86 protein-coding genes and 4 pseudogenes are annotated in these 115,343 nt (G+C 73.9%); 43 read left to right on the top strand and 47 right to left on the bottom strand.

What is annotated here, in order from left to right; translation table 11 throughout:
* Positions 1-27: 27 nt before the first annotated feature.
* Positions 28-183 (bottom strand): annotated as a pseudogene (gene rpmF, locus SCWH03_RS21835) (50S ribosomal protein L32); the annotation flags it as partial.
* On the opposite strand from rpmF, the gene SCWH03_RS29955 reads away from it, so the two are divergent.
* Entirely contained in the window at positions 164-373 is a 210-nt protein-coding gene (locus tag SCWH03_RS29955) for a hypothetical protein (protein ID WP_173265996.1), read from the top strand. The pseudogene rpmF and the gene SCWH03_RS29955 sit on opposite strands and share 20 nt — an antisense overlap.
* A gap of 295 nt (positions 374-668) precedes the next feature.
* Here the strand turns inward: SCWH03_RS29955 and exaC are convergent, their stop codons facing one another.
* A complete protein-coding gene (exaC, locus tag SCWH03_RS21845; protein ID WP_173265997.1) occupies positions 669-2,192 on the bottom strand; it encodes an acetaldehyde dehydrogenase ExaC in 1,524 nt (507 codons plus the stop codon).
* A 258-nt stretch (positions 2,193-2,450) separates the two neighbouring features.
* Positions 2,451-3,728, bottom strand: coding sequence for a GAF domain-containing protein (locus tag SCWH03_RS21850; RefSeq protein ID WP_173265998.1), 1,278 nt, complete (start codon positions 3,726-3,728; stop codon positions 2,451-2,453).
* A gap of 351 nt (positions 3,729-4,079) precedes the next feature.
* Between SCWH03_RS21850 and SCWH03_RS21855 the strand changes: the two genes are divergently transcribed.
* Complete coding sequence (locus SCWH03_RS21855) at positions 4,080-4,265, top strand: tail-anchor membrane protein (protein ID WP_173265999.1); 186 nt, start codon at positions 4,080-4,082, stop codon at positions 4,263-4,265.
* Positions 4,266-4,625: 360 nt separating this feature from the next.
* Here the strand turns inward: SCWH03_RS21855 and SCWH03_RS21860 are convergent, their stop codons facing one another.
* On the bottom strand, positions 4,626-5,429 hold the full coding sequence (locus SCWH03_RS21860; RefSeq protein ID WP_173266000.1) for a hypothetical protein: 804 nt from the start codon (positions 5,427-5,429) through the stop codon (positions 4,626-4,628).
* A 261-nt stretch (positions 5,430-5,690) separates the two neighbouring features.
* Positions 5,691-6,290: a class I SAM-dependent methyltransferase gene (locus SCWH03_RS21865; RefSeq protein WP_173266001.1), complete on the bottom strand. Its 600-nt coding sequence runs from the start codon at positions 6,288-6,290 to the stop codon at positions 5,691-5,693.
* 184 nt (positions 6,291-6,474) lie between these two features.
* On the opposite strand from SCWH03_RS21865, the pseudogene SCWH03_RS29315 reads away from it, so the two are divergent.
* From SCWH03_RS29315 to SCWH03_RS21885, 6 genes and pseudogenes are all read left to right on the top strand, one after another.
* Positions 6,475-6,669 (top strand): annotated as a pseudogene (locus SCWH03_RS29315) (MHYT domain-containing protein); the annotation flags it as partial.
* A 185-nt stretch (positions 6,670-6,854) separates the two neighbouring features.
* Positions 6,855-7,067: pseudogene (locus SCWH03_RS29320) on the top strand (hypothetical protein); the annotation flags it as partial.
* 241 nt (positions 7,068-7,308) lie between these two features.
* The gene (locus SCWH03_RS29675) at positions 7,309-7,443 is read left to right on the top strand and encodes a hypothetical protein (RefSeq protein WP_272491106.1); all 135 of its coding nucleotides are present in this window, start codon (positions 7,309-7,311) and stop codon (positions 7,441-7,443) included.
* Positions 7,440-7,874, top strand: a complete 435-nt coding sequence (locus tag SCWH03_RS21875) for a roadblock/LC7 domain-containing protein (RefSeq protein ID WP_173266002.1) — start codon at positions 7,440-7,442, stop codon at positions 7,872-7,874. Before SCWH03_RS29675 ends, SCWH03_RS21875 begins: the two co-directional genes overlap by 4 nt.
* Positions 7,875-7,997: 123 nt before the next feature.
* The gene (locus tag SCWH03_RS21880) at positions 7,998-8,414 is read left to right on the top strand and encodes a DUF742 domain-containing protein (RefSeq protein WP_173266003.1); all 417 of its coding nucleotides are present in this window, start codon (positions 7,998-8,000) and stop codon (positions 8,412-8,414) included.
* Between the two features lie 332 nt (positions 8,415-8,746).
* Complete coding sequence (locus SCWH03_RS21885; RefSeq protein WP_173266004.1) at positions 8,747-9,589, top strand: pentapeptide repeat-containing protein; 843 nt, start codon at positions 8,747-8,749, stop codon at positions 9,587-9,589.
* A 149-nt stretch (positions 9,590-9,738) separates the two neighbouring features.
* Here SCWH03_RS21885 and SCWH03_RS21890 read toward each other — a convergent pair whose 3' ends face one another.
* Together SCWH03_RS21890 and SCWH03_RS21895 are read right to left on the bottom strand one after the other, a co-directional pair.
* A complete protein-coding gene (locus SCWH03_RS21890) occupies positions 9,739-11,175 on the bottom strand; it encodes an NAD(P)/FAD-dependent oxidoreductase (RefSeq protein WP_173266005.1) in 1,437 nt (478 codons plus the stop codon).
* A gap of 460 nt (positions 11,176-11,635) precedes the next feature.
* Positions 11,636-11,794, bottom strand: a complete 159-nt coding sequence (locus SCWH03_RS21895; protein WP_116428417.1) for an Arc family DNA-binding protein — start codon at positions 11,792-11,794, stop codon at positions 11,636-11,638.
* A 104-nt stretch (positions 11,795-11,898) separates the two neighbouring features.
* On the opposite strand from SCWH03_RS21895, the gene SCWH03_RS21900 reads away from it, so the two are divergent.
* From SCWH03_RS21900 to SCWH03_RS21910, 3 genes are all read left to right on the top strand, one after another.
* Positions 11,899-13,053, top strand: coding sequence for an RNA-guided endonuclease InsQ/TnpB family protein (locus SCWH03_RS21900; RefSeq protein ID WP_254076945.1), 1,155 nt, complete (start codon positions 11,899-11,901; stop codon positions 13,051-13,053).
* A gap of 131 nt (positions 13,054-13,184) precedes the next feature.
* Positions 13,185-13,790 carry a GTP-binding protein gene (locus tag SCWH03_RS21905; RefSeq protein WP_173266007.1) on the top strand — a complete coding sequence of 202 codons (606 nt, stop codon included), beginning with the start codon at positions 13,185-13,187 and terminating at the stop codon, positions 13,788-13,790.
* A 355-nt stretch (positions 13,791-14,145) separates the two neighbouring features.
* Complete coding sequence (locus SCWH03_RS21910; RefSeq protein WP_173266008.1) at positions 14,146-14,559, top strand: roadblock/LC7 domain-containing protein; 414 nt, start codon at positions 14,146-14,148, stop codon at positions 14,557-14,559.
* 222 nt (positions 14,560-14,781) lie between these two features.
* On the opposite strand, the gene SCWH03_RS21915 is transcribed toward SCWH03_RS21910, so the two are convergent.
* The 7 genes and pseudogenes from SCWH03_RS21915 to SCWH03_RS21945 form a co-directional block, all read right to left on the bottom strand.
* Entirely contained in the window at positions 14,782-15,870 is a 1,089-nt protein-coding gene (locus SCWH03_RS21915; RefSeq protein ID WP_173266009.1) for a phosphatidylinositol-specific phospholipase C domain-containing protein, read from the bottom strand.
* A 350-nt stretch (positions 15,871-16,220) separates the two neighbouring features.
* Entirely contained in the window at positions 16,221-16,814 is a 594-nt protein-coding gene (locus SCWH03_RS21920; RefSeq protein ID WP_173266079.1) for a helix-turn-helix domain-containing protein, read from the bottom strand.
* A 59-nt stretch (positions 16,815-16,873) separates the two neighbouring features.
* Positions 16,874-17,218 (bottom strand): annotated as a pseudogene (locus SCWH03_RS21925) (XdhC family protein); the annotation flags it as partial.
* A gap of 454 nt (positions 17,219-17,672) precedes the next feature.
* Positions 17,673-19,151, bottom strand: a complete 1,479-nt coding sequence (locus SCWH03_RS21930) for a glutamate-cysteine ligase family protein (RefSeq protein WP_173266010.1) — start codon at positions 19,149-19,151, stop codon at positions 17,673-17,675.
* A 502-nt stretch (positions 19,152-19,653) separates the two neighbouring features.
* Positions 19,654-21,405: an alpha/beta hydrolase gene (locus tag SCWH03_RS21935; protein WP_173266011.1), complete on the bottom strand. Its 1,752-nt coding sequence runs from the start codon at positions 21,403-21,405 to the stop codon at positions 19,654-19,656.
* 329 nt (positions 21,406-21,734) lie between these two features.
* Positions 21,735-22,526 carry a uracil-DNA glycosylase gene (locus SCWH03_RS21940; protein WP_173266012.1) on the bottom strand — a complete coding sequence of 264 codons (792 nt, stop codon included), beginning with the start codon at positions 22,524-22,526 and terminating at the stop codon, positions 21,735-21,737.
* A gap of 109 nt (positions 22,527-22,635) precedes the next feature.
* Positions 22,636-23,304, bottom strand: a complete 669-nt coding sequence (locus SCWH03_RS21945) for a type III effector protein (protein ID WP_173266013.1) — start codon at positions 23,302-23,304, stop codon at positions 22,636-22,638.
* 138 nt (positions 23,305-23,442) lie between these two features.
* Here SCWH03_RS21945 and SCWH03_RS21950 point away from each other — a divergent pair, with 138 nt between their 5' ends.
* Positions 23,443-23,877 (top strand): Hsp20/alpha crystallin family protein, encoded by a 435-nt coding sequence (locus SCWH03_RS21950; protein WP_173266014.1) that lies wholly within the window; start codon positions 23,443-23,445, stop codon positions 23,875-23,877.
* Positions 23,878-24,045: 168 nt separating this feature from the next.
* Here SCWH03_RS21950 and SCWH03_RS21955 read toward each other — a convergent pair whose 3' ends face one another.
* A complete protein-coding gene (locus SCWH03_RS21955; protein WP_173266015.1) occupies positions 24,046-24,267 on the bottom strand; it encodes a hypothetical protein in 222 nt (73 codons plus the stop codon).
* Positions 24,268-24,518: 251 nt separating this feature from the next.
* On the opposite strand from SCWH03_RS21955, the gene SCWH03_RS21960 reads away from it, so the two are divergent.
* Positions 24,519-24,845, top strand: coding sequence for a plasmid stabilization protein (locus tag SCWH03_RS21960; RefSeq protein WP_173266016.1), 327 nt, complete (start codon positions 24,519-24,521; stop codon positions 24,843-24,845).
* Between the two features lie 257 nt (positions 24,846-25,102).
* On the opposite strand, the gene SCWH03_RS21965 is transcribed toward SCWH03_RS21960, so the two are convergent.
* From SCWH03_RS21965 to SCWH03_RS21980, 4 genes are all read right to left on the bottom strand, one after another.
* Positions 25,103-25,585 (bottom strand): hypothetical protein, encoded by a 483-nt coding sequence (locus SCWH03_RS21965; protein ID WP_254076939.1) that lies wholly within the window; start codon positions 25,583-25,585, stop codon positions 25,103-25,105.
* A gap of 449 nt (positions 25,586-26,034) precedes the next feature.
* Complete coding sequence (locus tag SCWH03_RS21970; RefSeq protein WP_173266017.1) at positions 26,035-27,600, bottom strand: hypothetical protein; 1,566 nt, start codon at positions 27,598-27,600, stop codon at positions 26,035-26,037.
* A gap of 166 nt (positions 27,601-27,766) precedes the next feature.
* Positions 27,767-28,360 (bottom strand): dihydrofolate reductase family protein, encoded by a 594-nt coding sequence (locus tag SCWH03_RS21975; RefSeq protein ID WP_173266018.1) that lies wholly within the window; start codon positions 28,358-28,360, stop codon positions 27,767-27,769.
* A 222-nt stretch (positions 28,361-28,582) separates the two neighbouring features.
* A complete protein-coding gene (locus SCWH03_RS21980; RefSeq protein WP_173266019.1) occupies positions 28,583-28,816 on the bottom strand; it encodes a metallothionein in 234 nt (77 codons plus the stop codon).
* Positions 28,817-29,370: 554 nt separating this feature from the next.
* On the opposite strand from SCWH03_RS21980, the gene SCWH03_RS21985 reads away from it, so the two are divergent.
* Complete coding sequence (locus tag SCWH03_RS21985; RefSeq protein ID WP_173266020.1) at positions 29,371-30,660, top strand: RCC1 domain-containing protein; 1,290 nt, start codon at positions 29,371-29,373, stop codon at positions 30,658-30,660.
* A gap of 231 nt (positions 30,661-30,891) precedes the next feature.
* On the top strand, positions 30,892-31,137 hold the full coding sequence (locus SCWH03_RS21990) for a hypothetical protein (protein WP_173266021.1): 246 nt from the start codon (positions 30,892-30,894) through the stop codon (positions 31,135-31,137).
* 193 nt (positions 31,138-31,330) lie between these two features.
* On the opposite strand, the gene SCWH03_RS21995 is transcribed toward SCWH03_RS21990, so the two are convergent.
* The 13 genes from SCWH03_RS21995 to katG all read right to left on the bottom strand — a co-directional run bounded on the left by SCWH03_RS21995 (position 31,331) and on the right by katG (position 60,182).
* Entirely contained in the window at positions 31,331-32,449 is a 1,119-nt protein-coding gene (locus SCWH03_RS21995; protein ID WP_272491100.1) for a PP2C family protein-serine/threonine phosphatase, read from the bottom strand.
* Between the two features lie 214 nt (positions 32,450-32,663).
* The gene (locus SCWH03_RS22000; protein ID WP_173266082.1) at positions 32,664-33,710 is read right to left on the bottom strand and encodes a class I SAM-dependent methyltransferase; all 1,047 of its coding nucleotides are present in this window, start codon (positions 33,708-33,710) and stop codon (positions 32,664-32,666) included.
* A gap of 71 nt (positions 33,711-33,781) precedes the next feature.
* The gene (locus SCWH03_RS22005) at positions 33,782-35,092 is read right to left on the bottom strand and encodes a glycosyltransferase (protein ID WP_173266023.1); all 1,311 of its coding nucleotides are present in this window, start codon (positions 35,090-35,092) and stop codon (positions 33,782-33,784) included.
* A complete protein-coding gene (locus tag SCWH03_RS22010; protein WP_254076940.1) occupies positions 35,089-35,997 on the bottom strand; it encodes an alpha/beta fold hydrolase in 909 nt (302 codons plus the stop codon). Before SCWH03_RS22010 ends, SCWH03_RS22005 begins: the two co-directional genes overlap by 4 nt.
* Positions 35,998-36,000: 3 nt before the next feature.
* Positions 36,001-36,342, bottom strand: a complete 342-nt coding sequence (locus tag SCWH03_RS22015) for an acyl carrier protein (RefSeq protein ID WP_173266024.1) — start codon at positions 36,340-36,342, stop codon at positions 36,001-36,003.
* The gene (locus SCWH03_RS22020) at positions 36,339-41,510 is read right to left on the bottom strand and encodes a type I polyketide synthase (RefSeq protein WP_173266025.1); all 5,172 of its coding nucleotides are present in this window, start codon (positions 41,508-41,510) and stop codon (positions 36,339-36,341) included. The genes SCWH03_RS22015 and SCWH03_RS22020 overlap by 4 nt, the downstream gene beginning before the upstream one ends.
* A 1-nt stretch (position 41,511) precedes the next feature.
* Positions 41,512-49,080 carry a type I polyketide synthase gene (locus tag SCWH03_RS22025; protein ID WP_216854784.1) on the bottom strand — a complete coding sequence of 2,523 codons (7,569 nt, stop codon included), beginning with the start codon at positions 49,078-49,080 and terminating at the stop codon, positions 41,512-41,514.
* Between the two features lie 1,096 nt (positions 49,081-50,176).
* Positions 50,177-50,407, bottom strand: a complete 231-nt coding sequence (locus SCWH03_RS22030) for a chaplin (RefSeq protein WP_254076947.1) — start codon at positions 50,405-50,407, stop codon at positions 50,177-50,179.
* Between the two features lie 194 nt (positions 50,408-50,601).
* Positions 50,602-51,105: an NUDIX domain-containing protein gene (locus SCWH03_RS22035; RefSeq protein WP_173266028.1), complete on the bottom strand. Its 504-nt coding sequence runs from the start codon at positions 51,103-51,105 to the stop codon at positions 50,602-50,604.
* Positions 51,106-52,257: 1,152 nt separating this feature from the next.
* Positions 52,258-52,842: a tellurite resistance TerB family protein gene (locus tag SCWH03_RS22040; RefSeq protein WP_173266029.1), complete on the bottom strand. Its 585-nt coding sequence runs from the start codon at positions 52,840-52,842 to the stop codon at positions 52,258-52,260.
* 329 nt (positions 52,843-53,171) lie between these two features.
* Complete coding sequence (locus SCWH03_RS22045) at positions 53,172-53,753, bottom strand: fasciclin domain-containing protein (protein ID WP_173266030.1); 582 nt, start codon at positions 53,751-53,753, stop codon at positions 53,172-53,174.
* 515 nt (positions 53,754-54,268) lie between these two features.
* Positions 54,269-57,643 carry a pyruvate carboxylase gene (locus tag SCWH03_RS22050; protein ID WP_173266083.1) on the bottom strand — a complete coding sequence of 1,125 codons (3,375 nt, stop codon included), beginning with the start codon at positions 57,641-57,643 and terminating at the stop codon, positions 54,269-54,271.
* A 307-nt stretch (positions 57,644-57,950) separates the two neighbouring features.
* Positions 57,951-60,182: a catalase/peroxidase HPI gene (gene katG / locus SCWH03_RS22055; RefSeq protein ID WP_173266031.1), complete on the bottom strand. Its 2,232-nt coding sequence runs from the start codon at positions 60,180-60,182 to the stop codon at positions 57,951-57,953.
* Between the two features lie 493 nt (positions 60,183-60,675).
* Here katG and SCWH03_RS22060 point away from each other — a divergent pair, with 493 nt between their 5' ends.
* Entirely contained in the window at positions 60,676-61,086 is a 411-nt protein-coding gene (locus SCWH03_RS22060; protein ID WP_173266032.1) for a Fur family transcriptional regulator, read from the top strand.
* A 259-nt stretch (positions 61,087-61,345) separates the two neighbouring features.
* Here SCWH03_RS22060 and SCWH03_RS22065 read toward each other — a convergent pair whose 3' ends face one another.
* The 5 genes from SCWH03_RS22065 to SCWH03_RS22085 form a co-directional block, all read right to left on the bottom strand.
* Positions 61,346-62,143, bottom strand: a complete 798-nt coding sequence (locus tag SCWH03_RS22065) for an ABC transporter permease (protein WP_173266084.1) — start codon at positions 62,141-62,143, stop codon at positions 61,346-61,348.
* A gap of 80 nt (positions 62,144-62,223) precedes the next feature.
* A complete protein-coding gene (locus tag SCWH03_RS22070) occupies positions 62,224-63,402 on the bottom strand; it encodes an ABC transporter ATP-binding protein (RefSeq protein WP_173266033.1) in 1,179 nt (392 codons plus the stop codon).
* Between the two features lie 309 nt (positions 63,403-63,711).
* Positions 63,712-63,867 (bottom strand): VenA family class IV lanthipeptide, encoded by a 156-nt coding sequence (locus SCWH03_RS22075; RefSeq protein WP_173266034.1) that lies wholly within the window; start codon positions 63,865-63,867, stop codon positions 63,712-63,714.
* Between the two features lie 46 nt (positions 63,868-63,913).
* Positions 63,914-66,616: a class IV lanthionine synthetase LanL gene (gene lanL, locus SCWH03_RS22080; RefSeq protein ID WP_173266035.1), complete on the bottom strand. Its 2,703-nt coding sequence runs from the start codon at positions 66,614-66,616 to the stop codon at positions 63,914-63,916.
* Between the two features lie 881 nt (positions 66,617-67,497).
* Positions 67,498-67,890 carry a MerR family transcriptional regulator gene (locus SCWH03_RS22085; RefSeq protein ID WP_173266085.1) on the bottom strand — a complete coding sequence of 131 codons (393 nt, stop codon included), beginning with the start codon at positions 67,888-67,890 and terminating at the stop codon, positions 67,498-67,500.
* 477 nt (positions 67,891-68,367) lie between these two features.
* Between SCWH03_RS22085 and SCWH03_RS22090 the strand changes: the two genes are divergently transcribed.
* Both SCWH03_RS22090 and SCWH03_RS22095 read left to right on the top strand, forming a co-directional pair.
* A complete protein-coding gene (locus SCWH03_RS22090) occupies positions 68,368-69,873 on the top strand; it encodes a SulP family inorganic anion transporter (RefSeq protein ID WP_173266036.1) in 1,506 nt (501 codons plus the stop codon).
* A gap of 535 nt (positions 69,874-70,408) precedes the next feature.
* Entirely contained in the window at positions 70,409-70,831 is a 423-nt protein-coding gene (locus tag SCWH03_RS22095) for an MmpS family transport accessory protein (RefSeq protein ID WP_173266037.1), read from the top strand.
* A gap of 231 nt (positions 70,832-71,062) precedes the next feature.
* On the opposite strand, the gene SCWH03_RS22100 is transcribed toward SCWH03_RS22095, so the two are convergent.
* The 3 genes from SCWH03_RS22100 to SCWH03_RS22110 form a co-directional block, all read right to left on the bottom strand.
* Positions 71,063-72,616, bottom strand: a complete 1,554-nt coding sequence (locus SCWH03_RS22100) for an MFS transporter (protein WP_173266038.1) — start codon at positions 72,614-72,616, stop codon at positions 71,063-71,065.
* Positions 72,617-73,169: 553 nt separating this feature from the next.
* Entirely contained in the window at positions 73,170-74,417 is a 1,248-nt protein-coding gene (locus SCWH03_RS22105) for a sensor histidine kinase (RefSeq protein WP_173266039.1), read from the bottom strand.
* Between the two features lie 32 nt (positions 74,418-74,449).
* Complete coding sequence (locus SCWH03_RS22110; RefSeq protein ID WP_173266040.1) at positions 74,450-75,103, bottom strand: response regulator transcription factor; 654 nt, start codon at positions 75,101-75,103, stop codon at positions 74,450-74,452.
* 278 nt (positions 75,104-75,381) lie between these two features.
* Between SCWH03_RS22110 and SCWH03_RS22115 the strand changes: the two genes are divergently transcribed.
* The 7 genes from SCWH03_RS22115 to SCWH03_RS22145 all read left to right on the top strand — a co-directional run bounded on the left by SCWH03_RS22115 (position 75,382) and on the right by SCWH03_RS22145 (position 85,309).
* On the top strand, positions 75,382-76,902 hold the full coding sequence (locus SCWH03_RS22115) for a ricin-type beta-trefoil lectin domain protein (RefSeq protein WP_173266041.1): 1,521 nt from the start codon (positions 75,382-75,384) through the stop codon (positions 76,900-76,902).
* A 431-nt stretch (positions 76,903-77,333) separates the two neighbouring features.
* Positions 77,334-78,569 (top strand): cytochrome P450, encoded by a 1,236-nt coding sequence (locus SCWH03_RS22120; protein WP_173266042.1) that lies wholly within the window; start codon positions 77,334-77,336, stop codon positions 78,567-78,569.
* Between the two features lie 212 nt (positions 78,570-78,781).
* The gene (locus tag SCWH03_RS22125; protein ID WP_173266043.1) at positions 78,782-79,264 is read left to right on the top strand and encodes a hypothetical protein; all 483 of its coding nucleotides are present in this window, start codon (positions 78,782-78,784) and stop codon (positions 79,262-79,264) included.
* A 439-nt stretch (positions 79,265-79,703) separates the two neighbouring features.
* Positions 79,704-80,741, top strand: coding sequence for a LacI family DNA-binding transcriptional regulator (locus tag SCWH03_RS22130; protein ID WP_173266044.1), 1,038 nt, complete (start codon positions 79,704-79,706; stop codon positions 80,739-80,741).
* Entirely contained in the window at positions 80,738-82,258 is a 1,521-nt protein-coding gene (locus tag SCWH03_RS22135; RefSeq protein WP_173266045.1) for a sugar ABC transporter ATP-binding protein, read from the top strand. Before SCWH03_RS22130 ends, SCWH03_RS22135 begins: the two co-directional genes overlap by 4 nt.
* Positions 82,248-84,209, top strand: coding sequence for an ABC transporter permease/substrate-binding protein (locus SCWH03_RS22140; protein WP_173266046.1), 1,962 nt, complete (start codon positions 82,248-82,250; stop codon positions 84,207-84,209). Before SCWH03_RS22135 ends, SCWH03_RS22140 begins: the two co-directional genes overlap by 11 nt.
* Positions 84,210-84,406: 197 nt before the next feature.
* Positions 84,407-85,309: a ribokinase gene (locus tag SCWH03_RS22145; RefSeq protein ID WP_173266047.1), complete on the top strand. Its 903-nt coding sequence runs from the start codon at positions 84,407-84,409 to the stop codon at positions 85,307-85,309.
* Between the two features lie 286 nt (positions 85,310-85,595).
* Here SCWH03_RS22145 and crcB read toward each other — a convergent pair whose 3' ends face one another.
* From crcB to SCWH03_RS22180, 7 genes are all read right to left on the bottom strand, one after another.
* Complete coding sequence (crcB, locus tag SCWH03_RS22150; RefSeq protein WP_173266048.1) at positions 85,596-85,964, bottom strand: fluoride efflux transporter CrcB; 369 nt, start codon at positions 85,962-85,964, stop codon at positions 85,596-85,598.
* Positions 85,961-86,395, bottom strand: a complete 435-nt coding sequence (locus SCWH03_RS22155) for a fluoride efflux transporter FluC (protein WP_173266049.1) — start codon at positions 86,393-86,395, stop codon at positions 85,961-85,963. The genes crcB and SCWH03_RS22155 overlap by 4 nt, the downstream gene beginning before the upstream one ends.
* A 207-nt stretch (positions 86,396-86,602) precedes the next feature.
* Positions 86,603-88,471, bottom strand: coding sequence for an ABC transporter ATP-binding protein (locus SCWH03_RS22160; RefSeq protein WP_173266050.1), 1,869 nt, complete (start codon positions 88,469-88,471; stop codon positions 86,603-86,605).
* Positions 88,472-88,993: 522 nt separating this feature from the next.
* Positions 88,994-89,776 carry an enoyl-CoA hydratase-related protein gene (locus SCWH03_RS22165; protein ID WP_173266051.1) on the bottom strand — a complete coding sequence of 261 codons (783 nt, stop codon included), beginning with the start codon at positions 89,774-89,776 and terminating at the stop codon, positions 88,994-88,996.
* Between the two features lie 16 nt (positions 89,777-89,792).
* Positions 89,793-91,103 (bottom strand): FNR domain-containing protein, encoded by a 1,311-nt coding sequence (locus SCWH03_RS22170; RefSeq protein ID WP_173266052.1) that lies wholly within the window; start codon positions 91,101-91,103, stop codon positions 89,793-89,795.
* Positions 91,100-92,665, bottom strand: a complete 1,566-nt coding sequence (locus SCWH03_RS22175) for an amino acid adenylation domain-containing protein (protein WP_371872746.1) — start codon at positions 92,663-92,665, stop codon at positions 91,100-91,102. Before SCWH03_RS22175 ends, SCWH03_RS22170 begins: the two co-directional genes overlap by 4 nt.
* Positions 92,666-93,083: 418 nt before the next feature.
* A complete protein-coding gene (locus SCWH03_RS22180) occupies positions 93,084-93,596 on the bottom strand; it encodes a PadR family transcriptional regulator (protein ID WP_173266053.1) in 513 nt (170 codons plus the stop codon).
* Between the two features lie 85 nt (positions 93,597-93,681).
* Here SCWH03_RS22180 and SCWH03_RS22185 point away from each other — a divergent pair, with 85 nt between their 5' ends.
* The 18 genes from SCWH03_RS22185 to SCWH03_RS22270 all read left to right on the top strand — a co-directional run bounded on the left by SCWH03_RS22185 (position 93,682) and on the right by SCWH03_RS22270 (position 115,207).
* Positions 93,682-94,236, top strand: coding sequence for a hypothetical protein (locus SCWH03_RS22185; protein WP_173266054.1), 555 nt, complete (start codon positions 93,682-93,684; stop codon positions 94,234-94,236).
* A gap of 1,278 nt (positions 94,237-95,514) precedes the next feature.
* Positions 95,515-96,507, top strand: a complete 993-nt coding sequence (locus SCWH03_RS22190; RefSeq protein WP_254076941.1) for an ABC transporter ATP-binding protein — start codon at positions 95,515-95,517, stop codon at positions 96,505-96,507.
* Positions 96,504-97,298, top strand: a complete 795-nt coding sequence (locus SCWH03_RS22195; RefSeq protein ID WP_173266055.1) for an ABC transporter permease — start codon at positions 96,504-96,506, stop codon at positions 97,296-97,298. Before SCWH03_RS22190 ends, SCWH03_RS22195 begins: the two co-directional genes overlap by 4 nt.
* Before the next feature lie 150 nt (positions 97,299-97,448).
* Positions 97,449-98,384 carry an ACP S-malonyltransferase gene (locus SCWH03_RS22200; RefSeq protein ID WP_173266056.1) on the top strand — a complete coding sequence of 312 codons (936 nt, stop codon included), beginning with the start codon at positions 97,449-97,451 and terminating at the stop codon, positions 98,382-98,384.
* Entirely contained in the window at positions 98,371-99,894 is a 1,524-nt protein-coding gene (locus SCWH03_RS22205) for a class I adenylate-forming enzyme family protein (RefSeq protein WP_173266057.1), read from the top strand. Before SCWH03_RS22200 ends, SCWH03_RS22205 begins: the two co-directional genes overlap by 14 nt.
* Positions 99,875-100,114, top strand: coding sequence for an acyl carrier protein (locus SCWH03_RS22210; protein ID WP_173266058.1), 240 nt, complete (start codon positions 99,875-99,877; stop codon positions 100,112-100,114). Before SCWH03_RS22205 ends, SCWH03_RS22210 begins: the two co-directional genes overlap by 20 nt.
* Before the next feature lie 5 nt (positions 100,115-100,119).
* Positions 100,120-101,295 carry an aminotransferase-like domain-containing protein gene (locus SCWH03_RS22215; RefSeq protein ID WP_173266059.1) on the top strand — a complete coding sequence of 392 codons (1,176 nt, stop codon included), beginning with the start codon at positions 100,120-100,122 and terminating at the stop codon, positions 101,293-101,295.
* The gene (locus tag SCWH03_RS22220) at positions 101,292-103,613 is read left to right on the top strand and encodes a lantibiotic dehydratase (protein WP_173266060.1); all 2,322 of its coding nucleotides are present in this window, start codon (positions 101,292-101,294) and stop codon (positions 103,611-103,613) included. The genes SCWH03_RS22215 and SCWH03_RS22220 overlap by 4 nt, the downstream gene beginning before the upstream one ends.
* A complete protein-coding gene (sbnA, locus tag SCWH03_RS22225; protein ID WP_173266061.1) occupies positions 103,610-104,668 on the top strand; it encodes a 2,3-diaminopropionate biosynthesis protein SbnA in 1,059 nt (352 codons plus the stop codon). Before SCWH03_RS22220 ends, sbnA begins: the two co-directional genes overlap by 4 nt.
* The gene (gene sbnB, locus SCWH03_RS22230) at positions 104,665-105,693 is read left to right on the top strand and encodes a 2,3-diaminopropionate biosynthesis protein SbnB (RefSeq protein WP_173266062.1); all 1,029 of its coding nucleotides are present in this window, start codon (positions 104,665-104,667) and stop codon (positions 105,691-105,693) included. Before sbnA ends, sbnB begins: the two co-directional genes overlap by 4 nt.
* Positions 105,690-106,451, top strand: a complete 762-nt coding sequence (locus SCWH03_RS22235) for an SDR family oxidoreductase (RefSeq protein ID WP_173266063.1) — start codon at positions 105,690-105,692, stop codon at positions 106,449-106,451. The genes sbnB and SCWH03_RS22235 overlap by 4 nt, the downstream gene beginning before the upstream one ends.
* Positions 106,452-106,505: 54 nt before the next feature.
* On the top strand, positions 106,506-106,802 hold the full coding sequence (locus SCWH03_RS22240) for an acyl carrier protein (protein ID WP_173266064.1): 297 nt from the start codon (positions 106,506-106,508) through the stop codon (positions 106,800-106,802).
* Positions 106,799-107,332 carry a 3-hydroxyacyl-ACP dehydratase FabZ gene (gene fabZ, locus SCWH03_RS22245; RefSeq protein WP_254076942.1) on the top strand — a complete coding sequence of 178 codons (534 nt, stop codon included), beginning with the start codon at positions 106,799-106,801 and terminating at the stop codon, positions 107,330-107,332. The genes SCWH03_RS22240 and fabZ overlap by 4 nt, the downstream gene beginning before the upstream one ends.
* Positions 107,333-107,820: 488 nt before the next feature.
* Positions 107,821-109,893 carry a GNAT family N-acetyltransferase gene (locus SCWH03_RS22250; protein WP_173266065.1) on the top strand — a complete coding sequence of 691 codons (2,073 nt, stop codon included), beginning with the start codon at positions 107,821-107,823 and terminating at the stop codon, positions 109,891-109,893.
* A 35-nt stretch (positions 109,894-109,928) separates the two neighbouring features.
* The gene (locus SCWH03_RS22255) at positions 109,929-110,969 is read left to right on the top strand and encodes an aminomethyl transferase family protein (protein ID WP_173266066.1); all 1,041 of its coding nucleotides are present in this window, start codon (positions 109,929-109,931) and stop codon (positions 110,967-110,969) included.
* Positions 110,969-113,284, top strand: coding sequence for a beta-ketoacyl-[acyl-carrier-protein] synthase family protein (locus tag SCWH03_RS22260; protein WP_173266067.1), 2,316 nt, complete (start codon positions 110,969-110,971; stop codon positions 113,282-113,284). Before SCWH03_RS22255 ends, SCWH03_RS22260 begins: the two co-directional genes overlap by 1 nt.
* Positions 113,285-113,360: 76 nt before the next feature.
* Positions 113,361-114,047 (top strand): 4'-phosphopantetheinyl transferase family protein, encoded by a 687-nt coding sequence (locus SCWH03_RS22265; RefSeq protein ID WP_216854783.1) that lies wholly within the window; start codon positions 113,361-113,363, stop codon positions 114,045-114,047.
* Positions 114,044-115,207, top strand: coding sequence for a hypothetical protein (locus SCWH03_RS22270; RefSeq protein WP_173266068.1), 1,164 nt, complete (start codon positions 114,044-114,046; stop codon positions 115,205-115,207). Before SCWH03_RS22265 ends, SCWH03_RS22270 begins: the two co-directional genes overlap by 4 nt.
* Positions 115,208-115,343: the final 136 nt, after the last annotated feature.

A 115,343-nucleotide genomic window follows, 5' to 3' on the forward strand; every position in this document is an offset into this window, starting at 1 on the left:
CGGCGAGGGGTCGTGGGCCATCCGCCGTCAGCCTTCGGGGCGGAGCAGACCGCGCTCGTACGCCCTGGCCAGCCGCTGCGGGACCCGGTACGGCACGCCGTCCACCGTGACGGTCACCAGCTGAGGGCTGACGGCCTTCCACTGCGCGCGGCGGTGCCGGGTGTTGCTGCGCGACCAGGCGCGGGGCGCGGGCTGCGAGCAGGCCCGCGACCTCGCGCACCCGGCGGGTGACGGTGGTGCGGTGGATGCCGTTGCCGCCGGCCAGGTCGCCGGGCCGCTGGTCACAGCGCAGGACGGCCGGCACGATGCCGGCGATCTTCCCGGCGGGCAGGGCCCGCCACCGGGAGCCGATCTTCTTGAAGTGGCCGCGTAGCAGGTCAGCGAGCTGGATCAGGGGGGGCACTCGACAGCGGCGGGCGGGCGGTGCAGACAAGGCCGTCAGGGCCCTCGACGGTGTCGTTGTTTTTCTTCACACGAACTCAACTGCCGTCGGGGGCCCGCCGGTTACGCGCTCTTACCGCCCCCGGTCCGCAGCTGCTATAGGATACGGGTGGGATGAACTGGCAGAAGAGGCGTATTTCGACGCCTCCCCCATGAGGAGGCCCGGGCGCTCCCAGAAGGCGCCTGATCGGGGAGAAGCCCCAGGTCAGGCGCCTTTTTTCGTGCTGCTAGAAGAAGCCCAGCTTCTTCGGCGAGTAGCTGACGAGCAGATTCTTCGTCTGCTGGTAGTGCTCCAGCATCATCTTGTGCGTCTCGCGGCCGATACCGGACTGCTTGTAGCCGCCGAACGCGGCGTGCGCGGGATAGGCGTGGTAGCAGTTCGTCCAGACCCGGCCGGCCTGGATCGCGCGGCCGGCGCGGTACGCCTGGTTGACGTCGCGCGTCCAGACCCCGGCGCCGAGGCCGTAGAGGGTGTCGTTCGCCGTCCTGATCGCGTCGTCGAAGTCGGCGAACGAGGTCACCGCGACGACCGGCCCGAAGATCTCCTCCTGGAAGACCCGCATCCGGTTGTCGCCCTCGAAGATCGTCGGCTCGACGTAGTAGCCACCCGCCAGCTCGCCGTCGTACTCGATGCGCTGACCACCCGTGAGGATCTTCGCGCCCTCCTGCCGGCCGATGTCCAGATACGAAAGGATCTTCTGCAGCTGGTCGTTGGAGGCCTGCGCTCCGATCATCGTGTCCGTGTCGAGGGGGTGGCCCGGGACGATCGCCTCGGTACGCGCGATGCCCGCGTCGAGGAACTCACCGTAGTGGCCCCGCTGGATCAGCGCCCGCGACGGACAGGTGCACACCTCGCCCTGGTTGAGGGCGAACATGGTGAACCCCTCCAGTGCCTTGTCCCTCAGCTCGTCGTCGGCCGACCAGATGTCGTCGAAGAAGATGTTCGGCGACTTGCCGCCCAGCTCAAGGGTGACGGGCCTGATGTTCTCCGCGGCGTACTGCATGATCAGCCGCCCCGTCGTGGTCTCGCCGGTGAACGCGACCTTCGCCACCCGGGGGCTCGAAGCGAGGGGTTTGCCCGCCTCCGCGCCGAAGCCGTTGACGATGTTCACGACTCCCGGCGGCAGCAGGTCGGCGACGAGGCTCATCCAGTAGTGGACCGAGGCGGGCGTCTGCTCGGCGGGTTTGAGCACCACCGCGTTGCCGGCCGCCAGGGCCGGGGCGAGCTTCCAGACGGCCATCAGAAGGGGGAAGTTCCACGGGATGATCTGGGCGACCACGCCGAGCGGCTCGTGGAAGTGGTAGGCGACGGTGTCGTCGTCGATCTCGCTGAGCGAACCCTCCTGTGCGCGGAGCACACCGGCGAAGTACCGGAAGTGGTCGATGGCCAGCGGGATGTCGGCCGCCAGCGTCTCCCGGACCGGTTTGCCGTTCTCCCAGGTCTCCGCGACCGCGAGTTCCTCCAGGCGCGCCTCCATCCGGTCGGCGATCCCCAGCAGGACATCGGCCCTGGCGGCGGGGGCCGTGCGGCCCCAGCCGGGGGCCGCCGCGTGCGCGGCGTCCAGGGCCCGCTCGACGTCCTCGGCCGTGCCGCGGGCGATCTCGGTGAACGCCTTCCCGTTCACGGGGCTCGGGTTCTCGAAGTACATGCCGCGGGCGGGCGCCACGAACTCGCCGCCGATCCAGTGGTCGTAGCGGGACTCGTACGTGACGATGGCACCCTCGGTGCCGGGCGCGGCGTAGCGGGTCATCTCGGAGGCCTCCCGGGCTCGCCGCCGCCCTCCGTCGGACGGCGCTTCGACGCCGAATCTAGGGAAGCGGACGTTGCAACTCCGTTGCACCCGGCGCTCCGGCTCCCGGCTCCGGCCCGCGCCTCCCCGTCCCTCCCCCCGCAGGCCCACCCCGCAGGCCCCCCCGGTGCCCGCACGCCCGCGCCCGCAGCGCCGTGTCCGAACGCCGGTGCCCGTACGCCCGCCCAGCAGCCTCCGTTCCCGGCCGGACCCCGGCTCCTAATCCCGGCCGGGGGACGAGGCCCCCTCGGCGAACTCCCGGTCCAAGGCCCGGGCCCTGGCCTGCGCCGCGGGGCGGCGGTGCTCGGGCAGGGCGGCGGCCAGGGCCCGCCATACCGCGAGGTCGTCCTCGCCCCACCGGCTGTACGCCCAGTCCGCCAGCAGGCCCGGGTCGCCGCGGGCGATCACGGCGGTCCGCAGCTGGTCCCGCAACCGCTCCCGCAGCCGCACCACACCGGGCGCCCGGGAAGCGGGCAGCAGCGGCCCGGTGTACTCGCCGAGCGCCGCGGCGAGGCCACCCGAGGCGAGCCGGCGCCCCACGGTGACGAAGTCGGCGTCCACCGCGACACCCAGCCGGTACGGACGGGACCTCAGCACCCGGGGGCCGAGCAGCGCGCGCAGCCGGGACAGCTCGGCGCGCAGTGTGACCGGGGTGACGTGCTCGTCCTCGTACAGCTCCAGCAGCAGCTCGTCACCGCTCAGCCCCTCGGGGCGGTGGGCGAGCACCACCGCGATCTCGCTGTGCCGCCGGCTCAGCCGCACCCTGCGGCCCTCCAGGACCAGCAGCGCCTCGTCCCGGCCCAGCGCCGCCAGCTGCGCGGCGCCCCCGCCGGGCCGGGGCGCCAGCAGCGCCAGCTGCGACTCGGCGGCCCGCGCCACCGCGCCGACGAACGCCAGACTGTGCGGGTGCGCCAGCCCGCTCCCGCCGGTGATGTCGACCGCGCCCAGCAGCCGGCCGCTGTGCGGGTCGTGGACCGGGGCGGCGGCGCACGTCCAGTCCTGCACCGGGCGCTGGAAGTGCTCCGCCGCGAACACCTGCACCGGACGGTCGACCGTGAGCGCGGTGCCCGGGGCGTTCGTCCCCGCCGCGGCCTCGGCCCAGCGCGCACCCTCCACGAAGTTCATCCGCCCCGCTCGCCGCCGCGCCGTGGGGTGTCCCTCGACCCACAGCAGCCGCGCCTGGGCGTCGCACACCGCGACCAGGTGCTCACCGTCGACGGCATACGCGCCCGTCAGCTCCCGGATCAGGGGCATCACCCGGGACAGCGCATGCCCGTCCCGGTACACCGCCAGCTCGTCGGCATCGAGCTCCACACGGGCCCGGCCCTCCGGGGCGACCCTGGCCCGCGCGGAGCGCCGCCACGACTCGGCCACCACGGACCGTACTCCCGGCTCCACCAGGCCGGCCGCCGTGAACTGCTCGTACGCCCGGCGCAGCGCGCCGGCGCGCCGTCCGGCGTCGCCGTCGGCCTCCAGCGCCACCCATGGGTCCGTCACCTCGGCCTCCCGGTCCCCGGTCCACGTCCGTGCCCATCGTCGTGCGGCCCGGTGCCCGCGGACAAGGGGCGCGTGGCGGTGCGCGGGGCCGCACGCTTCCCCGCCGTCCGCCGTCCGCCGTCCGCCGTCCGCCGTCCGCCGTCCGTCGCCTGCCGTCCGTCGGTCGTCGGTCGTACCGCGCATGAGCAGGGCGCCCTCCGCCACGCGGCCGGGCGGCCCCGAGAGCCCATGCGGCCGCCCGGACCGGAGGGGGCGGCGCGGGTACAGCGGGCGGGACCAGGGAACCGACGGGCACACGGGCGCGTTGACACAGCAGGGAGCGGCGCCCGGCGCCGCGGAGGAGGCTGTGTCATGTCGACAGGTGCGAAGATCGCCATCGGGGGAGTGGCCGTCGGCCTTCTCCTGATCCCGCTGATCGGATTCTGGATGTCGCTGCTGGTGATCGTGGGGGTGCCCGCCGTGGCCTACCTCGCGCTCGACCCGTCGCAGCGCCGCCGGCTTCGCCGGATCAACAACCGCAGGCAGATCGGGCGCTGACCGCTGGAGCGTCCGGCCTGCGGGGCCCGTACCGGCGGCCCGGCGCCGGGGCCCGCCGCCTCGTACGCGGGGAAGGGCCCCGGCGGGCGGAGCTCGGCGGGCCACCGGGTGCTCTGCCGGGCGTGCGCCAAGGATGGGCCCCGGCGGGCGGCGGGGGCCGGCGGTGGCGGCAGGAGCGCGAGCTGCCGGTTCAGCGCGCGGGAGTGCACCGCATCGCATCGCCGCCCGCGGGCCGCGGGATCCCCCGGTCCGCGGGCGGTGCGGTGCCCGTCGGGCGCGCACAGGCCGCGCCCGTGCTCGTCCTGCGGATGCCGGTGGTGACCGGCCGGCGGCGGTGACGCATATCGGCGTGCACCGATCTCAGGAAGGCCGTACCGCCATCCTGTCCAGTGCCTCCAGCAGTCCCGGCAGCCGCGGTCCGCGTCCCACCGGCAGTACCTGCCCCGGCTCCTCGTCCAGCAGCACAAGTGCGATGTCGTCGGTCCTGGCCACCAGTGACCACCCCGGCCCGTCCGCCCTCAGCATCCGCGCGCCGTCGGACGCGAAACTCGACCGCACCCGCCCGAGCGGCGGCGCGCGGTCCACATAGCCGTGGAGCTCGTCGAGTACCCGGCGCACTCCCTCGTGCGGCGCCGGGCGCTCCCGGCGCGGCGTGTCCGGCCGAGCGAACGCGATCTGCTCGCCGACCTGCTCGCGCCACACGGCCCACTGCAGCGCGACCTCGTCCGCGCCCAGCCGCCGCTGTGCCGGACCCCATCCGCCGGTGTCGGGCGGGGCCAGCGGGGGCCCGTCCGCCTCCTGCCCGTCCGGGTCATGGGGTGCCGGCAGACCGGGCGCGGCGGTCGCCACGGCCAGCGGCCAGCCCGGCAGTGCGGCGACCACCGAACGGTCACTCGGCGACAGGTCGTGCTCCATCCCGCAGTCCCACGACGCGATGGCCACGGCCACCAGGGACACGTCGTCGACCGCCACCGTCCAGCGGGCTCCGGCACCGTCCTGCCCCAGGACCAGCCCGTAGCCGCCGTCGTAGGGCGCGAGCCCCAGCGCCGCGCACGCCGCGGGATAGTCGTCGCCGAGCACGCTGGGGAACCGCGCCGGTGTGAGCAACAGCGCGGTCAGCACGAAGAGTGCGTCGTCGTCGGCTGATCCGTCCGCCCCGGCCACCGCGTCCTCCCCGTCCGCTCGTTCGTCGGCGCACCTTAACCAGTGGGTAGCCCCGGCGTCGAGGGTCCGCGGCGGAAACCGCGCCGGCTCCCGCCCCACCCCGGCCCTCGGGCGCCGCCGCGGTGGGGGCCGGCCGGTGACCACCGCCGGGGCGCCTTCCGCATGCCGTCCCGCGCGACGGCCGGGTACGGGGCTGCCCACGGGCGACGGCGGCGCGGTGGGGCCGGCAGGAGTGGCGGCCGTCACCAGGCCGCCCCGTGCTCAGTCCTCCCGCACCGCCAGCGCCAGGAAGAGCGCCTCCTCGTCGACGTACGACACCAGCCGCCACCCCGAAGCGGCCAGCAGCGGGCCGAGGTTGGGCTCGGCCCGCAGATCGCCGGGTGTGAGCCGGCGGCCCTGGCGGTGCGCCAGCGCTGCCCGGCCCAGGGGATGCACCAGGGCGAGCCGGCCGTCCGCGCGCACCACCCGGGCCAGTTCGCGCAGATCCTCGGCCGGGTTCGGCAGATGCGCGATCAGCCCCGAGGCGAACACCGCGTCCACCGACGCCGTGCGCAGCGGCAGCCGTGCCGCGTCGGCGAGCAGCAGCTCCGCTTCGCGGCCGCGTCCGGCCCGCACCGCCGCCCGGAGCATCTCGGGCGTCAGGTCGGTGCCGAGGACCGTGCCACCCCGGCCCACGGCCTCGCGCAGGAGGGGGAGCGCGCGTCCGGTGCCGCAGCCGGCGTCCAGCACCACACCGCCGGGCCGCGGGGCCAGCGCCGCGACAGCCGCGGCGAAGGCGGGGCCGTCGTCCGGGAACCGGGTGTCCCAGTCCGCGGCGCGGACGCCGAAGAACTCCTGCACATGCCTGTGGTGTTGGGTCATGCGCCCCATGATTCCGCACCCCCGGGGCCGTCTCCGATCACCGCCGGAACCACCGCCGGAACAGACGTGCGGCGCACGGGTACGACCTCGGCGCGATCGTTCTGAAACATCGGCCGTCATATTCCGGCAGCTTTCGAAATGCGCCCCCGTCCCGCGCCCCTACCAGCACTAGCGTGCCTGAACCATGGGACATCTGGACCACGCCACATTCGGCTGGCTGCCCCCCGTGCTGTCATACGCGATGGCCTGCATCGGCGCGGCCCTCGGGCTGCGCTGCACCGTGCGCGCGCTCGACGCGACCGGCCGCTCCCGGCGCAACCGGCTCCTCACGGCGGCCTCAGCCGTCGGCACCGGCATCTGGACGATTTCCGCGGTCGCCGGGCCCACGCGGAGCCGCCCGCGGCCGAGCGGACCGACCGGACCGAGCGGACCGACCGGACCGAGCACAACGGGCGCGGCACCGCCCATGAGCCGGCCGACCCGCGCCGTCGGGAGGCACCGGGACAGGGGGAGCGCCGTCGGCTGCGTCCGAGGACCGTACGAGCCAGGATCATCTCGCTGCTGATGGTCCCCGTCGTGTCCCTGCTGGCCCTCTGGGGCTTCGCCACCGTCACCACCGCGCAGGACGTCGCCCGGCTCCGTCAGCTCCAGGAGGTCGAGAACCGCGTGCGCGGACCCGTCGCCGACGCCGTGCACGCGCTCCAGGACGAACGCCGTGCCGCACTCCGCCGGCTCGCCACGCCCGGCTCCGGGTCCGCCGCGTCCGGCTCCGGGTCCGCCGCCGAGCTGTGGCAGCGGGCGAAGGCCACCGATGCCGCGCTCGCCGCGCTCTCCCTGGGGCCGTCCCACACCGTCGCCGAAGGCAGCGAGCTGCCCCCCCCGACGTCGGCCGGCGGCTGGCCGGGTTCGTTGCACAGGGCCGAGGCCTCAGCGCCCTCAGCGCCCTCAGGGACTCCGTGGCCGAGGGCCGGGCCGCGAGGCGTCCCCACCCGAGCCGGCGGAGCCCACCCGGCCCGGGGTGTCGGAACGCACCCCCGAACAGGCACGAGACCGGGTGACCGCCTACCGCACCGGCTGGGCCCGCGACGCAGGCGCCACCCCGGGCGGTGCCACCCACACCAGCGCCCACCGCAGCGAAGGAGACCCCACATGATCGATCGCGAGAGAACCACCCGTCCTCGCTCCGGTGAACTCGACTGGCTGCTCGACGACCTGGTGCAGCGGGCGGGCGAGGTCCGCCACGCGGTCGTGCTGTCCGGCGACGGCCTCGTCGTCGGCGCGTCCGGCTGTCTCACCCGGGAGGACGTGGAGCATCTCGCGGCCGTCGCCTCCGGGTTCCACAGCCTCGCCAAGGGAGCCGGGCGCCACTTCAGCACCGGTGGGGTCCGGCAGACGATGGTCGAGATGGACGACGCCTTCCTCTTCGTCGCCGCCGCAGGCGAGGGCTCCTGCCTCGCCGTCCTCTGCTCCGTCACCGTCGATGTGGGGCTGATCGCCTACGAGATGGCGCGGCTGGTCAAGCGCGTCGGCGAGCACCTGGGCAGCCCGCCGCGCACCTCCACGCCCCCTTCCGCCGCCCTTTGACGGGAGAAAGGAGGCGGACGCCGGTCCGCCCCCCCGGCGGCGAACCGGCCTTCCCCGCCCTGCTCCGCGGCAGCTCCGCTCCCCTCCCCCGGCTGAAGCCGGGGTATCCACGAAGGAGTCCCGATGAACGATGCCGCCGACGGCGGCCCGGACCTCCGGGGCAGCCGCTGGTACGACGCGGAGGCGGGCCCCCTGGTCCGCCCGTACGCCATGACCGGAGGCCGCACCCACCCGGGGCCGAACTCCGCGCGCCTCGACCTGATCGCGCTCGTCGACGCCGTCGGCGTCGGCGCGGCGGACCACGCGACCGAGTCCCTGCTGGGACCCGAGCACCGGGCACTGCTGGAACTCTGCCGCGCCGAGCCCCAGTCCGTAGCCGAACTCGCCGCGGACGCCGATCTGCCGGTGGGAGTCGTCCGGGTGCTCGTCGGCGATCTGCTGGACGGCGGACACGTCGCGGTCTCCATGCCCGTGCCGCCCGCGCAACTGCCGGTCGAAAGGGTCCTACGGGAGGTGATCGACGGCCTCCGGGCCCTGTGAGACGGGTCAGTTCACTCCGGCGCCCAACCGGTCACCCGCGGGGCCGGGCCCGGTGAGCCGGGTGCCCGCGGTGTACCGGGGAGGCCGGTGCGGACCCGACCACCCCGCACGGGCCGCCCCCTGCGCCCCTACGCCCGTACGAACCACTCCGGACGCGGACCGGGACACCCCGCGGCGGACGGAAACCCTGTGTGCGCGGAACCGGCTCGGCCGCTGCTCCCCGGAGAACAGCCAGGGCGCGCAGGCCCCGCGTATGGAAGACTGGTCGGCCGCATGACGTGTGTACGCGGAAGCACCCGTGTGCACCGCGATAGCGTAAGAGGCAGGGCGCAATGACCGAGGCGGATCAGGACGCGGCACCCCTTCCCGGCACCTCGGCGCTGCGGGCCGACTGCGGTGACTGCTTCGCCCTCTGCTGCGTGGCACTGCCCTTCTCCGTCTCGGCCGACTTCGCCGTCGACAAGCCGGCGGGCCTGCCCTGCGGAAACCTTCGCGACGACTTTCGGTGCGGCATCCACAGCCGGCTCCGGGGCGGCGGATTCTCCGGTTGCACCGTGTACGACTGCTTCGGCGCGGGACAGAAGGTCTCCCAGGTGACGTTCGGCGGACGGAGCTGGCGGTCGAACCCGCGCAGTGCCCGGCAGATGTTCGGCGTCTTCCCCGTGATGCGGCAACTGCACGAACTGCTGTGGTATCTGACCGCTGCTCTGGCGCTGCCGGCCGCCCGCCCGGTGTATCCGGCCGTGGAGGCTCTCCGCGAGGAGATCGAGGCGGTGACTCTCCGGGACGCCGGGGAAGTGCTCGGGACCGATGTCGCCGCGCTGCGCGGTCGCACGGGCGAACTCCTGCTCAGGGCCAGCGCGCTGGCGAGGGCCGGGGCCAAGCCCGGACGGCGGAAGAGCCGCAGGGGCGCCGACCTCCTCGGGGCCCGGCTCGCGGGCGCCGACCTCCACGGTGCGGATCTGCGCGGCGCCTGCCTGATCGCCGCCGACCTCAGCGGGGCCGATCTGCGGCTGGCCGATCTCCTCGGCGCCGACCTCAGGGACGCCGAACTCTCGGGTGCCGACCTCACCGACGGCATCTTCCTCACCCAGCCGCAGCTCCAGCAGTCGAAGGGCGACGCGGCGACGCGGCTGCCGCCCGGACTGCGCCGCCCCGCGCACTGGAGATCCTGAGCGGGTCCCTCCGGATGCCTCCGCCCGACACCCCCTCCGGGCCCCGAACGTCCGTTCGGTCCGTTCGGTCCGTTCGGGTTCGTACGCGTTCACAAGGGTCCGCCGGGGTGTGTCCGTATTCCGCCTCCGGATTCCGCGCCCGGTTCCCGTCAGGACCGGGGCTTGCCCGGCAGCCGGGCCACCTCGGGCGACGAGGCGTCGAGCGGCACCGACCAGGAGCTGACCAGGCCGAGTTGCACGGCCTGGCGTGGCAGGGCCGCGTCAATCAGCCAGTCGGCCGCCACCCGCACCCGGTTGCCCGGCATCGCCGCCAGGTGGTAGCCGCGGGTCACGGCACCCGCGAGCGGCCCGGACAGCGGTACGCCGAGCGGGTTGGCCGCCGCCTGGACACCGCCCAGGTCCACGGCGAAGCCGAGATCGCGGTGCCGGTAGGCGCGCGCGGTGCCGTACCCGAGCGACGCCGCGACGTTGTTCGCCGCGATCTCGCCCTGGCGGGTGGCGTGCTGCGCGGTCATCGGGGTCAGTTCGTATCGGCGTCCGCCCCCCGGCCCGTCCCCGCTCCCGGTCCCGTCCTGGCTTCCTTCCCCGCTCCCGGGCCCGTCCCCTGCGGCGTTGCCGGGCAGCGGGCGGGTCAGATCGGGTACGGCCGCCGCGTCCCCGCAGGCGAAGACATCGGGATGGCCCGGCACATCGAGTGCCGCCGTCACCCGCAGCCGTCCGCGGTCGAGGGGCAGCCCGATGTCGGCCACGAGCGGATCCGGCCGCACTCCCACGCACCACACCAGGGTCCTGGTCGGCACGAACTCGCCGTCGTCCAGCAGCACCCCGTCGGGCGTCGCCTCCTTGATGGAGGTACCGGTGCGCACCTCCACGCCCCGGGCGCGCAGTACCCGGTCGGCGGTCTCGGACAGCCGTCGGTCGAGTTCGGGCAGCACCCGCGGCGCGAGGTCCAGGAGCAGCCAGCGCGGCCGGGTGTCCGGGGAGCGCCAGGCCGGGCCGAACGGGCCTTTCGGGCGGGACAGCTGGGCATGCAGGCCGTCGGTGAAGATCTTGCCCTGGGCCGCCACCTCGGTACCGGTGTAGCCGGCGCCGACCACGACGAAGGTGCAGCGTGTGCCGCACTCGTCCGCGTGCGGTGCCGCGCCCGCCATCTCCACCTGCCGGACGATGTGGTCGCGCAGGTAGAGCGCCTCGGGAAGCCCGCGGAAGCCGTGCGCGTGCTCGTTCACCCCAGGCACGGGGAGCAGTTTGTGGACGCTGCCGACGGCGAGTACCAGCCGGTCGTACGCGAGCTCTCCGCTCGCGCCCTCCGGGTCCGTGTAGTGCACACGGCGCCCGGCCAGGTCGACCCGCGTCGCCTCGCCCAGCACGAGCCGCGCCCTCGGCAGGGTGTGCGCGAGGGAGACGGTCACCCGCCGCGGCTCCAGGAGCCCGGCGGCCACCTGGGGCAGCAGAGGGAGATACAGAAAGTAGTCGGTGGGGTTGAGCAGGACGATCTCGACCCGTTCCCTGGCAAGGGAACGGGAGAGGGCCCGCGCCGCGCGGTGGCCGGCGAACCCGGCTCCTACGACGACAATCCTGGTCACGGCGTACCGAGGTGGCCGCGACCGTTCTTGTGTGGAGGTGGTGCGGGGAGCCTGCGGACGAGGGGCCCGGATGTCGTCGGCCTGCACGGCGAATCGCCTCCCATGGGCAAATCGGGGCATGCGAGGGGCGGAGCGTTCCGGCTACCCCGTCGGCGCGGGACCGAACTCGGGTGCCGGCGCCGCCGGAGATCCTCATCGTTCACGCGTCCGTGTATCCAGCCTGCTCCCGTTGAACTGTCGCGGCCAATGGAAACCGCAGCAAAACCGAATGGGATGGATCCGGACACCAATTCAGCCTCGAGCGGTCACATTGCGCAAAAAGTGATCCGAGCGCCCCGCCGGTGACGTCGATTGCCATACTGCTCACGTTCACCGGTTCTCCTTCGAGGATGCCCCGGCCTTCAGGCCGGGGAGGAATCGAAGCTCCCGCGTAGCGGGGCACGGAATAGAGCAATCGCCGTCAGGGCGATTGGTCGTCTCCACCCACCGGACCGAGGACGGCCTCAAGCAGGTGGATGATCTCGGAGTTGAGGGACCGCCGGTCGGTCCGGGCCTTCTCGACGAGGCGTTCATGCAGGTCAGCGGGCAGACGGAGAGAGATCCGCTTCTCAGGTTCCATGCTACGATGATGCCATGACGACGCCAGGGAAGTATCAGAGGGATGCCGGGCATGCTCGGCACACCTTCCGGCTTCGCGTGCCGTCGACCTCCCGCGCTGGTCTGATGGCCGAGTGGGCGCGCTGCCGGTGGGTGTGGAACGAGTGCGTGGCCATGTCTCGCAAGGTCCACGCCGCGAACCGGGACACGGCTGAGGAGACGACGTGCGGCCCGGCCCAGCTCGACAAGATGCTGACCGAGGCCCGCACCGCGATGGCCTGGCTGCGTGAGGGCGCCTCGGTGCCGCAGCAGCAGACCATCCGCGACTTCGCCACGTCCCGCGCCAAGGCCATGAAGGACATCAAGGCCGGGCTGCCGATGCGGCAGCGCGCCGGGATACCCCGGATCAAGCGCAAGCGCGAGGCGCTGCCGACGCTGAACTACACCACCCGGGGCCTCCGGCTGAGGGACGGCCGCCTGCACCTCGCGGGCGGGATCGTGCTGACGCCTGCGTGGTCCCGCGAACTCCCGGCCGCGCCCACCTCGGTGCGGATCTACCAGGACAGCGTCGGCCACTGGTACGCCTCGTTCGTCGTCGCGACCGAGACCCATCCGCTCCCCGCCACCGGCCGGGTCCCCGGCGTGGACTGGGGCGTCAAGGAAACCGCCACCACCACATCCGACACCCACGACCTCCCCCACGCCGAACACGGCAAGAAAGCCGCGCAGCGCCTCGCCCACTACCAGCGGATGATGGCCCGCCGCCGCCCCGCGCGCGGGCAGGCAGCCTCCAAGGGCTACCGGCAGGCGCAGCGGCAGACCGCGAAGCTGCACAAGAAGGCCGCCCGGCAACGCCAGGACACCGCCCGCAAATGGGCCACGTCCGTGGTCCGCGACCACGACGCGATCGCCGTCGAGGATTTCCGCCCGAAGTTCCTCGGCAAGACCACCATGGCCCGCAAAGCCGCCGACGCGGCGATCGGCGCCACCAAGACGGCCCTGACCGAGATGGGCCGCAAGCATGGACGGGACATCCGTCTTGTGCATCCCGCGCACACCACGATGGACTGCGCGGCGTGCGGAGCGAGAACCAAGCACGCACTTCCTCTTTCGGAACGTACCTACACCTGCACCGCGTGCGGAGCCGTATCCCCTCGGGATAAGAACTCCGCCCGCGTAATGCTGGTCCGGGCTGGTCTCAACCCGGCTGGTGCCGATCGTGTAAGAGCTGGCGGACCGCTGGTCCCCAGCCAACGTGAGCCAGGAATCCCCGTCCTTTAGGGCGGGGAGGATGTCAAAGAACAGATGTGCTGGCGTCCGACCTCACCGGTCTGTCGCCAGACGGCCGGGACGTCCCTGACCGGGGCGCTTCCTGCCAGGTGGCGGCGCACACCCACGGAGAGAAGTGATCGATGGCCCCCGAATCCTCTGGCGGTACCGGCACGGACCCCGCCGCTCTCGCACTGAAGATACTGGTCGCCGGCGGGTTCGGCGCGGGCAAGACGACCCTTGTCGGAGCGGTCAGCGAAATCCGGCCACTGCGGACGGAGGAACAGCTCAGCGAGGCGGGCGAGGGCGTCGACGACACGGGCGGTGTCGAGCGGAAGACGACGACCACCGTGGCCATGGACTTCGGCCGCATCACCATCCGCTCGGGGCTGTCCCTGTATCTCTTCGGGACACCGGGGCAGGACCGCTTCTGGTTCCTGTGGGACGAGCTGTCGCAGGGGGCGCTCGGCGCGGTGGTTCTCGCGGACACCAGGCGCCTCGAGGACAGTTTCCCCGCCGTGGACTACTTCGAGCACCGGCGCATCCCGTTCGTCGTCGCCGTCAACTGCTTCCCCGGGGCGCGGACTTACGGGGCGCACGAGGTCTCCCGTGCGCTGGACCTCGACCGGGGTACCCCGGTCGTGCTGTGCGACGCGCGCGACCGCGACTCGGGAAAGGAAGTGCTGGTCCGGCTGGTCGAGTACGCCGGGCGGATGCACACCGCCCGGCTGCTGGACTCGGTCGGCTGAGGTCGGGGCGACGGGGGCGGCGAGGGAGCGGTGAGGGGGCGGTGACGCGCGGCGATCCGGCTGCCCCGGCGGCGCGACCGCCCACGTCCCCGCCCCGCCCCCTTGCCCCGTGCCCCGCCCCTGGACGGCCTGCAGGTTCCGCACGCCTCCGGCGCGGCCCCGGATGAGAGCGGCCTCCTGCCGGGACATCCTTGCCGCCATGGGGCGCATCCTCGGATGCGACCCGTGGTGAGGGAATGCAGACCCTCCGCTGCCGTGCGCCCTCGATGACTCCTTGCCGGGAGGGGGACGGTGCGCAAGGCTTACTCGCGACACGGGGGAACGCGAAGCAGACACATGAACGGGGAGGAACGGCATGGCAGCGGACAAGGGGCTCGACTGGCTCCTGGACGACCTGACCGAGAGGATCTCGTCCATACGGCATGCCCTCGTGCTGTCCAACGACGGCCTGGTGAACGGCGCGAGCGGCGGACTCGCCCGCGAGGACGCGGAGCACCTCGCCGCCGTCTCCTCCGGACTCCACAGTCTCGCCCGGGGTTCGGGTCGGCACTTCAGGGCGGGCAAGGCGAGGCAGACCATGGTGGAGTTCGACGACGCGATGCTCTTCGTCACCGCAGCGGGGGACGGCAGTTGCCTGTGCGTGCTCAGTGCCGCCGAGGCCGACGTCGGCCAGGTGGCCTACGAGATGACGCTGCTGGTGAACCGGGTGGGGGAGCATCTGACGGTAGCCGCACGGCAGCCGGGCAGGGTCGCGGTCTCCGAGTTCTGAGACCGCTTCCCGGTGGCGCGGCCCCGACCCGGGTCGACCGTCCCGCCCCGCGACACCTCACACCGTGCATGTGAGGGGCGCTCACGAGGGTGTCCCCGGTGCAGGGCGCTGTCCGGACGGAGGAGCAGCCCGCGCGTCCGCCGGCGCACGGGGAGTATCCCGTGGCGCACGGGCCGGCGTCGCGCCATGCCCGGTGCGCCGGGAAGCGGCCCGTGCTGCGGCCTACCGCTGGGACATGGCGGCGGTGCCGCCGGTGGCTCCTCGTGGAACCACGCTCGACAGGACCGACGGCAGCGTGTACCAGTCCGACGAGACCACGCTCGCGTGCCGGCCGGCCAGCAGCGCGACACGGTCGAGGGCCTGCGCCTCCGTCGGACTGGTGCCGTCGATCGCGGGCGGCACGCTGTGGGCGCTCGTCATCAGGACGAGGTAGTGGTTGCGGTCGTACCAGGCGGTGTCGATCGAACCGCCCGCGTACAGGGAGGCGGCTCCGTCGAAGACGACGAACCACGGGCGGAGGGAGGCGTCCGCGTAGCGGGCGCGCGGGTCACCGGACTGCGCCCCGATGACGGCGGGGAAGGCCGACGCCTCCGACAGCCGGCCGGCAGCGGCGAGGTCGCGCAGGTGGATCGCGTACTCCCGGTCCGTCCACAGCGTGTCGAACGGGTTCCGCTGCTCGACCGTGCCCGGGATGAGTTCCACGATGAACTTCCCACCCAGGTCGGTGCGGGAAGGCCATCCGCGGGCCCGTACCGCGGTGTCGAGGTCCGGATGGCCCGCGGCCAGATCGGCGGGCCGGAAGAGCGCGTCGCCGAGCCGTTCGGTGAGCAGCGCGTCGAGTGCGCCGGGCCCCCGGCCGTGCTTGCCCTGGAACCCGTCCTTCATCTCCAGTTTGAGCAGGACGGGCCGGTGCCCGGGGTTCGCGTCGTGCCAGGCGCGGATGTCGGACAGGCAACCGCTGAGATCCCGGTTGCGGGACTTGCTGCGCAGTTCGGCGGCCGTCGAGGCATCCACACAGTTGTTGTCGTTGCCCACCGGGTTGTCGTGGGCCACCCGGAAGGACCTGCCGAACACATTGGTCCACACGTCGATCTCGAGCATTCCCGCACCCGAGTCCAGGGCGTCCCCGAAGTAGCGGTACTTGGACTTCTCATAGGCGTTGTGGACGCCGACGGAGGTCGTCGACGAATAGGCCGGTGCCGGCGCGTCGGCGCCGGGTGCGGCGGCTGCGGGCGCCTGTGCCGGCACGAGCGCCGCCCCCAGTGCGGCGGCGGAGACTGATGCCGCGGCCGTGCGCGAGAGCTTCCCCATGGTCCCCTGCCTGTGTCGGGAGTGGTGCAAATCCACCGCAGGGTAGAGGAGTTGAGTGGAGAAGGGGAGATGTCGGGGCGGTTGCGGAAGGGCTTCCGGAGTTCTGGGGTATCTGCGGCGGCGCCGCTGGTGCGGGTGGTTGCGCTGATGTCCGTGGTGCGGGTGGCGCAGTGGACGGGGCGGATGGCCGGTGAGAGGTGCGGCGGTCCGGGCGCACGGTGCGGCTCGGCTCAGCGGTCCGTACCTGTCCCCGAGGCCCCTGCCTGCGGGGCCCCCGGTCCTGCCGGCGGCGGTCCCGGCGGGCGCACCGGAGTGCGGAACGGGGCCCCGGTGGGGCCCGGCGTGGCCGATCAGCCCGAGGCGGGTCGTGCCCGCACGTGCATCCGCTCGCCCTGGGGCCCGAACAGGGACAGGAACTCCACAGGACGGTCGCCGGCGTTGGCGAAGCCGTGCGGCGTACGGGTGTCGAACTCGGCGGCCTCACCCGAGCCGAGGAGCAGGTCGTGCTCACCGAGCGACAGCCACAGCCGTCCGGTGAGCACATACAGCCATTCGTAACCCTCGTGCACCTTCTGCTGAGGGCGCACACCCTTGTCCTTCGTGCGCGGCGGCACGATGTGCTTGTAGGCGTGCATGCCCCCGAGGTAGCGCGTCAGCGGGACATACGTCTGCCCGTTCCGGGTGAAGGGGCGCTGCCGGATCCGGGCGTCACCGACGGCCGGAGCGCCGACCAGCTCGTCCAGCGGCACGCCGTACGCCCGGGCCAGCGGCAGGAGCAGTTCGAGCGTGGGCTTGCGCCCTCCTGACTCCAGTCGGGACAGCGTGCTCAGCGAGATCCCGGTCGCCTCGGCGATCTGGGCCAGCGTGCTGCCGCGCGCCTGCCGCAGGGCCCGCAACCGCGGCCCGACGGCCGTGAGTACCTCGCCGAGATCGTCCTCCGCCATGGATCCATTTGCCGTCATGGCAAAGAGGTTGTCAAGGCCGCGGCATCCCGGGCGTCCGGGTCGGGCACCGCCCCGAACACCGCGTCGGTGTCCGGGGAGACGGCCCGGACCAGCACGGTGATCTCACCACCGCAGGTGAGCCCGACCGCGAACGCGTCGTCGTCGCTGTACCCGAACGTGTGCAGCCGTGCCGCACCGTCGGCCAGGACCTCCCGGGCCAGCTCGAAGACCGCGCCCTCCACGCAACCGCCCGACACGCTGCCGACGACCTCCCCGCCCGGCCCCACGGCCATCGCCGCCCCCGGCCCGCGCGGCGCGCTGCGGCCCACCGACACGACCGTGGCAAGACCGAACGGCTCGCCCTCGGCGTACCAGCAGCGCAGGGCGGGCAGAATCTCGCGCATCCCGGCTCCTCTCACCACTGCGGCCAGGTGCTCCAGCGCCACCACGCCGTGTCCCTCGACGAACGCGTCGGCACTGGGCAGGGAAGCCGCCATGCCGACCGCCGGCGGTAGGCAGCCGGGCCGGCCCTTGCGCGGATCGGCCCACACGGCGACCTGTGGGCGAGCCGGTGCAGCCGCCGCATCCGGGCCGCGAGGAGCGGGGGACCGCCGCATTCCCAGCGGTCCCGCAGACAGTGGACGAGCAGCAGCCGCGGCTCCACAGCGTCCTGGCAGGCGATGCCGTCCACGGCCACCGAGATGCGGTTCATCGGACCTCCCAGGGCCCGGGCGGACAGTACCGGCCGGTTTCGTCTGGCACGACCAACTCTAGGTCGGCGCAACAGGCGCCGCGACCGTGCGGCTTGGCGGCCGGGGCGGGGCGTGGGCGGCCCCGCCCCGGCCGCCCGGCGCCCGCTCAGTCGACGGGCCAGGTGTGCGCGGGCGCGTTGAGGTGCATGTAGTCGATGTACTGCCGGGTCATCCGCCGCAGTGCCTCGTGGCGGGTCACGCGGGCGGTGGCGCCGATGCGGTGGAACATCTCCGACTGCCACACCGCCCCGTTGCGCCCCGTGACACAGCGCTGCTCGACGATCCCCAGAAGCGGCTCCCGCCACCGCGCGTCCATGCCCGACCGCTCCAGTCCCCGGTGGGCGAGGGGCAGCAGGCGCCGCAGCACCAGCTCGGCGGCCGGCACCTCGCCCATCCCGGGCCAGTACAGCAGGGCGTCGATGCCGTGGCGGGCGGCGGTGTGCAGATTGTCCTCGGCGGCGGAGAAGGACATGCGCGACCACACCGGGCGCTCCTCCTCGACCAGCGCGCGGGTGAGCCCGTAGTAGAACGCCCCGTTGGCCAGCATGTCCGCGACCGTCGGCCCGGCAGGCAGCACCCGGTTCTCGACCCGCAGATGGGGCCGGTCGCCGGCCACCGCGTAGACCGGGCGGTTCCAGCGGTAGATCGTCCCGTTGTGCAGGGTGAGTTCGGCGAGCTCCGGGATGCCGCCGCCCTCCAGCACCTCCTTCGGGTCCTGCTCGTCGCAGAGCGGCAGCAGGGCGGGGAAGTAGCGCAGGTTCTCCTCGAAGAGGTCGAAGACGCTGGTGATCCACCGCTCGCCGAACCACACGCGGGGCCGTACGCCCTGGACCCTGATCTCCTCGGGGCGGGTGTCGGTGGCCTGCTCGAACAGCGGGATGCGGGTCTCGCGCCACAGCTCCCTGCCGAAGAGGAAGGGCGAGTTGGCCGCCAGGGCGACCTGCACGCCCGCGACGGCCTGCGCCGCGTTCCAGTACCCCGCGAACTCCTCGGGCGCGACTTGCAGATGGAACTGGGTGCTGGTGCAGGCGGCCTCCGGGGTGATGGTGTCCGCGTAGGTCCGCAGCCGGTCCACGCCGTCCAGGGCGATCCTCAGGTCCTCGCCCCGGGCGGCGAACACCTGCTCGTTCAGCAGTCGGTAACGCGGGTTCTCCGACAGGGCCGCCTCGCCGACGTCGCTCTGCCGCAGCGTCGGCAGGATCCCCACCATCGCGAGATGGGCGCCCACCTGCGCGGCCCGCTCCTCAGCGTGGTTGAGCGCGGCCCTGATCTCCTGCTCCCAGGCGTCCGGGCCCCCGGCCGTGAGCTGCCGCGGTGGGACGTTGATCTCCAGATTGAACCTGCCCAGCTCACTGGACCAGGCGGGGTCGGCGATCGCCTCCAGCACGTCGGTGCTGCGCATCGCCGGTTCGGCGGCACCGTCGACGAGGTTCAGCTCGATTTCGAGGCCGACCTGGGGCCTCTCCGAGTCGAAACGAGACTCGCGCAGCATCAGCGCGAAGGTGTCGAGGCAGTCCTGCATCTTGTCGCGGTACCGACGGCGGTCGTCACGGGTGAACACCAGCGCCGGGACGTCTCGTCCCATCGGCCCTCCCGCATCTACTGGGGTCTTCAGGGTCTACAGGGTCTTCAGGGTCTACGGGGCCTTGGGGGTCCTGAGAGTCTGCTGGGCCTGCTGGGCCTGCTGGCCTGCTGGGTCTCCACGGGCCCGGCCCTCCCAGCGTGCCACCGCCCGCCCCGCTCGACCAGCGAGCCGGACCGCCGCAGCGGCCCCCGGGGCCCGGTCCCGTGGCGGCCGTCCCGCGCCTCGGACGGTCCTGCCGCACGCCACCGCGCCGGCAGCGTCACCTCCGCACCTCCGCACCTCCGACAAACGGCCTCCGGTGCGCTGAGCGGTGGCGCAGTGGACGGTGGGCCGCGGACGGCGACCGAGGAGACCGAGCGGGGAGACCGAGCGAGGACGCTCCCGCGTGCCGTCGACGCCGCACGGGGCTCCACCGGGGACTCGTGTACGGGGCGCGGTACGGGCTCCGCCGCCGGCCGCCACCCCGGCCGGCCGGGGCCTCCCCGTTCCGCAACCCGCCCGCTCAGCTCCGCCGGCCCTCGGCGGGTGCTCCGGGGCCTCCCGTGCGTCCTTCCTCGAGTTCTTCCTGGAGGTCTTCGGCGCCGCCCGCCGTTCCGCCGCCCGCCGTTCCGCCGCCCGCCGTTCCGCCGCCCCCGGTGCGGACGCCGCCCCGGGGCCGTGACTCGCCGAACGGCCTCATGTCCTGGCCGCAGACGGTCCCCTCCGGGGGGAGGACGCCGTCGACGAGGTAGCGGCGTTCGTAGTCGTCCACGCAGAGACTCGGGTTGACGAGGGACGAGTGCCCATACCCCTCGACGGTCAGCAGCCGTGCGCGGGCCAGCTGCCGGGTCATCGCCAGTGCGCCCTGGTACGGGGTCGCCGGGTCGTACCGGGTGTTGACCACGAGTACGGGGTGCGCCGTCAGCCGGTTCCACGGCCCCGTATAGGCGGAAGCGGCCGTCGCCGGCCAGGTGGCACACGGCTCGCTCGCCCAGGCGACGGCCCGCCCGAGGTCACCGGCCCGGCCGTAGCCGAACTCCGCCAGCTCGGGGAACCGCAGCGGATCCCGCGGGTTGGGGCTCTCCGAGCAGCGGATCGCGTCGATCTGCTCGAACGCCGGGTAGGGCAGCGGGCCTTCAGGCGCGGCGGGCTCCTGAGGCGGCCGCCGGTCCCACAGGTCCTCCAGCGCCCAGGCCAGCTCGTACCAGCCGGGATCGACGGAGTACAGGCCACCGAACACCGTGGAGACGGTCCTGGCGTACGTCCACGCACCCTGGGCGCGCTCCTGCAGGCGCAGCATGAGTCCGTCGAACTTCGCCCGGGTCGCCGCGGGGCTTCCCGCGGAGAACGCGCAGCGGTCGGCGGACGCGCGCCCGCAGTGGTCGAGAAACTGGCGCAGGGTCGCGGCGGAACCCAGATCGACGCCCTCCCGCAGAAACGTCGACAGCCGGGGCCGCGCCGTGGGGCCCCCGTCCACCCAGGCCTTCGGGTCGATGTTGCCGTCCAGCACCATCGCCCGCACTCGCTCGGGGAAGAGATTGGCGTAGGTGGCGCCCAGGAACGACCCGTACGACACCCCCAGGAAGCTGAGCCGTTCGTCGCCCACGGCCTGCCGGAGCCGGTCCAGGTCGCGCGCCGTGTCGGCGGTGGAGACGTGCCGCAGCAACCGGGGGTCGCGCTGCTCGCAGAGCCGGCCGAGTTCGGTGTAGGCGTCGATCCAGGCCTTGGTCTCGCCGTCGCCCGCGGGGAAGCCGAAGGGTATGCGCTCCAGCCACCGGTACGCCGCTTCGGTGGTCGGGAAGCAGCGGACCGAGGTGCTCTCGCCGGCCCCCCGCGGGTCCCAGCTGGCGATGTCGAAGCGCTGCCGGAGTTCCTCGGGGAAGAGTTCGTACCACTGCGGCAGGGCCTCGGTCCCCGGTACTCCGGGGCCTCCGGGGTTGAAGAAGAGGGTGCCCAGCCGTGGCCCCGGGCCTGTCGCACGGTGCCTGATGACCGCGAGGTCCAACGTCGGCCCCGCGGGACGGCGGTGGTCCAGCGGAGTGCCCGCGGTCGCGCAGTCGAAGCCGGGGGCCTCCTGGCAGGGGCTCCAGCCCAGAGCCGGAGCGGGGTCCGACGGAGCCGGGCCGTCGGCCGGCCCCGGGGCGGGCGTGCGGGCCGGGGCCGGGACACGGACCGGGGCGGGGGCGGGGCCGCCGATCACACAGGCGCAGATCGCGGTGGCGACGGCGGCCGCGGTGAAGCGCCCGCGGCCGACGGGGGATCGGGGTATGTGCATGCTCGTCCTTTGCCGCCGCGACACCGGGCGTGGTCTGCCGTCAGAACCCTTCGCCCCGATACCACTTCGGCCCCTTCGGGGCCGCAACCCGCCTTCGGCCGAACGGCCGTCACCCGTGGGGCGCAAGGGCCGTCACCCGGCCGGCCGAACGGCCGTCACCGTCGGGCGGAACGGGCGCCGCCCGACGGTGGGGACGCCCCGCAGACCGGGCGGCTGCGCAGGCTCCGGCCGCCCGAGTGGAGGGGGTCGCCCGAGTGGAGGGGGTCGCCCGAGTGGAGGGGGCGCCGAGGGCCATGGTCCGTTCGCCGGGTGTGCCCTGTCCCCGCGCCTCAGCGACCCGCCGGCAGCCCCGCCAGTTCCGCGGCCCGGCGCAGCACGTCGACGAGCATCGGCAGGGTGAGCCGGCCGGTGAAGGTGTTGCGACGGCTCGGGTGATAGCTGCCCAGCAGGTGCAGCGGGTGCGCAAGGCCCTCTCCGGGCGGCAGGAGGGCATGGGCACCGTGGCCGAACGCGGGTCGAGGGCGTGGCAGAGCGCGCCCGCTGCCGCGGATCGCCGGGAGGACGGCCCGCCAGCCGAAGCCGCCCAGTGCGACCACGGCGCGGAGGCCCGGTGCCAGCAGACGCAGTTCGGCCGAAAGCCAGTGACGGCAGGTGTCGCGCTCGTCCGCCGTCGGCAGGTTCGCCGGAGGCGCGCAGTGCACCGGCGAGGTCAGGCGTACTCCCCGCAGCGTCAGCCCGTCCCCGGTGTGCCGGGATGACGGCTGGGAGGCGAGGCCCGCCTCGTACAAGGCGGCGAAGAGGAAATCGCCGGCGGTGTCACCGGTGAACATCCGCCCGGTCCGGTTCGCCCCGTGCGCCGCCGGGGCGAGACCGATCACGGCAAGGGGCGCGTCAGCGGGACCGAACCCGGGGACGGGGCGCCCCCAGTACTCCTGGTCCTGGAAGGCGGCGCGCTTGACCCCCGCCACCTCCTCGCGCCAGGCGACGAGCCGGGGGCAGGCACGGCAGCGTGCGATGTGCCCGTCCAGCTCGTCCAGCCCGGCGCAGCGGGGTGCCTGGCCGACCGGGAACAGCGGGTCGTCGGCGCTGGCCCCGGCGCCCCGGCCACGCGGTCGCTCCATGCCTCCACGCTACCCGGGGGTGGGGTGAGCCCGGCGGCCCGCCCGGTCCGGTCCGCGGGCCCGGTCCGCGGGCCCGGTCGGCCAGGCCCGGCGGCTGCCGGCCGCCTGCTCAGCCGGCCTCGTGCCGCCCGCCCGGTTCCCCGAGCAGCCGCTCCGTGCTGCGGGTGATCAGGTCGACGCGGGCCGCGAGGTCCGGGTGACCGGACCGGAGATGCGCGTGTGTCCCGGTCAGCGGCGCGATCAGTGCGGAGGCGTCGTCGGCGGCGAGGGCGCCGGCGAGGCGCGCGACGGGGGCGGCGGCCTCGGCCGGAAGGTCGGTCAGGGCGGTGATCTGTCCCGCCAGCCGGCGCAGGTCTGCGGAATTGCCGCGGGCCCAGGCCGCCACGGTGCGGTTCGCCGCCCGCTGGTCGCGGGTGGCCTGGACGCGCTGCTCGCCGGTGGAGCCGGGCGCCCCCGGGCGTACGCGCAGATAGCGGCGTTCAGCCGCCTGGCGGCTCGCCACACCGAGCGGATGGGCCAGATCCGCCCAGCTGGCTCCCGCCTCACGCGCCGTCTCGATCAGCCTTGGCTCCCAGCCCGCCAGTTCGTCCCGCAGTTGCCGCAGCAGGAGCAGCGCGGCCAGTGCGTCCTCGGCGCCCGTCGCCGGGGAGCCGGGACTCCGCCCGGGGTGTGTGCTGCGGACCGTGTTCAGGGCTTCCCGGATTCTGTCGAGGGCCGCCGCCGCGGCGTGGAGGGAGGCGGATGGCAGGCCGCTGCCACCAGGCTGTTCGGCGTTCATGGGGTCCCTTCGCCTTGATGTCAGTGCGTCATCCTCTCGACGACATCGACTGTTGTCATCGTTTGGATGACATGCTACAACGGAAGCAGGTTGCAGCGCATTGGCCGTTACCGCCTGAACCGACCGGAGGTGTTTCCCATGTTGATGCGCACTGACCCGTTCCGGGAGTTCGACCGGCTGACCCAGCAGCTTCTCGGCACGGCGGGCACCTGGACCCGTCCCTCCGCTGTGCCGATGGACGCGTACCGCGACGGCGACGAATATGTGATCGCCCTCGACCTGCCGGGAGTCTCCCCGGACGCGATCGATATCGACGTGGAGCGGAACATGCTCACCGTGAAGGCCGAGCGCCGGCCTGTCGTGAACACCGACAGCGTGCAGATGGAGCTGTCGGAACGCCCCCTCGGCGTCTTCTCCCGCCAGCTCGTCCTGGCCGACACCCTCGACACCGAGCGCATCAGCGCCGACTACGACGCTGGGGTCCTGACCTTGCGCATCCCGATCGCCGAGCGCGCCAAGCCCCGCAAGATCGCCATCAGCGAGGGGGCCGGCCGCAAGGAGATCAGCACCTGAGTGGATCAGCAGGCGAAGAGATCCCATGCGCGAGGGGACCAGCGCCGGGGCGCTGGTGCTCGGTAGCGCGTCCCCGGCCCGCGCCGGTCGCGGAGGACGGTGGTGCCGCCCCCACGGCGAACCCGTCCTCCGCTGCCGTCTGCCGAACGGACTGTCACGGAGGCACTGTCACGGAGGGGACTCGGCCCACGACTGCGGGCCGCCACCCCGCCATTCGATCAGCGCCGGGTCGTCGATCGCGGTGTCGGTCTCCGGCAGGTTCGCGCGACGCAGAAATTCCAGCACGTCGAACAGGTCGTGCGCGGTGCCGACCGGCTCTCCTCGGATCGTCACCGGTCTGCCCCCGCTCGGCTCGATCGGATGAACGGTCACAGGCGGATTCGTGCCCATGATCCCAGGGTCCATCCGGACCGGTCGGAACGCATCCGGACACGCCCGGACGGGTACCGCCGGTCGCGGGTGCCGTGGGGGCAGTCGGCGCCCTGGGGCCGGGCGGTCCGGTCTCTCCGGCCGCCACCGGACCGGAGCGGCCCCGGTGGCGCGGCGCGGGGTGCGGGTCGAAGATCGCGTCGGGGGAGACCCGGCCGGGGCAGAGCCACCCCCCAGGTTCTGCGCAGGTCCCTCAGCGAAGGAGTACGCATATGCCTGCCGGATCCAGCGCGAAGCGGGAGCGCCAGTACGAACACATCAAGGAGAGCGTGCGGAAGCGGGGCGCCTCGCCCTCACGGGCGAAGGAGGTCGCCGCCCGCACGGTCAACAAGGAACGTGCTCGCGCGGGTGAGTCCAGAACCGTGAGCAGTACCTCGACCCGGGACCCCAAGTCCGCTTCCCGGCGCGGTGGCGAGCGGTCCCACCGCGGAGCGCAGGGACCGACCCGGGACCAGCTCTACGCGGAGGCCAGGAGGCGGAACATCGAGGGCCGCTCCTCGATGAACAAGGACGAACTGCGCCGGGCCCTGGGCCGCTGACCCCCTCCGGACCGCCTGGAAGGCCCCGGAGATCGGGCTGGCCGCCGTCGCCGCCGGGGTGACCGCCGTGCTGCTGGTCTCCCCGGCGGCTGGGCCACGGCCCGGGAGTGTTCCGGCCCGCGGGACCCGACCGGTGCCTGCCGCGGTGCGGGAGGTCCGCGATGCCTCCGTGCCCGCGAGCCGGGCTGGGTGCGGAACCCGGGCGCTGAGGACCGGGACGCTTTCCCGCCGAACCGCCGAACCGCCGCACTGCCGCGTCAGCCGTCGAGTGGAAGGATGTCGGGCACCTGGGTGCGCAGCAGTTGCCCGTCCGTCCGGACGTTGCACTCGCTCACGGTGCGGGAGACCTCGCGTACATAGCCGTTCCGACTGTGCAGCCGCAGCGTCACCGTCACCTCGCCGAGTCCCCGGCGCGGTCCGTCCGCATCGATGAAGGACCGGTACAGCGTGTTGGGCCAGCGGTCGGCGTCGCCGTCCTGCCAGAGCCGTACGGCCGGATCACTGAATCGGCAGAGCTGGCCGCCGTGCGGCTCCTGCAGCAGGGAGTGGCTCAGCGGCAGGGTGCCGAGCAGGGGGACGAGCCGGGAACGCAGATCGTGGTTCTCGATGAAGCGGTACTGCTGCCACTTCCTGCCACTGGGCACGGTCATGCGCAGGGTGACGAGCAGGAAGGGGTGCCCGGCCGAGGACAGCTCAGGTGAGTCCTGGCGCCACTGCGGCCAGGATGTCGACAAGGCCACCGTGCCTTTCCCCGCCTTCTCGGGCTCAGCGCCGCCCGTGCTCGGTCTCCCCCGACCGAGTTTATGTCATCCCGTCATGTCCGCAGGAGGGCAGCGGCACCACCCGACTCCCCAGTGCCCTGGGCCGCTTGAGGGGGACGGGTCCCGGGTCGCAGGGGGCGAGGCCCCGGTCGGTGGCAGTTCCCGGCAGTTCCAGCCAGGGTCCTGGCGGGGTGGGTCGTCCGGTGGGCGGTCCAGGGTTCGGGCCGGCATCCGCTGGGTGCGTCCGCTGGGGCTGCGGATCGCCGGGACGCCGGGGGTGTTCCGGCAGATGCGGGACACCTGTGCGTCTGCCACCGCCGGATCCGGGCCCTGCGCCGGATCCGGCACGGGCGACGGAGCCCCCGGGCCCCCGGGGGGCGTCAGGCGTGGTCCCTCCCGGCCGGTGGCCCCGCCGGTAGTCCTGTCGATCACCCCGCCGGTAGTCCCGCCGGTCGCCCGGGGACCGCGGCGGGGGAGAGGTACGCCCGGTGGCCGGTCCTGGACCGCAGGTCGGGAAGGCGGTACTCGCGCCAGCCGCGGGCGAACGCGGGAGGTGGCTTCCGTCCCGAGACGAGCACCACGACGGGCTGTTCCACGGCGACCCGGGCCAGGGCGGCGGGAGTGATGCTCCGGTCGTGGCCGGAGGGCTGGCGGGAGGCGCACCCCGTGCGGAACGCGACACGTACGGCCTCCTCGCCGGAGACGACGCACGGCGGCCGCACCCCCTGGGCCCGCAGCTCGGCGGCGACGCGGCCGAAGGCCACCGTGTCCGCGCGCACCCGGTCCGTGACCCCGTCGAGCAGCCGGTACTGGACCCAGAGATGGCCCGCGACGGCCGCGATGAGCACACCCGCGAGGATCCCCCGTCCTCGCCTGCTCGCACGGTACGCCGCTACCAGGGCCACGGCCGCGGGGAGTGCCAGCAGCACGTAGGAGGGCAGCAGGAAGCGCGGGGCTGCGTAGCCGACGGTGAAGAGGTACGGCACGGCCATGGACACCCCCACCGCCGTCGCGACCGCGATCTCGGTGCGGTAGGCCGTCCGCCGGGCGGCGAGCACCCCTACGGCCACGACCACGGGCAGCGCGAGGAACCACAGGGACGCCACCGGGTGCTCCCAGGCCACGTCGCACGGGCGGCACAGCGTCCGGCCGCCCAGGGCGCGCGCATGGTCGTCGGCGGCGAAGTACAGGCCCAGACGGCCCTGGATCTCACTCGCTCGCCGTAGCCGTGCACCGAGTCCCCCGTACCGCAGATACGCCTCGACGATCCAGCCGGCGCAGCCCAGGGCGGCGCCGGCCGCCGGCACGGCGACCAGAGTGATCCGGCGGCGTACCCGCAGCACCAGCGCGGCTGCGGCGAGCGGCAGGACCAGCCACACCGCGTCGGTCGGCCGCATCAGCGCCACGAAGGCCACCGCGGCGCCCAGGGCGGTGAGCGCCTGGCGGTCACGGGGGTCCCGGGCCGCTCGCAGGAAGCAGCCCGCGGCGGCCAGCGCACCGAAGGCGACCCACAGGTTCGGCATCACCTGGGGCCCGTAGAACAACGTCACCCACAGTCCCCCGAACAGGGCCCCGGCGATGGCCGCCACGACGGTGGGCACCAGCCCGCGCCATGCCCGCAGCGCCACGAACAGCGCGCAGCCGGAGAGGAGCGCCAGGCACACGCGCAGGACCGCCACCGAGGGGGTGGCGGCGGTGAAGGGCGCGACGAGGTACGAGATGCCCCGGGCGCGTGGTGCGCTGAAGAACGCGGCAGGCGCCTCGGGGCTCACCTGGCTGACGTACACCGTCTCGTCCCAGCCGAGCCCCACACCCGGTACGGACAGGAGCAGCTGGGCGAGCGTGAAGACCGCGGCGACCGCGAGCGGGGGCCAGGGCAGTCGGCGGGCCCCCGCCAGGAGCCGGCCGGCCCGGCGGGACGCCCCGCCACTCGTGTGTCCGCCTCGGCCCGGCACACCGTCCCGGTGGCCGGGGAGCACGCCCGAATGTTCCATGCCTGGTCCCGTCGCAGAACGTGGACGGCTCTCCCGATGCCTCCGTCCCGTCCCCCCACGCTGGGCCCGGCGCCCCGCCGCCACCACGCCGGCGGGGCAGTCGGCCCAAGGGGGCCCTCCGAACGGATGGGGACCGTGACCTCGAACGCCGCGGCCGGTACGGCCGCTATGCCGGGGCGGGCCGGTAGACGCACAGCTGTACGCCGGTGCTGCTGGCGACCGTGGAGACCAGCTCCAGGGTGTGCTTGCCGCCGTCGTCGGGGAAGATGCGCTTCCCGCCGCCGAGGAGCACCGGCATGATCATCAGCCGGAGTTCGTCGGTCAGCCCCTCACTGATGAGGGTGCGCGCCAGGGTCGGGCTGCCCATGACGACCAGATCGCCCCCCTCGGTCTCCCGCAGCTCCCGGATCCGGGCGACGGCCTCGTCGCCGGGGATCCGCCTGGTGTTGTGCCACGTCAGCCTGTCCTCGCCGAGCGTCTGCGAGACGACGTACTTCGGGAGCGCGTTCATCCGGTCGGCGAAGGGATCCCCTGCCCGCTCCGGCCACGCCTGCGCCATCGTCTGCCAGGTGCGGCGGCCGTACAGCAGCCCCTCCGCCTTCGCCAGCACCTCGTCGAAAGCGCCGCCCACCGTCTCCGGGTCGAAGAACGGGTGCGACCAGCCGCCATGGGCGAAGCCGCCCTCGGTGTCCTCATCGGGGCCGCCCGGGGCCTGGACGACCCCGTCCAGGCTGATGAACTCGATGATGACGATGCGCATGGGAGTGCTCCTCTGCTCTGCTCCGGTGAACTACGGGAGGGGAGACTGCGCGGAGGACGAAAACTCATCGCGCTCTCTGCGGCCCGGGTCGACCAGGAGCGCCGGTGACGAGCGGCACGGCGGAAGGATCTCGGGGCAGCGGCCGTGAAGAAGGGACCCCGCGCGGGTCAGCCGGGCGAGGGGCGGACCCACCGGCAGCGTCACCTCCCCACGTGCTCGCCGTCATGCGTGGTCGGCGAGTTCCGAGACGCCCTTCCTGCGGGCACAGTGCGCACAGCAGAAGAACTGCCCGTCGGCCTGCAGTCCGTGCCCGAGGATCCGGCACCCGCAGTTCTCGCACATCGGCGCCATGCGCTGGGCCGCGCACTCGATGCTGTCGAACGTGTGCACCGCCCCCGCGGCATGCACCTCGAACGACATCTCGTACTCGTTGCCGCAGACTTCGCACATGGCCATAGCGGTGCCCTTCGCGTTCCGGGGGTGTTGGCCGGAAGGTAGCGAGTGACGGCTCGGGCGACCGCCGACACGGAGGGGGGCACGGCCGACGGGCCTACACGCGCCACCCGCCCGGCCCCATCGCGGGCGGCGGGTGTTCCCCGGTCGTCCGCCCGGCCTCGCCGCGCCCTGCCGACGTCCACCGCCCCCGTTCCCGCTCGTTCCCGGTTCTTCGCCCCGTTCCCCGTTCTTCGCCCCGTTCCCCTGCGCACCCTTCCTCCGTGTCCACCGCCTCCCCGCGCGCCGTGCGCACCCGGCGGCTCGCCCCCGGCGCGCATGCGCCCGACGGGGATGGTGGGCCCGGTCCGCCTCGGGCCCCGCGCCCCGGGAAGGGGCTCGGGCGGCGGCCGGCCCCACACCACCGGCGGAGGGTCCGCCCGGGCGCGGTGCGCAGGGGCCCGCACGTGTCGTACCCGGTAGCGCGGGGCCGACTGGTATGCCTGTGAGCGATTTCCGCGGACTCCGTACCGCCCGGAGGCGGCGGGGTGCGGGACCGGACGAGAAGGGAACGTGTCATGGGTGAGCCGAATCGGCCGGTGCGCCGCGCCGCGGACCGTACCGGCAGGGTGCTGGCCGCCGTACTGGTGGTGGGCCTGGTCTGGACACCGGGCGCCCACGCGGCCGGTCCGTCCGGTGACGGCGGTGCCGTCGTGCCGTTCGCACAGGCCTGGGGCGGCAACGAGGACGGCCAGCTCGGCAACGGCGGAGGCACCGGCAGCACCGTGCCCGTCACCGTTCCGGGACTGACCGGGATCAGGGACCTCGCCGCCGGCCTCGAACACAGCCTCGCGCTGGTGCGGGACGGCACCGTGTGGGCGTGGGGCGGCAACGACAACGGCCAGCTCGGCGACGGTACGGAGACCGACAGCGGTGACCCCGTCCAGGTCCTGGGCCTGACCGGGGTGACGGCCGTCGCCGCGGGCGACGACTTCAGCCTCGCGCTGGCGGGTGACGGCACCGTGTGGGCGTGGGGCGACAACGACAACGGCCAGCTCGGCGACGGCACGCTCGCCGACAGTTCCCTGCCCGTGCAGGTGCACGGGCTCTCCGGGGTGACGGCCGTCGCCGGCGGCGACAACCACGCCGTCGCGCTGGCGGGTGACGGCACCGTGTGGGCGTGGGGCGACAACGACAACGGCCAGCTCGGCAACGGCAGGTTCGCCGACAGCACCATTCCCGTCCGGACGCTGGACATCACCCGGGCCAGGGCTGTGGCAGCCGGTGGCGACCACAGCCTCGCCGTCGCGCGGGACGGCCTGGTGCAGGCCTGGGGAGACAACTACTCGGGGCAGTTGGGCAACGGCACCAGCATCGACAGCACGACCCCGGTGGAGGTGCAGGCACTCACCGGGGTCGAGGCCGTTGCGGCGGGACTCGGCCACAGCCTCGCGCTGGCGGGTGACGGCACGGTGTGGGCCTGGGGCGGCAACGCCTCGGGGCAACTGGGCGACGGCACCACGACCGACAGCACCGTCCCCGTACGGGTGCGAGGCCTCCGAGGGGTGACCGCCATCGCCGCCGACGAGAGGCACAGCCTCGCCCTGACGTCATTCTGCGGCTGTGGCGCCGGCCTGCCGTCCTGCGGCTGTGACGACCGGCCGGGCGCTCTCCCTCCGGTCGGCCGGCCCGTCCCCGGCGACGGGCCCGCCGGTCCCGGGGGTGCCGTCCATGCCTGGGGCGAGAACGGCGAGGGGCAGCTCGGCGACGGGACCACCGACGACAGCAGCGTCCCCGTGGGCGTGACCACCGCCAACGGAGGTGCCACCCTCGTCGCGGCAGGCGGTGAACACAGCCTGGCGGGCTGAGGCCGGGCGCACCGGCGGTGGCGCCGTGCACCCTCGCCCGGCAGCCGGCGGAGGGGACCGGGGGAGCCGGGAGCCGCTTCGCGCGGGGCACGCGGCCGGCCTCCGGTGGTCCGCGGGTGTCCCCGTCGCACCCGCGGACCCGGGAAGCCGCCGGGACACGGCCGGGGCGGTCGGGGCAGCCGGGGCCCGGCCCGCGATGACTGACCGGCCCCCGGAGGTACGCTCCCTCGTATGAGCAGCCGTCCCCGTCGTCGTGCGTGGCCCCCGAGGGTCGAGGAACTGCCGCCCCCGGCCTATCCGGCCCAAGACGGAGCGCTGCAGATCACCGCGACCGACTGCGAGCGCTGCGGCACCCGGCTGTCCGGCATCAACGGCCGCTACGCGTGCGGGGTGTGCGGGTGGACGAACCCGTGGAACGACGGGCACCGGGATCTGCCGAGTGCCGAGGAGGACCCCGACTACCCACACCGGCGGTAGACCGGTGGGACCGGCGGCAGCACCCCCGCCCGCCGCCGGTCGGCCCGCCCGCCCCCGGTGCAGGGCCCGCGCCCGGAGCCGAACCGGGTCGCGGTGCCGGCGCGGTTGCCGGGAGGCACGGGGGTACTGCCGGGCCCTGCCGCATCGCGGGGGGTACCCCGGGGGAGCGCGGCGGAGCGGGCGGGCGCGGCGGCTATGCCGCCACCTCCTGCCCCTGCCTGTCGGGGCAGGTCACGGCGAGTGCGGCGATGTCGTCGTCGAGCCGCCCGCCGCTGTAGCGGAGCAGGTCCTGGTGGAGCCGGTCGAGCAGGTCCCGCGGCGCCGCCGGCCCGTTGTGCCGCATCCAGTCCGGCAGCGGGAAGAACGCGCCGTCGCGGTCCCGGGTCTCCGTCACCCCGTCCGTGTAGAGCAGCAGATGGTCGCCCGGACCGAAGGGAACTGTGTCGACCTGGTAGTGGTCTCCGACGAGTGCCGCCAGATTCAGCGGTGGCGACGGGGTGGACGGTTCCAGGACGCGGGTCTGCCCGGCGTGTACGAGCAGCGGCGCGGGATGGCCGCAGTTGAGGATCCGGACGGCTGTGCCGTGGTGCGGGATCTCGACGAGCAGGGCGGTGGCGAAGTGCTCGGGCAGCTCCTGGGCGGGGAACGCCGCGGTGTAGCGGATGATGCTGGTCTCCAGCCGGCGGGTGATGCCCTTGAGGTCGGGCTGGTCGTACGCGTTCTCCCGGAAGCAGCTGATCAGAGCCGAGGCGGCGCCCACCGCCGACAGGCCCTTGCCCCGCACGTCGCCGATGAGCAGCCGCACGCCGTACGGGGTGTCGGCCACCTCGTAGAAGTCGCCTCCGATCCGGGCCTGCTCCTGGGCCGCCAGGTACAGGGCACCGAGTTCGATGTGGCTGATGCGGCTGGGCAGCGGGCGCAGCAGGACCTGCTGGGCCGCGTCGGCGACGAGCCGTACGTGGAACAGCGCCTCCTCGCGCTTGATCCGCACATGGCTCGCGTACCCGGCCGCCAGGGTCACCAGGACGATCGCGGCCGCGGTGTACGGCATCCCGAGGTCGGTGTAGAAGAAGCTGAGGCTGACCATGACCGCCAGGCAGAACGCTCCCAGCAGGAGTGTGGGGAGTACGGGCCACATGGCCGCGGCGAGCGCCGGGGCCGCGGGCAGCAGCCTGCTGAAGGCGATCTCCCTCGGTGTGGAGAACGCCAGGGAGGCGATGACGACGGTCAGGATCGCCGGCGACAGCAGGGCAGCCTTCCACCTGGCTCCGTAGAGACGACGAGGGCGCCGCTGCCGACCGGACATGATCACAAAAAGCATCATATCCGGGCATAGGGCGGGGTGGGCCGTGGCGGTCTGAGCCGATGTGCCCACGAGGCGGACCGCGCCCGGCCCCGGCGGGGCCGGGCGCGGTCCACGGGCTGCGGCATGCGCCGTGATCGGTGCGTGTGCGTGTGCGTGCGGGCTGCCCTCGCGGTGCCCGTACCGACGTCCCCTCGCGCTCGTGCCGCCGGCGGTCGCGCCGTCAGTCCCTCCGGGCCACCAGGCGGTACGCGTTGCACAGGCCGAGGCGGTCGGCGAAGGGCGCGACCGCGTGGTCCAGCAGGGCCGCGGCCGCCAGCGCCGGGACGCCCGCGAGGAGCGCGGCACCCCGCAGCGCACGGCGCGCCGGACCGGTGGGCACCAGCCACGGCATGTCGTCCCGAGGCACGGCCCCCTCCAGCGCCAGCCACACGGCGGCCACCAGATCCACCGGCTCGTGCGCCGTGCGGTGCTGCTCCGCCAGCACCGTGAACCCCTGGTCCGACAGCGCGCCGCGCAGATTACCCACCGGCAGGAGATGGAGGTGCTGGGGCTGGAGCCAGGGCAGCCACCAGCGGCCGAGCAGGTGCGCGTAGCGGCTCTCCGGGTCCGGCACCTCCACGACCAGAAGCCCGCCCGGACGCAGCGACGTGCGGGCCGCCTCCAGCTCCCGCAGGGGGTCCGTGCAGTGCTCCAGGTAGTGGAACAGGCTCACCGCGTCGTACGCCCCGGCGAGCTCCCCTGCCAGCTCCGTGAGGCCGCCCCGCAGGCCCCGCTCGACACGCCCCCTGCGCTCGGCGACCTCGACCCCCTCGGACCGGTCGAGTCCGTCGAACACCACCTCGGGCAGCAGCGTACGGGCCGCCTCGCAGAAGTGCCCGTGCCCGGTCCCCACGTCGAGCCACCGCTTCACCCCGCCGAGGCCGGGCCGCACGAGATGGGGCCGAACGGACGCCGCGCGCCGCCGGTAGGACCGGGTGCGCCCGGCGAACATCGCGTCCAGCTGCTGCTCGCCGAGCCCGTCGTAGAAGTCGCGGTAGTAGAAGTCGAGCCCCCGGGCGTTCAACCGGGGGTTCTGGAAGAGGTGGCCGCAGGAGTGGCAGCGTTCGACCCGGAACCTTCCGGGCTTGTGCTGGATCAGGTCGCCGGTCAGCAGATGCCCGCCGATCCGGACCGAGCCGCACCACGGGCAGCTGTGGCGCAGCGGTTCGAAGAACGCCTGGGGCCCGTCGGCGAGCGCGGCCCCGTACTCCTCGCGCAGCGCCGCCACGGTCTCCCGTCTGGCCCGGGTCGCGCTGTCCCGTCCGGCCAGACGTCCACGGGAGCGCTTCTCTCGGGGCGTCATCCGGCCTCCCGGCCCTCGGGGCCATCAGGGTCATCGGCGCCATCCGGGCCCTCGCGGTTCTCGGAGTTCCCGGGGGCGCGAGACGTCTCGGCCATTCGTTCGAGATGATCCGCCGCGGCCGGGGCCCCGCCCGCCGACCGCAGGGCCGATCCGACGGCGCGGGCGGCGGCCCGGTGACCGGGGTCGTACAGCACGGCGTCCACGGCGGACCCGATACGGGCCGCGGAGGCCCGCCCGAACCGGACGCGGACCCCGGCACCCGCGTCGCAGACCTGCGCGGCGACGACCGGCTGGTCGTCCCGGATCGGCGCTACGACGAGGGGGAGCCCCTGCCCCAGCGCCTCGACCACCGTGTTGTGACCGGCATGGCAGACGACGGCGCCTACGTGCCGGAGCAAGGCGAGCTGGGGTACGGCCGGGAGGGCGAGCAGATCCCCGTCCGGCCTGGCGCCACCCGTCCCCGGCCCCGGAAGGGCGCCGCCCGCCCCGGTGCTGCCGGGGCGGGCGGCGAGGGCGCCCTCCGGGTCGACGACGACGGCCTGCAACCGGTCCGCGCGCGCCCGCAGGGCCTCGGCGCACGCGGCGAGGAAGCGCCCTCCGGCACCGGTGTTCGCGGTGCCGAGGGTGACCAGCACCGTTGCCCGCGAGGGGTCCAGCCATTCCCAGGGGAAGTCCGCCTGCGAGGGGCGGGCGCCCAGCGAAGGGCCCACCCAGCGGATCGCGTCACCGCCCCTGGCGGGCGGTCCGGCCAGCTCCGGCACGGTGAACGCCAGCACCAGGCGCGGGGAGAACCGCGGATCCGCCGTGCCCGCAGGGTCCCCGATGCGGGCCCGCAGTTCCCGCAGCAGCCCGTCGATCCACGCGGCGGCCCTGGGCATGGCCGCCAGCGCGTCCGTGAACTCGGCCGGCGTCGTCGCCGACGTCGCCCACGGCACTCCGAGCCGCTCGGCCACCAACGCCCCGGCCGGCGCCTGCTGGTCCGCCAGGACCACATCGGGCCGAAACGCCAGCGCCGCCTCCCGTACGCCGTCGGCCATGGCGTCCGCGAGCGGCACCAGGAACCGCTCCCACAGGAACCGCAGGGCCTCCGGGCCCCGGATGTCCGCGGGCCTGACGGGGCGCTCCGCCTCCGCCCAGGACGCCGGCGAGGGGAAGACGGGTGCGTCCGGCCCGGCGAGACGGCGCACCAGCTCGGGCACCCCCGCCCAGGCCACGTGATGTCCTCGGGCGGTCAGTTCCGCGGCGACCCCCACCAGCGGGTTGACGTGCCCCACGAGCGGAGGCACGACCAGAAGGAAGCGGCTCATGGGGTGTTCACCTCCGCCGGCACGGCCGGCACCCGGTGCCCCGTGCCGGGGCCCCTGCCGGGCCTCGCGCCGGGCCCGGTACCGGCGCGAGGCCTCGTAGCGGGGGCGCCGCTCGCGGGGTGCTCGGCGATCCACGCGAGGACCTCGTCGCGTACCCGGCCCGGGGCCTCCACCAGCACCGAGTGCTCATGGCCCGGCACCGGCACCGTCCTGCTGCGCGGCAGCAGGGACCCCAGCCACGGGGCCTGCTCGCACAGATCGGAGTCGGCCCCGTACACGGCGAGCACCGGGGGGTCCAGCAGGCGCAGCGCGTCCTCGGTGACCGGTGCGCAGACGGTGAGTTCGTCGGCGATCGCGGTGTCCCGCACCAGCCTGCCCGCGGACCTCGCCAGCCGGGCCGTGCGGCGGCCCCGGTGCGCCGTGATCCAGTCGAGTGCCTCGCTCTCGTTGACGGTCATCTCGTGCCGGACCCGCTCCAGCAGTCCGGCGATCTTGCGCGCCCAGGACGCCGTGGCCGGCTCGGACTCGACGACCGAGATGCTGGCGACCCGCTCCGGGTGCCGCAGGGCGTAGTCGAAGGACACGGTGCCGCCGAAGGAGTTGCCGACCAGATGGACCCGGCCGGGGAGCTCCAGCCGGTCCAGGAGCGCGCCGAGGTCGTCCGTGAACCTGCCGAGCTGGTAGCCGAGGGCCGGTCTCCCGCTGCGGCCGTGGCCCCTGTGGTCGTACATGACGACATCCAGCCCGGCCGCGGCGAACTCGGGGGCCACGGTGAAGTAGTAGCTGGCCAGGCTGTCGGTGAGCAGCCCGTGCAGCAGGACGACGGTCTCCCGGCCCCCGCGGCCCTCGGCGGGGCCGAGCCGCTGGACGTGCAGGCGTGCACCGGCGGTGTCGATGATCGCCATCGGTCAGGCCGCCCCCGCGCTCTTCAGGCAGCTCGCCACGTGCTCGACCAGCCGGCCGACGGTGAGTTCGATGATGTCGTCGAGTTCCATCGAGGCCACGAACTCGGCGAAGTTGACCTGGCGCCCGTACCGGGCCTCCAGATGGCCGGCGAGGGTGACCAGGTCGATGCTCTCGAACTCCAGGTCCCTGCCGAACCTGGTCTGCGTCCCGATCTCGGTGCCGTCGAGGCCGTCGGTGCCGTCGAGGCCGTCGTCCTCGAGAACCTCCGCGATCATGGCCGTGATGTCGGCGAGTATCGCGTCCTCGTCCGCCTCCGGCGGACCCGCCGGATGAGTCGTGGTCACGTCCTGTCCTCCTCGTGTCCGTTCCGGTGCCGTTCCGGTCCCTCGGTCCACGCCACGACGTACGAGCGCGGGGGGAGTCCCGGGGGATTGGCCACCTGTGCGCACCTGATCCGGTACACCCGGACCGGCGTGCCCGCGGCACCGCGCACCTCGACCGACATCCGGTGCCCGGACGCCGCCACGACGGCGAAGTCCTTGGGGCGGCCGCCGAAGCCGGTCCCCTCCGCCTTGGCCGCCGCCTCCTTGGCCGCCCAGAAGCGGGTGAACCACAGAGCCGTCGAGGCGCCCGCCCGCCCGCCGTCGCCCTCGGCGGTGTGGGTATGACAGGCGATCAGCAGCTCCTGCTCGGCCGGTGCCAGGGCCGCGGCCAGCGTGGCAGCGGACGGTTCGGCGATCTCCTCGATGTCGATGCCCGGCCCGGTGGCCGCGCCTGGGCCCGCGCCTGTGCCGGTATCCGTGCCTGGGCCTGGGCCCGCGCCCGCGTCGGCACCCGCGTCCGCGTCCGGGAGCGGCCGGCAGGGGCGCACGATCGCCACGGCGGCCTCGGCCCGGTGGGCGAGGGAGACGGCCAGCGGCGGCAGGGTCCGCCCATGCGTCCCGGTCACCCGGGGCCGCCCCCGCTCGTCGTTGTCCACTCTGAGCTCGGCGGGGAAGACCGGGCCCTCACCCCGCTGCCACAACCACTGCCGTACGGCGTCCTTGGCGGCGATCCGGCCGAGCAGCCACTGCCGGCGGCCGCGCGGCGACTGCCCTTCGTACGCGGCGCGTTCGGCGCTCCCGAGCATATTGCGCATGATCAGATCGCGGGACGCCAGGTCCGGCCAGCGCTCGTGCACCAGCGCCCAGCCGCCGGGGCGGGCCTCGGACAGCGCATGGCGCTCGGGGAAGCGCTCGACCGGGCGCGTGTGCGGGTCGTTGTCGAACCGGCGGTCCTGCCAGCCGGTCAGCTCCGCCCAGACACCGCCGCCGGAGGTCAGCTGGACGTCCGCCTCCAGGAGGTCCCGGGTGAGCGAGGTGACGCGGACCAGGCAGCCCACCGGGCTGCCGGGCCGCGGAGCGGGACCGAAGAACCGCATCTGCCGCATCCGCACCGGGAACACCACCGTCCGCTCGGTGCCGGTCGCCATGATCCAGTAGCCGAGGACCTGGCCGACGCTGTCCAGCAGCGCGCCCGGCGCCGATGGCGCGGTCAGCAGCGCGCGGACGTGCCGCCGGCCGATGCCCCGCAGCGCGGTGACCCCCTGGTATGCGGGGCCGTGGAACATCCAGCGCTCGGCGTACAGCTGGGCTGCCGAGTGCTCCGGCGCGCGTTCGCCGCCGAGTCCCGCCGGATCCCAGACGGGTGGGGGAGCGGGGTACCGGGCGGCGACCTCCACGACGCCGCGGGCGTAGGGGCCGAAAGACACGGCGACCCGCCCCGGGCCCGATGGCGCGGTGCCGACCGCCACGTCCGTGGGCTCGGCGGCGGGCAGCCACCGGTCGAACCGGGCGTCGTGCACGGCGACCGCGCGGGTGCCCGGCGCACTGCGCTCGGCCGCCTCCATCAGGTGGTGGACGATCGTCGTGGCCGGGACGACGGGCCACCGGTCGGCCACCTCGGGCCAGTCCGCCCGCTGCCGGAAGAAGCAGTGGTCGAGCAGGTACGGCATCGCCGCGATGCCCACCCGGACCGGGTACTCCGATCGGCCGCGGGATGCCCAGGGGCCGGTTCCGTCCGGGGGCGCCTGCGGGAGCGCCGCCCAGGGCCCGTCCGGCGGGGCGGCGGGGCCGGGGCCGGAGGACGGGCGGGCGGGGCGGGCCCAGGGAGGCCGGGGCGGCGGGACGGCGGCGCGGGTGTGTGCCGCGCCGCCGTGCCTGCGTGCCGGTACGGAGCGGCCGGCCGCCTCGACGACCTCGGCGGCGGCGGCCGCCGTCTCCCGCATCAGCGCGTCCAGTTCCGCCAGCGCGGGAGAGCGGTTCGCCGGGCGCCCGGTCCCGGCCCCGGCTGCGGCCCCGGGCCTGGTCGCGGTTCCCTCCGCCGCAGGAGCGCCGGCCGGTCCCGCCGTACCGGGGGCCGTCGGCGCCGCAGCGGCGGTCCCGGCCATGGCCGTCCCCGTCGTGGCCGTCCCGGCCGCTGCATCGTCGCGCCCGCCCCGCAGCGACAACCGCAGCCCGGCGAGCACCCCCGGATCCAGCGAGACCAGCCCGCCGCCCAGGTCCAGACGTACCGGAAGCCGCGGCGGGACGGTGCTGCCACCGCCACCGCCACCGCCCCCGGGAGCGGCACCCCCTGGGCCCCCGGCGCCCGCGCCGCCGCCGGCATCGGCATCGGCATCGGCGGGACCGGCCGGCGTGGTGCCATCGTGGTCGACCACGCAGGGGTCGACCGCCGCGCCCACCGTCCACAGTGCCACCGCGACCCGTCTGAGCTGGGCCAGGCCCGGACGGTGCGGCGAGTTGGCGGCGACGGCGAGATGGTCCCGCCCCGCCAGCGTGTCCCCGATGAGCGACCCCAGGGCTCCCGTACCGACCTGGACGAAGGCCCGGAACCCCGCTGCATGCAGCGACTCCGTCAACTGGCGGAAGCGCACGGGCTCCAGCAGATGGCGGACGAACAGCTCCCGGACGGCGGCCTCGTCGGCGGGGAAAGGGGACGCCGTCGTGCCCGACCAGACCGGCACGGTCGGCGGATGCAGCGCGAAGCGCTCCGCGGCGGCGCGGAACGGGCCCAGCGAGGGTTCCAGCATGGGCGTGTGGAATCCCGAACGGAACGGCAGCACGCGGCACAGCACACCCCGGGTGCGGAAGACGCGGACGAACTCCCCCACCGCTCCCGGCGGTCCGCAGACCATCGACTGGCTGGGCGCGTTGTCGTGGGACAGGGTCACCGGCAGCCGAAGGGCCGTCAGTTCCGCGACGACACGGTCCGCCGGCGCACCCACCGCGGCGAAGGCGAGGTCGGGCACCGTCACCGAGTCGGGGTCGAGCGAGGCCGTGAACTCGTCGACGGCGCGCGCGGAGTACAGGCCCGCGGCCGCCATCGCCGTCCACTCGCCGATGCTGTGCCCGGCCACCGCCTCCGGCACCACGCCCATCCGGCGCAGTGCCGAGTCCAGCAGCCGGCCCACCGCGACCACACCGAGCCCGTGCCGGCCGATGTCCCCGACCCGGGCGGCCGTCCCGTCTCCCGGCGGCGAGCCGACCGGGCCGAAGCGCTGTGCGACGTCGTCGACGCGCGGCTCGAACTCGGCCTCAAGACCCGGGAAGACGAAGGCGATCCGGCCCGGCCGTTCGCCGCCGAGCAGCGGGTACGGGGCGAACCACACGTCGCTGCGGCCCTGCCACGCCCGGCCCTTGGCGGTCACCCGGCGGGCGAGTGCCAGCCGCTTCGGTGTGGGGCCGACGATCCCGAGACGGGCCCGCCCGGCGATCCGTCCGCCGAGCCGTCCGCCAGGACGTCCGCCGGGGGTGAGCCCCGACGCCAGCACGGTGGAGTCGTCGGCGTCCAACTGGGCGGCGAGGTCCTCCGGCGTTTCGGCGCTCAGCAGCAGCACGCGCTCCGGCTCGGTCACGGCGGTGACCGCAGGCGTCCCGCCGCGACCGGCCGGCACCCCGGCGGCTGCCGCCGGGAGCGCCGCCCCCTGTCCGGGGGCGGCCGTGAACGGCCGCACCTGCGGCGCCTGTTCGAGGACGACATGGGCGTTGACCCCGCCGAACCCGAAGGCGTTCACCGCCGCACGGCGCGGAGCGCCCCCGGGGCCGGGCCCCCACGGCTCCGCCTCGGCGAGCGGACGGAAACGGGTGCCGGCGAGCGCGGGATGCGGATCGTCGCAGTGCAGGGTCGGCAGCAGTGTCGCATGGTGCACGGCGAGAGCCGCCTTGACCAGGCCGGCGACCCCCGCCGCCGGCATCGCGTGGCCGATCATCGACTTCACCGAGCCGATCACGGCCGTCCGATCGCCGTTGCCGTTGCCGTTGCCGCGGTGGCGGTCCTGCCCGTCCGGTGCCCCGAACACCTCCCTCAGTGTGCTCAGTTCGGCCGTGTCACCGGCGGGGGTGGCCGTGCCGTGCGCCTCCAGCAGACCGAGCGACCCCGGCTCGGCGGGATCCAGCCCGGCCGCCTGCCATGCCTGCCGTACGGTGCGTACCTGGCCGCGCGGATCAGGGTTGGTCAGTCCTGCCGTACGCCCGTCGCTGCCGACCGCGGTGCCCCTGACGACCGCGTAGACCCGGTCCCCGTCCCGCGCGGCGTCCGCCAGCCGCTTCAGCACGACCACGCCCGTGCCCTCGCCGATGAGGATGCCGTCCGCGTCCCGGTGGAAGGGGCGGATGCGCTGACTCGGGGACAGGGCGCGCAGTTGCGAGAAGACGCTCCACAGCGTGATGTCGTGGCAGTGGTGCACACCGCCCGCGAGGACCACGTCGCACCGCCCGGACGCCAGCTCGCCCACCGCCTGGTCCACGGCGACGAGCGAGGAGGCGCACGCGGCGTCCACGGTGTAGGCGGGTCCGCGCAGGTCGAGCCGGTTGGCCAGCCGGGAGGCCGCGAGATGGGGCACCAGTCCGATGGCGTTCTCCGGCCGGTCGGGACCCAGGCGCTCGGTGAACGCCTCCCGTACCCGGGCGAGCTGCTCGGGTACGAGGTCCGGCAGCAGCTCCCCGAGGGTGTGCACCAGCTGGGCCGCGGTGCGCACCCGCTGGTCGAGGCGCACCAGCCCCGGCGTCAGATAGCCGCCCCGGCCCAGCACGACGCCGACCCGCTCCCGGGCCGGCAACCGGTCCTCCCCGCCCGCGTCGGCGATGGCCGACGCGGCCACCTGGAGCGCGATCAGCTGGTCGGGTTCGGTACCGGGCACCGAACTGGGCATGATGCCGAAGCGGGCCGCGTCCACGTCGGCCAGGGCGTCCACGAAGCCGCCGCGCCGGCAGTAGACCCGGTCCGCCGCGGCCGGACCTGCCGCGGCTTCCGGGTGGTAGTACGCGGCGTCCCAGCGGCCCTCGGGCACCTCGCCGATGGCGTCGGCCCCGGCGGCCAGATTGCGCCAGTAGGCCGCCAGATCGCCGGCTCCCGGCAGCAGTACGGCCATCCCCGTGATGGCGACGGGGACACCGCGGCCGCCGTGGCCCGAAGCGCGCGGCCCGCCGCCGTCGGGCCGGTCCGCGCCCGCACGCGCCCCTCCCCCGGCCATGTCACCACTCCGAGGCGGTGTGGACGACCGCCCCGGCCGTCAGGCCGCCCCAGGCGAGTTCCCGCAGCAGGGCCGGCGGCCCCTCCTCGGGGTCGATCAGGGTGATCCCGCGCCTGGCGTACGCCCGTGCGAGTTCCGGCTGGACCATGCCGGTGTGCACGCCATCGGGGGCCCACGGGCCCCAGTGCACCGTCAGCGCCCGCCGTCCGGTTCGCGTCCCCCACTGCTCGCCCAGGGTCTCCAGGGCGTCGTTGGCCGCCGCGTAGTCCGCCTGGCCCCGGTTGCCGAGCACCGCGGCGACGCTGCCGAACAGCACCATGAACGACGGCCCGCCGCCGGGGAGTTCGTCGAGGGCCGAGAGCAGGGCGGTGGCCCCGCCGACCTTGGTGCGGTACACCCGCTCGAAGGACTCGGCGGACTTCTCCGCGATGAGCCGGTCGTCGACGACCCCCGCCGCGTGGACGACCCCGTCGAGGCGCCCGTGGTCGGCGTGGATCTCCTTCACCGCCTGGAGCACGGCCGCGGAGTCGCGGCAGTCGGCACTGCGGTAGCGGACCCGGCTCCCGGCGGCATCGAGCGCGGCAAGGGTCGCGGATATCTCCCGCTGGGCGAGGAGGAGTCCGGCCGCCCGGTCGACGCCGGCGGGGGAGCCGTACCCGCCCTGTGCGGCGAGTGCGCGGCGCAGGGCCGACCGGTCGCGGGCCGCCGCCGTCAGCGGGTCCTCCGGCCCGGCGGGAGCGGGCGTCCTGCCGAGCAGTTCGACGCGGCACCGGCAGGCCCGTGCGAGGGCGATGGCGCAGGCGGCCGTGATGCCCCGGGCCCCGCCGGTGAACAGGACGACGGAGTCCTGGTCGAGGCCCAGTGCCGCCGCTTCGGCAGCCCCGTCCCCGGCCGGTCCTGCACCGGTCACCGCCGTCAGCCCCAGGGGCGCCTCGGCGAGTTCCCACCCGTGACGGCCGTCGGCGTCGCGCAGGACGACCGGTGCGCAGCCGGCAGCCCCCAGCTCCTCGAGCACCGCGGCGGCGGCGCCTTCCGGTGTGCGCAGCCGGCCGCCCCTGCCGCCCGGGTCGAGGTCGAGCACGGTCGCCTCGGTGTCCGGGCACTCCCGGGCGATGGTGCGGAAGAGCCCGCGCAGCCCCGCCGAACGCCCTGCCGCCCGGCCGCCCTCGGTGAGCCGTACGGCGACGAGCCGTGCGGGGCGGCGGGCCAGCGCGGCCTTGACGGACGGGAAGGCGGCGGGCAGGACCGGCGGTCCGGAGACCGCCAGCGGGTCGAGGAGGACGACGCCGTCGAGCGGGCCGTGGCCCTCCTGCGGCAGCGGTTGGCGCTGCTCGGCGCCGAGGACGGCGGGCAGGGCACCGTGCCGCTCCAGCTCCGCCGCGAGCGCTTCCGCGACCCCGGCGAGCGCGCCGTCACCGTCGCCGAGCAGCGCGAACCGCCGCCCCCGCAGGGCTGCGGGCGCCGCGGCACCCGGATCGCCGGGCAGGGGAACCTTCCGGGCCAGGAGGCGTTTCGGCGCCGCGACCAGGGGGGCCGCCGTGAACGGGGGGCCTTGCGCAGCTCCGGTCGCGCCGGCGCCGGCCAGGTCCCCGGTGCCTGCGGCCGCCGCCGTTCCCGCGGTGTTCCCGGTGCCTGCGGCTGCCCCGGTGCCCGTAGTGCCCCTGACGTCCGCCGCGTCAGCGCTAGGGCCGGCGCTCCCGGCGTCCCAGGGGCGGGAGGGCGCTGAAGGATCCGAAGGGTCCGAGGCGTCCGAGGCGTCGGGGAGGTGGGAGGTGTCCGAGGGGTGCGACCGCTCTCCGGGCCCCGCCGGGGGCGGGGGCGTGCCGGCCGCCGGATCCGCCCCGCCGGTGCCCGTATGCCCGACGGAGGCCGGTGCCGAGGCGGGCGGCGGCCACGACACGTCCGCGGGGTCCCCGGGGTCCGCGGGCCCGCCGTCCGGCTCGTCCCCGGTACCGGGCAGCAGGGCTCGGATCCTCGCGGCCAGACTCTCGGCGGTCCTCGCCCGGGACAGCTCCTCCACCGCGGCGTCGTCGAGCGTGCCCCTGCCCGCCGGCACCGCGCCCGCGGCGACCAGCCGCCCGGCCAGTTCCCCGACGATCTCGGTCCGCTTGATCGAGTCGATACTCAGATCCGCTTCCAGGTCGAGACCGGGCTCGACCATGCCGGCGGGGTAGCCGGTCCGTTCACTGATGATGTCCACGATCATGTGCAGCACGTCGCTGCCGGAGGGCGGCGCGGCGGCACCCGCGTCCCCGCCGGAAGCGGCCGTCCCCGCCGTTTCCGGCAGCGGCCCTCGAACCCACCCGGTGGTGGTGCCGGGGTCCCGCGGCTGCGGGCTCTGCACGGGCGCGGTGGGCACGGGCGCGGTGGACACGGGTGGGGCGCCCGGCGGGGCGGGCAGCGGGTCGCCGGACGCCGGGGCGCCGAAGTACGTCAGCAGGACGTCGCGTTGCGCCGCCACCATCTCCCTGCTCGTGCGCAGGAACTCCGCGATCAGCGCGTCCTGGCCGCTCGCGGCGTCCTCGGCCGCCCGGCCCCCGGGTTGGCTCGTCACAGTCGCCTCCGCGACACGTCGGGCCGGTGCCAGCGCACCGGGCAGGAGTTCACCGGACGCGGTTCGGACGAGATGCCCGTCGACCGTCCATCCGGCGGGCCGTTCGCGCCCGGCCCGGCTCGGGTCCACCGCGTCGCGTCCGGTGAACATCCATCCGGTGGCGACCGGCAGTCCGGCGACCGCGAGCCGGGCCAGCGCGTCGAGGAAGCCGGGCAGTCCGCTTTCCGGCCGGGGAGCGCACGCGACGGACAGGTGCGGCCGGTCCCCGAGGATGTCGGCCACCAGCCCGGTCAGTGCTCTTCCCGGGCCGCACTCCACGAAGACCCGGGCGCCTGCCGCGTACATCGCCTCGACCTGCTCGTCGAACCGCACGGGCGCACTGATCTGCGCGGCCAGTTCCGCGCTGATACCTTCGGGGGAGGCAGGGTAGGGCTCCGCGGTACGGTTCGACCACACAGGGAACTCCGGTGCCCGCAAACGGTGTCCGGTCAGAACCCGGGCGAACCGCTCACCCGCGGCCGCGACCAGCGGGCTGTGGAACGCGCAGGCCACCGGCAGGCGCTTCGCCCCGAGCCCGGCCTCGCGCAGCAGCCGCACCGCGGCGTCCACCGCCGTGGTGGGACCGGAGACCACCGTCTGCCGCGGAGTGTTGCGGTTGGCCACGACGAGCCCGGCCAGGACTCCGCCGGCCAGGACTCCGCCGTCCGGGAGCCCGCCGTCCGGGAGCCCGCCGGCCGCGCTGTTGCGGCCGGGGCCGCCGCGGTCCTCACCGCCGCCGCCGGCCGGGCCGAGGATCCGCTCGACGTCCGCGGGGGAGGCGGCCACCGCCGCCATGGCCCCCGGGTCGTCCCCGGCCGCCGCGAGGATCGCGGCGGCCCGCTCCGAACTCAGCGTCAGCAGGGTCTCTGGGTCCACGGTCCCGGCGGCGCTCAGGGCGACCAGTTCGCCGTAGCTGTGGCCGGCCGCCATGTCGGGCACGACCCCGGCCCGGCTCAGCAGCGTGTGCGCGGCGAGTCCCACCATGCCGAGCGCCGGCTGCGCGGCCCGGGTGTCGGTGAGGGCGGCGGTGCGCTGCCCGCTCGCGGCCTCCGTGAACGCCGCCGGGGGATACAGCGCGGCGGCCGTGCCGCGGTCGAGCGCCAGCAGGTACTGCAGCTCGGGGAAGGCGCCGAAGAGGCCGGCGAACATCCCCGTGCGCTGGCTGCCCTGCCCGGGGAAGAGGAAGGCGACCCTGCCGGTGCCGCACCCGCTCCGGGGCGCGCCGTCCGCCGTGCTTTTCGTGCCCTCCCGGGCCGAGCCGCCCGCCTCGCCCCGTGTGCCCGGGGCCGTCACGTCGCCATCGGCGAGATGGACGCCGGCGCCCGGGTCGTGCTCACCGACCAGGGCCCGCCGCAGCCGCAGCCGCAGCCCCTCCGGATCCTCCGCCACGACGGCGATCCGCACCGGGCCTCGGTCCGCCTCGGCGCGCCGCGAGGCGGCGAGCGCCAGATCCCGCAGCCGCCACCCGCCGCTCCCGTCCCCCGCCGGGGACGCCGTCTCCATCAGCCACTCCGCGGCCCGGCGGGCGGCCGCCGCGTCCGCCCCGCGGAACAGGAACAGCTCGGCCGGCCACGCGTCACGCCCGTGCGAGGGCGGCGCCCCACCGCCGTGAGCGCCCAGCACCACATGGAAGTTGGTGCCTCCGAAGCCGAACGCGCTCAGGCCCGCCACGCGCCGCTCGGGCGGTGCGGCCCACGGCAGTGCCTCGCGGTGGAAGACGAACGGGCCGCGGCCCTCCTCCCAGGCGGCGTTGGGCTGCTCCAGATGCAGGGTGGGCGGCCGCACCCCGGTGTGCAGGGCCATCACCGTCTTGATCAGACCGGCCAGGCCCGCCGCGCACTTGGTGTGCCCGATCTGGGACTTCACCGAACCCAGCACACAGCCGCCGGGGGCGGCGCCCGCCTCCTCGAACACCTCGGTGAGGACGCCCAGTTCGGTTCTGTCGCCGACGACGGTGCCCGTCCCGTGCGCTTCCACGAGCCCCACATCGGCGGGCGATGTCCCCGCGGCGCGGTGCGCCCGCTCCAGAGCCCGGCGCTGCCCCTCGGGGCGCGGTGCCGTCAGCCCGAGTGACCGGCCGTCGCTGGAGCTGCCGATGCCCTTGACGACCCCGTACACGCGGTCGCCGTCCCGCTCGGCGTCGGCCAGCCGCTTCAGCACCACACACGCCACGCCCTCCCCGAGGGTGATCCCGTCGGCCGAGCCGTCGAAGGCCCGGCAGCCGCCGGTGGGGGAGAGGGCGTGCACCGAGGAGAACAGCAGGTAGTCGTTGATGCCGTTGTGCAGGTCGGCGCCTCCGCACAGCATGACGTCGCTGGTGCCCGCGACCAGTTCCTTGCAGGCGACGTCCACCGCGGCGAGGGAGGAGGCGCAGGCCGCGTCGACGGTGAAGTTCGGCCCACCCAGGTCGAGCCGGTTCGCTATCCGCCCGGAGATCACGTTGGCGAGCATCCCGGGGAACGAGTCCTCGGTCAGCGTCGGCAGCTGCTCATCGAGGCCGTCGGGCATCCCGCCCAGGTAGGCGGGGAGCACCGCGCGCAGCGCGGTCGCGTGGGACAGGTCGCTGCCGGGCTCGGCGCCGAACACCACACCCGTGCGCGTCCGGTCGAAGTCCCGGCCGCCGTCACCGAGCCCCGCGTCGTCCAGCGCCCGCCGCGCGGCCTCCAGGGCCAGCAGCTGCACGGGCTCGATGCTGCCGAGCGAGGCGGGAGGAATGCCGTAGCGCAGGGCGTCGAAGGGGATCGGCGGCAGGAACCCGCCCCAGCGGGAGGTCACCGCACCGCCCGCCTCGACACCGTGCACCTCGGGATCCCAGCGCTCGCGGGGCACCTCGCCGACCGAGTCGACCCCGTCGAGGACGTTCGCCCAGAACGACGCCAGATCGGGCGCGCCGGGGAACATGCACGCCATGCCGACCACCGCCACGTCCAGCGGGTGTGGCGGCTCCGGTCCGGTCTGATCCTGTGTACGCCCGCCGGGTCCGGTGGCGGACGCCAGCGCGCGGGCCCGTCCGGTGAGGAAGCGCGCCGCGCCCTCGCAGACGTCGGAGTGCAGCCCGGCGAGAGTGGTGGTGGCCGACCGCAGCACCGCGACCTCGCCGGCCATGAACATCCCCTCCGCGAGCTGCCGTTCCTCGCCGACGGCCCCGAGGCCGCCGTCGGCGGTGCGTTCCACGCCCTTGGCCGCGATCCGCAGCCTGCCGACGTTCAGCCGCTCCAGCCGCTCCCAGACCTCCCGTTCGGCCAGTCCCTCCTCGCGCATAGCGGCCGCCAGGGTGCCGAAGGCCTCGCTGAACGGGCTCGGCACACAGCGCGTGGCATGGCCGGGCGCGGTCTCCAGGAGCGAGGTGCGCTCGGCCGCGAGCACCCGGCGCTGGAACAGCGGACGGACGGCGCCGTGGGCGACCGCCTCCTCGGTGAACAGGTACGCCGTGCCCATCAGGGTGCCCACCGCGCAGCCGCGCGCGGTCAGCGGGGCGGCGAGCGCGGCCGCCATCGCGGCGGAGCGCCTGTCGTGGATGCCGCCCGCAAGGAAGACCTCGATCCGCCCGGCGGCGGCCCTCGCCTCTTCCTCCCCCCTCCCGGCGAGCCCGTCGAGGAAGTCCTCCAGGACCGTCAGCTGGGCCTCCCAGAGCGGGAAGCTGTTGCGGGGGCCGACGTGGCCGCCGCACTCGGCGCCCTCGAAGACGAAGCGGCGGGCACCGGCGTCGAGGAACTGCCGCAGCAGTCCCGGGGAAGGGACGTGGAGGAACGCCTTGACACCGGCCTCCTCCAGCACCCTGGCCTGGGACGGCCGCCCGCCCGCCACGATCGCGTGGGTGGGACCGGCGGCCCGGACAGCGGCCAGCTGGGCGGTCCTCGTCTCCTCCGGCGCGAAGCCCAGGATGCCGACCCCCCAGGGCCTGCCGTGCAGGACCCGGCGCGCCTGCTCCAGCATCGCCGCCGACCGCTCCGCGCCGGCGAGCGCCAGGGCGACGAAGGGAAGGGCCCCGTCGTCGGCGACGGCGGCGGCGAACGCGGCACCGTCGCTTACCCGGGTCATCGGGCCCTGGGCGACCGGCAGCCGGGTACCCAGGGCCCGGCTCATCGGCGAGTCCGGCCGCAGCGCCCGGGCCGCGGTGCCCGCGCCGCCGGTCACGGCATCCCGCACGGCACCGGCCACCGCGCGGACCGCACCGCCGGCGTCCCCCCAGCGCTCGGCGAACAGGACCGCCAGGCCGGCGTCCTGCCCCGCGGGCAGGCCGGGGGGCTCGGCGGACGCGTCGCCGTCGGCAGCGGACCACCCGGCGGGGCCGCGCCGGCGCAGCGCACGGCGACCGCCGGACACCACGGTCTGCGAGCCGTCGGCCGTCCGCAGCGGCGCCGCGACCTCCTCGGGCAGCTGCGACTCGGCCAGCAGCGCGAGCTGGGTGTCGAGCACCACCCCGGCGGCCCCGCCCACCACGGCGGCAGCCGCGGTGCGGGGCGCGATCCCACCGCAGGCCCACACCGGAACCCCCGGCCCATCCGCCGAGAGGAGCTGCTGGAGCAGTACGAAGGTGCTCAGCTCGCCGACCGGGCCGCCGCACTCGCTGCCGCGCGCGATCAGGCCGTCGGCGCCCGAGTCCACGGCCCGGCGGGCCGTCTCCAGGCCGGTGACCTCCACCAGCACGCGGAGCGGGGCGTCCGGGGGGACCGCGGACAGGCCCCATGAGGAGCCCGGCGCGAGCACCACGGTGTCAGGACCGCCCGGGGAGCCGTGCCCCGTGAGGAGTTCCGCCGGGTCGATCCGGCAGCGCGGGCCGATCCGCACGCCGTAGCGCCCCGGGGCCCATCGGCGCACTGCCGCCAGGGCGTCCCTCGCCCTCCGGTCTCCCCGCCCCAGGTCGAGCACTCCGAGCCCACCGGCGCGGCTCACCGCGGTGGCGAGGCGGGCGTCCGGTTCACCGAAGGGGGTGATTCCGATGACCAGGTCCACATTGCGCTCTACCGAATTCATCATTCCCCGAAAAGGCTTTGGTGTTGCCCGGAGGTTAAATGTCGGCCGATCAGCGGTGCGGGACGTGCGGGATCTTTTAATGCCCGTGGAAATCAATTCGTGTCATTCGCGAGGCGGTTCGAAAGATAGTGGCAAGTTACTCAAGGGGCAACCATAGGTCAACGGCCGTACTTGGCCTTTCGAGAAGGCCGCGAAGAGCTGGTGGGAGAACGCGGGCACGGCTAAATGGGGCGGCGGGCCGGCGGCCCGGCAGCCCGGGGGCGCCAAGGAATTTCGCGAGGGGGAGGCGGGGGTGGGGGGAGTGGGGGCGCAAGGGAGAGGCGGAGGCGCGGGGAAGAGGTGGGGGGATTCCGGCGGCGCGGCCCGCCATCCTGGCGTCTCGGTCATGCGGTGTCAACGTGATCGGCGGGATTCTCCGGCCGTTCAATGGTCAACGTTGGCTGATTGCCGACGCCCACCCCCTGAGCGCTCCCGAACGGGCCGGCACTTTCGGTGCGTTCACCTGGCGACGCTTTCCGGAGCAGCCGCCCGTGCGCCGGGGGAGCCTGTCGCGGAACGCATGCGTCCGGCCGAATCGCGTCGATGCCCGCCGGCTCGGGGTCCAGAGCGGTCCGCGGGCGAGGAACCGGGACGGGGAAGGACCCCCGGGCCTGCCGGGCGGCCTCGCACCGCGCGATCCGGTCCCCGTGTCCGGCTCCCCGTGTCCGGCTCCGCGTGTCCGGCTCCGCGTGTCCTGCTCCGCGTCATCCGGTCCGCGCGACCGGCCGCTGGACCGCCGCCCGGTCCGTCCGCATGCCGCGATCGCCGCGAAGCCGCCGCTCGGCTTGCCATGGCGCCTGAGGGGCCCGCCGGCGGTACGGCGACCGGCGGGCGACCGGTGTCGCGCACCCGATCGTGCGGGGTCGAGCCCGGCGCGCCCACCCGCAGGCGCGGGGGAGTCCCCGGCCCCGCGGCCCGGGGTGCCGCGCCCCGGCCCCGGCCCGGCGGGGAAAGCCCGAGGGCCGGACCCCCGGTGTGAGGATCCGGCCCCGTGCCCGGCCGGCGGGCGAGCCGCCCGTGCCCCGGCCGCACCGGTGCCGATGGCGGCGTGGACGCGTCAGCTGTTGATGCAGACGTTGCCGAAGGCCGGGTTGAGCAGGCCGATGACATTCACCGAGTTGCCGCACACGTTCACCGGAACGTGCACGGGGATCTGGACGACGTTGCCCGACAGCACACCCGGGCTGCCGACCGCCGCGCCCGTCGCCCCGCTGTCCGCCACGGCGCTGCCGGCGCCGACGAGGACACCGGCCACGGCGAGGGCCGCCGCGGTGGACGCGAATCGCATGCGCATGATCTCTCCTAGAGGGTTCTCGACGAAACGAGTCGGGCACGATCAGACCGGACCGGCACGTCCGTACCCGGGCATTCGGCGGCTCGGGGGCGTGTCGCAACTCCCGTGTCCGGCGCCGTGCCCAGCACCTCGCCGGATGCCTCGCCGAACGTCCCGTCCGGACAAGCGGCTCCCGTGTACGGCCCGGCTCAGGCGTCCCAGCCCCAGGTGTCGAAGTACGCCGTCACACCCGTCCGGCGGGCCTCGAGTACCGCCCGCAGCCGCGCGAAGTCCCGCTCCGGCATGCGGGCCCGCCACTGCTCCGGCGACAGGACGCGCACCTCGTCGTGTTCGGCCGGATCCAGAGTGATGCCGGCGATCCGGTCGGCGGTGAGCCTCCCCCCGTCGAAGACGAACCCGATCGTGCTGTACGGCCACTGCGCGCCCGGCAGGCCGTACACGGCGGCCAGCAGCCGCGTGGGCCCCTCGACGGTCATTCCGGTCTCCTCCCGGCACTCCCGCACCGCCGTTTCCCACGGACGCTCGCCCGGATCCATCGTCCCGCCGGGCCACTGCCACGGGTGCTCCTGTGAGTACACCGCCCGCAACTGCAGCGGCCGGTCCTCCTCGTCGGTGAAGAACAGGCAGGCGAAGGCGGTCGCCTTCATCAGCGTCTCGGCGTACTGCTCCGGTGGCAGCCACGTCGTACTCACGACGCCCCGCTGCCGCACACTGCCGGCCGCCGGACTGCCGGCCCCCGCGCGGTGCCGCTCACGCGTACGGGAGCCGTGCGCCGGGACGGGCCGGACGGGAGCACCTCGGCCGTCGGATCGGGGATTCCGCGGGCCCCCGCGGTGGCACGGGGAGGGGTCATGGCTGGGCCTTTCTCGCGGCGCCGGTCCGTGGGGCGGCGACAGGGGTACGTCGATTCGGGTCGTCGATTCGGGGCATCGGGCGGCAAGGGCCGGGCCCACCCGTCGGGACCAACGACGTGCAGCGGCCGCCGAGACGGCCTGTTTCGGACGGAATCGACACCCGTGCCCAGGGCGGCGGTGGAGCACCCCGGGTTGGGGCCGGCGTGCCGCAACCGGCCGGCGCAGTGCGCCGGCGCGTGCCGTAGACCGCTTCCCGGCCCCCGCGGGGGGACCGGCGCAGGGGACCGGATGGCCGAAACACCGCGCCGGCGTCCGGAAGGTCGGACGGCTCGTCCGGCGGGCTGCGGGAGAACCCCGGGGCCCGCCCGGAGCCGGGAGGTCCGGCCGGTCGACGCCGAGGGCGATGACCCCGGGCCGTCCTGGGCCCTCCCGCGCCGTGCCCGCGCGCCGTGGCGTCGATCCGGCGGAACGGGGCAGGCGCAGGGCAGGGCGGGGCAGTCCCCCGCACGTCCTGGCCCGTACGGGCCAGGACGCCCACCGGCAACCAGTGCCGCCTCCCGCCGCGAGCGCGGCGGGTCAGGCGCCCGCCGCAGGGAGCGAGAGGTTCCCCGCGACCCGACACCGGGAGGACAGGATGACCTCGATCGTGACGGCCGCCGCGGATGCCGCGGCAGCTCCCGCATGGCTGCATATGGCGGTCATGGCGGTGGCGTTGCTCGTACTTGTCCGCAGCCTGGCCAGGCGCCGCGACTGATGTCCCCGGCATCCGGGCGGCACGGCCCCGCACCGCCCGCCCGGATCCCGTGCCCGGGAGCCGGTGCGCGGCCCCCGGCCCCCGGAGCAGCTGATCGCCGGTGGGCGTCTGCGCCCCGAGGGCGGCCGGACCCCCGGCCGGTCGTCGGTCCCGTAGCGGCCCCCGTGCTCCCCTGCCGGCCTCCGTGGCCCCCCGGCTCCGCGTGCGGCGGGGCCGGGGACAACGGAGCCGCTTGCTCAGACGCCGAACTCCGCCGCTGGGATACCGAGGGCCGCGCAGGCGTCGCGGACCGCCTGCTGCTCGGAGGCGTCGATGAACCCGTCGGCGCCCGCGACCACCATGCCGGTCTGGACCACCGCACGGGCCTCCTGCGGCTTCTTGGCGGCCTTGGCGATCTCCTTCAGCGCTTCCGCCCTGCCCAGTTCGAAGTTCGTCATCAGCCGGTCGACATGCTGGTGGAAACGCTGGCGGAGCTGGTCCGCCGGGAAGTTCTGCAGGACGTCGTTCGAGACGATCAGTTCCTCGACGCGCTGACGCTCCGTCGGGTCGACATGCCCGTCGGCCGCGGCCACCAAGGCGCACATCGCCATGCTGGCGTCCCGGTAGGCGCCGCTCTTGAGTTCCGTCTTCGCCGCTGCGAGCTGGGACTTGAACAGTCCGATCAGCTGGGCCTTGGAGCCGCCGGACGAACCGTGCCCGCGACCCCCGTGCGGTACCTGCCCCGCGGGGCCGTATCCCTGCCCGTGCCCGCCGCCTCCCCGTGCGCTCTGGGGCTGCTGGAGGTTCTTGGCCTGCTCCTTGAGCCGGTCCCACATCGCCACTGGTGCCACCTCGGCTTCTGCTGCTTCTGCTGTCGGTCCGCTGCCGGTCGTCGGCCGCGCTTCCTGCGTGCCGTACCCGGTCAACGCCGGGTGCCGGGCTCCAGGTTCCCGCAGGAGGGGGCGAACGCGGGGAAGGATCGCCGGGGTCGTGCCACACCAGTCGCGGGCGGCGTCCGCCCGGCCCGGGGACGCGGCGGCGGGCAGGCGGCGGCCCCGGGCACGCGACGGCCGGGGGCGCCGCGGGGCTGCCGGCGCCCGGTGCCCGATGCACGGCGCCGCGCATCCCGGCCGCATCGCCCGGGCTGCGCGGCCCATGCGCGCATCACACTCTACGAGGACGGCGGCAGCAGCACCTCGTCGATGATGTGGACGACGGCGTTGCTCGTGGCCACGTCGCCGCAGAGGATGTTCGCCGAGTCGTTCACCTTGAAGGAGTCACCCGACCCGGACGTGGTCAGCTCGGCCCCTTCGAGGGTCTTGAACCGGCCGTCCGGCAACTGGTCGACGGTGACCTCCGAACCGACGACGTGGTACGTCAGGATCTTCTTCAGCTGCTCCTGGTCGTTCAGGATCTCGTTGAGCTGGGCTTCAGGGATCTTCGCGAAGGCGTCGTTGGTGGGTGCGAAGACCGTGATCTTGTCGGCGTCGTTCAGCGTCTCCACGAGCCCGGCCTTCTGCACGGCGCTGACCAGGGTGGAGAGATCAGGCTGCTGCGAGGCGGCGGTGGCCACCGGCTGGTCGGCCATCGCCGCCGCGCTGCCCGTACCGCTTGTCGGCAGCGCGGAGCAGCCGGGCCCGAACGGTTCCAGTGCGGGGGCCGCCTGGGCGGTGGGAGCGGCTGCGAGGAGCGGAAGCGGTACGAGGAGCGCGCCGGCTGCGGCGAGAGCGGCTCCCCTGAGGCGGTCGGTCATGAGCTTCACCTTTGCTGGGAGGGGTGCGACGGGCTCCCTCGTGCTGCCCGCCACTCCCTCTTCGCGGGAACCCCGCCCGGCGGATGACCCCGGGGCCGGTGTTTTCCTCACCTCCGGACGGTCGCCTGATCACGCCATGCCGCCCCGCTCCGCTGCATTCATGCCTACTCATGCCTACTCATGCCTGCTCATTAGAGGACCATCCCTGCTCCTGCCCTCGGCTCCGCGCCCGCTGCCCCAGCCCGTGCGCTCCGTGGCCGTGCGCACCGGTCCGGGCCCCCGCCCGGGCCACCCGCATGGGCCGCCCGCATGGGCCGCCGGGGCCGTGGCGGCCCCCTCCTCGCCGCCCCTGGCGGGGTTGCGGCGGGGGGAGGGCGGTCCCGGGGCCCGTCCGGGGCGCACCCGGTCCGTGAGGCGGTCCCGCACCCCGTGACGCGGTGTGGCGTCCCGCCACGCTGTGCGGTGGGCGGCCCCGCCGGGATGTGCGGTTCCCCGTCACGCGGGCTCCAGGACCGCTACGCGATCTCCAGGAGGAGGTCACCACCCTCCACCTGCTGGATCCGGTTGATGGCCAGCCGCGCGACACGGCCCGCCCGGGGGGCGGTGATGGCGGCCTCCATCTTCATCGCCTCGATGGTCGCCACCGTGGCGCCCGCCTCCACCGCGTCCCCCTCGGCCAGGGCGAGCGTCACCACACCGGCGAACGGCGCGGCGACATGACCCGGGTCCGAGCGGTCGGCCTTCTCGGTGACCGGCACGTCCGAGGCCGCCGACCTGTCGCGCACCTGGATCGGCCGCAGCTGGCCGTTCAGCGTGGCCACCACGGTCCGCATGCCGCGTTCGTCGGCCTCACCGACGGCCTGCAGCTCGATGAGGAGCCGGACGCCGGGCTCGAGGTCGACCCCGTACTCCTTCGACGGCCGCAGTCCGTAGAAGAAGGCCTTGCTGTCCAGCACGCTGGTGTCGCCGTAGGCCTGGCGGTGGGTGTCGAACTCGCGCGTCGGGCCGGGGAACAGCAGCCGGTTGAGCGTGGCCCGGCGGCTCTTCTCGAGACCCGCCCGGTCCTCGGCCGTCAGCTCCCGCACCGGCTTGGCGCCGGCCCGGCCCTGCAGCGCCTTGCTGCGGAAGGGCTCCGGCCAGCCTCCCGGCGGGGTGCCGAGCTCACCGCGCAGGAATCCGACGACGGAGTCCGGGATGTCGAACCGCTCGGGTGCGGCCTCGAACTCCCGCGGTGACACCCCGGCACCGACCAGATGCAGGGCGAGGTCCCCGACCACCTTCGAGGACGGGGTGACCTTCACCAGTCTGCCGAGGATCCGGTCCGCAGCGGCGTACATCGCCTCGATGTCCTCGAAGCGGCCTCCCAGACCGAGGGCGACGGCCTGGGTGCGCAGATTGGACAGCTGCCCGCCCGGGATCTCGTGGTGGTAGACCCGCCCGGTCGGCGCGGCGAGTCCGGCCTCGAACGGCGCGTAGACCCGGCGCACGCCCTCCCAGTAGGGCTCCAGGTCGCCGACGGCCTGCAGATCCAGCCCGGTGGGGCGGGGGGTGTGGTCGGTCGCGGCCACGATGGCCGACAGCGACGGCTGCGACGTCGTTCCCGCCATGGACGCGACCGCGCCGTCCACCGCGTCCGCCCCCGCGTGGATCGCCGCCAGGTAGGTGGCGAGCTGGCCGCCCGCGGTGTCATGGGTGTGCAGGTGCACCGGGAGGTCGAACTCGCGCCGCAGCGCCGAGACGAGCGTGGCCGCCGCCGGGGCGCGCAGCAGTCCGGCCATGTCCTTCACGGCCAGCACATGGGCGCCCGCGGTGACGATCTCCTCGGCGAGGCGGAGGTAGTAGTCCAGCGTGTATAGCCGCTCCGAGGGGTCGGACAGGTCGGAGGTGTAGCAGAGGGCCACCTCCGCCACGGCCGTCCCGGTCTCCCGTACCGCCTCGATCGCGGGCCGCATCCGCCCCACGTCGTTGAGGGCGTCGAAGATCCGGAAGATGTCGACGCCGGTGGCCGCCGCCTCCTGCACGAAGGAGTCGGTGACCTCCGTCGGGTACGGGGTGTAGCCCACGGTGTTCCGCCCGCGCAGCAGCATCTGCAGGCAGATGTTGGGGACGGCCTCGCGCAGCGCGGCCAGCCGCTCCCAGGGGTCCTCGGCGAGGAAGCGCAGGGCCACGTCGTAGGTGGCACCGCCCCAGCACTCCAGCGACAGCAGCCCGGGGAGCGTCCGTGCGACCGTCGGGGCGACGGCGAGCAGGTCCTTGGTGCGGACCCGGGTGGCGAGCAGCGACTGGTGGGCGTCGCGGAAGGTGGTGTCGGTGACGCCGATGGCCGGCGACGCGCGCAGCCACCGGGCGAAGCCCTCGGGGCCGCGCGCCACCAGCTGCTGCCGGGAGCCGGCGGGCGGCTCCCCGGCGGGCAGCGGGGGCAGTTTGGTGACCGGGTCGACCAGGTCCGGCCGTTCGCCGTGGGGCCTGTTCACCGTGACGTCGGCCAGATAGGTGAGCAGCTTTGTGCCGCGGTCGGCGGAGTGGCGCGCGGTGAGCAGATACGGCCGCTCCCCGATGAACGACGTGGTGACCCGCCCGGCCTGGAAGTCCGCGTCGTCGAGCACGGCCTGGAGGAACGGGATGTTCGTGGCCACGCCGCGGATGCGGAACTCGGCCACCGCACGCCGGGCCCGGCCGATCGCGGCCCCGAAGTCCCGGCCCCGGCAGGTCAGTTTGACCAGCATCGAGTCGAAGTGGGCGCTGATCTCGGTACCCGCGTGGGTCGTGCCGCCGTCGAGCCGGATGCCGGAGCCGCCCGGAGAGCGGTAGGCGCTGATCCGGCCCGTGTCCGGGCGGAACCCGTTCGCCGGATCCTCGGTGGTGATACGGCACTGCAGAGCGGCACCGCGCAGCGTGACGGTCTCCTGTGCGAGTCCGAGGTCCGCGAGCGTCTCACCGGCCGCGATGCGCAGCTGGGCCTGGACCAGGTCGACGTCGGTGACCTCCTCGGTCACCGTGTGCTCGACCTGGATGCGCGGGTTCATCTCGATGAAGACATGGTGGCCGTCGCGGTCGAGCAGGAACTCCACCGTGCCGGCGTTGCGGTAGCCGATCTCGCGGGCGAAGCGCACCGCGTCCGCGCAGATCCGGTCCCGCAGGGCCGGGTCGAGGTTCGGCGCGGGCGCCAGCTCGATCACCTTCTGGTGCCGGCGCTGGAGCGAGCAGTCCCGCTCGAAGAGGTGGATGACGTTCCCGCTGCCGTCGGCGAGGATCTGCACCTCGATATGGCGCGGGTCGACGACCGCCTTCTCCAGGAAGACGGTGGGGTCGCCGAACGCCGACGCCGCCTCGCGGGACGCCGCCTCGATCGACTCGCGCAGCGCGGACGGTTCCTCCACACGGCGCATGCCGCGCCCTCCGCCGCCCGCGACCGCCTTGACGAACACCGGGAAACCGATGTCCTGCGCGGCCCGCACCAGTTCACGGGCGTCGGTGGAGGGCTCGGACGAGCCGAGCACCGGTACCCCCGCGGCGCGGGCCGCGGCCACGGCCCGGGCCTTGTTCCCGGTCAGTTCGAGGGTGTCCGCGCCCGGCCCGACGAAGGTGATGCCCGCCTCCTCGCAGGCGCGGGCCAGTTCCGGGTTCTCGGAGAGGAACCCGTAACCCGGGTAGACGGCGTCCGCCCCCGCCCGGCGGGCGGCGGCCACGACCTCCTCGACGGAGAGGTAGGCCCGCACCGGGTGCCCCTGCTCGCCGATCTCGTAGGCTTCGTCGGCCTTCAGCCGGTGCAGGGAGTTGCGGTCCTCGTAGGGGAAGACGGCGACGGTGCGCGCCCCCAGCTCATAGCCGGCGCGGAACGCGCGAATCGCAATCTCGCCGCGGTTGGCGACCAGCACCTTGCGGAACATCCTGGATCCCTTCAGCCTGGTGGCGACACACCCCATGGTCTCAGCCACCCCAGTCCCTACCCGTCGGTAGCGTCAAGAGTCCCGTGCTGTCCGGCGCATCGGCGCGGCGTTGCGCCGGACACATGGCCCGGTCCGGCGATCCCGGCCGGCCCGCGAACCGGCCGGGATCGGTGGGGCGGGCGGGGCCCGGGCCCACCGGCGACGCGGACGGCGCACCCCCGTGTCCCGTGGGGTGCGCCGTCCGCGGAGGCGGGCCCCCCGATGCCGCCGGGGGCACCGGGGGCACCGGGGGCACGGGGCAGCGGGATCAGCCGAGGTCGAACCGGTCCAGGTTCATCACCTTGTCCCACGCCGCCACGAAGTCCCTGACGAACTTCTCCTTCGCGTCGTCGCTCGCGTACACCTCGGCCAGGGCGCGCAGCTCGGAGTTGGAGCCGAAGACCAGGTCGGCCCGGGTTCCGGTCCACTTGACCTCGCCGGTGGCGCCGTCACGGCCCTCGAAGGTGCTCGCGTCCCCGGCCGCCGCCTGCCATGTCGTGCCGAGGTCCAGCAGGTTGACGAAGAAGTCGTTGGTCAGCCTGCCCGGGGTTGTCGTGAGCACGCCCATCCGTGACTGCCGGTGGTTCGCGCCGAGCACGCGCAGTCCGCCGACCAGGACGGTCATCTCGGGTGCGCTCAGCGTCAGCAGGTTCGCCCGGTCGATCAGCAGGTACTCGGCAGGCAGCCGGTTGCCCTTGCCGAGGTAGTTGCGGAAGCCGTCGGCGGCCGGTTCGAGCGCGGCGAACGACTCGGTGTCCGTCTGGTCCTGCGACGCGTCCACCCGGCCCGGCGCGAAGGGGACCTCGACCTCCACGCCGGCGTCCCGGGCGGCCTTCTCCACGGCGGCTCCGCCGGCGAGGACGATCAGATCGGCGAGCGAGATCCGCTTGCCGCCGCTCTGGGCGGAGTCGAAGGAGTGCCGGATCCCCTCGAGGGTGCGCAGCACGCCCGCCAGCCGGTCGGGGTCGTTGACCTCCCAACCGCACTGCGGCTGCAGGCGGATACGGGCGCCGTTGGCACCGCCGCGCTTGTCGCTGCCGCGGAAGGACGAGGCCGACGCCCACGCCGTGGACACCAGCTCCGACACCGGCAGGCCCGAGTCGAGGACCTGTGCCTTGAGGGCTGCGACGTCCTCGGCGTCCACCAGCTCGTGCGCCGCCTCGGGCAGCGGGTCCTGCCACGGCAGCACCTCGGACGGCACCTCGGGGCCGAGGTACCGCTGGATCGGGCCCATGTCGCGGTGCGTCAGCTTGTACCAGGCGCGGGCGAAGGCGTCGGCGAAGGCGCCGGGGTCCTCCAGGAAGCGCCGCGAGATCTGCTCGTAGACCGGGTCGAAGCGCAGCGAGAGGTCGGTGGTGAGCATCGTCGGGGCATGGGTCCTCGACGGGTCGTGGGCGTCGGGGACGGTACCCGCGCCGGCACCGCCCTTCGGCCGCCACTGGTGCGCGCCCGCGGGGCTCTTGAACAGCTCCCACTCGTAGCCGAATAGGATCTCGAAGAAACTGTTGTCCCAGGTGACCGGGGTGGTGGTCCAGATGCCCTCGAGACCGCTGGTGATGGCGTCGGCGCCCTTGCCGGTGCCGTGGCTGTTCTTCCAGCCGAAGCCCTGCTGCTCGATCGGGGCGGCCTCGGGGTCCGGGCCGACGGCGTCGGCCGGGCCGGCGCCGTGGGTCTTCCCGAAGGTGTGGCCGCCGGCGACGAGGGCGACCGTCTCCTCGTCGTTCATCGCCATCCGGCGGAAGGTCTCGCGGATGTCGCGGGCGGCGGCCAGCGGGTCCGGAGTGCCGTTGGGGCCCTCGGGGTTGACGTAGATGAGGCCCATCTGGACCGCGCCGAGCGGGTTCTCCAGCTCGCGGTCGCCGGTGTAGCGCGCGTCGCCGAGCCAGGTGGTCTCCGGGCCCCAGTAGACGTCCTCGTCGGGCTCCCAGACGTCCTCGCGGCCGCCCGCGAAGCCGAAGGTCTCGAAGCCCATCGACTCGAGGGCCACATTGCCCGCGAGGATCATGAGGTCCGCCCAGGACAGGCTCTGGCCGTACTTCTTCTTCACCGGCCACAGCAGCCGGCGGGCCTTGTCGAGGTTGCCGTTGTCCGGCCAGCTGTTGAGCGGTGCGAAGCGCTGCTGGCCGGCCCCGGCCCCGCCGCGGCCGTCACTGATGCGGTAGGTGCCCGCGCTGTGCCACGCCATGCGGATCATGAACGGGCCGTAGTGGCCGAAGTCGGCCGGCCACCACTCCTGGGAGGTCGTCAGCACCTCGGCGATGTCCCGCTTCACGGCCGGCAGGTCGAGGCTCCGGAACGCCGCGGCGTAGTCGAAGCCGTCGCCGAGCGGGTTGGCCGCGGCCGGGTTCTTCGCGAGGATCTTCAGATTGAGCCGCTCCGGCCACCACTGGCGGTTGCCTCCGCCCTGTGTCGGATGCGGCGCGCGCCCGTGCGCGACGGGGCAGCCTCCCGCGCCCTCGGCCTTGGCGTCGGTGACGATGGCATCGTGGTTCTCGGACATGGGAATCCTTCCGGACTGCTCGGATCGCGTGGGCTCGGCGACTGCACGGGGTCGAACTGCGGGCGCGGGTCCCGGTGGACGGCCTTCCCGGTGGCATGGCCGGACGGCCGCGGCGACGGCCGGTGCGTGGCGGGCGCGGCCCGCCGGGCCCGGCGGGCCGAGTGCCCCGCGCGGGGCCCGGCCGGCCGGGCACGCGTCCGGCCGGCGCCCGCACCGGCACGGAGCCGGGCCCCGTCCGCGGCGGTTCCGGACGGCGCGGCGCCGGTGGCCGTCATCCGCAGGCCGGCGCGGTGCGGATCGGCGGCGGTGTTCCCGTCATGTCCTCGTCTCCTGCCGTGTGCTGGAGTCCTCGGCGCCCTTGGCTGTCGCCGGAACCGATCCTACGATGGACGCAGTCCAGGTCAAGAAGCTCGCCTGATCCATATCCGATCGGATTCCGGACATCCGCGGGTAGACTTCGGCCGTCCCGTCGAGTGCGGATAGGTGAACCCACATGAGCGACCTGCTGGAGCGGCTGCGGGAACGCGGCTGGCGGGTGACCGCCCAGCGGCGCGTCGTGGCGGAGGTCCTCGACGGCGACCATGTGCACCTCACGGCCGACCAGGTGCACACCCGGGCCGCGCTGCGGCTGCCCGAGATCTCCCGGGCGACCGTCTACAACACCCTGGGGGAACTGGTCGCTCTGGGCGAGGTCGCGGAGGTCTCCACGGACGGCCGCGCCAAGCGCTACGACCCCAACGCACACCGTCCGCACCAGCACTTGGTGTGCTCGGGCTGCGGGGCCATTCGCGATGTCCGCCCCCTCGGCGATCCGCTGGACCGCCTCCCGGCCGACCAGCGGTACGGGTTCACGGTGTCCGGGGCGGTGGTCACCTACCGCGGGCTGTGCCCGTCCTGCGTCTGAGGGCCGGTCCGAGCCGGGCCCCGCACCCGGGTCCCTCGGTCACCGGAGCGGCCGTCAGCGGCACCGGGCCCTGCGGACCGCGGGGCCCGGTGGCGCCGCGAGCACACGGTGTGCTGCGGCCGGCCCGGAACAGGCCGGCCGCCGGGACCCCGGCCGCGCCCGTGCCGCCGGCGGACAGACCGCCGGCAGCGTCCGCCCCGGGCGGGTACGACGGCGGTCCCGATGACCGCCTGCGGGCAGGCCGCACGGGGCGTCGCTGTCATTCGGGGCGGCCGAAGCGGTGGGCCGCCCAGAGCAGTGCCAGGGCCCCCGTCGCCAGCAGCACACCCGCTTCGAGGGGGAGGGGAGGCTGCAGGCCGAACCACTCGATGCCCGCCGCGGCCCCGTGGCCCGGCACCTGCAGCTCGATGCTCCGCCGCAACAGGTCCACGCCGTAGGCGAGCGGGTTGACCGCGGCGAGGGCCTGGGCCCAGCCGGGCAGGGCGTGCAGCGGGAAGAAGCCCCCGGAGAGGAACAGCAGCGGCATCATCACCAGGCCGAGCAGCAGCTGGAAGACCTCGGGGCGGCCCAGGCCCACGGCGAGGGCCAGGGAGAGGGCCGTGATGGCGAAGGAGGCCAGGAGCATGCCGGCCAGGAGCAGCGCCAGCAGGACCGGGTCGTAGGGCAGCCCGACCGCTCCGGCGAGGGAGAGCAGCACGGCGCCCTGGACCGCGGCGACCACGGTGCCGCCGGCGCAGCTGCCGAGAAGCAGGGTGGAGCGGCGAACCGGGGCCATCAGCAGCTCGCGCAGATAACCGCTCTGGCGGTCGGTGATCAGGCGGATGCCGACCATGACGGCCGGCGTCTGGACCGTCATCATCAGCATGCCGGGGAACAGGTAGGCCTGGTAGCCGACGCCCAGCGCCGAGTCGGGGATGAGGGCGGCCAGCCCACCCCCGAGGATGAAGAGGTAGAGCACCGGCTGGACCAGCATCAGGGCCGTGTGGGTGCGCTGGGAGGAGAGGCGCAGCAGATCGCGGTGGACCAGCGCGTGGACCGCACGCAGTTCGCGGCGCAGGCGGGTCAGGGGTGCCGGGCCGGGGCCGCCGGAGGTGTCCGTGGCGGGCCGGACCCTCGCGTCCCGGGAGGCGGATGTGGTCACCGGCGCCCCTCGGCCTTCGCCGCGGGCCGGTCCTGCCCGGCGGGGGCGGGCTTCCGGGTCGCCGTGGCGTCCGCCGACCGGGTGGCGGCGGGCTGGGCCGGGGGCCGTGGCGTGTGGATGCTGCGTCCGGTGTGGTGGAAGAAGACGTCGTCGAGGGTCGGCGGGGTCGCGGAGGCTGCCCGCACGGGGATGCCGTGGGCCTGAAGCGCCGCGCACAGGCGGGGGATCCACGAGCTGCCGTCGGGTACGCGCAGGCGGACCCCCTCGGCGTCCAGCGCGGTGCCGGTGCCCGGGGGAGCGGTCCGGCGTACGACGTGGCAGGCCGCCCGGTCGTCGCCGGTGCGCAGGACCACCCGGTCGTCGCCGATCGCGTCCTTCAGTGCGGCGGGCGTCCCCTGCGCCACCAGGCGACCGCGGTCGATGATGGCGAGCCGGTCGCAGTTCTCCGCTTCCTCCAGGTAGTGGGTGGTGATGAAGAGGGTGGTGCCGTGCCGGTCCCGCAGATCGCGCAGATGTTCCCAGACCTGGGCGCGCGCGTGGGGGTCGAGGCCGGTGGTCGGCTCGTCGAGGAACAGGATCCGGGGCGCGTGCAGCAGTCCGCGGGCCAGTTCCAGGCGTCGCCGCATACCGCCCGACAGGGTGCGCACCGGGGATCGCCGGCGGTCGGTCAGTCCGACCGCCTCGAGCGTCTCGTGGGTGCGTCTGCGGGAGTGGCGGCGGCTCATCCCGTACAGGCGGGCGTGGATGCGCAGGTTCTGTTCGGCCGTCAGGTCCATGTCCAGGGCGCTGTGCTGGAACAGCATCCCCACCTGGCGCCGTACCCGGGCCGGCTGGCTGACCACGTCGGCGCCGGCCACCGTGGCCCGGCCGGCGGTGGGGCGCGCCAGTGCGCACAGCAGGGCGATGGTGGTGGACTTCCCGGCGCCGTTGGGACCGAGGAACGCGAAGGTCTCGCCGCTGCGTACGTCCAGGTCCAGGCCGCGCACGGCGTGGGTGGCGGTCCCGTCGGGACCCGGGTAGCTCTTGACCAGGCCGCGGGTGCTGATGGCGTACCCCTTCCCGGGGGCGGGCCCCGCGGTGTCCGGGTCCGTGGGGACGGCTGCGTCCGGGCCTGTCGGGACGGTGGCAGGGAGGGGCGTCTGGGTGAGGGCGTCGTCACCGGCGCTTGGCTGCATGGTCGGGTCCTCGTCTGCGGGGGTTCGGCTGCGGACTCGGGCGGGCAACGGCCCGGGGAGCGACGGGCGGCGCCCCGGGGGAGGCAGCGGGTGGCTCCCCCGGGGCAGAACCGTGCCCCGGCCGGCAGCCGCCAGGCGGCTGCCGGCCGGAGCTTGTCGAGCCCTTCCCGTCTTGCCCCGGAACGTGTCGCGGAGGAGGACGCCGAGTGGGACCCTCCCCCGCGGGGAGCGGTGCTCGGCCTCTCCTCAGCACGACCGACGTCGTCCCGGCCGCCGGCCGGTACCGGAGCCGAAGGGCTTACCGGCCGGTCAGGCGCAGCTGATGCCGATGCAGATGGTGTTCAGCAGCGTCAGCACGCCGATGCACTGGCAGGTCGCGGCGTAGGCCGCACCCTCGGCGCCGACCGGGTCGGTCTCCGGGAGGGCGTGCAGTTCGGCGAGCAGCTCGAGGTCGCGGTTCTCCATGGCTTTCTCCCTCTGTGTGAGTTGACGGCGGGGGGATTCCCGCCGCCTATCCCGGCTGGTGGAACATCCAGTGCCGGGAGTCCTTGTGGTGGGTCCGCAGGAGGAACGCCAGGATTCCTGCGGACCCGTCGCTCCAGCCCGTCGAGACCTCCCCGTACTCGTTGGGGAAGACGACGTGACCGTTGCGGTGGGCCCGTTCGGCGACGATGAGGCGGGCCAGGGCCTCGGCGGACGTGCGGTAGGCGGGGTCCCCGGTGGCCGCGGCCAGGTCGAGGAGGAAGTCGCCGTTCCCGGCAAGTCCGTGGCATTGGGTCAGGGGGGCGCGGGAGGCGCGCTCCACGACGGCCCCGGCGGCCTGGCGGGCCAGCAGGCCGAACCGGTCGTCCCCGGTGGCCTGCCACAGCCGGAGCAGGAAGGAGCCGATCCCGGCCGAACCGTGGCACCAGTACGGTGCCGTGGGCACATCGCCGGCCTGGGACGGCCACTGGGCCGCCTCGCCGACCCGCACGGCCGCGGCCGCCAGTCCTTCCCCCGCCGCTGCGGCCAGGTCCAGGTACTGCCGGCGGCCGGAGACCGCCGCCGCGGCGAGGAGGAAGGACGCGATGCCGGCGGTTCCGTGGGCGAAGCCGAGGTACCGCTTGCCGGCCTCCTCGGAGGCGCCGGCCTCCAGCAGGGCCTCCGTGGTGACGGCTTCCGCGGGAACCGGCCAGCTCACACCGGCCGGGTCGCGCCGGGCGTCGGCGACGAGACGGTCGGCGGCGCCGACCACGAGCTCGGCCCACCGCGGGTCGCCGGTACGCTGCCACAGGTGCGCGGCGGCGAGTCCGCTGCCCGCGGTGCCGTGGGTGATGTCGTAGCTCGGTGTCGGCTGCTGCGTGGCCAGGGCGAGGGCCGTCGCGTGGTCCACGAGGGCACGGTCGCCGACGGCGCTGCCGGCCTCGTACAGCGCCCAGGCGGTCCCCCGCCCGCCGAAGTGCAGGCCGGGGCGCGGAGAGCGGGTGTCGGTGCGGGCCGCGATCCAGTGGCCCGCGGTGGAGATCACCTCCGGCAGCCGCTCGTCGCCGGTGAGCTCGAAGTACCGTGTCAGGACCGCCAGCACGCCGGCCGCGCCCTGCTGCACGGTACAGGGGTCGGCCTCCCCCGCCAGGGTGGAGACGGGCCACAGCCGCAGCTCGTCCTTCGGGGTCATGGAGCCGATGAGATGGTCCACGATGCCCGCCGCCGCGGCCCGGGTCGCGTCGTGCCCGGCATCCCCGCGGGCCGGGGCGGCGGCCGGCTGCCCCGAAGGGACTCGCTCCGTCCGGCGCAGGGCCGCGCGGGCCCGTGCCGGGTCCCAGCGCTCGGCGGGATCGTCCTTCATCAGCCCGAGGATCATCCCGGCCGTGCCGTCCGGCAGGCGGAGGGTGCCCGCGCAGGCGTCCAGCCAGTCGGCGAGCCGCTGCTGCGCCGCCCGGCCGGCCGGTTCCTCGGCCAGCAGGGCCGGTACCTTGCCGGTGAGGACGAAGCACACCGTGGCGCCCAGACTGTAGTAGTCGGCGCTCGGCGCCACGGGCGCGCCCTCCAGCCGCTCGGGGGCGCTGAAACCGGGGGTCCCCACGGTCGTGGGGAGTGCGGCGTCGTCCGCCGGTACGGCGAGTTCGAGGTCGATCAGGCGCAGCGCGCCGTCCGGTCCGACCATGATGTTGCCCGGCGTGAAGTCCCGCAGGACGCAGCCCTGGGCGTGGGCCGCGGCGAGGAGGTCCACCAGGCGCTCGGCCTGGGCCAGGGCGTCGGCGCGGTAGCGCTCGCCGCCGACGTCGCGGAAGTGCTCGGCGACCCAGTTGCGCAGGGGGATGCCCGGAACCTCCTCCTGGGCCAGGAACAGGTGCCCGCCGTGCTCGAACATCGCGAGGAGTTCGGGGGCGAGCCCCGTCCCGCTCAGCTTCTCCAGGGCGCGGGCCTCGGCGCGGAGCCAGTCGCGTACGTCGCAGCCGGTGGCGTCGGCCTCCACGTGGGGCCGGGCCTCCTTGATGACCACGGGCCGGCCGGTGGTGGCGTCCGTACCCCGGTAGACGCCGCCCTTGTTGGTGTGGCGGATCGCCTCCCGTACCGAGAAGCGGCCTCCCAGCAGCACCGGTTGACCCGGTTCCCTCCCGGCGCGCGGGGCCGGCTGCACCGCGGCGGGGAAGGGGCTCACCGCCCAGGCGGGCGGGGAGTAGCGGCCGGTGCGCTTGTCCTCGACGGGGTTGCCGGCCGGGTCCTCGATGAACCACACCAGCAGGCCCTCGTCGGACAGCCGGCGCCGGCCCGTGAAGGCGCCGTAGCGGTAGTGCACCAGGCTGTTCACGGCGTAGGGCTGGTCCGAGAGGATCCGCGGGCCGGCCAGTCCCGCGGTGGCCCGGTGCAGTTCCAGCGCGATCCTCGCCGCGTCGGTGTCGGAGCGCGGGTAGACGGTGATGAACTTGCCCGAGCTCCCCCGGGGCGTGGCACGGGTGTTGAGTGCGCCCACCTTCTCCAGGGACCGGGCGAACTTGAAGACCGACTCCTCCCGCAGCAGCACGTCCAGAGCCTTCGCCAGGACCTCCGGTGCGGACACCGACGTCGCCGACACGTGCAGCTTCCAGCCCTGCTTGCGAGGCGTCGCGGACTGCGGAGTGAGGCGGCACCACATCTCGTCCGCGTCGATGGTCCAGCGCGGGTGCTCACCGGTGGCGTCCAGCGCCTGACGGAGCAGGTCTTCGAGGTCGACTTCGGCTGTGCGGCTCGTCATTCACGTCCCTCTCGACGGCGAGGACCACTGGCTGAAATGGCCTTCGATAGGAATGTATGACTCGGATCCGGTGGGCATAAGTGGGTGCGGCAGGCGCATGGGCGTGTTAGCCGGCTCGCGTTGCCGACCGGCGCATAGTGCGAGCACAAGGGGAGTGAACCGAGCGGAATTCATTCGCCGCACGCCCCCCGTGGTGAACGCCGTGGAACGAAATGGAGGAACGCGGGACTGAGATGCCCCGGATGCCGCCGGGCACCGCGTTCCCCTGGATTCCGCGCTGCGGCGGGGCGGGTGCACCCAAAGACCGGTCGTATGAGCCTTCGAGCGGGCGGCGACCGATCCCGCCCCTGTCGCGATCAGCCCTGTGGCCTGCTCTTATCCGGGTTCCCCCGCCGGCTTGGCGCGGGGCTCCTGCCGCGGCCGGCGCTGTCGGCGCGAGGTTCTCGACCCGGATCCCCTCCGGGGGCCGGAGCGCGGTCGGGAGTTCGGCAGAGAGTTCGGCAGGGCCGGAGCGGCACCCCGAAAGGGCGCGGTCGGCGCGTCTGGGCGCTGAACGGGAAAGGCACCTGCCCCGCCCTTCGCGAGGAAAGACCGACCGCCGACCATGGGCGAACAAGTGCTCGGAATTGACCCGGAGAAACGAACTCGTGTTCTCTGGGGAAAAGGCGAAACGGTGCGCCCGGCAGCGTGAACCGCCCTATGCGGGCGGGGCGTTGACGCATCCGCCCGGCTCCTCCCCCGCTTGCGCCCCGCTTGCTCACCCCGCCCGAACCTGCGCCTCCGCCCGCGTCGCCGCGTGTTCACGGCGCCGTCCGGCGATCACGACCGCAGCGTCGACCGCGAGCGCGCGTCCCCATGCGTCCCCATGCGTCGCCGAGTGTTCACGGCGCTGCCGCGTCCTGCGGCAGCCGTTCGCGCAGCGCGGCGGCGAACTCCTCGGCCCGGGAGAGCCGGGTGCGCAGGTCCGCCACGGCCTGCTGCGCGGCCTGCTCGAAGGCCCGGACCCGCCCGAGCAGTTCCACGCGCTCCGCGGCGGGCAGTTCCGCGCGGGAGTCGAGGCGGTCGGTCGCGGCGAGCAGTTCGCGCATCTGCTCCAGAGTGAAGCCCAGCGGCTTCATGCGGCGGATCACCATCAGGCGGGCGACATCGGTCTCGGTGTAGAGGCGGAACCCGCCCTGGGACCGGGCGGACGGGCTGACCAGGCCTGCCTCCTCGTAGTGCCGGATGGTGCGCAGCGACAGCCCGGTCCGCGCGGCGACCTCGCCGATCCGCATGCGCTCGCCGCTCGTGAGGGGACTGTCCTCTCCGCGGCCCTCCCCGGTTCCGGTGGGGTCGTGACCTCGCACCCGCCCGCCTTCCTCGTCCCGGCCGCCCTCTCGAAGGTCGGCTTCCATCTCTACCGTAACGTTAGGGTAGAGTTTCCCTGCCGGGGTCGGCCCGTGGGCCGGCCCCCTGCCGTGGTGCGGGGGACATCCTCCCGCACTTCCCGTGCCGGGGCCGACGACGCCCCCGGTCGAGACCGAGCCCGCAGGAGAAGCGCGTGCGCATGCCCACGGTGCCGAGCGCCGCCGCCTGCCCGCCGTGATCCCCGGTTCCCGGACGCCGTCCGGACCCTCGGGTCAGGTGGCCACTGCCCCCTGCCCCTGAGTCCGCCGCCGGCGGACGCCGCGGAAGGCCGCCCGGCCTTCCGCGCCCTCCTGCGCGCCCCAGGTGATGCCGGGCGTGCCCGAGCACGACAGGTTCTGCCTCCGTTGTCTTCCTCCGCACTGTCCCCTGCCGCCCGGCTGAGCGGCCTGAAGCCCGACTGGCTGTCCGATCCGCGGGTCTGGCGCACCGAGATCCTGGCCGGCCTGGTCGTCGCCCTGGCCCTGATCCCCGAGGCGATCTCCTTCTCGATCATCGCGGGCGTCGATCCGGCGATCGGGCTGTTCGCGTCCTTCACCATGGCCGTCACCATCGCCGTCGTCGGCGGCAGGCGGGCGATGATCTCCGCTGCAACCGGCGCGATCGCGCTGGTCATCGCCCCGCTCAACCGCGAGCACGGCCTGGGCTACCTGGTCGCCGCCGTCATCCTGGCCGGCGTCTTCCAGGTCGTCCTCGGCGCGCTCGGCGTCGCGAGGCTGATGCGGTTCGTACCCCGCTCGGTCATGGTCGGCTTCGTCAACGCCCTGGCCATCCTGATCTTCATGGCCCAGGTCCCCGAGCTCGCGGGGGTGCCCTGGGCCGTCTACCCGCTGGTCGTGGGCGGGCTGGCGCTCATGGTCTTCTTCCCGAAGGTCACCAGGGTGATACCGGCGCCGCTGGTCTCGATCGCGGTCCTCACCGTCATCACGATCGCGGCCGGGATCGCCGTGCCGACCGTCGGCGACAAGGGCGACCTGCCCTCCTCCCTGCCCGTCCCCGGCCTGCCCGAGGTCCCGTTCACCCTGGACACGCTGACCACCATCGCGCCGTACGCGTTCGCCATGGCGCTGGTCGGGCTGATGGAGTCCCTGATGACGGCCAAGCTGGTGGACGACATCACCGACACCCATTCCTCCAAGACCCGTGAGTCCATAGGCCAGGGCGTCGCCAACATCGTCACCGGCCTCTTCGGCGGGATGGGAGGCTGCGCCATGATCGGCCAGACCATGATCAACGTACGGGTGTCCCGTGCCCGCACCCGCCTGTCGACCTTCCTGGCCGGCGTCTTCCTCATGGTGCTGTGCATCGTCTTCGGCCCCGTCGTCTCCGACATCCCCATGGCCGCGCTCGTCGCCGTGATGGTGATGGTGTCCTTCGCCACCTTCGACTGGCACTCCATCGCCCCGGGAACCCTCAGGCGGATGCCCGCCGGGGAGATCACCGTGATGGCGGTCACCGTCGTCTGCGTGGTCGCCACCCACAACCTCGCCGTCGGTGTCGTCGCCGGTACCCTCACCGCGATGGTCGTCTTCGCCAAGCGCGTCGCCCACCTGGCCAACGTCACCTCGGTCACCGACCCCGACGGCAGCAGCGTCGTGTACTCCGTCACCGGTGAGCTGTTCTTCGCCTCGTCCAACGACCTCGTCGGCCAGTTCGACTACGCCGCCGATCCGGACCGGGTCGTCATCGACCTGAGCGGAGCCCACATCTGGGACGCCTCCTCGGTCGCCGCTCTCGACGCGATCGAGACGAAGTACGCCCAGCGCGGCAAGAGCATCGAGATCGTCGGCCTCAACCAGCCCAGTGCCCGGATCCACGGGAAGCTCAGCGGCGAACTCAGCGGCAGCCACTGACGGAAGGGGCGTCCGCGGGCCGCGCTCTCCCCGAGGGCCGCAGCCCGTGCGGCGGCATCCCCGTACCCGTCCTTGCGGACCAGGATCTGGGCGCCGCCCGGCACCGGGCGGTACCGCGCCCCGCCGGTCCACCGTCGCAGCCCGGCATGGTCGTCCGCGTCCGCGGGTGTGTGCGGGTGAGGGTGCGGGTGCAGAGGCTGGGTGCGGGTGCGACACGTACCGCCGTCGGGTCGTTCGGGCGCATCCGCGGGACCGCGGTCGGACCGGGAGTCCGGAGGAGGACGCCATGCCGCCGTCCCCTGCCCGGCCGCTCGGCCGTGCCCCGTCCGCGGGGGCGAAGCCTGCGGTGCCACGGCGGTTGTGCGCCACGGCAGGGTGCGGTGGTGCCGCCCGGCAGGGGCAGTCCGGTCTGTGCGCCGGGGGCGCGGGGCTTCGGTGGACTCCTCGTGTACCGCCCGCTGCGGGCAGCGATTTGACTTTGCCCCACCTCTGGGATTCCCTGCCGGTTGCAACCCATGATCCAGGGGGGATCCGTATGCTCCGCACCATCCGTACCACCGTCGCCGCACTCGCCGCCGCCGGCCTCGCACTCGGCCTCACCGCCTGCACCGAGGCCGCGGACAAGGCCGTCGACCAGGTCGACAAGGCCGTCACCGAGACCTATGAGGTGACCTACGAGGTCACGGGCAAGGGCGTCGACTCGATCGACTTCCACGCCGGGGGCGGTACGGCGATGGAGCCGCAGATCGAGACGGTGCAGAAGCCCGCGCTCCCGTGGAAGAAGACGGTCACGCTGAAGGGCATCATGCCACCGGCTGTCATGCCCACCGCGGTGGACCCCACCGAGGCAGAGGTGACCTGCTCGATCACCTACCAGGGCAAGGTCATCAACGAGTCGAAGGACGCCGGTGTCGTGGCGGCGGGCGGTTGCGTCGCGGTCTCCCCGTTGGCCTGGTGACCCGCACGGGTGTGCCGAGCCGCCGGCATCGGCCCGGCACACCCGTGCGCGGGCCGCGGCAGCGGGGCGGTGACCGGCGACGGGCCCCAGGCGCGGGCGGGACAGGTGGGACGCCCGTCCGGCGCGCACTCCGGCCCGCCGGGGGGGGGCAGGGCCCGGCGAACTGCGGTGCGGCGCACTCCGGCGTGGTGCGGCGTCGGCGGGGTACCGGCACCGGGGGCCGACCGTCGGTCACTCCGTCCCCCGTGCCCGGTACGGGCGCCAGAACAGCGGAAGAGCCAGCGCGGACGCGACCGCCACCAGCCCCGCCAGCCAGATTGCCTGCCCGGTGCCGGTCTCCTGCGCGTCGCGGAGGACCGTCTTGATGACCTCCTTGGTCGCGGGTGAGACCCCCGACAGCAGCCGATCGGTCAGAGTCGACTCGGTCAGCGCGTTCGGGAGTGTGCGGGCGTCTTCCTCTGACAGCCCGACCGCCCGGGCGACGTCCACCGCGACGTCGTCCTCGAAGTACCGCTGGGCGGCGGAGAACACGGCCACCCCGAAGGCCCCGCCGAGCATGCTGGACACCTTGAACATTCCCGACGCGGTGCCCGCGAGCCTGAGCGGCGGTCCCGCGACCAGAGCACGCGACATCGGGATGGACATCAAGCCGAGCCCGGCACCCGCCACCACCTGTCCCATGACGACCAGGGGAAACCCGGCGCCGTGCCCGAGCGCACCCATGATCAGCGCGCCCGCCCCCAGGAGCACCAGGCCGGTCATCACCGGCAGCCGCGGGCCCCGGCGGGACTCGAACCGCCCGCCGACCGGAATGAAGGCCAGGATGGACAGGGTCACCGGGAACAGGAGGAGCCCGGTGGTGAACACGGAGAACCTCTCCACGTCCTGGAAGTAGACGGCCAGCAGGAACACGACACCCGTGAACACGATGCTCATCACGGTGTTGGCCAGAAGCGCCCCCCGGAAGGACGGGTAGGAGAACAGGACAAAATCAAACAGAGGTTCGGCCACTCGCTGCTGGAGGAGCACGAAGGCCGTACCGAGAAGCACGGCCGCCCCCAGCAGCCCCAGGGTCACCGGATCGACGAACCCGCGCTCCTGCCCCACCATGCAGCCGTAGATCAGGCAGAAGAAGGACGCTCCGCTGGTCAGCAGCCCGGGGACGTCCACGTGCCGGGAGGCGTCGGGATCACGTGATTCGACGAGCACACTCCTGCGCACCAGCCACAGGGCCGCAAGCCCCAGGGGCAGCACCACCCAGAAGACGGACCGCCAGCCGAACAGGGGCGTGAGCGCCCCGCCCACCGCGGGGCCCGCGGCCTCGCCGATCCAGGTGATCCCCATCCACGCGCCGAACGCCCGCGCCTGCTCGTGCGGAGAGAACATCGCGGGAATCAGGGCGAGCGTGGCGGGGAGCACGAAGGCCGCGGCGCAGCCCATCAGCGCACGGCTCAGCAGCAGACCCGGATACCCCGGCACGAGCACCACGAGCAGGGAGGAGACACCCATCCCCAGGATCCCGAGCTCCAGCATCCGACGGCGTCCGTAGGCGTCGCACAGCCGTCCCGCCGCGAGGACGAGCACCCCGGTCGTCAGCCCGAAGGCGTTGTTGGCCAGTTGGAGCTGCGTCAGCGTGACGGGGATCTCCGCGGCGACGGTCGGAATGACCACGGCGAAGTCGGCGAAGGCCAGCCACACCACGGCGGCGGCGAGGCAGATACCGGCCAGGGCCTGCCAGCGGCGCTCGTGGTGGTCACCGCCCGGGAGTACGGTCGGATCTGCCATGCGCTGCCTCCATCCGCCGGCCCACCCTCCGGCTGTGCCTGGTACCGGTGCGGATGCCGGACCGCGTCCCCGGCGGCACCAGCACCATAGAGGAGCAGGACACCGTTCCGGCGCCGCCGTGCCGCCGCGCCGCCGCGCCGAGAGGACCAGGCGCATACGGGCTTCGGCGCGTCGCCGGGCCGGCGCCCGGCCCGGCGCCCCCTGAGCGGGCGAGCGCCTGCCCGGCGGCCCCCCTCAGGGCCTCGGGGGACCCTGCGGGATGCGGGCCGCCCAGGGACGCGGAGCCCGGCTCCGCCCGGGCACGCGCGTCAGGGACCGTTCCGGCCTCGCCGGCGGAGACCGCCGCGCCGGTGAGGCGCCACCCCACGCCGCTGCGGGGCACCGTTCGCGCGGAGCGGAGCACCCACCGCGGCCTCCGCCTTCGGGACCACCGGTCGCGGACCGCCGCCTGAGCGCCGCTGCGGGAGCCGCGCCGGCGGGCGAGGGCGAAGCGCGGTGTCCGGGGCGCCAGGAGGCGCCGTGCTGCGGGGGCGGCACCGCACCGCGCACCGTCTCACCGCTCGTGCCGCCGGGAGGGCGGCTCGAGCGGCAGCTCCACCACGGCCGTGGTCCCGCTGGGCTCGCCTGGTTCCAGCCGGAGGCTTCCGCCCGCCGTCTCGACCCTGACACGCAGGGAGGCCAGACCGATGTGCCCGCCGCGCAGGCTCTCGGTCTCCGCCCGCGGGGGCAGGCCGCGGCCGTCGTCGGCCACCACGAGGCGCAGACGCCCCTCCCCAACCTCCAGGCCGACCCGCACCTCGCTCGCGGACGCGTGCTTGACGACGTTGCCCAGGAGCTCCCGCGCCGCGGCGAACACGATGGACTCATCGGCGAAGGGCGGTACGGGCGAGCACTCCACCGTGACGCCGAAACCGCCGCGCTGCCCGGCGCCCTCGGCCAGGCCACGCACCGCCCCGGTCAGGCCGAGCCGCCTGAGCGCCGCCGGATGCAGCTCGCCGACGATCGACCGCATCCTCCGCGCAGCCCTCTCCAGGGCCCGGTCCGCACGCTCCAGGGAGTCCCGGCGGCCGGTGCCGCGGGCCTCGTCCAGGTCCTGGCGCGCCGCCAGCACGTCCTGCAGGGCGTCGTCGTGCAGCGCCTCGGCCAGTTTGCCGCGCTCCCGCTCCTCCGCGCCGATGGCCTGGCCCAGCAGATCGTGACTGCGATCCAGCAGTGCCCCGACCGTTCTCACCCGCTCCTGCTGCACCCAGGTCAGGGCGGTGCAGACGGCGCCCAGCAGGAACAGGCCCAGAACATGCAGCACGACGCGCCCCCACCCGTCGCCGGAGCCCTGCCCGCCCGCGGCCACCAGGTAGGCCGAGCCCGCGGCCGCCGTCATGGCCGCCGTCACCCGCGCCGACGGCTGGAACACCGCGAGCACCGGGACGAGGAAGAAGGCGTCGTCGACGAGTGGTCTGATGCCCGGGGGAGTGGCGAAGCCGCCCGACAGCGCCAGCAGCGTGCCGAGCACGACCAGGTCGAGCAGCAGCAGGTACCACGTCCGCGGCAGCCCACCGGTACCCCGCCAAGCCGTGTACACCAGATACAGCGCCCACAGGGCGTAGCCGGACACCAGGATCCCGCAGGCCGCGGCGTTCCCGCGCGGTGGGAAGAGCAGGAGCTGCAGGACCAGCAGAACGACGATCAGCAGCCGGACGAGCATCTGGGTCCGTGCCGCGGCACGGACCCGCGTGTCGGCCACGGACCGGGCCGCGGGGCCGGCGCGCGCCTCCCGGCCGCGGTCCTGTGCGCCTCCCGCCATGGATCACTCTCCGTTGCCGTCGCGGCCCGCCGTCACTCCAGCAGGCCGCGGCGCATCGCCTCGGCCACCGCGGCTGCCCTGTCACCGACGTCGAGCTTCTCGTAGAGCCGCTTGGCGTGGGTCTTGACCGTGCTGGGAGCCAGGAACAGCTCCTCGGCGATCCGGGGGACGCTCTTCCCCTCGGCGAAGGCCCGCAGCACCTGCTGCTCGCGTTCGCTGAGAAGCCCCTGGTCCTCGCCCGCGCCGGTCCTGAGCCGGACCTGCTCCATCAGGCCGCTCGTGAGGTCGGGTGGCAGTGCCGTGCCGCCCCGGGACACATCCAGCACGGCTTCGACGATCTCGCGGCGGGTCGCCTCCTTGGCCAGATAGCCGGCGGCGCCCTCGCAGACGGCCCGGAACACCAGGGGGTCGTCGGTGAAGGCGGAGAGGATGATCACACGCACGGGCAGGCCCTCGCGTTGCACCGCGCTGATGACGGCGAGGCCGTCCAGGGCGGGCAGCCGGTAGTCCACCAGGGCGACATCGGGCCGGTGGGCGCGGATCTGCTCCAGGGTCTCCGCACCGTCCGCGGCCTCGGCCACGACGTCGATCAGCCCGCTCTCCGCGAGCGCCCGGGTGATGCCCTCGCGGTAGATGGGGTGGTCGTCGGCTATGACGACGCGTACGCGGTTCTCGTGTGTACGCATGCGGCGCGCACCGTCCCGTCCGCCTGTGGAGCCGTGTCGGATCACGGCCCTGAGCCCATTGTCCTGCCGGACCCGCGCCGTGTTCCACACGGGCCCGGTGCGGTCCGCCGGCAGGCCGCCGCCGTGCGGCGCGGACAACCGGGGGCGGGAGCCCGGCGGCCTCCGGCGGGCCCGCACGACCGGAACCGGCCCTCCTTTGTCTCGTTCACGGCGTTCCCCTCCGCCATACCCGCCAGTAGAAACCGGCGGTATCCCCTTCCGTGGACAGGAGGACTCCCGTGCACCGCAGAAGACGCAGGCTCAGACTCACCCTCGCGGCCCTCGTCGCCTCGGCCGCCGCCCTCGGCGGCCTGCAGGCCACGGCACCGGCCGCCGCGGCCGACACGAAGCCCACCGCCTCGGTGCCCCTGCCCGCCGAGCTGGAGCACATCCGGGCCGCACAGGCCACCGCGCTCTACGGCAGCCCCGCCGAACGCCCCTTCGCCGAGCGCAAGACGTCCCTCGTCTCGCTCGGCGACAGCGAGATCTCCGGGGAGGGCATCGGCACCTACGAGCCCGGCACCAACGGGCCCGACAACTGGTGCCACCGCTCACCCGACGCGGCGATCCACCGCACCGGCATCGGCACCGACACCACGTACAACCTCGCCTGCTCCGGAGCCCGCACCGGCCACATCGTGATCGGCGGCACCAAGCAGCACGCCGACGAACTCGTGCAGAGCGACCATCTCGCCATCAAGGCACGCAACACCAACGTCAAAATGGTGCTGCTGGTCGCCGGAGCCAACGACGACCTGCGCTTCGGGTCCGTCATCACCGACTGCGTCACACGCTGGTTCCTGTTCAAGGGCGCCTGCGAGCCCGGCTACGCCCCCGGCTGGCAGGCACGGATCGACGGACTGCGGCCCAAGGTCGAGCAAGCCGCACACGACCTGCGCACCGTGATGCGCGAGGCCGGGTACGCCGACTCCGACTACAAGCTCGTCGTCATGGGCTACCCGAGCCCCATCGGCCCGGACGTATACGACAACCCGCGGTTCAGGGGCAAGCTGCTGGGCGGCTGCACCGGCTACGACTCCGACGCCGCCTGGGGCCGCAACGCGGCCGTCCCCGCCTTCGAGCGGGGAATACGCGAAGCGGCGCGCACCACCGGCGCTGTCTACCTCGACAACTCCCGCCTCTTCCACGGACACGAGGTGTGCATGGACGACGCGTGGGCGAGAGGGCTCTACATCGACCTCTTCAACCCCTTCCCCCCCGACTCCAACTCCCTGCGCCAGTCCTTCCACCCGAACAAGAGCGGGCACGCCGCCTTCGCGTCCTGCCTGACCCAGCTCTACGCCGTCGACTGGCGCGAGGCGAGCTGCGCCGACCCCGCGAGCACCTCGCGTCCCGTGCTCCACAACGGCGCATGGGACGACATGTTCACACCGCTGCGCAACCGCGCGACCGGCACCTGCCTCGACGTGAGCGGGTCGAAGACCGCGAACGGCTCGGAACTCGCCGGCGGGGACTGCCACGGTGGCCGCAACCAGGAATGGTGGTACGACCGGGAGCGCGGCTCGCTGCACAGCGCACTCACCCACGACCGCTGCCTGGACGTGCCCCGCAGCGACTACACGGCCGGAGTGTCCCCATACCTGTGGAACTGCCACGGCGGTGCCAACCAGCGGTTCGTCCTTGAAGACGAGACCCTCAGCCCCGTGTCGGCACCGCACCTGTGCCTGACGCTCACCTCCGCCCGGGGCAGGCCGACCCTGAGCCCCTGCGACGGCTCGGCGCAGCAGCGCTTCGCCTGAAGTCCGCGCGGAGTGGTGCCCGGCACCGCACACGGCCGGGAGGGGTGGGAGCGGGCGCGGCCCGCTCCCACCCCGCGGACCGGACTCCGCCGCACCCCGGTTCGCACAGTCGTCCAGGGGGCGCCATGCTGGTGAGGGAGTCGGGGGACGGCCGTTAGCGCGTCCCTCGCCGAACCCCGCCCGGCAGGGGAACGGGCCGGGCGGCCGCAATCGCGCCCTGGGGCTGGCGGCGCCGCCAGCCGCCGGGGCCGCAGCCGGCAGGGCCGCCGGGAGCGCCTCGCGGATCGCCCCACCGCGGAGCCACCGGGCCGGTACCCGCGCACACCCCGATGCCGCACACCGTTACGACCCCCTTACCAGCCCCTCCGTACGGTGGACCGAAGGACCCGGCACCCGGCACCGGCCACAAGGGACCCCACCAAGGAAACGCCATGACCCAACCCCTGATCCGGCAGATCCTCGACTACGACAACCGCGCGGACCCCTACCCCCTGTACGCCGAACTCCGCGAGACGCCGGTGCTCCACGACGGCCACGGGACCTACGTCGTCAGCACCTACTGGGAGATCCTCAGCCTCCTCCACGACCCCCGGGTCAGCTCCGACCGGCGCAAGCGCACCGTGCAGGACATCTACGGCCTGACCCAGGACGCGGACGAGGCCTCGGCCCTGCCGCCGCCCTTCCTCCGTCTGGACCCCCCGGAGCACGACAGGCTGCGCACGGTCACCAACCGCTCGTTCGGCCCGCCGCACTCGCCCCAGCGCGTCCTGGGGATGCGCGACGAACTCGAAGCGGTCGTCTCCGGCCTCATCGACGGCATCGGGGACACCGGCCGCATCGACCTCGTCGAGCAGTTCTCCTACCCCTTCCCCGTGACCGCGATCTGCCGCCTGCTGGGCGTCCCCCGCGAGGACGAACCGCGTTTCCACACCTGGGCGGACACCCTCGCAGCCAGCCTGGACCCCATGCCGGGGGAGGACCCCACCGAACGCAACCAGCGCACCCGCGACGCCCAGCTGCAGCTCGGCGGCTACCTCGCCGAGCTCCTCGAGAAGCGCCGCGCCCACCCGGGCGACGACATGCTCTCCGAGCTGGCGGCCGGGTCCCCGGAGCACGGCGAGCTGTCGACGATCGAGGCCATCACCACCTCGGCCCTGCTGCTGATCGCCGGCCACGAGACCACCGTCAACCTGATCACCAACGGGATGCTCACCCTGCTGCGCAATCCCGAGGTCCTCGAGCGGCTGCGCGACGACCCCCGGATCGCCCCGCGCATCGTGGAGGAACTGCTCCGCTTCGAGCCGCCGGTGCAGCTCATCCCCAACCGGACCGCCGTCGCCGACATCGACATCGGCGGTGTCACCATCCCCGGCGGAGCGGCCCTCTGGCTGGTGCCCGGCTCAGGCAACCGGGACCCGCTGCGCTTCGCCGACCCCGACCGGTTCGACCCCGACCGCGAGGACATCGAGCACCTGGGGTTCGGCAGCGGCATCCACATCTGCTTCGGCGCGCCACTGGCCCGGCAGGAGACAGAACTCGCCCTGAGCCATCTGGCGCGCAGACTGCGCAATCCCCGGCTGCTGGAGGACCCCCCGCCCTACCGCAGGAACGCGGTCCTGCGCGGCCCCCGCCACCTGTACATCGGCTGCGACGAGATCCGGCCCTGACCCCCGCTCGGACCTCCCCCGCGATCCGAGAGGCATGTCCACCGGGGGAGGGGCATCCGTCCCCCGGACGGAGCCCGCGGCTCCACCACCACGGGAGCCGTTCGGTGGACCACGGCGGCGGGCCGCCTTTCCTAGCGTGGAGGGCGCAGGCCGGACCCACCGGTCAGGACGAGAAGCCGGAGGGCCCACCGCTCCACGAGAAGGGACCCGTCATGCATGCCATCGCCAAGACCGCGCTGTCCACCGCCGCAGCGGGAGCACTCACCCTGGGGGGCGTCGCCGTCGCCACGGCTGACCCGAAGGCGGCAGCACCCGCCCCCGCGGCGACCATACCCGCCCACGTGGCGGCTGTGCCCGCCCCCGCGGCGACCATACCCGCCGAGCGGGCGGCAGCGCCCGCAGCGGACAAGGCGGTGGCGTCGGACGCGAAGGTAGCCTCCGCAATCGACACGCCGGTTGCCGGGGATGTCGCCGTCGCCTCGCTGCCCGAGCGGAAGAAGGCCGCTGCCAGCGATGTCGCCGTCGCCTCGCTGCCCGAGCTCAGGGCCGCCTCCGGCAGTGTCGCCGTGGCCTCGCTGCCTGACCTGAAGGCCGCTTCCGGGGGCGTCGCGGTGGCCTCCGGGGCAGAGCTGAAGGCCGGGACCGGGGATGTCGCCGACGGGTCCAGTGGCGACAGGCTCATCAAGAAGCTGTGACGCGACGCGGACTCGCCCGTCGCCGTGCGGCCGGACCGTCAGCCAGCGGTCCGGCCGCACGGCGTGCGCACGGCGCCGCCGGCGCACCCGCATCGTCGCAGCCGCACCCGCATCGTCGCAGCCGCAGCCGCAGCCGCACCCGCGTCGCCCGCCGGATCCCCGCCCCCCGGGACCTCGACGGCACGGGCAGCGCTCGGCCCGGGTGGTCTCATGACCACGGGACCACGCCGGCAGAAGGGCGGGCGGCGCCCCGAGCGCCCCTGCCGCCCCGGCCGCCCCTGAAGGGAGACGGCCCCGGCGCAGATCGGCGCCAAGGTCACGATCCCGTCTCACCCGCCGCTCCACCCCTTGCGGGCCCCTCGTGGAATCGATTCCAATCTTTCTGCGCCCCTGAGTGCAATCGATTCCACGAGGCGATCCCCAAGGAGGTGGAGCAGCGATGGCGAGTATCAAGGACGTCGCCGCCGAGGCCGGTGTCTCCGCTGCCACGGTCTCGCGCGTCCTGAACGACCACCCGTCGGTCAGCGCCCACGCCCGCACGCGCGTACAGGCCGCCGTCGCGGCGCTGGGCTACCGCCCGAACGCCGTCGCGCGCTCCCTGCGCACCGACCAGACCCACACCCTCGGCCTGGTCATCAGCGATGTGCTGAACCCCTACTTCACCGAACTGGCCCGCTCCGTCGAGGAGGAGGCCCGCGCGCTCGGCTACAGCGTCATCATCGGCAACGCCGACGAACGGCCCGACCTCCAGGACCACCACGTACGGAACCTGCTCGACCGCCGTATCGACGGCCTTCTCGTCTCCCCCACCGACGGGGGCTCGCCGCTGATGCTCGAGGCCGCACACGCGGGGACGCCGATGGTGTTCGTGGACCGGTGGATCCCCGGTGTGGACGTGCCCGTGGTCCGCGCGGACGGGCGGGCTGCCGTACGGGACCTCGTCGAGCACCTGCACGGCCTCGGGCACCGGCGCCTGGCGATCATCGCAGGACCTGCCGCGACCACGACGGGGCTGGAACGCGTGGAGGCCTTCAGAGAGGCGCTCCGCGCATACGGCCTCGGCCTCCCCGACGCCTACGTGGGCCGGGGCGACTTCCAGGCGGAGAGCGGCCGCCGGGTCACCGAGGGCTTCCTCGACCTGCCCGAGCCCCCCCAGGTCGTCTTCGCGGCCGACAACCTGATGGCCCTCGGAGCCCTGGACGCCATCCGCGCCCGGGGCATGCGCGTCCCCGGTGACATCGCGCTCGCCGCCTTCGACGACGTCCGCTGGTTCGTCCACACCGACCCCCCGGTCACCGCCATCGCCCAGCCCACCGGCGAGCTGGGCCGCGCCGCCGTGCGCGCGCTGACCGCCCGGATCGAGGGCCGGCCGGGGGCGTCACTCACCCTGCCCGCCCGCCTCGTCGTCCGCCGATCGTGCGGCGCGCCCCCCTCGGCCGTACCGCCCCCGCCCCCCGTACGAAGGAGAATGCCGTGAGCGACCCGGACGAGTTGCTGCGTATCGAAGGCATCCACAAGGCCTTTCCCGGCGTGATCGCGCTCGACGGGGTGGACTTCGATCTGCGCCGGGGCGAGGTGCATGTGCTGCTCGGCGAGAACGGGGCCGGCAAGAGCACGCTCATCAAGATGCTCTCGGGTGCCGACACGCCCGACGCCGGACGGATCCTGGTCGGGAATGAGGAAGTGCGCATCAAGGGGGCGCAGGACGCCGAACGGCTCCAGATCGCCACGATCTACCAGGAGTTCGTCCTCGTACCGGATCTGTCCGTGGCGGAGAACATCTTCCTCGGACGCCAGCCGCGGCGGTACGGCATGGTCGACCGCAAGCGGATGGAGGCCGACGCCGAGCAACTGCTCGCCCGCGTGGGCGTGCACGTGTCCCCACGCGCCCTGGTACGAGAACTCGGCATCGCCCGGCGGCAGATGGTCGAGATCGCCAAGGCGCTCAGCCTCGACGCACGCGTCCTCATCATGGACGAGCCGACCGCCGTACTGACCACCGAGGAAACCGACAAGCTGTTCGCCATCGTGCGGCAGCTGCGGGCCGACGGGGTCGGAGTCGTGTTCATCACGCACCACCTGGAGGAGATCGCCGCCCTCGGGGACCGTGTGACGGTCATCCGCGACGGCAAGTCCGTCGGGCAGGTCCCCGCCTCCACCGGCCAGGACGAACTCGTCCGCCTCATGGTGGGGCGGCCGATCGAGCAGCAGTACCCGCGGCAGCCGGCCGAAGCGGGAGACCCGCTGCTGACCGTCGAGGGCCTCACCCGGGACGGCGTCTTCCACGACGTGAGCTTCGAGGTGCGAGCCGGCGAGGTCGTGGGCATCGCCGGACTCGTCGGGGCCGGCCGCACGGAGCTCGTGCGGGCCGTGTTCGGGGCCGACACCTACGACAAGGGCACCGTGAAGGCCGGCGGAGCGGCGGTCAGGCGCCATGACGTCGGCGCCGCCATGGCCGCCGGGATCGGCCTGGTACCCGAGGACAGAAAGGGCCAGGGCCTGGTCCTCGACGCCTCCGTGGAGGAGAACCTCGGGCTCGTCACCCTGCGGCAGGCCACCCGCGCCGGGCTCGTCGACCTCCGCGGGCAGCGCGAGGCCGCCGCGCGGATCGCGAACCGGCTCGGGATACGGATGGCCGGCCCCGGCCAGCAGGCGCGCACCCTGTCCGGCGGCAACCAGCAGAAAATCGTCATCGGTAAATGGCTGCTCGCCGACACCAGGGTGCTGATCCTCGACGAGCCGACGCGCGGCATCGACGTCGGTGCCAAGGTCGAGATCTACCAGCTCGTCAACGAGCTGACCGCCGCCGGCGCCGCCGTCCTGATGATCTCCAGCGACCTGCCCGAAGTGCTCGGCATGAGCGACCGGGTGCTGGTGATGGCGCACGGGCGGATCGCCGGCGAACTCCCCGCAGGCGAGGCCACCCAGGACGCCGTGATGGCGCTCGCCGTCAGCAACCCCACTACGGAAACGGAGGCCCCCCGTGGCCACTGACACCCTCAAGAGCCCCGCGGGCACGGGCGGCGCCTCCGGCCCCGGCGGGCTGCGCCGGCTGCTGCTCGACAACGGGGCGCTCACCGCGCTCATCGTCCTCGTCGTCGCGCTGTCGGCACTGTCCGGCGACTTCCTGACGGCGGACAACCTGCTCAACATCGGCGTCCAGGCGGCTGTCACCGCGATCCTCGCGTTCGGCGTCACCTTCGTCATCGTCTCGGCGGGCATCGACCTGTCGGTCGGCTCGGTCGCCGCCCTGTCCGCGACCGTCCTCGCCTGGAGCGCCACCAGCGAGGGTGTACCGGTCGTTCTGGCGGTGCTCCTGGCCGTGGCCACCGGCACGGTCTGCGGCCTGGTCAACGGCTTCCTCATCTCGTACGGCAAACTCCCGCCGTTCATCGCGACCCTCGCCATGCTGTCCGTGGCGCGCGGGCTCTCCCTCGTCATCTCCCAGGGCTCGCCCATCGCCTTCCCGGAGTCGGTCTCACGCCTCGGCGACACCATCGGCGGCTGGCTGCCGGTTCCCGTGCTGGTGATGGTCGCCATGGGGCTGATCACGGCGTTCGTGCTGCGGCGCACCTACCTCGGGCGGTCCATGTACGCGATCGGCGGCAACGAGGAGGCGGCCCGGCTCTCGGGGCTGCGGGTCAGCAGGCAGAAGCTCGCCGTCTACGCCCTGTCCGGGCTGTTCGCCGCCGCCGCGGGCATCGTGCTCGCCTCCCGGCTGTCCTCCGCGCAACCGCAGGCCGCCCAGGGCTACGAACTCGACGCCATCGCGGCCGTCGTCATCGGCGGTGCCTCGCTCGCGGGCGGTACCGGCAAGGCGTCCGGGACACTGATCGGTGCGCTGATACTCGCGGTGCTGCGCAACGGCCTCAACCTCCTCTCGGTGTCCGCCTTCTGGCAGCAGGTGGTCATCGGCGTGGTGATCGCGCTGGCCGTGCTGCTGGACACCGTGCGCCGCAAGGCGGGGGCGGCTCCCGTCGCCGCAGGCGCCGGCGGCGGCCCCGGCAGGGGCAGGCAGGCGGCCACCTACCTCCTCGCCGCCGTGGTCGCCGTCGCGGTCGTGGGGGCCACCTCGCTGCTGCACGGCGGCGCGCAGACGGCCGCACAGCAGCGGATCGGGCTGTCGCTGTCCACGCTCAACAACCCCTTCTTCGTGCAGATCAGGGCGGGCGCGGAGGCCGAGGCGAAGAAGCTCGGCGTCGACCTCACCGTCACCGACGCGCAGAACGACGCCTCGCAGCAGGCCAACCAGCTGCAGAACTTCACCAGCGGGGGACTGGCGTCGATCGTCGTCAACCCGGTGGACTCGGACGCGGTGGGCCCGGCGGTCCAGGCCGCCAACCGGGCCGGCATACCCGTCGTCGGCGTCGACCGGGGCGTCAACGACGCGAAGACCGCGGCGCTTGTCTCCTCCGACAACGTCGAGGGCGGCAGGCTGGGCGCCCGGGCACTCGCCGAGAAGCTCGGCGGCAAGGGCACGATCGTCATCCTGCAGGGCCAGGCAGGCACCTCCGCCAGCCGCGAGCGCGGCGCCGGCTTCACCGAGGGACTGAAGGCCTACCCGGGTGTCAAGGTGGTCGCCAAGCAGCCCGCCGACTTCGACCGCACCAAGGGCCTCGACGTGATGACCAACCTCCTCCAGGCGCACCCCGACATCGACGGCGTCTTCGCGGAGAACGACGAGATGGCGCTCGGCGCGACCAAGGCACTGGGCTCGAAGGCCGGTACGTCGGTCCAGGTCGTCGGCTTCGACGGCACGCCGGACGGGCTGAAGGCGGTCGAGGACGGGACGCTGTACGCATCGGTGGCCCAGCAGCCGAGGGAACTCGGCCGGATCGCCGTGGACAACGCCCTGCGGGCCGCCGCGGGCGAGAAGGTGAGTGCGACGGTCAAGGTGCCGGTGAAGGTGGTCACCAAGGAGAACGTGGCCGGCTTCGGCGGCTGACATCCGACGGCCGGCCGGCTGCCGTGTGACACGCTCCTGTGCCATGTGGCGGCTGCCGGCTGCCGGCTGACCGGTGACGACCGACGGATGACATCTGACGGGTGACGTCTGACGGTCACCGTCACCCGCCATCATCAGATGGCCGGCGCCCCGGCTCCGGCCACCTGCCGCATACGGGGTATCAGGGGAGACCTTTCATGTACGACTACGACCTCCTGGTCATCGGGTCGGCCAACGCCGACCTGGTGATCGGGGTCGACCGGCGGCCGGGACCCGGCGAGACGGTGCTCGGCTCCGATCTGGCTGTCCATCCGGGCGGCAAGGGCGCCAACCAGGCCGTCGCGGCCGCCCGGCTGGGAGCCCGTGCGGCGCTGCTGGCCCGGGTCGGCGACGACGCGCACGGCCGGCTGCTGCTCGACGCGCAGCGTGCGGCCGGGGTCGACACGGTGGGCGTGCTGGTCGGCGGCGCGCCGACGGGCGTCGCGCTGATCACCGTAGACCCTGACGGCGACAACAGCATCGTGGTGTCGCCTGGGGCGAACGGGCGGCTCACCCCCGGAGACATCCGGGCGGCGGGCAGCCTGTTCCATGCCTCCCGGGTGGTGTCGGCGCAGCTGGAGATCCCGTTGGAGACGGTGGTGGAGGCGGTACGCAGCCTGGCGCCCGGCACCCGCTTCGTACTGAACCCGTCGCCGCCCCGTCCCCTGCCGCCGGAGGTGCTGGCGGCGTGCGACCCGCTGATCGTGAACGAGCACGAGGCGAAGGCCGTCCTCGGCGACGCGCAGGCCGGCGACCGGCCCGCCGACTGGGCGCGGGCCCTGCTCGCCCGCGGCCCGCGGTCGGTGGTGGTGACGCTCGGCGCGCAGGGTGCTCTGGTGGCGACGGCGCGGGGCGTGGACCAGGTGCCCGCGGTGCGGGTGGACGCGGTCGACACCACCGGCGCGGGCGACGCCTTCACCGCGGCGCTGGCCTGGCGGCTGGGGCAGGGCGACGCGCTCGTGGACGCGGCGGCGTACGCGTCGAGGGTCGGAGCCGTGGCGGTGACGAAGGCGGGGGCGCAGGAGGCGTACCCGACGCGGGAAGAAGTCGCCGCGCTGTGAGGAGGTCCGGGTGGCGGGAGACGGCCTGCTGCCCGGGGAAGTCCCCTATCGCCTTGCAGGCGTCCGGGAAGCAGTCGCCGGCGAACCGGACAAGGCGCGGCCGTCGCTCTGATCAACGTATGCCGCGTCATGTCTCTCACTTCAAGGAGACGACTCGCGAAGCCCCGTGTCACGTCCCTGGAGGACGGGCCGCCCTGTTTCACGGGCGGCATTCCGCCGGACCGTCCGGTGGCGCATTCGCGGGGGCATGCGGGGGCGAGTCCGCGGATGCGTCCGGGGGGAGGTCTCAGAGCGTTGTGACGGCGAACCCGGCAGTGACCGCAGCCAGGCCCACCAGGAGGCTCGACGCGCCGTACAGCAGCGATTTTCCGGTCTGTCCCTGCTCGTACAGGCGGACCAGTTCGTGACTGAACGTGGAAAACGTCGTGTAGGCGCCGCAGAAACCCGCGCCGACGATCGTCAGGACCTGCTCCGGCAGCCCGTGCCGCGCCCCCAGGCCCACCACGAGCCCCAGGGCGAACGACCCCGAGATGTTGACCAGCCAGGTGCCCCGCGGGAACGCGCCGGGCCTGCGGTACTGCACGTACTGGTCGAGTAGGTAGCGCGCGACCGCTCCGAGAGCCGCCGCCGCCCCGACACCGAGCAGGGTGATCACGGGATCCTCCGGAACCGGTTCCGGAACCGGCTGCGGACGTCGCCGGCAACGGCCGGCACCCGTCGGCCGACGGCCAGGCCCAGTGCTGTGGCGGCCAGGCCGGCGAGGAGACTGCCCAGCACGTTGAGCACCGCGAGGGTGCAGTGACCGCCGCCCAGGAGGCGTTCGGTGTCGAACATCCAGGTCGAGTACGTGGTGTACGAGCCGAGGAACCCGACGGCCGCGAACGGCCGTACGGACCCGGACCGCCGCCTGACCTCCACCAGGTACACCAGCAGCAGCGCCAGCAGGAACGCACCGGAGACATTGACGGCGAACGTCGTCAGCGGAAACGTCCCCGCGGGCGTGGGAAACGCCAGCGCGAGGCCGTAGCGGGCCGTCCCGCCCAGCAGCCCGCCCAGTGCGACCGCGGCCAGGAGACGCCCGTGCACACGGGACCGGAAAGGCTCGCGCGCGGTCGTCAACGAAACGTCCGCATCTCTGTCCACCGCCACACGCGCCTCATTATCCACGGGACTGCAGCGCCGATGCCCACTCGGCCAAAACTCACGATCACCGGTGCAGACCCGCGGAGGTGCCCCGCGACCGGTTCACCGCCACCGTCCGTCCGGATCGCGACGGCGGGTACGCCGGCTGCCTCACACGGCGATCGGAACCCGTCCGGCGCCGCGGCCGACCGGGAGCAGTCCGGTGTCGCGGCGTACCAGCTCCGCGTACCGGCCGTCACGCGCGACGAGGGCCTCGTGGGTGCCTTGCTCGACGATGCGTCCGCCGTGCAGGACCACGATCCGGTCGGCGTTGCGGACGGTCGACAGCCTGTGCGCGATGGTGATGGTGGTGCGCCCGGCCGACAGCGCTTCGACGGCTTGCTGTACCGCGCGTTCGGTGCGGGTGTCCAGAGCGCTGGTGGCCTCGTCGAGCACCAGGACGCGCGGGCTGCGCAGTATGGTGCGGGCGAGGGCCAGCCGCTGCTTCTCGCCGCCCGAGAAGCGATGACCGCGCTCTCCGACCACCGTGTCGTAGCCGTCGGGGAGGGACACGATGTGGTCGTGGATCCGGGCTGCCCTCGCGGCCTCGGCCAGTTGCTCGTCCGTCGCCTCCGGTGCCGCGAAGCGGAGGTTCTCCGCCACCGACGCGTGGAAGAGGTGCGTCTCCTGGGAGACGACTCCCACGGTCCGGGACAGGGTTTCGAAGCCGAGGTCGCGTACGTCGACGCCGTCGAGGGTCACCCGGCCCGCGGTGACGTCGTAGAGCCGGGGTACCAGGTGCCCGAGCGTGCTCTTGCCCGAACCCGTCGCGCCCACCACCGCCAGGGATGTCCCGGCCGGTATGTGGAGGTCGATGTCCTGCAGAGCCGGCCGGCCGTCGGGGTCGTAGGCGAAGTCGACCCCCTCGAAGCGCACTTCGCCTCGCGCCCGGGCCAGCCGGGTGGGGTGCTTCCGTTCGGTGACCGTCGCAGGCAGGTCCAGATACTCGAAGACCCGCGCGAAAAGCGCCAGCGAGGCCTGGATCTTCACACCGGTCGACAGCAGTTTCACCACGGGACGGAACAGCCCCTGCTGCAACGTCACGAACGCCACCAGCGTCCCGATCGAAAGGGTGGCCACGCCGCCGTGCATGGCGAGCCCGGCCGCCCAGTAGACGAGGGCGGGCATGGCCGCCATGGCGACGCTGATGGACGCCATCCGCCAGCGTCCTGCCATGCTCGAACTGACCTGCAGGCGGGCCACCTTCCCCGATTCCTCCGTGAAGTCCTCGATCAGCGACTTCGACCGCCCCATGGTCCGGCCCAGCAGAATGCCCCCGATGGAGAGGGAGTCCGCGACGACGGCCGTCATGGAGGCCATCTGCTTCTGCCGCCGGGCGGTGATCTTCTTGCGTTCCCGGCCCACCCGGAAACTGATCCAGGAGAAGAACGGGAGCAGCAGAAGGGACAGAGCGGTCAGCCGCCAGTCGAGCGCCAGCATCGCCACGAACGTGGCCACCACCGCGGTGGAGTTGGAGACCAGCGATGTCGCCGTGGACGACACCGTGGCCTGCATCGCACCGATGTCGTTGGCGATTCGGGACTGCACCTCGCCGCCGCGGGTCCGGGTGAAGAAGGCAAGGGGCACCTGCTGGAGGCGCTGGTAGACGGAAGTCCGCAGATCGTGCATGACCCGCTGGCCGACCGTGGTGGAGAGCAGGGTCTGCAGCACGTCGAAGACGCCCGACACCAGGGCGACCGCGATCATGCCCATGGCCAGCAGGCCGAGCAGTCCGGTGCGCCCCTGGGGGATCGCGGTGTCCAGGATCTCGCGCAGCAGGAAGGGGGAGGCGATGGCCACCAGCGAGGAGGCCCCGACCAGGAGGCCGACGAGGGCGATGCGTCCGCGGTAGGGGCGGAAGAGCCCCAGTACACGACGGAGTTCGCGGGGCCGCTCGGTCCGGCCGGACGGGGCGGTGTCGGGAGTGCGGGCGGTGGACGGACGGGGGGCCAGGGTCCTGAGGGAGTCTGCGGTGGGCATGGCTCGATCACGGGCCTTGGTTGCGGGTCGGTCCTTCAAGGATAACCTGCCCGGTCTGCTCCCTCCCGTCCGCCAGTTGCCGCCCGTGACTCATCGCAGGGGTGTTCTTACCGGCTGTCATCGGTGCCGGGTGCCTGTCCGTCCCGCCCGCGTGCCGGCCGCCCCGAACAGGGTGGCAGGCGGCACGGGCGGCCTGCCCGCTGCGCCGGGCCCCGCCGCGGGCCGTGGCGCCGAGGGCTTCCGGGCAGGCCCGCCGGAGCGGAGAGGCCCGCCGACGCTCGCGTCCGTACGCGCTCCAGGCGCTTTCGGCCGACCGGGAGAACGGGCAGTCCGCGACAGGAGGAGTCCGCACCACCACGAGTCGGCGCCCGGTCGTCAGGGCCGCCGCCACCGCTGTCGCCGCTTCCGTGATGGCCGGCACCCACGCGTTTCCGCTTCACCTCCGGAGGCGGCGTGTCCGCCACCGGCCGCACCCGGACCGCACCCGCCGCGGACACCCGCGCGGCGGGGCCCGACGGGTCGTCACCGGCCGGTGAACACAGGATCGCGCTTCTCCATGAACGCCTGCATGCCCTCCTTCTGGTCACGGTTCGCGAACAGAGCGTGGAAGACCCGGCGCTCGAACAGCAGGCCGTCGCGCAGGCCCGTCTCGAGGGCGCGCTGGACGGCCTCTCGGGCCGCGAGGACGGCGGGCTTGCTGTGCGCCGCGATGGTCCGCGCCACCTCGGCCGTCTCCTCGGCGAGCCGGTCCGCGGGCACGGTCCGGGAGACCAGCCCTGCCCTCTCGGCCTCGGCGGCGTCCATGGTGCGGCCGGTGAGGATCATGTCCATGGCCCGGGCCGCGCCGACCAGGCGGGTCAGGCGCTGGGTTCCGCCGATTCCCGGGATGACGCCGAGCCGTACCTCCGGCTGACCGAAGACCGCGGTGTCGGCGGCGATGACGAGGTCGCACATCATGGCGAGTTCGCAACCGCCGCCGAGCGCGTACCCGGCCACCGACGCGATCTTGGGGGTGCGCAGGGCGGCGAACGCCTCCCAGCCTGCGAAGTAGTCGTCCGCCGCCATCTCCACGGCGGTCCGTGACGCCATCTCGGTGATGTCGGCACCGGCCGCGAACGCCCGCCCGGAACCGGTGACCACGAAGGAGCCGATGCCCGGGTCGCGGTCCAACGGCTGCAGAGCGTCCACGAGTTCCCCCATGAGCTCGCTGCTCAGGGCGTTCAGGACGGCCGGCCTGTCCAGGGTGACGGTGACGACCCGGTCGTCGCGGTCGACGCGGATGGTGCGGTACTGACGGTCGTTCATATCCGTGCGGATCCTCTCAGGAGTCCCAGATGGCGCCGTAGGCGGGGATGCCGAGCCGTTCCAGGCCGTGGACGACCCGCCACGTCAGCCTCTTGTTGGAGATGCAGATCACCGCTTCGGCACCGAAGTCGCGGTAGGCCGCGTAGGCCAGGCGCACCATGTCCGGCTTCCCGTTCCCGGAGGTGTCCCAGACGACCGCGTCCGGCTGGACGGCGAGGATCTCGTCGACCAGTGCGTCACCGTACGTCGTCCGGGGGCTGCGGGCCGCCCACACCAGGCGGGAGGGCACCTCGGCGGCGAGCAGATGGGGCAGGCAGGGCCCGATCCCGCTGCCGGTCGCGACGTACACGACCTTGCGGAACAGGGTCTCGACGTTGGCGACGCCGGCGGTGGTGACGCCCTTGACCCAGACATGGGAGGGCAGGTCGTCGATGAAGGCGCCGGTCCAGTCGCCCGCCCGGGACACCGTGAGTCTGAACCCCGTGCGCCCGGGCGCGGGCACGTTGGCGAAGGAGTGCCACTCGGTCAGCGGGCTGCGGCTGATGGCGGTGGAGGAACCGGCGAACGGCGTCTCGCCGTGGTCGAAGTGGGCGATGGCCACGTGCGCCGACGGCCGTTCGATACGGACCGGGACCCGCCGCAGCCTCAGCCAGGGCAGGACGACACTGAACGTGACCGCGGCGAGCACCCAGACGCCCGGGTCGGAGACCGGTGACTGGCCCTCCGCCCGCAGCGACAGCAGCAACTGGGCCCAGAACAGGCAGAGGGCCGCCCATCCGCCGAACCGGTGGGTGCGCTCGAACAGATCGTGGTGGCGGCCCCGCACCGGCGGCAGCGCGGTCACCACCACCACCGCGAGCAGGGCGACCAGCAGGCAGGAGACCGCCAGCACCGGACCCGGGGCGCGTTCCGCAGCCAGGGCCGCGGTCTGGGCGAGGAACAGCACCGTCCCGGCGAGAGCTCCCCCGACGTGCAGACCTCCGAAGTGATACACCTTTCCGAGGGCCCAGCGGATTCCCAGCGGCCAGTGCAGGGGCGCTGCGACGGCGATCCGGAACAGCAGGTTGATCACGTGCTGCTGGCGGATCACGACCGCCAGGGCGAAGTCGGCCAGCGCCAGGCGTCCCAGGGTGTGCGCGTCCACCGCGTCACGGGCCTGCAGGACGGCGAGGACGGCCAGGTTGACCGCCACGACCAGCGCTGCCAGCCGGTTGTAGTGCATCAGCCGGGGATGCTTCCAGACGCGGCGTGCGAGCGGGGCGGGCGGAGGCAGGCGGACGTCCCCCGGCAGGGCCCGCGGCAGTGCCGGCGGCCGCGGCGCGCTCATCGGCCGGCCTCCCGGCCCCGGTGCTCGACCAGACGCAGCAGGGCCGCTTTGTCGATCTTGCCTCGGCTGGTGCGGGGCAGCTCCTCCATGACGTGGACCGCCTCCGGAACGCAGTAGTAGGGCAGCGCGAGAGCCACGGCCCCACGGGCGGCTTCGGGATCGAGCCCGGTCCCCGCGGCGAAGGACACCAGCGTCCGGTCGTCCACTTTCACCGTGGCGGCGCGCCTGCAACCGGGCAGCGCCTCCAGGACGGCGGAGACCGCATCGAGTTCGACGCGGAATCCGCGGACCTTCACCTGGTCGTCGGTGCGGCCGAGGATCTCCAGCTCACCTTCCGGGGTCCAGCGGCCCAGGTCGCGGGTGCGGAACATCAGACGGCCGCGGCCGAGAAACGGGTCCGGTACGTACCGCTCACCGGTGAGGGCCGGATCGCCGAGGTATCCGGCCGACACGCCGTCGCCGCCCGCCCACATCTCGCCGACCTCGCCGGCCGGCACGGGGCGCCGCCGCGCGTCGAGCACATACACGGCGTTGTTGGGGGTCGGCCTGCCGATGGTGAGCCGGCGGGCGGAACGGCGGTACCGCTGCATGGTGTTGACGATCGTGGTCTCGGTGGGGCCGCAGGAGTTGTAGAAGACGCGGCCGTCGGCCCACCGGTCGGCGAGGGCCCGCGGACAGGGCTCCCCCGCCACGGCGACGACGCCGACCGAGGGGCAGGACGCCGGGTCGATGCCGCTGAGGATGGTGGGCGTGGAGATCACCACATCGGCCCGGCGCACCGCTGCCGCGATGTCCTTGCCGCGGATGACCAGGGTCGCCCCGTGCGTCAGCGCGCCGAGCATCTCCCACGCCGCCATGTCGAAGGCGATGGAGAGGACCTGCGCCACCCTGGTGCCCGGCCCCATGCCCAGGCCGCCCGGCTCGGTCAGGAGCAGGTTGCACACATTGCGGTGCGTCACCACGACGCCGTTCGGCGAGCCGGTGGTGCCGGAGGTGAACAGGACGTAGCAGGGGTCGTCCCCGCTCGTGGGCCGGACGGGGACGAAGCGCCGGCCGCCTCCGCCTCCGCCTCCGCCTCCGTCCCCGTCCCCGTCCCCGTCCCCGTTCCCGTCCCCGTTCCCGTTCCCGGGCCGGGCCACCGTTGCGTCGACGGCCGTCACCCGCACACCGTCGACGACCGGGACGAGGCGGGCGTGCTCCTTTGTCGTGAGGACCACGCGTGCTCCGGTCACCGCGAGGATGTGCCGCAACTGCTCGGCGGGGCAGACCCGTATGTCCTGGGGCACGTAGGCGGCTCCCGTCTTCAGCACCGCAAGCAGCCCGACCAGCAGGGGGATCCCCCTGCTGGCGAAGATCGGGACGTACTGGCCAGGACCGACCCCGGCATCCGCCAGCACGAAGGCCAGGCGGTCCGACTGACGCTCCAGTTCCCCGTAGGTGATGGCCGCCCCCAGGTGCTCGGCCGCCACCGACCGGGGCCGGAGGGCCGCCTGCGCTCCGACCGCCAGGTGCACCTGCTCGCAGCTGAGGCCGGCGGCGGGTCCCCGGGAGAATACGGGCAGTGTCCGCGGGGCAGCGGCAGCCACCTGCTCGGGGCGGGCCGCACGCCCGCGGACCTTCCCGCTTCGCCGCTCTGCCGCTCCCGCGCTTGCGCTGCGTATCTGCTGAGTCACAGCCGACCCTTCCCGATCAGGCTACGGACCGCACGTCCGCGCGGTCGGCTGCCGTGCGGCAGCACAACGCAGTCCACAAGCGGCGCCCCGGCCCGGACAAGACGGATCGACGGGGCGTCACACTCATGTAAGGATCGGGGCCGCTCTTCGGCCACATGAGGCAGGCCGCACCAGGTGGCCTCGGCGATGGCGATCACTCCGGTCGACGTACTCCGGCTGACGCACTGGCGGCCTCCGCCGGGCGAGCGGCGCCGCTCGCCCGGCGGAGGCTCCGGCCGATCGGCGGCGGCGCGTCAGGCGGCCGGGCTCACGTGATCTGTTCGGCCGCCCACTCGGCCCACTCGCGGCGCATGGCGTTGAACCGCAGTCCGTACTCCAGGGCGATCCGCCCGTACAGCGAGAGAGCGTCGTCGCCCCAGTCGATGGCGTCCGTCAGTCTGCGCAGTTCCCGGTGTCCCTCCTCGGACAGTGTGGTCAGCTCGGTCAGATACGTACGCGCCTGCCCCGGCTCCAGCACGCCGAGGAAGAAGACGCGCAGCAGCACATCGCTGCGGGTGCTGAGTTGGGGTTTCGTCTCGGTCAGCCAGTGCCGCAGCTCGGACATCCCCGCGTCCGTGAGCGCGTACTCCTTGCGGCCGCGGGGCCCCTCGGCCGCCACGGTGATGAGGCCGGCGCCCGCCAGCCTGGTCAGCTCGGTGTAGATCTGGCTCTGGGTCGCGGGCCAGACGTTGGCCAGTGAGGTGTCGAAGCGCTTCAGCAGGTCGTACCCGCTGGCGGGGCGCTCCGACAGGAGACCGAGCAGTGCGTGTCTGAGGCTCATGCCGACACTCTACCTTCCACAATTGACATATCGACCCAGCACCTTCTACTTTCGACATGTCATAATTGATACCCTTGGAGGGACCATGTCTTACCTGCGGACGTTCCTGCCGTGGATCGTCTTCGCGGCAATCCCCTCGCAGCACTGGCAGTGGGCATCACTGGCCGCGCTGGCGGTCGCCGTCGTGATCATTCGTTCGCAGCGACGGGCCGGGAGCGGATTCGACGCCCTGATCATCGAGCTGGGTTCGGCCTTCTTCTTCGCCGCGCTGGCCTTCACGGCCTTCAGCGACCCGCAGTCGGGCCTGCACGAGTACTCCGCCGCGCTCGCCTCCGGCACCCTCGCCGTCATCTCCGGGGCTTCGCTGGCCATAGGCAAACCGTTCACTCTGGGCATCGCCCGCCGCACCACCCCCAGAGAGGTCTGGACCCGCAGGGCCTTCCTGCACACCAACGTCGTCATCACCGCCGTATGGACCGCGGCCTTCGCCCTGACCGCAGCCGTCCTCGCGCTGGAGGCATACGCAGGAAACGCCCACTCGGCCGCGGCGACCATCGTGCAACTCGCCGGATTCGCCGTCCCGATGCTCTTCACCGTCCGCTACGTCGCGCACGTCCGGGGCAAGGCCACCGCCTCCTGAGCGGACCCGGCTTCCGCCGGTGGCACGCGCAGGCCCGTCGCGTCCCGGCGGCGCGTCAAGGGCGCCAACGGGTGGGGCGGGGGGGGCGCCGCGACCCCCGGATGCCGCTCGTCCCGGGTCGGGTGGCGCCCGCCCCGCCCCGCCCCGTCGCGACGCCCGGCACGGCCGGCAACTGGGGGTCGGCGCGTTGCCGCATCAACCGGGCAGGACCACGGCGAGGCCGATCCGGCATCCCGCGATGCACCGCACCGGCCCCCGCTCCGCACCACTCCTCCCCGCTGCCGCACCCGCACCCGCACTCGCACTCGCACTCGCACTCGCACTCGCACTCGCGCCCCGTCCCCTTCCCCGCTCGCGCTCGCCCGAGTACGTACGGGGGCGTACGGGTGCGCCGGGGGCACCGCGCCGGGATCCGGCCTCCGCGATCAGGGGCGCTCCGAGCTCCCGCGGCGCATCCGCCTCTTCGATTCCGGTCGGCGCCACCGTCCGTGCTCGCCATCGGTATTCACAAGCGCGCGCAAACATTAAGTGCATCCGACAGGCAAGCACTTTGCCATCTCCGCACCTTCCCCTTACCGATATAGCCCGATTTCCTCGCTAGGTTCATCACCAGAAGCGCGACCACGTGTTTGGACACTGGTCGATCTTTGCAGTCAGCAACGCGAATGTGAGCGTCACCCCGGCGCCCGCTCGGCAATTTCCGGCTGGCAGGAAGAGCGAACCGCGAGGGCCCTGAAGTCCTCGTACCCCATCGACGGCCGCCCCGTGCATCGCGCCCGCGGGCGGCCTGTCACCGCTCTGCCCGCGACGGTCGGTGAGCGGGCCGCGGCGACGCATTCATCGAGAGACGCACCACGAGGCGAGACCGAATGAGGACCCATGAAGACGGGTGCCGACCGGGCCGCGGAGCCGGTCCCCACCCCGACCACTCAGGCCCGCTGCCAACGGGCCGGCGGCCGCGGGCACCTTCCTCCCGGCGGGCCCCTGCGCCGGGCCCGCGCCGGAAGCGCCACGGCCACCCGCGCCCCGCGCGTAAGGGCCTGCCGCCACGAGTCGATGCCGACCGGGCGTGCGCCGCATCGGGAGCAGGCTGAGCCGACTATCCGGGGCGCCTCGTGCGAAGTGCGGCACCCGCGGCGTGAACGTGAATTGGATCACAACTCTACAGGTCTCTTGTAAATCGCCGCAAGGTGGCTCTAGCAAATTATGGAGATTCTCGTGATGGCTCATGCCCCGCATCGGCCGGAATCCAGAGAGGCGGCCTCTTCCGAGGTCGCCGTGCTGAGTAAGATCGTCAAGCGCTACGCCGATACGAAAGGCGCGGAGTTCGCCGCCGTCAACGATCTCGATCTACGCATACGACGAGGAGAGGTCGTGGCGTTCCTGGGGCCGAACGGCGCCGGGAAGACCACCACCATCGACATGCTGCTGGGACTCCTCGCACCGGATTCGGGCGAGGTGCGGCTCTTCGGCGGGCCCCCGCAGCAGGCGGTGCGCTCCGGACGGGTCGGTGCCGTCCTGCAGACCGGCGGACTGCTGCCCGATCTGACCGTCCAGGCCACCGTGCGGATGCTCGGCTCGCTGCACCCCGGTGCGGATCCCGAGAGGGCCATCCGCCGGGCCGGTCTCACCGCACTGCGCAGACGCAGGGTCGGCGAGTGCTCCGGCGGCGAACAGCAGCGGCTGAGGTTCGCCCTCGCCCTGCTGCCCGAGCCCGAGTTCCTGGTGCTGGACGAACCGACGGCCGGGATGGACGTGGCGGCCCGCCGGGAGTTCTGGGCCGCCGTGCGGCAGGACGCGGCGCGCGGCACGACCGTCATGTTCGCCACCCACTACGTGGAGGAGGCGGAGCACTTCGCCGACCGGGTCGTGATGATCGACCGCGGCCGGCTGGTCGCAGACGGCTCCGTGTCCACCGTCAGAGCCGCCATCACCGGACGCACCGTGTCCGCCCGGATGACCGCCGTGGAGGCCGCCATGGTGGCCGCTTCCCCGGATGTCCGCTCCAGCACGGTGCGCGGCGACCGCCACTGCTTCGACTGCGCGGACTCCGACTCCGTGCTGCGTCTGCTGCTCCACCGGACGTCCGCCGCGGAGATCGAGGTCGCGCCGCGCAGCCTCGAGGAGGCCTTCCTGGCCATCACCGACCACGACCACGACCACGACCACGGGCGCGACCGCGACCACGACCACGGGCGCGACCGCGACCACGACCACGGGCGCGACCGCGACCGCGAACCAGTCCGAGACGTCCGGGAGGCCCGGCGATGAGTACCGCGCAGACGTCCGTCCCCCGCATACGGACCTCGCCTTTCAGCGGCGTGAACCCCACCTTTGTCGCCTTCGAGCTCCGGCGGCGCTTCAGCCGCCAGACCACCGTCTTCACCATCCTGCTGCCCGCGGTCCTCTACCTCGCCCTGTTCCGGACGGGCCCGGAGGGCGGGGCGCTCGCGCACGGCAACTTCGCCGCCTGGATGATGACGGGCCTGGCCGTCTACGGAGCGGCGATGGCGGCCATCAGCTCGGCGGCCACCATCTCGATCGAGAAGTCCAGCGGCTGGATGCGCACGATCGCCCTGAGCCCTCTCGCGCCACCCGGGTACCTCTTCGTGAAGGTGCTCTGCTCGGTGATGATGGCCGCCGTGCCCGTCGCCGTCATCGGGGTGGTGGGATTCGCCACCGGCGCTCGCGCGGAGCCGGGCGTCTGGGTCACGTCCCTCCTCGTCGCCTGGCTCGGTTCCGCCGTCTTCGCCGCCCTCGGCATCGCGCTGGGGCTGGCTCTCAAGCCCGAGACCGTCACGCACATACCCGGGTTGGTGATGACCGCGCTCGCGTTCCTCGGCAACCTGTTCATCCCGCTCAGCGGCACCATGCTGGAGATCGCCCGGTACACGCCCATGTACGGCGTCTCGGCGCTGGCCCGCTACGCACTCACCGACGGCTACTCGTTCAGCGGCGAGCACTCCAGCCTGGCGGGCGCCGTGCTCAACGTGGCCGCCTGGCTGGCCGCGTTCTCCTTCATGGCGATCCGCCGCTTCCGGCGGAGCACGGGCCGCCTCTAGCGCACCGCCGCTCCGCGGTCCTGCCCAGATCCGCAACACACCCGTAGCCCTTGCCACATCCGTAGCCCCTACGACCCCCGTCGCCCGTGCGGCACCGTCCGCCGACGGCCGCGCGCGACACGTCCTCCCACCAAGAAGGGTGTAGAGCTGGTGATTGCCTTCATCGCACCGGGACAGGGCTCCCAGGCCCCCGGCATGCTGGCCGGCTGGCTGCGCGACCCGGTCCTCGCCGAGCAGGTCCGGGCCTGGTCCGAGGCCGCCGACGTCGATCTGGTGCACCTGGGCACCAGAGCCTCGGCCGCCGAGATCGCCCGGACCGAGAACACCCAGCCCCTGCTGGTCGCCCAGGGACTGCTGGCCCACCGGGATCCGGGCGCGCAGGCCACAGTGGCGGCGGGCCACTCGGTGGGTGAGATCACCGCCGCCGCCTGCGCCGGGGTGCTGAGTCCCACCGACGCCGTACGCCTGGCCGCGATCCGCGGCCGCGCCATGGCCGACGCCTGCGCCCTGGTGCCCACGTCCATGGCCGCCGTGGTGGGCGGCGACGAGACGGACACCCTCGCCGCGATCGCCGAACACGGCCTCACCGCCGCGACGTTCAACGGCGCCGGCCAGATCGTGGCCGCGGGACCGACCGAGGACCTGCGGCGTCTGGCGGCCAAGCCCCCTGGCGGGAGCACGGTCAAGCCGCTGAAGGTCGCAGGGGCCTTCCACACCCGGTACATGGAAACCGCACGGCGGCGCCTGGCCGCCGCGGCCGCTGTGACGCCGTTCCGGCCGCCGCGCGGGCTGCTGCTGTCCAACGCCGACGGCGAACCACTCGACAGGCCCGAGACGATCCGGCGGCGGCTGGTCGACCAGGTCGTGCGGCCGGTGCGCTGGGACCTCTGCCTGCTCACCCTCGGACGGATCGCGCCGGACGTGACCGTGGCCCTGCCCCCTTCCCGCACACTCGCCAACATCCTCAGGCGCCAGCTCCCCGCGCTGTTCGTGATGTCCGTCAGCACGCCGGGCGACCTCCGCAGGGTCCGGGCGCGTCTCACCGCGGCCTCCCGGACGAGGGAGGCGACCCATGCCGGTGTCTGAGCTCTTCGCACGCGTCCGTGCCGAGCGCGCCGGCCATCCGGCCGTGATCGCCTCCGACGGCAGCCTCTCCTACCGCGAACTGGGAACCAGGGTCGACCGGGCGGTGGGCTGGCTGCGCGCCCAGGGTGTCACCGGCGGAGCCCGGGTGGTGTACGCCGGGGGCAACGACGGCGCCTTCCTCGCCCTGTTCTACGCGACACTGCGCATCGGCGCCGTCTTCGTGCCGGTGCACCCGGAACTGACCGACGCCCAGGTCGCCCATATCGTCGACGACTGCGGGGCCGCCCTGGCGGTGTGCACCCCCAGCGCGGGCCGGCGGGCCCGGCGCACCGTGGACGTCGCGCGCGCCCGGCGGGAGATCCGGGACTCTCCCGCCGACGGCTTCGCCGGCGCCGTCTCGGACGGCGACGTCGCCCTGCTCGTCTACACCTCCGGCACGACCGGCCGCCCGAAGGGCGTGGTATGCCCCCACCGGCAGGTGCTCGCGGCGGTGCGGGCGGTCGACGAGTGCCTCGGCTACCGCGCCGAGGACGTCGTGCTGTGCCGGCTGCCGCTCTCCTTCGACTACGGGCTCTACCAGGCCCTGCTGTGCGCCCATGCGGGCTCCACCCTGGTCCTGGTGGAACGGGACGGCGACCGGGCGCTGCTGAGCGCCATCGAGCGGCACGGGGTCACCGTCGTGCCCCTCGTGCCGTCGCTGGCCCAGATGCTCACCCTGCTGCAGCGCAGGCTGCGCCGGCCCACCGGTGTCCGGCTGTTCACCAACACGGGGGCCCGCCCGGGCAAGGCGGTCACGGCGGAGCTTCTGGAACTCTTCCCCGGCTCGGTGTTCGCCTCCATGTACGGGATGACGGAGTGTCAGCGCATCTCGGTGCTCGACCCCGCCCTGTACGAGGCGCACCCGGACTCCGTGGGCCGGCCGATCCCCGGCGACCATGTGCGCGTCGTCGGCGCGGACGGCCGCGCCCTCGGCCCCGGCGAGGTGGGGGAGATCGTCGTGTGGGGGAGCACGGTGATGGACGGCTACTGGGGGGTCCCCCAGGAGCAGCAGAACCGGTACGTCCGCCGGGCCGACGGCTCGCTCGAACTCCATACCGGGGACCGGGGGCACCTCGACGAGGCCGGCCTGCTGTACTTCGTCGGCCGCGACGACGACATGATCAAGCGGCGCGGCGTGCGCATGGGCCTCACCGAGATCGAGGACGCCGCCGAGCGGATCCCCGGGGTGGCCGCCGCGGTCGCGCTGCGCCCCGAACACGAGGACGCGCCGCTGCATCTGGCGGTGCAGACCTCCCTCGGTCCGCAGGAGGTGCGCACGCGTCTCGCGCGGCTCCTGGACCGTGCCCGGCTCCCCGACCGGATCATTCCGATCCCATCGGTGCCCCTCACCGCCAACGGCAAGCCGGACCGCGAGGCCGTGCGGCGCCTGTGCGCCGCCGCGGCTTCGGAGCACGACACCCCCGTTCCCCCCGCACAGACCAGGACCCCCCATGAACCAGCCGCAGTTTGACCGCCTCGTGGAGCGGATCTGCTCCGTCACGGTGACCGACCCGCAGACCCCCCTCGTGGACCTCGGTGTGGACTCGCTCCGCACCATCGCCCTGCTGATGGCGATCGAGGAGGAGTTCGAGGTGGAGCTCCACCCCCGCGTCCTCGCGGACCCGGCCCAGGCCTCCCCGGCGGGCCTGTGGCGCGCCGTCCAGGAGCAGCGGACCGGGACGGGGGACTGATCGCCGTGTGGACCGACACGCGACCCGCCGTGGAGATGCCGCGGCTGTTCGAGCGGGGCGGGGACACGGTCTCCTTCGCCGGCGGGCTGCCCGACCTCGACGTGCTGCCCCTGGACGCGATCTCGCGCCAGATGTCCGCGCTGGTGCGGCTCGGCGGCAGGGTGGCCCTCCAGTACAGCACTCCGCACGTCGCCCAGGCGCTTCTCCCGGCGATCGTGGATCTGATGGGACGTGAGGGAGCGCGCCCGGATGCCGGCGGCCTGGTCCCGACGAGCGGCTCCCAGATGGGGCTGATGGCGGTGGGGCTCGCCCTGGCGGTGCCCGGGGAGACCGTGCTCGTGCAGACCCCCGCCTACCCGGGTGCCGCTGCGGCCTTCCGCACCGCCGGCCTGAGGCTGCACGCCCTCCCTCGGGACGCCCGGGGCCCGGCGCCGGAAGGCCTGCGTGAAACGATTCTGCGGCTTCGCGGGGTAGGACGTACCGCGCGGCTCGTCTACTGCAATCCGACCTTCCAGAACCCCACCGGCGCCACCCTGGACGTCGACCGCCGCAGGGAACTGCTCGCGGTGGCCGACGAGCTCGGCCTGCTGCTGATCGAGGACAACCCCTACGGGCTGCTGGGCTTCGCGGGGGAGACCACCGACACGCTCACGGCGCTCGCCCCCGAACGCGTCGTGTACCTCGGCACCTTCTCCAAGGTCTTCGCGCCCGGCCTGCGCTGCGGCTGGATCGCCGCGCCACCCGAGCAGGCCGCCGCGCTGCGCCGCACCACGGAGGTGATGGCCCTGTCCCCGTCGGCGCTGGCCCAGGCCGCGATCGCCGCCTTCCACGCACGCAGCGGATGGACGGAGCTGATCGACCGCTACCGCGCCGCCTACCGCGAACGCTGCGCGCTGATGACCGACGCCCTGGAACGCGAACTCGGCGACGGCGGGCAGTGGACCTGGCAGCGGCCGCAGGGGGGCTTCTACCTGTGGCTGCGCCACCGCGGCGGACTCGACACCGGCCCGCTCGCCCGGGCCGCCGCCGAGCGGGGCGTCTCCTTCGTCCCCGGGAGCCACTTCCGGATCGACGGGGAGCCCTCGAACGCGCTGCGGCTGTGCTTCAGCCACGTGCCCAGGGAGCGGATCGCCGCGGGCGTCTCCCGACTGGCCACCGTGCTCAGGGGAGACGCGGCATGAGCGGACAGCCGCGTCCGGCCCGCGCCCTCGGCCGTGCCGCGTTCGCCCCCTCCCATCCACTCGCCGGCAGCGACTGGCGGGTGTGGGACGTCGGGCTGCTGCGCGGCGCCGGCTTCCCGGTGTCCGGACTGGAACTGCTCAAGGGCCCCCGCGCGGCCCGGGCCGCCCGGCTCCTGGAGTCCGAGGGCCTCGAGGCGTTCCAGGCCGCCTACCGGGCCGACAGCGCCGCCGAGTCGAAGGCGCTGGCCGGCCTGGCGGCGGACGGCACCTTCCGGCGGGCCGTCGCCTGGCAGAACCGCACGATGTACCGCGTACTGGACTCCGTCGCGGCCCGCAGCGGCAAGGCGAGCAGGCGCCGGCGGCGGGAACGGGGCGTCGCCATGTACTGGCTGCGCTACTGCGCCAAGGCCGACATGATCGGCTTCTTCGGCCCCGGCGCGTGGATCAGCGTCGGCCGAGGGCGGCGCGCCGTGGACCTCGACCACGGGCCCGCGCTGACGGCGGAGAGCCGGACGTCCTTCGAACGCTGGGCGGTGGCCGCACTCGCCGACTGGATGGTGGCGCAGCCGGGTGCCCGCTGGTGGTTCCCGCCGATGCTCAGGGCCGACGTCCACCTCGCCGGCGACCGGCTCCTCCTCCCGGGCGGGCGCACGATCCGCCTGAAGGACGACGACGCCCGCGTCCTGCGCCTCGCCGACGGCGACCGCAGCGCCGAGGCCGTCGCCGAGGCCACCGGCTGGGACCCGGCGTCGGCACGGGAGCGGGTGGAGAAGGCCCTGCAGCGGCTCCTGCGGCAGCGGGTGCTGACCTGGGACGCCAACATCCCCGTCGACGTACGCGCCGAAGAGGTCCTGCGCAGGCGCGTGGCGGGCATCGGCGATCCCGGGCTGCTCGCACGGTTCGGCGCAGTGCTGGCGGAACTCGACGGGCTGCGGGAGACGATCGACGGCACACGCAGCGCGGAGGAACTCGCCGACGCGCTCGACCGGCTCGACGCCTTCTTCGTCCGCATCACGGGACAGGCCGCCTCCCGGGAAGAGGGAAAGATGTACGCCGGCCGGACGCTGTGCTACCAGGACTCCCTCCGCGACTGCCGCATGGACCTGGGGCGCGACTTCCTCGACTCCGTCGCCCGCCCCCTGGTCCTCGTCGCCGACGCCGCCGACTGGTTCGGCAACCGCCTCGCCGAGCTCGTGGAGGCTCAGGTCGCGGGCTTCGTCCGAGAGGCCGCCGGCGGCCGGGGCGGCCCGGTGGCCCTCGCCGACGTGTGGACGCGGGTGCTCAACCTCTTCTGGGGAGACACCGCGGCCCCGGTGCGGACCGCCACCCGCGAGCTCGCCCGCAAGTGGCAGGAGGCGCTCGGGGCGGACCCGGCGGCGGAACTGCCCGCGCGCCTGGAGCTCTCGGTCGCGGACATCGAGGAGCGGGCCGGGGAGCTGTTCGCCACCGGTCCCGTCCGCTCCCCGCACCTCGCCCTGCACAGCCCCGACCTGCAGATCGCCGCCCCCTCGGTCGACGCGGTCAACGCCGGGGAGTACACGGCCGTACTCGGCGAACTGCACGCCTGCCTCGCCACGCTCGACCCGGGCTCGCTCGACTGGACCACCGGCGCCGCCTCGCTCCGCGACCAGGTCAACGCGGCCGTGGGCGCGCAGCGCCTGGTACCGCTGCTGCCGGTCGACTGGACGCGCAACAGCGGACGGGTGGTCCCCGCCCCCGTCGGGACGACCGACCGGCTTATCGGCTTCACCCGGGCCCCCTTCGACGACCGCGCCCGGGTGGATCCGGCGGCGTCCATCACCCTGCACGAGACGGACGGCACCGTCACCGCCACCACACCCGACGGCCACGAGTGGAACATCGCCGAACTCCTCGCGGTACCGATCTCGATCATCGCCGCCGACGCCTTCAAGATCGGACTCGACCGGGCGCACGCTCCCCGGGTCACCCTCGACGGCCTGGTCCTGTTCCGGGAGACCTGGCGCCTGCCCGTCGCGGGCACCGGCCTGCCGCGGAAGGCGGACGCCGAGCGCGACTACCTGGCCGTACGGGACTGGTGCGCCCGCAACGCCCTGCCCGACCTGCTCTTCGTCAAGTTCCAGGCGGAGACCAAGCCGTACCTCGTCGACTTCACCAGCCCCACGCTGGTCCTGTACTTCGCCAGCATGGTCCGCGCCGCACACCGGCAGGACCCCGAAGCGGTCGTGAGCCTCAGCGAGCCGCTGCCGTCCCCGGACGAATGCTGGCTGACGGACTCCCACGGCGAACGGTACGTCAGCGAACTACGCCTGCAGATCAGCAGAAAGGTGCCGGAATGAGCCTGGTAACCCGAGACGGCTCGGCCGTATCCACGACCCGCCGCTCCAGGAACCCCGATATCACCGCGACGATCGGAGGAACGCCGCTTGTCGCACTCGACCGCCTCTTCCCACCCGAGCGGTTCCAGGTGTACGCCAAGTGCGAGCGCTTCAACCCCGGCGGAAGCATCAAGGACCGGGCCGCCAAGTCGATGCTCGAAGAGGCCATCCGGACGTCGAAGGTCGTCCCCGGGGTCTCCACGGTGGTCGAGTCGTCCTCCGGCAACCTCGGGATCGCACTCGCCCAGCTCTGCAACTTCCACAAAATCGCCCTCGTCTGCGTCGTGGACCCCCACACCACCACGCAGAACATCGCCATCATGCGGGCCTACGGCGCGCGGGTCGAGGTCGTCGACCGCGACCCCGCCTCCGGCCAGTACCTGCCGGCGCGCATCGCGAGGGTCCGGGCACTGCTGGAAGCCCTCCCCGACGCCTACTGGCCCAACCAGTACGCGAACGAGTGCAACGCCCTGGCCCACCACCACACCATGCGCGAGATCTGCGAAGCCCTGCCCCGCGCGCCCGACTACCTCTTCCTGGCGACCAGCACCACCGGAACGCTCCGCGGCTGCGCCGACTACTGCCGCGAGAACGGGCTGGCCACGAGGGTGGTGGCGGTGGACGCGGTGGGAAGCGTGATCTTCGGGCCACCGGAGCCGGGCGGCGCCCGCCACCCGCGCAGGATCCCCGGACACGGAGCGGCGATCGTACCCCCGCTCCTGCGGCCGGACCTCGCGGACAAGGTCGTCAAGGTCACCGACTACGAGTGCGTACGCGGCTGCCGCCGGCTGCTCGCCCGCGAGTCCATCCTCGCCGGCGGTTCCTCGGGCGCCGTGGTCAGCGCCCTGCAACGGTCCTCCTCCTCGATCGAACCGGGCGCCACCTGCGTCGCGGTGCTTCCCGACGGTGGCGACCGCTACCTCGACACCATCTACTGCGACTCCTGGGTGGACACCCACCTCCGCCCGCACCCGAACCGCTCGCCCCACCACGAACAGGACAGGACCGAGGCATGAGGATCCTCAACCGAGACGACGTCGACGCCGCTCTGAGTGATCGCGAACCCGCGGTCCTGGAAGCGGTGCGCACCGCCTACCTCCTCCACGGCCGGGGCCGTTCGCGGGTGCCGTTCTCCGGTTTCCTGCGCCCGCCGGAGCCCGCCGGCTCCCGCATCATCTCCCTTCCCGCCTACCTGGGCGGTCCCGAACCCGTGATGGGCATGAAGTGGATCTCCTCCTTCCCCGGGAACGTGGACGAAGGACTCCAGCGGGCGTCCTCGATCCAGGTCCTCAACGACCTGCGCACCGGCTACCCCATCGCGCTCCTCGAGTCAAGCCGGATCTCCGCGTCGCGGACCGCCGCGAGCGCCGCGCTCGCCAGTGCGGCACTCCACGGCACGCGCGCGGTGCGCACCGCGGGGCTCATCGGGTGCGGCACGATCAACCAGCGGGTCCTGGCGTTCCTCGTGCGGACGCACCCGGAACTGGAGGCCGTGCTGCTCACCGACGCGGTGCCGGAACGAGCCGAAGTCCTCGCCGCAGAGCTGCGCCGCCTGCACCCGGCCATCGCCTTCCGCACCGGCGACGCCGCCGCAGCGCTCGGCGCCCGCACGGTCAGCGTGGCGACCACCGACTCGGGCTACTGGCTCGATCTCGCTGCCTTTCCCCACCGCCCCGACGGCCAGGTGATCCTGCACCTGTCGCTGCGCGACCTCGACACGAAGTCGGTGCTCTCCGCCCGCAACGTGGTCGACGACGTCGAGCACGCCGTCCGTGAGCGCACCTCCCTCCACATGGCCGAACAGGAGGTCGGCAACCGCGACTTCGTGCATGCCGAGATAGCGGCCGTGCTGGACGGTTCGGTACCGCCCGACCCCGGGGGCACCACCGTCTTCTCGCCCTTCGGCCTGGGCATCCTGGACCTCGCGGTCGCGCAGGAGGTGCTCGCCTACGCCACTCGGGCGGGCCTGGGCACCGAGGTCGCGGGATTCGCCCCCGGCAGCCACCGGGTGACGTCGGCCATGACGGAGAAGCCGGCATGAGCGGCCCCGGAAGCCTCTTCCCCGAGGGCACGAGGGCCCTGGTCACCGGCGCGTCACGGGGTATCGGTGCGGCGATCGCCGTCACCCTGGCCGAGCACGGCTGCGACGTCGCCGTCAACTACCGCTCCAACGCGTCCAAGGCCGAGGACGTCGCCCGGCGGATCCGCAGCCTCGGCAGGAAGAGCCTGCTGCTCCAGGCGGACGTCTCCGACGAGGCGCAGGTCACCGCGATGTACCGGGAGCTGAGGGCCGCGTGGGGTTCGCTCGACGTGGCGGTGCTCAACTCCGGGGTGACCTCCGACGGCCATCTGGCCGCCATGAGCGGTGCCAAGTGGCGGCAGGTCATCGACACCAACCTCACCGGCACCTTTTTCACCGCACGTGAGGCCACCAAGCTCATGTACGTCACCGGCGGTGCGATCGTCCTCATCGCGTCCACCAGCGGCGTCGCGGGCCGGGCGGGCCAGGCCAACTACGCCGCGAGCAAGGCCGGGGTGATCTCCCTGGCCAAGACGCTGGCGTACGAGGTCGCCGCACGCGGCATCCGGGTCAACGTCGTGGCCCCCGGATTCATCGACACCGACATGGTGAAGAAGCTGCCGGCCGCCCGACGGGCCCACGCCCAGCAGTCCATACCGATGGGGCGCATGGGGACGCCGCGGGAAGTGGCGCACGCCGCCGCCTTCCTGGCCGGCCCCGGCGCCTCGTACATCACCGGCAAGGTGCTCACCGTCGACGGCGGAATGATCCCCGTCTAGCCGTGCCGTCCGGCACACCGACGACCCCACACCCCCCTGACGAGAGGAACCCCCGTGTCCGTCGCCACCTTCGAGCAGATCCGCGCCCAGGCCCAGTCCCGCCTCGAGAAGAACACACACCTGAAGTCGATGATCATCGACCGCCTGGGCCTGGACGTGGAACCGTCCGTCGTCTCCGACAACCAGCCGCTGTTCGGCCGCGGCCTCGAGATGGACTCCCTGGACACCCTGGAGATCGTCGTCATGATCAACAGCGAGTACGCCGTGCTGATCAGCGACGACGACTTCGAGGCCTTCGGCTCCATCAACGCCCTGGTCGACTTCGTCGAAGCCCGCGAGGCCCGGTCGTGACGGCCGCCACCGCACCACCCGGTGGATCCGGCCGCCGGGCCGCGGCGACCGCCGGCAAGCGCAGCTACTCCTGCGACGACATCAAGCGGATGCTGCCGCACCGCTGGCCGATGCTGATGATCGACCGCGCCTACGACGTGGTACCAGGCGTGTCCGGCCGGGGGGTGAAGAGCGTCTCGGTGAACGAGCCGTTCTTCGCCGGGCATTACCCCGACCACGCGGTCATGCCCGGAGTCATGATCGTCGAGTCGATGGCCCAACTCGTGGCGGTCGTCTACGTCGCCGAGATCATCGAGGCGGCCCAACCGGGCGCGGACGCCGGCGACGCCTCGAAGAGCGTCGGCTACCTGGGCTCCATCAGCCAGATGCGGTTCTCCCGGCTCGTCGTGCCGGGCGACCAGCTGACGCTGGAGGCCACGCTCGGCGAGCGCCTCGGCGAGCTGCGCCGGGTGTCCGTGCGCGCGAGCGTCGGCCGGGAGCAGGTCGCCTCGGGCTCCCTGGTGGTCACGTCCGGACGCAGGGCCGTCTAGTGCGCCCGGCGAGCGTCCCTCCCCGCCGGGCGCCGGGCACGCTCTCCCCCGCCGCCCCCGGACGCGCAAGGTGCCCCCGGGCCCCGTCGGCGGATGCCTCCGGCGGGCGGCCGGTACCGGTGCGGCCGGTACGGGGACGGCCCTGCGCCTCGCGACCGCTCGCCCGGACGCCGCAGGCCCCCGGCCCCGCGGGGAGGACGGTGCCGCCTCCGCCGCACACCCCGGCGCGGCTGCGGGCAGGGTCCGCCTGCCGGAGGGCGGCGCCCGCCGGGCCCGAGGCGAAGGACCGCCCGGCGCCGATGCGCCCCGCCGGGGCCCGCGCGCACGGCTCGGGCACGCCGAGGGCGGCCGTGCCGGGGCGCATCCCCGCCGGAGCGGCCGCTGCCGGGAGTCCCGGTGACGGGCCGGACGGCAACCGGGGGAGTGCACGCCGCACGGCAGCCGGCCCCGGCCCGTCACCCATCCGACCGACGAGAGAAAGATGTGGAATGTCCGTCACCATCCGCCCGTACCAGGTGGGCGACGCGCAGGGCATCGCGGAGCTCTTCAACCGCCACCACGACAACCCCAACCCCGTGGCGGGCGGGATCACCGCCGGCGAGGTCGTGCGCGAGCTCGCCGAACGGGACACCGGGGCGTTCCTCGTCGCGGTGGACGACGGCCGGGTGGTGGGCACCTTCGGGCTGTTCAACAGCACCGGCCGGAGGGCGGCCCGAGCCGGTGAGCTGATCGCCGACATGTTCTTCGTCGCGCCGGCCTACCGCAACGGAGTACTCACCGGCCGGCTCTTCACGGAGGCCGTCGAGTGGATGATGCGGTCCGGCTGCCTCGTCCTGCGGCTCACCGTCAACCCCGCCAACACCGTGGCGTTCCGGCTCTACCGCCGGGTGGGCTGCGTCTCCGTCGGCCGCACCACGCCCGGCGAGGACGGCAACGTCGAACTGCACAACTACATACCGCTCGTGCTGCGCAGCGTGGTCGCGGATCTCGGCGACGAGGTGAGGTCGGCCCTGCGCGGGGTCACCAGCTTCGCGACGCTCGTCGACTCCCCCGACGGCGGGCTGAGTTCGGACGTCCGCCTGGTCGACGGCGCCCGTACCGTGCACTACCGCCTCCTCCTCGGCGACTTCCGGCTCACCGCGAGCGTGGACGTGGACCGCGGCACGGTCCGCCAGGCGGCGGTCGGCCGCATCGGCGACGGCACGGTGCGGCCCCTGCGGCTGACCGCCCCGCCCTACCGGGTCCGCGCCCCGCGGCGGGCCGCACCGCACCGCTTCACGGCCGGCGGAGCGGTGTGCGAGGTGGACGGCGACGACGCGACCGTGCGCGTGTGGCACGAGGGCCACCACGGGCCGGTGTTCACCTCCACCTGGCCAGGCTGCCGGGCCAACGGCCCCTCCGGCTGGCGCGAGGGCGGGCCGCGCGATCTGCGCGTCGTCCGCGTCGCCGGCGGACTGCGGATCACGGAGAGGTGCGGCGAGGACGAGGTCGTCGGCACGGTCACCCTCGACGGGGGAGTCCTCCGGCAGGACTTCGCCTTCACCACCCCGCCGGGCCGGATCTTCCAGACGGTGGGTCTGCGCCAGGGCGTCTTCGTCCACGCCGACGGGCAGCGCCACCCGCTGGGCCTGGGCATCGGGGTCCGCGACGCCTCCGAGGTGGTCGCCGCCTCGGAGCCCGTCCCCGCCGGCGGGGAACTGGTCTGGCTCGGCACCTCCACCGAGATCCGGATCCCGGTGAGCGGGCCGGCGCGGCTGGTGCACAGCGCCCTGCTCGAGCGGGGCCTCGAGCGCGGCGCGGACGGGGTGGCCCGCCTGCGCACCGTGCTACGGCCGGCCGCCGTGCCCACCGCGGCGGCGCGCGCCCCCGTCCGCAGGACCCCGCGGACCGGGGGGCCGCGCAGGCTGGAACTCGACGCCGCGGCCGCCGGGGTGACCCGGTGGACGGAGGGCACGACGAAGGTCCTGCGCAGTCCCCACCCCCGCACCCGGGCGTTCGGCTGCAACCCGTCCTGGTCCGCAGGGATGTGGATGACCAGGGAGCAGCACCGGTTCCACCGCTCCGCCGGCCTCGGCTGGGGCGTCCCCTCAGCGGCCGGGTGGGAGGAGAAGCACCCGCTCGCCCTCTACTGCCCGCAGGCGAGGACCGGTTGGGAGATCACCGCCCCGGCCGACGCCACCGAGCCCCTCCGGGTGCACGTGCACACCTTCCGGGACGAGCACGAGTACGCGGACGATCACGCGGAGGATCACCCGGAGGCGGCGGAGACCGTCCTGTGGATCACCCCCAACACCCCGCGGAAGACCGCCGTCGTCCTCGAATCCGGCGGAAGGCGGTGGGAGTTGGCTCCCACCGGCTTCCGGCAGGTGTGGGCCGCGGCCGCCGCGGTCCGCCTGTCCGACGGCAGCTGGCTGGACTGCCGCCCCGCACCCGGATCCGGCGGCGAGCAGGAGATCGCCCTCCGCTCCACCGCGTCCGGCCTCCTCCTCGGCTGCGTCTCGCCGGCGGGCCGCGGGGACACCGCCTGGCACCTGTCCGTACACGACGAACCCACCGTCTGACCCGCCCCCACCGCTACGAAGGGAAACCGCCCACCATGACCACGACCACCGCCGCACTGCGCACCCTGACCGACGACTACGCCACCGTGCGCACGTCCGTCGGCGCCTACCGGATCGACGCGCCGCTGGTGCGCCTCACCGGAGACGACAGGCTGTCCTTCCTGGACGCCCTCCTGGCCAAGTCCGCGGACTTCGTGGAGCCGGACACCGTCCGGGAGGCACTCGCCCTCCACGATGACGGCACCCCGTTCGCGGTCCTGCTGCACTGCGAGGTGGGCGAGGAGTCCTGGCTGCTTCCCCGCACGCCGATCACGGCCGGGGAACTGCGCGGACACCTGGACGGGCTGGAAGTGCCGCCGGGCGTCACCGTCGAGTTCGAGCCCGAGGGCTGGGGCGCGACCGCGTTCGAGGGACCGGACGCCTGGTCCGTTGCCGCCGCCCTCGTCGACTTCGACATCTCCGGGCTGCCCCTGCACGCCGTCACGGAGGCGGCCGTGCCGGGTGCGCCGACGGCGGTCGCCCACCTGGCGCGCGTCGGCACCACAGGCGAGTACGGATACCTCCTCCTCTCCGACACCCCCGAGACGGCGTACGGGGCGGTCCTTGCCGCCGTACGGGAGCAGGGCGGCCATCCGGTCGGCCGCGAGGGGCTGGACCGCGTCCGGGCCGAGGCCGGAATGGCCACGTGCGCCGCGGGATTCCTCGGCCTCACGGTGGACCGGGCCGACCTCTCCTGGATGGTCGACTGGGACCGGCTGGGCGAGTTCCGCGGGTCCGGCGGCCTCACGCGGCCTGCGGCGGACGGCCCCCGGCTGACCGTCCTCACCGCCTCGCCCGGCAGCCGGTTCGCCGCCGGCGCCGAGGTGACGGCGGCCGGTGAGGCCGTCGGCACGGTCCTGTGGCAGGCCCCTTGCGCCAACGAGGACGAGGAACTCGTCCTCGCGCTCCTGGACGCGCCCTTCTGGGTTCCCGGCCTCGACCTGGCCGCCGAAGACGAGCAGGCCTCCCGCCGCCCGCTGTCCACCGTGACCCTCCCGCGCGTCGTCGCCCGCTCGCTGACCACGAGGATCTCCTGATGCCCGCCCCCACCATCGCCCTCACCGGCCTCGGGCTGATCACCGGGGCCGGGGAGGACGTCGAGACCTGCTGGACCTCCATCGTGGCAGGCGCCCCCGGCATCCGCACCAACACCCTCTTCGACACCTCGGAACTGCTGACCGACTGGGCGGGCATGGTCACCGGTGAGCAGAGGAGCGGACTGGACCGCTGCTACAGCCTCGCCGCCACCGCCGTCCGGGAGGCCGTACGGCACAGCGGAGTCGACCTCTCCTCGGTCGACCGGGAGCGGGTGGCGGTCGTCGTCGGCTCCAGCCTCGGTGCGATGCCCACCCTCGAGGGCGTCCACGCCGGCCTCGTCCTCGGGGGCGAACTCGACGCCCGGCGGGCGGTGACCGCACAACTGCCGTGCGTGGGCGACTACATCGCCTCCGAGTTCGACCTGCGCGGCCCCCGCGTGGTGCTCTCCAACGCCTGCGCGGCCGGCGCCGTGGCACTCGGGTACGCGGCCGAACTCCTGTGGCGCGAGGACGTCGACTACGTGCTGTGCGGCGGAGTGGACCCGCTGGCCACGCTCTCCGCCTACGGGTTCAGCTCCCTCGGAGCCCTCGACGCGGAGCCCTGTTCGCCCATGTCGGCCTCCACGGGCCTGACCCTCGGCGAGGGAGCCGCGTTCATGCTCCTGGAACCGGCCGACCGGGCCGAGCGGCGCGGCGCACGCGTCCTTGCCGAACTCGGGGGCTACGGCCTGTCCTGCGACGGGTACCACCAGACCGCCCCGGACCCGAGCGGCAAGGGGGCCTGCGCCGCCATGGCCCAGGCCCTGGAGACGGCCGGACTCGACCCGGACGACGTCGACTACCTCAACCTGCACGGCACCGGGACACCGGCCAACGACTCCTCGGAACCCAAGGCCGTCAGGAAGCTGTTCGGCTCCGCACCGCCGCCGGTCAGCTCCACCAAGTCGATACTCGGCCACACGCTCGGTGCGGCCGGTGCGGTGGAATCGGTCGTCAGCGCCCTGGCGATCGACCGCGGCGTCCTGCCCCCGACCATCAACACGCGCGGACTGGAGCCCCCCAGCGGGCTCGACATCGTCGCGGGCACCGGACGCGAGGGGCGGCCCGGCGTGGTGCTGTCGAACTCCTTCGCGTTCGGCGGGAACAACGCCTCCGTGGTCCTCAACCGGCCCGGGCGGACCGGGCGGGGCACCCGCCGCAGCGAGCCGCTGCACCAGGTCGTGGTGACCGGCGCGGCCGGCCTCGCGGGCGAGGCCGCCGACACCGCCGGCCTCGTCGCCGCACTGAGCGGCCGCCGCCCCTGCTACACCCGCACCGAACACGTCCAGGGCATCGGCGAGGTGCCGATCGGCCGCGTCGACGCCGACGCGGTGTCCCGCGCGATCAACCCCAGCCGGGCCCGCCGCATGGACCCGCTGAGCCTGCTGTCCGCCGCCGCGGTCGCCGACCTCTACAGCCGGCACGGGAAGCCCTCGCGCACCGAGGCCGAGGCGACCGGCATCGTGTTCGCCACCGGCTACGGCCCCTACACCTCGGTCCTCCGGTTCCACGAGGGCGTGCTGCGGCACGGCATCGCGGGCGCCAACCCCGCGCTGTTCGCCAACACCGTCGTCAACGCGGCGGCCGGGCACGTGGCGATGCTCAACCGCTACCGCGGATACACCGCCACCATCGCCAACGGCGGCACCAGTTCCCTCCTCGCGCTGCAACTGGCGGCCCGGGTCATCGCCCGCGGGGCAGCCGACCGGATCATGGTCGTGGTCGCCGACGAGTTCCCCGGCAAGGCCCTCGCCACCCAGGCCGCCCTCCCCGGCTACGCGCGCACCGCGCACGTCGTCCCCGGAGGCCGCACCGGCACCGTGCTCACCGAGGGCGCCGCCGCGATCCTGCTCGAAAGCGAGGAGGCCGCCGCCTCCCGGGGCGCTGGCGCCCTCGCCGCGGTGCGGGGGTTCGGCGCCTCCGGCGAACCGGCGGGCCTCGGCGGCATCGGCCGCGACGGCGAGGCCTGGGCACGCGCGCTGCGCACCGCGATGACCGAGGCGGGCGCGGCCCCGGACGACATCGGCACCGTCGTCTCGGCGGCCTCCGGCTACAGCCTGGTCGACATCGCCCAGGCCCGGGCACTGAAGCTCGCCGGCCTCGCCGACCGGCCCGTGACGGCCCCCAAGGCGCTTCTGGGAGAGACCTACGGCAGCGCCGCCGCGCTGGGGCTCGTGGCCGCGCTGTGCGGTGCGGCGCCGCCCGGCCGCATCCTGCTGTCCAGCTTCGCCTACGGCGGCAGCTACGCGGCGGCCGTCCTCGACACGGAGACCTGACCGGCGCCCCCGGCAGGCCCCGCCGAGGGCCGCCGCTACCGGGCAGGGCAGAACGCGACCCACCGTGGAGGTACCCGTGGAACACCGGCCGGCGCTTGAGGAACATCACGACACGAGGGGAGGACAGGACGCGCGGTGCGGCTCCCGCGGCCGCGCCCGGCCGTACGTCATCGACTGCCTGATCACCCGCCACCCCCACCTGCCCAGCGACCGCACGGGCCACCGCCTCAACGGCTCCGGACGCTCGCTGGTCATCGCCGCGGTCGGCGAGCTGAACGGGCTCGCCGTCACCGCACGCGATCTCGCGCGCGACCGGCACCTGCGCTGGAGCCTGCCCGACCACGGCCTGACCGCCTCGGTGACGCACTGCGGCACCCTCAGCGCCGTGGCCCTGTCGGCAGGCCCGCACGTGGGAGTGGACCTCCAGGACGAACGGGACCGGCCCGCCGCCCTGCGGTGGCTCGGCTCCCTCCTCGGCCGGGCGGAACCCGCCCAGCTGCGGGACTTCGCCGAGTGCGAGGCGCTCATCAAGGCCTCACACCTCACCAAGGAGACCTTCGCGGGGGTGCGGCTGCCCGGTTGGAGACCGGGATGGCGCCCCACCAACATCCCCCCCTACCTGGTGTGCTCCACCACCTTCGGCGCCAGCACCCACCTCGCCCTCGCCGGCACCCGGCCCGCGGCGGTGAGGTGGTGGTGGCGGCCGTCCCCCACCGCACGCGCCGCCCGCAGCGGCGATCCGACCACCCTGGAGCAAGGATGACCGCCACCTCCGAGCCCAAGGCCGAACGGCCCTACACCCGCCGCATCTCACCGATCGAACGCGGCTATCTCACCGCCTCGGCTGCAGGCTGCCCACAGCTGATCCAGATGGTCGTCGAAGGCGAGGGCCACATCGGCCCCGGCGCCCTGCGGGAAGCCGTGCACACCGCCACACGCGCCAACCCCGGACTCGCCGTCCGCCGGCGGGCCGCTCTCTGGCGCGCGGACGGCCCCTTCCCCCCGGTCGTGGAACTCGCCGGGGCGGGGGACCTCCGCGCGCCCTTCTACCACCGGGACCTCGACGTCGTGACCGGTCCCGTCTGCGAGGTCGGCATCGAGGAAGGACCGGCCACCCGCCTGGTCGTCCGCGCCAGCCATGTCGTCACCGACGGCCGGGGACTGCGCCACTGGATCGCCGACGTCTTCCGGGCGTTGCGGGGTGAGGAACCCCTCGGCGCCCTCTCGGACGTCGACGACGGCCACTTCCGTACCGCCGCCGGGCGGGTACCCCCCCTGAAGCCGCCAGGCCGGCTCCAGGGGCAGCCCGCGATCCTCGGATCCGGGCCGCCCGACGGCACGCCCCTGTGGAGCCGGCGCCGGATACCCGCACGCCCCTCGGCGATCACCGCCCGGGTGGCCGCCGCCCTCTCTAGGAGCATCACCGCGGACACGGGGCGCCTGATCGTGCCCGTCGACCTGCGCCGCCACGACCCCTCGGTGCGCTCCACCGCGAACCTCACCTCACGACTGGTGCTGGACGTCCACCGCGACGACGACTGGAAGCGGGTGCACGGCGAACTCATCCGCGCCCTGCTCCGCAAGCACGAGGTCGCGTCGCTCGCCGGGGACTTCCGGCGGAGCAACCCCTTCGCCAACACCATCAGCGAGGCGTGGGCCCCTGAGGGCTCCCACTTCCCCGGCACGGCGATCATCTCCGACCACGGCCCGATCGACACCGGCGGGCTGAGCACCGACCGGTTTCGGCCCACCGCCTTCTACACCCTCCCCATGCTCGTGCCCTACGTCGAGATGTTCGTGAGTGCCTGCCAGGCAGGGGACTCGACCGAGCTGACCCTTGCATGCCGCAACCGCCCGGGAGCACGCGAGGCCGCCGAGGCGCTCCTCGACGACGTCGCGAACGCTCTGGGCGACGCGTACTGACCCGACCCCTGCCCCGCGGACCCCGAAGGACGCCCCGCATGTCGACGACCGAACAGACCGACAACGGCTCGGCCGGCTCGCCCGGCTCGCCGGAACTCTCCGGAACCCCCGAACCGGTCGGGCACCCCCCGGGACC

The organism is Streptomyces pacificus (assembly GCF_011766325.1).
Taxonomy (GTDB): Bacteria; Actinomycetota; Actinomycetes; order Streptomycetales; family Streptomycetaceae; genus Streptomyces; species Streptomyces pacificus.

Coding starts and splice junctions, on each gene's coding strand:
- SCWH03_RS22050 (WP_173266083.1), bottom strand. CDS start 57,643: ATGTTCCGCAAGGTGCTGGTCGCCAACCGCGGCGAGATTGCGATTCGC.
- sbnA (WP_173266061.1), top strand. CDS start 103,610: ATGAGCCTGGTAACCCGAGACGGCTCGGCCGTATCCACGACCCGCCGC.
- SCWH03_RS22195 (WP_173266055.1), top strand. CDS start 96,504: ATGAGTACCGCGCAGACGTCCGTCCCCCGCATACGGACCTCGCCTTTC.
- SCWH03_RS22205 (WP_173266057.1), top strand. CDS start 98,371: ATGCCGGTGTCTGAGCTCTTCGCACGCGTCCGTGCCGAGCGCGCCGGC.
- SCWH03_RS21895 (WP_116428417.1), bottom strand. CDS start 11,794: ATGGAACCTGAGAAGCGGATCTCTCTCCGTCTGCCCGCTGACCTGCAT.
- SCWH03_RS22030 (WP_254076947.1), bottom strand. CDS start 50,407: ATGCGATTCGCGTCCACCGCGGCGGCCCTCGCCGTGGCCGGTGTCCTC.
- SCWH03_RS22120 (WP_173266042.1), top strand. CDS start 77,334: ATGACCCAACCCCTGATCCGGCAGATCCTCGACTACGACAACCGCGCG.
- SCWH03_RS21975 (WP_173266018.1), bottom strand. CDS start 28,360: ATGCGCATCGTCATCATCGAGTTCATCAGCCTGGACGGGGTCGTCCAG.
- SCWH03_RS22185 (WP_173266054.1), top strand. CDS start 93,682: ATGTCTTACCTGCGGACGTTCCTGCCGTGGATCGTCTTCGCGGCAATC.
- SCWH03_RS22270 (WP_173266068.1), top strand. CDS start 114,044: ATGACCGCCACCTCCGAGCCCAAGGCCGAACGGCCCTACACCCGCCGC.
- SCWH03_RS21880 (WP_173266003.1), top strand. CDS start 7,998: ATGAACGATGCCGCCGACGGCGGCCCGGACCTCCGGGGCAGCCGCTGG.
- SCWH03_RS21920 (WP_173266079.1), bottom strand. CDS start 16,814: ATGGCGGAGGACGATCTCGGCGAGGTACTCACGGCCGTCGGGCCGCGG.
- SCWH03_RS22260 (WP_173266067.1), top strand. CDS start 110,969: ATGCCCGCCCCCACCATCGCCCTCACCGGCCTCGGGCTGATCACCGGG.
- SCWH03_RS21990 (WP_173266021.1), top strand. CDS start 30,892: ATGAGCAGCCGTCCCCGTCGTCGTGCGTGGCCCCCGAGGGTCGAGGAA.
- SCWH03_RS22070 (WP_173266033.1), bottom strand. CDS start 63,402: ATGCAGCCAAGCGCCGGTGACGACGCCCTCACCCAGACGCCCCTCCCT.
- sbnB (WP_173266062.1), top strand. CDS start 104,665: ATGAGGATCCTCAACCGAGACGACGTCGACGCCGCTCTGAGTGATCGC.
- SCWH03_RS21905 (WP_173266007.1), top strand. CDS start 13,185: ATGGCCCCCGAATCCTCTGGCGGTACCGGCACGGACCCCGCCGCTCTC.
- SCWH03_RS21900 (WP_254076945.1), top strand. CDS start 11,899: ATGGCCGAGTGGGCGCGCTGCCGGTGGGTGTGGAACGAGTGCGTGGCC.
- SCWH03_RS22220 (WP_173266060.1), top strand. CDS start 101,292: ATGAGCGGACAGCCGCGTCCGGCCCGCGCCCTCGGCCGTGCCGCGTTC.
- SCWH03_RS22010 (WP_254076940.1), bottom strand. CDS start 35,997: ATGGCGATCATCGACACCGCCGGTGCACGCCTGCACGTCCAGCGGCTC.
- SCWH03_RS22005 (WP_173266023.1), bottom strand. CDS start 35,092: ATGAGCCGCTTCCTTCTGGTCGTGCCTCCGCTCGTGGGGCACGTCAAC.
- SCWH03_RS22180 (WP_173266053.1), bottom strand. CDS start 93,596: ATGAGCCTCAGACACGCACTGCTCGGTCTCCTGTCGGAGCGCCCCGCC.
- SCWH03_RS22075 (WP_173266034.1), bottom strand. CDS start 63,867: ATGGAGAACCGCGACCTCGAGCTGCTCGCCGAACTGCACGCCCTCCCG.
- SCWH03_RS22020 (WP_173266025.1), bottom strand. CDS start 41,510: ATGGCCGGGGGAGGGGCGCGTGCGGGCGCGGACCGGCCCGACGGCGGC.
- SCWH03_RS22255 (WP_173266066.1), top strand. CDS start 109,929: ATGACCACGACCACCGCCGCACTGCGCACCCTGACCGACGACTACGCC.
- lanL (WP_173266035.1), bottom strand. CDS start 66,616: ATGACGAGCCGCACAGCCGAAGTCGACCTCGAAGACCTGCTCCGTCAG.
- SCWH03_RS22105 (WP_173266039.1), bottom strand. CDS start 74,417: ATGGCGGGAGGCGCACAGGACCGCGGCCGGGAGGCGCGCGCCGGCCCC.
- SCWH03_RS22025 (WP_216854784.1), bottom strand. CDS start 49,080: ATGAATTCGGTAGAGCGCAATGTGGACCTGGTCATCGGAATCACCCCC.
- SCWH03_RS21945 (WP_173266013.1), bottom strand. CDS start 23,304: ATGAACGCCGAACAGCCTGGTGGCAGCGGCCTGCCATCCGCCTCCCTC.
- SCWH03_RS22130 (WP_173266044.1), top strand. CDS start 79,704: ATGGCGAGTATCAAGGACGTCGCCGCCGAGGCCGGTGTCTCCGCTGCC.
- SCWH03_RS22250 (WP_173266065.1), top strand. CDS start 107,821: ATGTCCGTCACCATCCGCCCGTACCAGGTGGGCGACGCGCAGGGCATC.
- SCWH03_RS21855 (WP_173265999.1), top strand. CDS start 4,080: ATGTCGACAGGTGCGAAGATCGCCATCGGGGGAGTGGCCGTCGGCCTT.
- SCWH03_RS22110 (WP_173266040.1), bottom strand. CDS start 75,103: ATGCGTACACACGAGAACCGCGTACGCGTCGTCATAGCCGACGACCAC.
- SCWH03_RS22170 (WP_173266052.1), bottom strand. CDS start 91,103: ATGAGCGCGCCGCGGCCGCCGGCACTGCCGCGGGCCCTGCCGGGGGAC.
- SCWH03_RS21950 (WP_173266014.1), top strand. CDS start 23,443: ATGTTGATGCGCACTGACCCGTTCCGGGAGTTCGACCGGCTGACCCAG.
- SCWH03_RS22145 (WP_173266047.1), top strand. CDS start 84,407: ATGTACGACTACGACCTCCTGGTCATCGGGTCGGCCAACGCCGACCTG.
- SCWH03_RS22085 (WP_173266085.1), bottom strand. CDS start 67,890: ATGCGGATCGGCGAGGTCGCCGCGCGGACCGGGCTGTCGCTGCGCACC.
- SCWH03_RS21915 (WP_173266009.1), bottom strand. CDS start 15,870: ATGGGGAAGCTCTCGCGCACGGCCGCGGCATCAGTCTCCGCCGCCGCA.
- SCWH03_RS21970 (WP_173266017.1), bottom strand. CDS start 27,600: ATGGAACATTCGGGCGTGCTCCCCGGCCACCGGGACGGTGTGCCGGGC.
- SCWH03_RS21910 (WP_173266008.1), top strand. CDS start 14,146: ATGGCAGCGGACAAGGGGCTCGACTGGCTCCTGGACGACCTGACCGAG.
- SCWH03_RS22125 (WP_173266043.1), top strand. CDS start 78,782: ATGCATGCCATCGCCAAGACCGCGCTGTCCACCGCCGCAGCGGGAGCA.
- SCWH03_RS22235 (WP_173266063.1), top strand. CDS start 105,690: ATGAGCGGCCCCGGAAGCCTCTTCCCCGAGGGCACGAGGGCCCTGGTC.
- SCWH03_RS21930 (WP_173266010.1), bottom strand. CDS start 19,151: ATGGGACGAGACGTCCCGGCGCTGGTGTTCACCCGTGACGACCGCCGT.
- SCWH03_RS21875 (WP_173266002.1), top strand. CDS start 7,440: ATGATCGATCGCGAGAGAACCACCCGTCCTCGCTCCGGTGAACTCGAC.
- SCWH03_RS22160 (WP_173266050.1), bottom strand. CDS start 88,471: ATGCCCACCGCAGACTCCCTCAGGACCCTGGCCCCCCGTCCGTCCACC.
- SCWH03_RS22100 (WP_173266038.1), bottom strand. CDS start 72,616: ATGGCAGATCCGACCGTACTCCCGGGCGGTGACCACCACGAGCGCCGC.
- SCWH03_RS22095 (WP_173266037.1), top strand. CDS start 70,409: ATGCTCCGCACCATCCGTACCACCGTCGCCGCACTCGCCGCCGCCGGC.
- SCWH03_RS22060 (WP_173266032.1), top strand. CDS start 60,676: ATGAGCGACCTGCTGGAGCGGCTGCGGGAACGCGGCTGGCGGGTGACC.
- SCWH03_RS22165 (WP_173266051.1), bottom strand. CDS start 89,776: ATGAACGACCGTCAGTACCGCACCATCCGCGTCGACCGCGACGACCGG.
- SCWH03_RS21885 (WP_173266004.1), top strand. CDS start 8,747: ATGACCGAGGCGGATCAGGACGCGGCACCCCTTCCCGGCACCTCGGCG.
- SCWH03_RS21955 (WP_173266015.1), bottom strand. CDS start 24,267: ATGGGCACGAATCCGCCTGTGACCGTTCATCCGATCGAGCCGAGCGGG.
- SCWH03_RS21940 (WP_173266012.1), bottom strand. CDS start 22,526: ATGGAGCGACCGCGTGGCCGGGGCGCCGGGGCCAGCGCCGACGACCCG.
- SCWH03_RS21960 (WP_173266016.1), top strand. CDS start 24,519: ATGCCTGCCGGATCCAGCGCGAAGCGGGAGCGCCAGTACGAACACATC.
- SCWH03_RS22045 (WP_173266030.1), bottom strand. CDS start 53,753: ATGACCGACCGCCTCAGGGGAGCCGCTCTCGCCGCAGCCGGCGCGCTC.
- SCWH03_RS21985 (WP_173266020.1), top strand. CDS start 29,371: ATGGGTGAGCCGAATCGGCCGGTGCGCCGCGCCGCGGACCGTACCGGC.
- SCWH03_RS21980 (WP_173266019.1), bottom strand. CDS start 28,816: ATGGCCATGTGCGAAGTCTGCGGCAACGAGTACGAGATGTCGTTCGAG.
- SCWH03_RS21865 (WP_173266001.1), bottom strand. CDS start 6,290: ATGACCCAACACCACAGGCATGTGCAGGAGTTCTTCGGCGTCCGCGCC.
- SCWH03_RS21935 (WP_173266011.1), bottom strand. CDS start 21,405: ATGCACATACCCCGATCCCCCGTCGGCCGCGGGCGCTTCACCGCGGCC.
- SCWH03_RS22210 (WP_173266058.1), top strand. CDS start 99,875: ATGAACCAGCCGCAGTTTGACCGCCTCGTGGAGCGGATCTGCTCCGTC.
- exaC (WP_173265997.1), bottom strand. CDS start 2,192: ATGACCCGCTACGCCGCGCCCGGCACCGAGGGTGCCATCGTCACGTAC.
- katG (WP_173266031.1), bottom strand. CDS start 60,182: ATGTCCGAGAACCACGATGCCATCGTCACCGACGCCAAGGCCGAGGGC.